Source organism: Streptomyces alfalfae, from assembly GCF_004127445.1.
GTDB classification, from domain to species: Bacteria; Actinomycetota; Actinomycetes; order Streptomycetales; family Streptomycetaceae; genus Streptomyces; species Streptomyces alfalfae.
The window spans coordinates 1-115,343 of sequence record NZ_QEXM01000045.1 but is presented as its reverse complement, the minus strand read 5'-3'; the positions used below and the strand labels follow the sequence as shown (position 1 = coordinate 115,343).

Annotated in this window: 96 protein-coding genes and 1 riboswitch; of the genes, 48 read left to right on the top strand and 48 right to left on the bottom strand. The window is 72.4% G+C overall.

Translation table 11 applies throughout. The features are described from left to right. Positions 1–211: 211 nt before the first annotated feature. Positions 212–472, bottom strand: coding sequence for a hypothetical protein (locus tag DCW30_RS27465; protein ID WP_076684117.1), 261 nt, complete (start codon positions 470–472; stop codon positions 212–214). A 296-nt stretch (positions 473–768) separates the two neighbouring features. Between DCW30_RS27465 and DCW30_RS27460 the strand changes: the two genes are divergently transcribed. Further along, a complete protein-coding gene (locus DCW30_RS27460; RefSeq protein WP_076684116.1) occupies positions 769–1,380 on the top strand; it encodes a DUF5994 family protein in 612 nt (203 codons plus the stop codon). 352 nt (positions 1,381–1,732) lie between these two features. Continuing rightward, positions 1,733–2,104 (top strand): STAS domain-containing protein, encoded by a 372-nt coding sequence (locus DCW30_RS27455; protein ID WP_076684114.1) that lies wholly within the window; start codon positions 1,733–1,735, stop codon positions 2,102–2,104. A gap of 43 nt (positions 2,105–2,147) precedes the next feature. On the opposite strand, the gene DCW30_RS27450 is transcribed toward DCW30_RS27455, so the two are convergent. After that, entirely contained in the window at positions 2,148–3,188 is a 1,041-nt protein-coding gene (locus DCW30_RS27450) for a fatty acid desaturase family protein (protein WP_076684113.1), read from the bottom strand. Positions 3,189–3,685: 497 nt separating this feature from the next. Here DCW30_RS27450 and DCW30_RS27445 point away from each other — a divergent pair, with 497 nt between their 5' ends. Further along, positions 3,686–4,030: a hypothetical protein gene (locus DCW30_RS27445; protein ID WP_232626862.1), complete on the top strand. Its 345-nt coding sequence runs from the start codon at positions 3,686–3,688 to the stop codon at positions 4,028–4,030. Positions 4,031–4,096: 66 nt separating this feature from the next. Here the strand turns inward: DCW30_RS27445 and DCW30_RS27440 are convergent, their stop codons facing one another. Continuing rightward, positions 4,097–4,966 carry a helix-turn-helix domain-containing protein gene (locus DCW30_RS27440; RefSeq protein ID WP_076684112.1) on the bottom strand — a complete coding sequence of 290 codons (870 nt, stop codon included), beginning with the start codon at positions 4,964–4,966 and terminating at the stop codon, positions 4,097–4,099. Between the two features lie 249 nt (positions 4,967–5,215). Here DCW30_RS27440 and DCW30_RS27435 point away from each other — a divergent pair, with 249 nt between their 5' ends. From DCW30_RS27435 to DCW30_RS27425, 3 genes are all read left to right on the top strand, one after another. Then, positions 5,216–6,130, top strand: coding sequence for an MBL fold metallo-hydrolase (locus DCW30_RS27435; RefSeq protein ID WP_076684111.1), 915 nt, complete (start codon positions 5,216–5,218; stop codon positions 6,128–6,130). Positions 6,131–6,151: 21 nt separating this feature from the next. After that, entirely contained in the window at positions 6,152–7,675 is a 1,524-nt protein-coding gene (locus DCW30_RS27430; RefSeq protein ID WP_076684110.1) for a carboxylesterase/lipase family protein, read from the top strand. Positions 7,676–7,774: 99 nt separating this feature from the next. Beyond that, on the top strand, positions 7,775–8,476 hold the full coding sequence (locus tag DCW30_RS27425) for a phosphatase PAP2 family protein (RefSeq protein ID WP_076684109.1): 702 nt from the start codon (positions 7,775–7,777) through the stop codon (positions 8,474–8,476). A 43-nt stretch (positions 8,477–8,519) separates the two neighbouring features. Here DCW30_RS27425 and DCW30_RS27420 read toward each other — a convergent pair whose 3' ends face one another. From DCW30_RS27420 to DCW30_RS27310, 23 genes are all read right to left on the bottom strand, one after another. Continuing rightward, positions 8,520–9,863 carry a glutamate-1-semialdehyde 2,1-aminomutase gene (locus DCW30_RS27420; RefSeq protein ID WP_076688802.1) on the bottom strand — a complete coding sequence of 448 codons (1,344 nt, stop codon included), beginning with the start codon at positions 9,861–9,863 and terminating at the stop codon, positions 8,520–8,522. Positions 9,864–9,868: 5 nt separating this feature from the next. Next, a complete protein-coding gene (gene rfbC, locus DCW30_RS27415) occupies positions 9,869–10,420 on the bottom strand; it encodes a dTDP-4-dehydrorhamnose 3,5-epimerase (RefSeq protein WP_076684108.1) in 552 nt (183 codons plus the stop codon). Then, on the bottom strand, positions 10,417–11,682 hold the full coding sequence (locus DCW30_RS27410) for a polysaccharide pyruvyl transferase family protein (RefSeq protein WP_076684107.1): 1,266 nt from the start codon (positions 11,680–11,682) through the stop codon (positions 10,417–10,419). The genes rfbC and DCW30_RS27410 overlap by 4 nt, the downstream gene beginning before the upstream one ends. Continuing rightward, positions 11,679–12,635: a glycosyltransferase family 2 protein gene (locus tag DCW30_RS27405; protein WP_076684106.1), complete on the bottom strand. Its 957-nt coding sequence runs from the start codon at positions 12,633–12,635 to the stop codon at positions 11,679–11,681. Before DCW30_RS27405 ends, DCW30_RS27410 begins: the two co-directional genes overlap by 4 nt. Further along, the gene (locus DCW30_RS27400) at positions 12,632–13,921 is read right to left on the bottom strand and encodes an MATE family efflux transporter (protein WP_119271223.1); all 1,290 of its coding nucleotides are present in this window, start codon (positions 13,919–13,921) and stop codon (positions 12,632–12,634) included. Before DCW30_RS27400 ends, DCW30_RS27405 begins: the two co-directional genes overlap by 4 nt. Positions 13,922–13,926: 5 nt before the next feature. Continuing rightward, positions 13,927–15,210: a DUF4910 domain-containing protein gene (locus tag DCW30_RS27395; RefSeq protein WP_076684105.1), complete on the bottom strand. Its 1,284-nt coding sequence runs from the start codon at positions 15,208–15,210 to the stop codon at positions 13,927–13,929. Continuing rightward, a complete protein-coding gene (locus tag DCW30_RS27390; protein WP_076684104.1) occupies positions 15,198–16,253 on the bottom strand; it encodes an NAD-dependent epimerase/dehydratase family protein in 1,056 nt (351 codons plus the stop codon). Before DCW30_RS27390 ends, DCW30_RS27395 begins: the two co-directional genes overlap by 13 nt. 3 nt (positions 16,254–16,256) lie before the next feature. Next, positions 16,257–16,904 carry a PIG-L deacetylase family protein gene (locus DCW30_RS27385; RefSeq protein ID WP_062770868.1) on the bottom strand — a complete coding sequence of 216 codons (648 nt, stop codon included), beginning with the start codon at positions 16,902–16,904 and terminating at the stop codon, positions 16,257–16,259. Beyond that, entirely contained in the window at positions 16,901–17,695 is a 795-nt protein-coding gene (locus tag DCW30_RS27380; RefSeq protein ID WP_076684103.1) for a glycosyltransferase family protein, read from the bottom strand. Before DCW30_RS27380 ends, DCW30_RS27385 begins: the two co-directional genes overlap by 4 nt. Then, entirely contained in the window at positions 17,692–18,945 is a 1,254-nt protein-coding gene (locus tag DCW30_RS27375) for a class I SAM-dependent methyltransferase (RefSeq protein WP_076684102.1), read from the bottom strand. Before DCW30_RS27375 ends, DCW30_RS27380 begins: the two co-directional genes overlap by 4 nt. Continuing rightward, positions 18,942–20,186: a glycosyltransferase gene (locus DCW30_RS27370; protein ID WP_076684101.1), complete on the bottom strand. Its 1,245-nt coding sequence runs from the start codon at positions 20,184–20,186 to the stop codon at positions 18,942–18,944. Before DCW30_RS27370 ends, DCW30_RS27375 begins: the two co-directional genes overlap by 4 nt. 2 nt (positions 20,187–20,188) lie before the next feature. Continuing rightward, a complete protein-coding gene (locus DCW30_RS27365) occupies positions 20,189–21,451 on the bottom strand; it encodes a hypothetical protein (protein WP_103557605.1) in 1,263 nt (420 codons plus the stop codon). A gap of 22 nt (positions 21,452–21,473) precedes the next feature. Next, positions 21,474–23,009, bottom strand: coding sequence for a right-handed parallel beta-helix repeat-containing protein (locus DCW30_RS27360; protein WP_076688798.1), 1,536 nt, complete (start codon positions 23,007–23,009; stop codon positions 21,474–21,476). A 22-nt stretch (positions 23,010–23,031) separates the two neighbouring features. After that, entirely contained in the window at positions 23,032–24,990 is a 1,959-nt protein-coding gene (locus DCW30_RS27355) for an alginate lyase family protein (RefSeq protein WP_076684100.1), read from the bottom strand. Further along, a complete protein-coding gene (locus tag DCW30_RS27350; RefSeq protein ID WP_076684099.1) occupies positions 24,987–27,182 on the bottom strand; it encodes a bi-domain-containing oxidoreductase in 2,196 nt (731 codons plus the stop codon). Before DCW30_RS27350 ends, DCW30_RS27355 begins: the two co-directional genes overlap by 4 nt. A 25-nt stretch (positions 27,183–27,207) precedes the next feature. Further along, the gene (asnB, locus tag DCW30_RS27345) at positions 27,208–29,136 is read right to left on the bottom strand and encodes an asparagine synthase (glutamine-hydrolyzing) (protein WP_076684098.1); all 1,929 of its coding nucleotides are present in this window, start codon (positions 29,134–29,136) and stop codon (positions 27,208–27,210) included. Between the two features lie 2 nt (positions 29,137–29,138). Next, positions 29,139–30,701, bottom strand: coding sequence for a Wzz/FepE/Etk N-terminal domain-containing protein (locus tag DCW30_RS27340; protein ID WP_076684097.1), 1,563 nt, complete (start codon positions 30,699–30,701; stop codon positions 29,139–29,141). Then, complete coding sequence (locus DCW30_RS27335; RefSeq protein ID WP_076684096.1) at positions 30,698–32,092, bottom strand: Wzz/FepE/Etk N-terminal domain-containing protein; 1,395 nt, start codon at positions 32,090–32,092, stop codon at positions 30,698–30,700. Before DCW30_RS27335 ends, DCW30_RS27340 begins: the two co-directional genes overlap by 4 nt. After that, positions 32,089–33,369, bottom strand: coding sequence for a glycosyltransferase family 4 protein (locus tag DCW30_RS27330; protein ID WP_076684095.1), 1,281 nt, complete (start codon positions 33,367–33,369; stop codon positions 32,089–32,091). The genes DCW30_RS27335 and DCW30_RS27330 overlap by 4 nt, the downstream gene beginning before the upstream one ends. After that, complete coding sequence (locus DCW30_RS27325) at positions 33,359–34,675, bottom strand: nucleotide sugar dehydrogenase (protein ID WP_076684094.1); 1,317 nt, start codon at positions 34,673–34,675, stop codon at positions 33,359–33,361. Before DCW30_RS27325 ends, DCW30_RS27330 begins: the two co-directional genes overlap by 11 nt. Positions 34,676–34,745: 70 nt before the next feature. Next, complete coding sequence (locus tag DCW30_RS27320; RefSeq protein ID WP_076684093.1) at positions 34,746–36,224, bottom strand: sugar transferase; 1,479 nt, start codon at positions 36,222–36,224, stop codon at positions 34,746–34,748. Between the two features lie 602 nt (positions 36,225–36,826). Then, complete coding sequence (locus DCW30_RS27315) at positions 36,827–36,982, bottom strand: DUF6131 family protein (RefSeq protein WP_103557397.1); 156 nt, start codon at positions 36,980–36,982, stop codon at positions 36,827–36,829. 990 nt (positions 36,983–37,972) lie between these two features. Next, complete coding sequence (locus DCW30_RS27310; RefSeq protein ID WP_076688796.1) at positions 37,973–38,233, bottom strand: DUF5133 domain-containing protein; 261 nt, start codon at positions 38,231–38,233, stop codon at positions 37,973–37,975. A gap of 196 nt (positions 38,234–38,429) precedes the next feature. Between DCW30_RS27310 and DCW30_RS36890 the strand changes: the two genes are divergently transcribed. Together DCW30_RS36890 and DCW30_RS27305 are read left to right on the top strand one after the other, a co-directional pair. Further along, positions 38,430–38,591 (top strand): hypothetical protein, encoded by a 162-nt coding sequence (locus DCW30_RS36890; protein WP_162933557.1) that lies wholly within the window; start codon positions 38,430–38,432, stop codon positions 38,589–38,591. A 33-nt stretch (positions 38,592–38,624) separates the two neighbouring features. After that, the gene (locus DCW30_RS27305) at positions 38,625–39,797 is read left to right on the top strand and encodes a spore photoproduct lyase family protein (protein ID WP_079250352.1); all 1,173 of its coding nucleotides are present in this window, start codon (positions 38,625–38,627) and stop codon (positions 39,795–39,797) included. A 44-nt stretch (positions 39,798–39,841) separates the two neighbouring features. Here DCW30_RS27305 and DCW30_RS38140 read toward each other — a convergent pair whose 3' ends face one another. Continuing rightward, positions 39,842–40,015, bottom strand: coding sequence for a hypothetical protein (locus tag DCW30_RS38140; protein WP_335755769.1), 174 nt, complete (start codon positions 40,013–40,015; stop codon positions 39,842–39,844). Positions 40,016–40,368: 353 nt separating this feature from the next. On the opposite strand from DCW30_RS38140, the gene DCW30_RS38135 reads away from it, so the two are divergent. Further along, positions 40,369–40,632, top strand: coding sequence for a hypothetical protein (locus DCW30_RS38135; RefSeq protein WP_335755768.1), 264 nt, complete (start codon positions 40,369–40,371; stop codon positions 40,630–40,632). A 13-nt stretch (positions 40,633–40,645) separates the two neighbouring features. Here the strand turns inward: DCW30_RS38135 and DCW30_RS27295 are convergent, their stop codons facing one another. Next, on the bottom strand, positions 40,646–41,068 hold the full coding sequence (locus DCW30_RS27295) for a MarR family winged helix-turn-helix transcriptional regulator (RefSeq protein ID WP_232626868.1): 423 nt from the start codon (positions 41,066–41,068) through the stop codon (positions 40,646–40,648). Positions 41,069–41,243: 175 nt separating this feature from the next. On the opposite strand from DCW30_RS27295, the gene gap reads away from it, so the two are divergent. Beyond that, positions 41,244–42,248, top strand: coding sequence for a type I glyceraldehyde-3-phosphate dehydrogenase (gap, locus tag DCW30_RS27290; RefSeq protein WP_076684091.1), 1,005 nt, complete (start codon positions 41,244–41,246; stop codon positions 42,246–42,248). 66 nt (positions 42,249–42,314) lie between these two features. Here the strand turns inward: gap and DCW30_RS27285 are convergent, their stop codons facing one another. Further along, positions 42,315–42,785 (bottom strand): MarR family winged helix-turn-helix transcriptional regulator, encoded by a 471-nt coding sequence (locus tag DCW30_RS27285; RefSeq protein WP_076684090.1) that lies wholly within the window; start codon positions 42,783–42,785, stop codon positions 42,315–42,317. A 342-nt stretch (positions 42,786–43,127) separates the two neighbouring features. Between DCW30_RS27285 and penM the strand changes: the two genes are divergently transcribed. The 9 genes from penM (at position 43,128) to ptlI (ending at position 54,077) form a co-directional block, all read left to right on the top strand. Next, a complete protein-coding gene (gene penM, locus DCW30_RS27280) occupies positions 43,128–44,324 on the top strand; it encodes a pentalenolactone synthase (protein ID WP_076684089.1) in 1,197 nt (398 codons plus the stop codon). A 94-nt stretch (positions 44,325–44,418) separates the two neighbouring features. Then, positions 44,419–45,279, top strand: a complete 861-nt coding sequence (gene ptlH / locus DCW30_RS27275) for a 1-deoxypentalenic acid 11-beta-hydroxylase (protein ID WP_076684088.1) — start codon at positions 44,419–44,421, stop codon at positions 45,277–45,279. 58 nt (positions 45,280–45,337) lie between these two features. Continuing rightward, positions 45,338–46,792 (top strand): MFS transporter, encoded by a 1,455-nt coding sequence (locus DCW30_RS27270; protein WP_076684087.1) that lies wholly within the window; start codon positions 45,338–45,340, stop codon positions 46,790–46,792. A 101-nt stretch (positions 46,793–46,893) separates the two neighbouring features. Continuing rightward, the gene (ptlF, locus tag DCW30_RS27265; protein ID WP_076684086.1) at positions 46,894–47,721 is read left to right on the top strand and encodes a 1-deoxy-11-beta-hydroxypentalenate dehydrogenase; all 828 of its coding nucleotides are present in this window, start codon (positions 46,894–46,896) and stop codon (positions 47,719–47,721) included. A gap of 62 nt (positions 47,722–47,783) precedes the next feature. Continuing rightward, positions 47,784–49,538, top strand: coding sequence for a neopentalenolactone/pentalenolactone D synthase (ptlE, locus tag DCW30_RS27260; protein WP_076688792.1), 1,755 nt, complete (start codon positions 47,784–47,786; stop codon positions 49,536–49,538). A gap of 34 nt (positions 49,539–49,572) precedes the next feature. Beyond that, positions 49,573–50,472: a neopentalenolactone/pentalenolactone F synthase gene (gene ptlD, locus DCW30_RS27255; protein ID WP_076684085.1), complete on the top strand. Its 900-nt coding sequence runs from the start codon at positions 49,573–49,575 to the stop codon at positions 50,470–50,472. Further along, positions 50,469–51,482: a polyprenyl synthetase family protein gene (locus DCW30_RS27250; RefSeq protein WP_076684084.1), complete on the top strand. Its 1,014-nt coding sequence runs from the start codon at positions 50,469–50,471 to the stop codon at positions 51,480–51,482. The genes ptlD and DCW30_RS27250 overlap by 4 nt, the downstream gene beginning before the upstream one ends. 162 nt (positions 51,483–51,644) lie before the next feature. Continuing rightward, the gene (gene ptlA, locus DCW30_RS27245) at positions 51,645–52,655 is read left to right on the top strand and encodes a pentalenene synthase (protein ID WP_076684083.1); all 1,011 of its coding nucleotides are present in this window, start codon (positions 51,645–51,647) and stop codon (positions 52,653–52,655) included. A gap of 51 nt (positions 52,656–52,706) precedes the next feature. Next, the gene (ptlI, locus tag DCW30_RS27240; protein ID WP_076684082.1) at positions 52,707–54,077 is read left to right on the top strand and encodes a pentalenene oxygenase; all 1,371 of its coding nucleotides are present in this window, start codon (positions 52,707–52,709) and stop codon (positions 54,075–54,077) included. Between the two features lie 53 nt (positions 54,078–54,130). Here ptlI and DCW30_RS27235 read toward each other — a convergent pair whose 3' ends face one another. Further along, positions 54,131–54,610 (bottom strand): MarR family winged helix-turn-helix transcriptional regulator, encoded by a 480-nt coding sequence (locus DCW30_RS27235; RefSeq protein WP_076684081.1) that lies wholly within the window; start codon positions 54,608–54,610, stop codon positions 54,131–54,133. A gap of 139 nt (positions 54,611–54,749) precedes the next feature. On the opposite strand from DCW30_RS27235, the gene DCW30_RS27230 reads away from it, so the two are divergent. Then, positions 54,750–56,021: an amidohydrolase gene (locus DCW30_RS27230; protein ID WP_076684080.1), complete on the top strand. Its 1,272-nt coding sequence runs from the start codon at positions 54,750–54,752 to the stop codon at positions 56,019–56,021. A 9-nt stretch (positions 56,022–56,030) separates the two neighbouring features. On the opposite strand, the gene cobN is transcribed toward DCW30_RS27230, so the two are convergent. Beyond that, entirely contained in the window at positions 56,031–59,636 is a 3,606-nt protein-coding gene (gene cobN / locus DCW30_RS27225; protein ID WP_076684079.1) for a cobaltochelatase subunit CobN, read from the bottom strand. 41 nt (positions 59,637–59,677) lie between these two features. Further along, a riboswitch (cobalamin riboswitch) is annotated at positions 59,678–59,802 on the bottom strand. 112 nt (positions 59,803–59,914) lie between these two features. On the opposite strand from cobN, the gene cobG reads away from it, so the two are divergent. The 3 genes from cobG to cobJ all read left to right on the top strand — a co-directional run bounded on the left by cobG (position 59,915) and on the right by cobJ (position 63,407). Beyond that, positions 59,915–61,201 (top strand): precorrin-3B synthase, encoded by a 1,287-nt coding sequence (gene cobG, locus DCW30_RS27220; RefSeq protein WP_076684078.1) that lies wholly within the window; start codon positions 59,915–59,917, stop codon positions 61,199–61,201. Between the two features lie 11 nt (positions 61,202–61,212). Continuing rightward, positions 61,213–61,839, top strand: a complete 627-nt coding sequence (locus tag DCW30_RS27215) for a precorrin-8X methylmutase (RefSeq protein WP_103557396.1) — start codon at positions 61,213–61,215, stop codon at positions 61,837–61,839. Positions 61,840–61,937: 98 nt separating this feature from the next. Then, entirely contained in the window at positions 61,938–63,407 is a 1,470-nt protein-coding gene (gene cobJ, locus DCW30_RS27210; RefSeq protein ID WP_232627201.1) for a precorrin-3B C(17)-methyltransferase, read from the top strand. Between the two features lie 58 nt (positions 63,408–63,465). Here cobJ and DCW30_RS27205 read toward each other — a convergent pair whose 3' ends face one another. Next, on the bottom strand, positions 63,466–64,218 hold the full coding sequence (locus DCW30_RS27205; protein WP_076684075.1) for a cobalt-precorrin-6A reductase: 753 nt from the start codon (positions 64,216–64,218) through the stop codon (positions 63,466–63,468). A gap of 17 nt (positions 64,219–64,235) precedes the next feature. On the opposite strand from DCW30_RS27205, the gene DCW30_RS27200 reads away from it, so the two are divergent. Next, on the top strand, positions 64,236–65,351 hold the full coding sequence (locus tag DCW30_RS27200; protein WP_076684074.1) for a cobalt-precorrin-5B (C(1))-methyltransferase: 1,116 nt from the start codon (positions 64,236–64,238) through the stop codon (positions 65,349–65,351). Here the strand turns inward: DCW30_RS27200 and cobM are convergent. Both cobM and cbiE read right to left on the bottom strand, forming a co-directional pair. Beyond that, entirely contained in the window at positions 65,348–66,097 is a 750-nt protein-coding gene (gene cobM / locus DCW30_RS27195) for a precorrin-4 C(11)-methyltransferase (RefSeq protein WP_062770807.1), read from the bottom strand. The two genes, DCW30_RS27200 and cobM, sit on opposite strands and share 4 nt — an antisense overlap. Next, positions 66,094–67,371, bottom strand: coding sequence for a precorrin-6y C5,15-methyltransferase (decarboxylating) subunit CbiE (gene cbiE / locus DCW30_RS27190; RefSeq protein WP_076684073.1), 1,278 nt, complete (start codon positions 67,369–67,371; stop codon positions 66,094–66,096). Before cbiE ends, cobM begins: the two co-directional genes overlap by 4 nt. A gap of 146 nt (positions 67,372–67,517) precedes the next feature. Here cbiE and tsaD point away from each other — a divergent pair, with 146 nt between their 5' ends. Continuing rightward, positions 67,518–68,585 (top strand): tRNA (adenosine(37)-N6)-threonylcarbamoyltransferase complex transferase subunit TsaD, encoded by a 1,068-nt coding sequence (tsaD, locus tag DCW30_RS27185; protein WP_076684072.1) that lies wholly within the window; start codon positions 67,518–67,520, stop codon positions 68,583–68,585. Positions 68,586–68,710: 125 nt separating this feature from the next. Next, complete coding sequence (locus tag DCW30_RS27180) at positions 68,711–69,103, top strand: cell division protein SepF (RefSeq protein WP_062770801.1); 393 nt, start codon at positions 68,711–68,713, stop codon at positions 69,101–69,103. Between the two features lie 43 nt (positions 69,104–69,146). Here DCW30_RS27180 and DCW30_RS27175 read toward each other — a convergent pair whose 3' ends face one another. Further along, positions 69,147–69,563: a VOC family protein gene (locus DCW30_RS27175; protein WP_062770914.1), complete on the bottom strand. Its 417-nt coding sequence runs from the start codon at positions 69,561–69,563 to the stop codon at positions 69,147–69,149. Between the two features lie 10 nt (positions 69,564–69,573). Next, on the bottom strand, positions 69,574–69,993 hold the full coding sequence (locus DCW30_RS27170) for a helix-turn-helix domain-containing protein (RefSeq protein ID WP_076684071.1): 420 nt from the start codon (positions 69,991–69,993) through the stop codon (positions 69,574–69,576). A gap of 326 nt (positions 69,994–70,319) precedes the next feature. Here DCW30_RS27170 and DCW30_RS27165 point away from each other — a divergent pair, with 326 nt between their 5' ends. The 4 genes from DCW30_RS27165 (at position 70,320) to DCW30_RS27150 (ending at position 73,877) form a co-directional block, all read left to right on the top strand. After that, positions 70,320–71,576 (top strand): AAA family ATPase, encoded by a 1,257-nt coding sequence (locus DCW30_RS27165; RefSeq protein ID WP_418347034.1) that lies wholly within the window; start codon positions 70,320–70,322, stop codon positions 71,574–71,576. Continuing rightward, positions 71,573–71,929, top strand: a complete 357-nt coding sequence (locus DCW30_RS27160) for a nucleotide pyrophosphohydrolase (RefSeq protein WP_076684069.1) — start codon at positions 71,573–71,575, stop codon at positions 71,927–71,929. Before DCW30_RS27165 ends, DCW30_RS27160 begins: the two co-directional genes overlap by 4 nt. A 196-nt stretch (positions 71,930–72,125) precedes the next feature. Further along, positions 72,126–72,608, top strand: a complete 483-nt coding sequence (locus tag DCW30_RS27155) for a DUF6099 family protein (RefSeq protein WP_076684068.1) — start codon at positions 72,126–72,128, stop codon at positions 72,606–72,608. 345 nt (positions 72,609–72,953) lie between these two features. Then, positions 72,954–73,877 carry an LLM class F420-dependent oxidoreductase gene (locus DCW30_RS27150; protein ID WP_076684067.1) on the top strand — a complete coding sequence of 308 codons (924 nt, stop codon included), beginning with the start codon at positions 72,954–72,956 and terminating at the stop codon, positions 73,875–73,877. A gap of 133 nt (positions 73,878–74,010) precedes the next feature. Here DCW30_RS27150 and DCW30_RS36885 read toward each other — a convergent pair whose 3' ends face one another. Continuing rightward, positions 74,011–74,544, bottom strand: a complete 534-nt coding sequence (locus tag DCW30_RS36885; RefSeq protein ID WP_076684066.1) for a hypothetical protein — start codon at positions 74,542–74,544, stop codon at positions 74,011–74,013. Positions 74,545–75,009: 465 nt separating this feature from the next. On the opposite strand from DCW30_RS36885, the gene DCW30_RS27135 reads away from it, so the two are divergent. From DCW30_RS27135 to argF, 4 genes are all read left to right on the top strand, one after another. After that, positions 75,010–76,518 (top strand): 3' terminal RNA ribose 2'-O-methyltransferase Hen1, encoded by a 1,509-nt coding sequence (locus DCW30_RS27135; protein ID WP_076684065.1) that lies wholly within the window; start codon positions 75,010–75,012, stop codon positions 76,516–76,518. Beyond that, complete coding sequence (locus tag DCW30_RS27130; RefSeq protein ID WP_076684064.1) at positions 76,515–79,172, top strand: polynucleotide kinase-phosphatase; 2,658 nt, start codon at positions 76,515–76,517, stop codon at positions 79,170–79,172. Before DCW30_RS27135 ends, DCW30_RS27130 begins: the two co-directional genes overlap by 4 nt. Before the next feature lie 167 nt (positions 79,173–79,339). Next, entirely contained in the window at positions 79,340–80,572 is a 1,233-nt protein-coding gene (locus DCW30_RS27125; protein WP_076684063.1) for an arginine deiminase, read from the top strand. A gap of 208 nt (positions 80,573–80,780) precedes the next feature. Then, the gene (gene argF / locus DCW30_RS27120) at positions 80,781–81,779 is read left to right on the top strand and encodes an ornithine carbamoyltransferase (protein ID WP_076684062.1); all 999 of its coding nucleotides are present in this window, start codon (positions 80,781–80,783) and stop codon (positions 81,777–81,779) included. Positions 81,780–81,795: 16 nt separating this feature from the next. Here argF and DCW30_RS27115 read toward each other — a convergent pair whose 3' ends face one another. Beyond that, entirely contained in the window at positions 81,796–82,230 is a 435-nt protein-coding gene (locus tag DCW30_RS27115; protein WP_076688791.1) for an ATP-binding protein, read from the bottom strand. A 207-nt stretch (positions 82,231–82,437) separates the two neighbouring features. Between DCW30_RS27115 and DCW30_RS27110 the strand changes: the two genes are divergently transcribed. Together DCW30_RS27110 and DCW30_RS27105 are read left to right on the top strand one after the other, a co-directional pair. After that, on the top strand, positions 82,438–83,265 hold the full coding sequence (locus DCW30_RS27110; protein WP_076684061.1) for an enoyl-CoA hydratase family protein: 828 nt from the start codon (positions 82,438–82,440) through the stop codon (positions 83,263–83,265). Continuing rightward, positions 83,262–85,553: a bifunctional salicylyl-CoA 5-hydroxylase/oxidoreductase gene (locus DCW30_RS27105; protein ID WP_076684060.1), complete on the top strand. Its 2,292-nt coding sequence runs from the start codon at positions 83,262–83,264 to the stop codon at positions 85,551–85,553. Before DCW30_RS27110 ends, DCW30_RS27105 begins: the two co-directional genes overlap by 4 nt. Here the strand turns inward: DCW30_RS27105 and DCW30_RS27100 are convergent. Together DCW30_RS27100 and DCW30_RS27095 are read right to left on the bottom strand one after the other, a co-directional pair. Continuing rightward, on the bottom strand, positions 85,531–86,355 hold the full coding sequence (locus tag DCW30_RS27100) for a PaaX family transcriptional regulator (protein WP_076684059.1): 825 nt from the start codon (positions 86,353–86,355) through the stop codon (positions 85,531–85,533). The two genes, DCW30_RS27105 and DCW30_RS27100, sit on opposite strands and share 23 nt — an antisense overlap. A gap of 4 nt (positions 86,356–86,359) precedes the next feature. Beyond that, a complete protein-coding gene (locus tag DCW30_RS27095) occupies positions 86,360–88,006 on the bottom strand; it encodes an AMP-binding protein (RefSeq protein WP_076684058.1) in 1,647 nt (548 codons plus the stop codon). A gap of 109 nt (positions 88,007–88,115) precedes the next feature. On the opposite strand from DCW30_RS27095, the gene DCW30_RS27090 reads away from it, so the two are divergent. From DCW30_RS27090 to DCW30_RS27070, 5 genes are all read left to right on the top strand, one after another. Then, a complete protein-coding gene (locus tag DCW30_RS27090; RefSeq protein WP_076684057.1) occupies positions 88,116–89,273 on the top strand; it encodes an acyl-CoA dehydrogenase family protein in 1,158 nt (385 codons plus the stop codon). Between the two features lie 220 nt (positions 89,274–89,493). Continuing rightward, positions 89,494–89,892, top strand: a complete 399-nt coding sequence (locus tag DCW30_RS27085; RefSeq protein WP_076684056.1) for a RidA family protein — start codon at positions 89,494–89,496, stop codon at positions 89,890–89,892. Positions 89,893–90,222: 330 nt separating this feature from the next. Further along, positions 90,223–91,389, top strand: a complete 1,167-nt coding sequence (locus DCW30_RS27080; protein ID WP_076688789.1) for a DUF262 domain-containing protein — start codon at positions 90,223–90,225, stop codon at positions 91,387–91,389. Next, a complete protein-coding gene (locus DCW30_RS27075; protein WP_076684055.1) occupies positions 91,386–92,498 on the top strand; it encodes an AAA family ATPase in 1,113 nt (370 codons plus the stop codon). Before DCW30_RS27080 ends, DCW30_RS27075 begins: the two co-directional genes overlap by 4 nt. 16 nt (positions 92,499–92,514) lie before the next feature. Then, positions 92,515–93,453: a hypothetical protein gene (locus DCW30_RS27070; RefSeq protein ID WP_123985592.1), complete on the top strand. Its 939-nt coding sequence runs from the start codon at positions 92,515–92,517 to the stop codon at positions 93,451–93,453. 87 nt (positions 93,454–93,540) lie between these two features. Here the strand turns inward: DCW30_RS27070 and DCW30_RS27065 are convergent, their stop codons facing one another. Further along, positions 93,541–95,070 carry a helix-turn-helix domain-containing protein gene (locus DCW30_RS27065; RefSeq protein ID WP_076684053.1) on the bottom strand — a complete coding sequence of 510 codons (1,530 nt, stop codon included), beginning with the start codon at positions 95,068–95,070 and terminating at the stop codon, positions 93,541–93,543. A gap of 1,145 nt (positions 95,071–96,215) precedes the next feature. Between DCW30_RS27065 and acnA the strand changes: the two genes are divergently transcribed. Further along, positions 96,216–98,930 carry an aconitate hydratase AcnA gene (acnA, locus tag DCW30_RS27055; RefSeq protein ID WP_076688787.1) on the top strand — a complete coding sequence of 905 codons (2,715 nt, stop codon included), beginning with the start codon at positions 96,216–96,218 and terminating at the stop codon, positions 98,928–98,930. A gap of 133 nt (positions 98,931–99,063) precedes the next feature. Here the strand turns inward: acnA and DCW30_RS27050 are convergent, their stop codons facing one another. The 6 genes from DCW30_RS27050 to DCW30_RS27025 all read right to left on the bottom strand — a co-directional run bounded on the left by DCW30_RS27050 (position 99,064) and on the right by DCW30_RS27025 (position 104,692). Then, complete coding sequence (locus tag DCW30_RS27050) at positions 99,064–99,456, bottom strand: VOC family protein (protein WP_062770759.1); 393 nt, start codon at positions 99,454–99,456, stop codon at positions 99,064–99,066. Positions 99,457–99,575: 119 nt separating this feature from the next. Then, a complete protein-coding gene (locus tag DCW30_RS27045; protein WP_062770757.1) occupies positions 99,576–100,922 on the bottom strand; it encodes an MFS transporter in 1,347 nt (448 codons plus the stop codon). 203 nt (positions 100,923–101,125) lie between these two features. Beyond that, positions 101,126–103,030: a HEAT repeat domain-containing protein gene (locus tag DCW30_RS27040; RefSeq protein WP_076684052.1), complete on the bottom strand. Its 1,905-nt coding sequence runs from the start codon at positions 103,028–103,030 to the stop codon at positions 101,126–101,128. Position 103,031: 1 nt separating this feature from the next. After that, positions 103,032–103,667, bottom strand: a complete 636-nt coding sequence (locus tag DCW30_RS27035; protein WP_076684051.1) for a DUF7019 family protein — start codon at positions 103,665–103,667, stop codon at positions 103,032–103,034. 6 nt (positions 103,668–103,673) lie between these two features. After that, positions 103,674–103,910 carry a DUF397 domain-containing protein gene (locus tag DCW30_RS27030; RefSeq protein ID WP_076684050.1) on the bottom strand — a complete coding sequence of 79 codons (237 nt, stop codon included), beginning with the start codon at positions 103,908–103,910 and terminating at the stop codon, positions 103,674–103,676. Further along, entirely contained in the window at positions 103,907–104,692 is a 786-nt protein-coding gene (locus DCW30_RS27025; protein WP_237283371.1) for a helix-turn-helix domain-containing protein, read from the bottom strand. Before DCW30_RS27025 ends, DCW30_RS27030 begins: the two co-directional genes overlap by 4 nt. Positions 104,693–104,845: 153 nt before the next feature. Between DCW30_RS27025 and DCW30_RS27020 the strand changes: the two genes are divergently transcribed. Further along, positions 104,846–105,289 carry an ATP-binding protein gene (locus DCW30_RS27020; RefSeq protein ID WP_232626872.1) on the top strand — a complete coding sequence of 148 codons (444 nt, stop codon included), beginning with the start codon at positions 104,846–104,848 and terminating at the stop codon, positions 105,287–105,289. Between the two features lie 117 nt (positions 105,290–105,406). Here DCW30_RS27020 and DCW30_RS27015 read toward each other — a convergent pair whose 3' ends face one another. After that, the gene (locus DCW30_RS27015; RefSeq protein ID WP_079249959.1) at positions 105,407–109,303 is read right to left on the bottom strand and encodes a GH92 family glycosyl hydrolase; all 3,897 of its coding nucleotides are present in this window, start codon (positions 109,301–109,303) and stop codon (positions 105,407–105,409) included. 240 nt (positions 109,304–109,543) lie between these two features. On the opposite strand from DCW30_RS27015, the gene DCW30_RS27010 reads away from it, so the two are divergent. From DCW30_RS27010 to DCW30_RS26990, 5 genes are all read left to right on the top strand, one after another. Continuing rightward, positions 109,544–110,173 carry a YdeI/OmpD-associated family protein gene (locus tag DCW30_RS27010; protein ID WP_076684047.1) on the top strand — a complete coding sequence of 210 codons (630 nt, stop codon included), beginning with the start codon at positions 109,544–109,546 and terminating at the stop codon, positions 110,171–110,173. Between the two features lie 238 nt (positions 110,174–110,411). Further along, positions 110,412–111,845 carry an N-acetylglucosamine/diacetylchitobiose ABC transporter substrate-binding protein gene (ngcE, locus tag DCW30_RS27005; protein WP_076684046.1) on the top strand — a complete coding sequence of 478 codons (1,434 nt, stop codon included), beginning with the start codon at positions 110,412–110,414 and terminating at the stop codon, positions 111,843–111,845. Positions 111,846–111,880: 35 nt separating this feature from the next. Beyond that, on the top strand, positions 111,881–112,930 hold the full coding sequence (locus DCW30_RS27000; RefSeq protein ID WP_079249958.1) for a carbohydrate ABC transporter permease: 1,050 nt from the start codon (positions 111,881–111,883) through the stop codon (positions 112,928–112,930). Between the two features lie 20 nt (positions 112,931–112,950). Next, positions 112,951–113,847, top strand: a complete 897-nt coding sequence (locus tag DCW30_RS26995; RefSeq protein ID WP_076684045.1) for a carbohydrate ABC transporter permease — start codon at positions 112,951–112,953, stop codon at positions 113,845–113,847. 146 nt (positions 113,848–113,993) lie between these two features. Continuing rightward, entirely contained in the window at positions 113,994–115,256 is a 1,263-nt protein-coding gene (locus DCW30_RS26990; protein ID WP_237283370.1) for an extracellular solute-binding protein, read from the top strand. The last annotated feature ends 87 nt before the right edge of the window (positions 115,257–115,343 follow it).

The window sequence follows — 115,343 nt, the reverse complement described above, 5'->3', positions numbered from 1 at the left end:
GTCCCCACATGCGTCGCTGCGTGCCGGCCTCACGGCAGGGGAGCCGTTCGCGCGCACCCGCGTCATAGGGATCTGCCGCCCGCGAGCGTCCCCCAGGCCATCCCGTCCCCTCCCCCGTGTCCGTGGCTGAGGCGTCGGTGCCGGGGTCCACGTGGATCGATTCGAGCATGCCGATCCCGCACCTCGGGTCCGTGCGCCGGTGGGCGGACGATCAGTCCCGCCTGGGCTCCTGGCCGACGTGTCCGGTCCACCGGCTGGACTCCAGCCACGAACGGGCGGGCTCTGCCGCGCGGGTGGTGTCCACGGTGAGTTCGAGACGGGTCCCGCCCCCGCCGTCCGCCGGATAACTGCGCTGTTCGGTGGCGGTGAAGCAACGACGGAGGACTTCCGCCACCCGCCGTGCGGCTTCGGGCGACGCGGCGACGACGTGCACCTCGGCACATCCGACCGAGGGTGCTTCCTGGGACTCCATGGAGACCTCACTGTGCGACTGGTTGCGATAGGGACCGGAGCGCCGATCACTCTAGTCACCCGCATCACCCGACCCGGCCCCCGACGCGGCTGCTCGGACCGGGTGGTCCGGGAACAAGGCGCGGGGAGGCTCCCGGAGGGCCGGGGAGGGTGCCGCCGACCGTATCCCTCCGGGGGTACGGGGAGTACGGTGGGGAGTACCGAGAATCTCTGGGGCACCGGCATCCGTACCTGTGTCGTTTTCGGCGATCGAATACGCCGGGCCGGTTGCGACGGGTCCGGGGCAGGGTCCGCGTCATGACTGTGACCATCTCCCGCCCGACGACATCAGAAGGCCGGCCGACCTCATCACGTCCGCGTCTTGCTCTCGCCCCAGTCGGCTCCGCGCCGGCGCTGCTGGACGGCGCCTGGTGGCCGCGCTCGCGTGACCTCCACGCCGAACTGCCCGCGCTGGCGGCCGTGCTCGATCCGCTGTGGGGGCGGATCACCCGGATCACGGTGAACCCCGCCCAGTGGCCGGTCGTACCGCGCAAGGTCCCTGTCACCGGGCACGTGGTGAAGGTGGGTTGGTTCCGGGCCGAGCAGGACCCGCACGAGCTGCTGCTGCTCTCGTACCATGTGGGACGCTGGAACCTGCTGGTCGTTCCCCCGGGGACGGAGCCCGCTCGGGCGGCGTGGCTGATGGCCGCCGCGAGCGACCGGCGGCGCAGCGACTCCGCGAGCCGGCTGATGGCGAACGCCCCACGGCCGGCCACCGACGACGACCGGGTCAGGGCAGCGGCCCGGGAGTCCGGAGGCGCACGCGAGGCCTCGGCTCCGGCTGCTCGCGCACCGGGCCGAACGGTCGCCGCCGCGCCGGTGGACCGGTCGAGGAGAGTGCCGGGGCCGTGGGTGTCCTCGTGCCGGTGATCGCGCTTCCGGCGGTCGCGGACGCGTTCCGCGTCCATCGGCACGAACCCGGGAACACCGCGACCGTGGTGCCGCCTCCGCTACGGCCCTTCCGGGGACCGCTGTCCGCTTCCGGCGCAGACGCCCTGGTACGGGGCGGGCGCCGGGCCGTCGGGACGTGCGGCGGCGGGGCACGCCGGAACCACCGCAACGGCGGAGGTGGGCTGCTGCGTCCGCGACGGCTCACCCACCAGAGGCCGGTGCGGGACGCCAAGGTCCGTCAGCGGGTGTGAGCGCACGTACCCAGCCGTGACGGCGGCCGGTCCTCTCTGCCGCGCGGCATCTTCGAACGGATTCTTCAGATCGAGGAGCCATGCCCCCTCCACTGCCGGACGTCCCCCGTCGGAACCGTGACCCGCACGCTCTGATCGCCCTCTCCGGGGAGATCGACCTGACCACGATCCCGCAGGTGCGCGGCGTTCTCGTCCAGTGTCTCGGCGACCACACCCGCACTGTCGACGTCGACCTCTCCGCAGTCACCTTCTGTGACGTCAGCGGGCTCAACCTCTTGCTGGAGTTGGCGCAGCTCACCGGGCGTTCGGGAGCACTCATGCGCCTGCACCGCCCTCCGCGCTCCCTGCTGCGTATGAGCGAGATCACCGGCTCCGGTTTCCTGCTCCACTTCGTCCGCCCCGGTCCGAGGCCGCCGTACGACGCCCCGGCCGTCGCGGAGCGGATGCTGTGAGCTGACCGCTCGATGGCGAGCAGGTGCGGTCGCCCGGGAGTTCCTAGGTGGGGGCGGGATCGTGCCGGAGGGGGGCTCCTGCCTGATGGAGGCTGGTGAGCGCCTGTCGGTAGGAGGCGATCAGGCCGGCCTCCAGGTATTCCACGCCCAGTTCCTCGCAGTAGCGTCGCACGAGGATCCGTGCCTTGCGCAGGTTCGGGCTGGGCATGCTGGGGAAGAGGTGGTGTTCGATCTGGTGGTTCAGGCCGCCCAGGGCGATGTCGGTCAACCACCCGCCGTTCACGTTGCGCGAGGTGAGTACTTGGCGGCGGAGGTAGTCCGGGCGGTCGTCGCCCTTCAGGATCGGCATGCCCTTGTGGTTGGGCGCGAAGAGGGAGCCTAGGTAGAGGCCGAACAAGCCCTGGTGGACGGCGAGGAAGGCGATCGCCATGCCGGGCGGCAGGACCCAGAAGAGGGCGGTCAGGTACGCCACGCAGTGCGCGGACAACAGCGTGCCGTCGAGGGCACGGTGCTTGAGCGAGCGGTCGGCGACCGCCCTCCCGCTCGATACGTGCAGGTTGAGGCCCTCCAGCGTGAGGAGGGGAAAGAACAGGAACGCCTGCCAGCGGCCGAGCACGCGGGGGAGCCCGGTGGCGGCGCGGGCCTGGTCCTGGGACCAGACCAGCAGGTCGGGGGCGACGTCGGGGTCGAGGTCCTCGTTGTTGGGGTTGGCGTGGTGACGGGTGTGCTTGTCCTGCCACCAGCCGTACCCCATCCCGATGCCCGTAGCGGCGATCCGTCCGGTCACTTCGCTGGCCCGGCGTCGGCGGAACACCTGGCGGTGGGCCACGTCATGGGCGAGCAGGGCCACTTGTCCGAAGACGACGGCCAGGAAGGCGGCGACCGCCAACGTCCACCATGAGCGGCCGACGAGTGCGAAGGCGATCCCTCCGGCGGCGTAGAGCCCGGCCACCGCGATGGTCCGGAACGTGTAGTAGCCGGGGCGGCGCCCCAGCAGCCCGGCGTCCGCGATCTTCCTCGACAGCCGGGCGAAGTCGCTGCCGGAACTCCCGGAGCGCGGAGTGCGGACCGTGCCACTAGTCATGACAGTGCAACTCTCTGCTAGGCGGGCAGGCGGCTCGGGGCCGCCGCCCAGTGAGCTCCGGAGACGGCCGCGGATGCTGGCCGGAAAGGTGCCGCCTTCAGCGTTGGCCGGTCATGACGCTGCCCCTCGGAACCGACCGGGTTCCCAGCCGGGCAGGTCCCAGTCGGCCGGGGGCGGTATTTCCGCGGCTGTTTCCCTTGACCGCAGTGACGGGGCGTTGGGCGCAGGGTCCGGCTGTCCGCCTCGGGCGACGGGCCGGGGCCGTCCGGCGCGGAGGCGATGAGCGGCGGGCGGTCTTCCCCTGATGCCCGACCTGGCGAGTCAGGCTACGGCGGCGGGCCGACGGAGAGACGGTGGGGGCATGGCCGTGCGGTGCCCGCGGAATCCCCGTTGCGTGCCGGAGCCAGGCGCGATTCCGAGCAGATCCGCTCTGCCGAGACCGGCGCCTTCCAGGGGCAGGTCTCGGCGGTGCCGCTGGAGGGGGTCCCAAGGCAGGGATGAGCACGGACACGATCTTCAACCGGTACGGCGGACGGATCGGCCTCATCGAGGCCGCCATCGAGAAGGCCGTGGCGAGTGGGCTGTTCGCCGTCATCGACCCCGCTCGGACCATCGACGGCGGCGAGCGGATCGCGCACTGCCTCACCGCGGTCCGCGACCTCCACGCACTCGTCGTCGACAGCGCCCTCCCCCTCAAGCACGGCACGCGGCCGCCCCCGGGACGACTGCGACCGCCGCACCGTGTACCTCCTGGACGGAATCCGAGGACGCTCCTCGGGTCCCCGCGGACGCTGACAGCGCCTTCGCCCTGGAGGCGCGGCATGCGTCGGCTGCGCCATTGACGCCACCCGTGACCCCCGGAGTCGGGCCGGGCCGCAGCGCTCAGCAGAGGCGGCCGCGCGGCAGTTTCACCCCCGGCCCGCCGACGGAGCGACCGCCTGGGCGAGCAGGTCCAGGGCCGCCCGTGACGGAGAGGCCGGTTCGGTGACGGCCAGGACGATGTGGTGGTCCTCGTCCTGTGGGGGGCGCAGGCTCTGTTGGGTCACCGTGAGGGCGCCGACCAGGGGGTGGCGCATCTCGTGTGCCGCGGAGTCGCAGGGGCGGACCCCGTGGTCCGCCCACAGGGCCGCGAACTCCGGGCTCCTCATCGTCAGTTCGCCGACCAGCGAGGTGAGCAGCGGGTCGTCGGGGTGGCGGCCGGCCGTCATGCGGAGGTTCTCGACGACCGCCCTCGCCTTGGTCCGCCAGTCGGCGTACAGCGCGCGGGTGTGCGGGTCCAGGAAGATCAGGCGGGCCAGGTTGGGGCGGTCGCGGGGGTCCGACGGCGCGGTCGGGGCGATGTGGGAGGCGAACAGGGCGTGGCCCATCCGGTTCCAGGCAAGGACGTCACCGCGTCGCCCGCTGACCAGGGCGGGAACGTCGCCGACGGCCTCCAGGAGATTGATCGTCGCCGCGTCGACGTGTTCGGCGGGCGGGTGCGCGGCGGCCGTGCGCCGCTTCACGCCGCCCGCCAGGTCGTGGAGGTGGCGCTGCTCGGCCACGTCCAGGTGCAGCGCCCTGCCGATGGCGTCGAGGACCTCCGGTGACGCGCCCAAGGACTGGCCCTGTTCCAGGCGTGTGTAGTACGAGGCGCTCACGCCGGCCAGCAGCGCCAGTTCCTCCCGGCGCAGGCCCGGCACGCGGCGCCGGTCCCCGTGGTCCCGGAGCCCGACGTCCTCGGGGCGCAGCTGAGCACGCCGGGTCTGCAGGAAGTTCCCGAGTTCTCGCTGTCCGCTCATGTCGCCCAGTATGTGGGCCCCGCCCGCCCGGAGCCTGACCCGCCCAGGGATAGGCACGAGCCGGTCTGGCACGGCCGCCGCGACCCCGCTGACATGAGGGGCATGAGCGCCGAACCATTCCCCCCGGTACCCGCGACCGCGACTACCGGCACACTCGTATCCCGAGCCGCAGCCGCACCCGCACCCGCACCCGCACCCGCACCCGGAGCCGTACCCGCCCCCGATGCGCAGACGCACGAGAGCCCCGCCGTGGACACCATCACCCTGGGAAACGTCACCCTCACCCGCGTCCGGGAGTACTTCGGGCCCGTCGACATGACCCCCGAGACCTTCTTCCCCGACAGCCCCGCGGAGACCTGGGAAGAACAACGGGCCATGCTCGTGCCGGACTTCCTCGACGGCGGCTCCCGGATCGTCAACTCCGCGATCCAGACCTGGGTGCTGCGCAGCGAGGGGCGGACCATCCTCGTCGACACCGGCGTGGGCAACCACAAGGAGCGCCCGTACGCCCCCGTGTGGAACCGGATGGACACCGGGTTCCTCGACGGCCTCGCCCGCGCCGGGGTCCGGCCCGAGGACGTGGACATCGTGATCAACACCCATCTCCACGTCGACCACGTCGGCTGGAACACCCGCCTCGACGGGCGCGCCTGGGTCCCCACCTTTCCCCACGCCACCTACCTGATGCCGAAGGACGACTTCGACTTCTGGAACCCGGAGAACGGCCACGAGAGCGTGCTCGGCCGCGGCAACCAGAACGTGTTCGAGGACAGCGTCCTGCCGGTGCACCGGGCAGGCCGGACACTGCTGTGGGAGGGCGGCCACCAGATCGACGCCGGACTGCGACTGGAACCCGCCCCGGGGCACACCCCCGGCTCCTCCGTCCTCACCCTCATCTCCGGGACGGACCGCGCGGTCTTCGTCGGCGACCTGCTGCACAGCCCCGTGCAGATCCTCGAACCGGACTCCAACAGCTGCTTCTGCGAGGACCCCGCGCGGGCGCGCGCCACCCGCCGCGAGGTGCTGGGCCGGGCGGCGGACGACAACGCCCTCGTCATCCCCGCGCACCTGGGCGGCCACGGCGCCGCAGAGGTGACGCGCGACGGCAGCAGGTTCGCCGTGAAGGGCTGGGCGCCCTTCTCCCCGTACGCCGAACAGGGCTGAGACCCGCGGAAAGGCACTCCAGTGAAGCAGCACACCCGCGTCACCACCACGCGCGGAGCCGTCTGCGGTCTGCGCCGCGGTGGCATCGACACCTTCTTCGGCATCCCTTACGCCGCCCCGCCCCGCGGCGCCGGCCGGTTCGCCCCGCCGCTCCCGCACGAGCCCTGGGACGGCGTACGGGACGCCACCGCGCCGGGGCCCAACGCCCCGCAGCCCGCGCGCGGACTCGGCCGCGTCGACATGTCCCCCTACTTCGGCGAGGGTTGGAGCCGCGGCGACGACTACCTCACGGTCAACGTCTGGGCGCCCGCCGACGCGGGCGGCGGCGGTCTGCCCGTCATGGTGTTCGTCCACGGCGGCGGGTTCGTCGCGGGGTCGACGCGGTCCGCGCTGTACGACGGCTCCGCCTTCGCCCGCGACGGTGTCGTCCTCGTCACCCTCAACTACCGCCTGGGGATAGCCGGGTTCCTCGACATACCCGGTGCGCCCGCCAACCGAGGGCTGCTCGACGTCGTGGCCGCGCTGCGCTGGGTGCGGGACAACATCGCCGCCTTCGGCGGCGACCCGCACAACGTCACCCTCTTCGGCCAGTCGGCGGGAGCCACCGTCGTCGGGGGCGTCCTGGCCGCTCCCGAGGGAGCGGGGCTGTTCCGCCGGGCGATCGTCCAGAGCGGCAGCGGGCTCGGCGCGTTCACGACCGAGCAGGCCGCCCGCGTCACCGGAGCGGCGGCCCTGCACCTGGGCATCGAGCCGCACGTCGACGCCTTCGCGCGCATCCCGGACGACCGTCTGGTGGCGACGGCCTCCGCGCTCGCCGGCACGGACCTGCGGACGGCCGCGCACCGCGATCCGCTGCTCGGGCTCAGCCCCTTCAGCCTGGTCCTCGACACCCAGCCCGCCGAAGCCGTCGCCGCGGGCCTCGGCGCCGACGTCGACCTGCTCGTCGGGACCAACGCGGAGGAGGGGAACCTCTACCTCGTCCCCGTGGACGCCTACGCCACCTCGACCCGTGCGGACGTCGAAGCCGTCGCGGCACGTGCGCACCCCGATCCGGCACGGCTCGTGGACACGTACCGCGAGTCCCGGCCGCGGGCCACCCACGGAGAGCTGCGGTCCGCCATCATGGGCGACGCCCTGTTCGGCGCGGGCAGCCGGGCCCTCGCCGACGCGCACTCCGACGCCCTCGCCCACGCCGACCGGCCAGGGGGCGGCACCTACCGCTACGAGTTCGCGTGGCGCTCGCACGCCCTCGACGGGGAACTCGGCGCCACGCACACGGTGGAGCTGCCCTTCGTCTTCGATCTCACGCGGCTGCCCCGGTTGCACGGGTCCCACGCCCTGCTCGGCCCCGACCACCCGTCCGCCGGTCTCGCGACGCGCGTGCACGAGACGTGGACACGGTTCGCCGCGACGGGCGATCCCGGGTGGGACCGGTACGACTCCGGACGCCGGGCCACCATGCGGATCGGCGCCGACTGGACCCAGGTCGACGACCCCCGGGGCCGGGAACGCCGGGCATGGAACACGTCGGGCGGCAGTGAGTAGGCTGGCGCGGACAGGGGCCGGGGGAGAGTGAGTGGGGGACGTGTGTCGCAACTGCCGGGCGGCCCGTGTCGGCGCGGGGCGGCCGGGCGCGGTGGGCCCGTGACCGGGCGGCCGGCGTCCCCGGTGCTGCCGTCGTCGCTGCGCCCGTGGCTCGGGTCGGTCGCGGCCCTCGCCGCCCTGGTGGTCGTCGTGCTCGGCGTCATGTACGCCGGGCACAGCCAGTCGGGCACGGTGGACCGGTGGTTCGTCCAGCCGACGGCGGACAGTGTGCGGCCGCCGTGGCGGTACGCCGCGCTGGCCACGGACTTCCTGGGAGAGCCCGCCGGAGCGGCGGTGCTGGTCCTGGCCGCCGTGACGGGGTGCCTGCTGCTGCGGTGGCTCCGCGCCGCGGTGTTCGTCGGCGCCGCCGTCTGCGTGGCCGTGGGGGCGACGATGCTCATCAAGCCCCTGGTGGGGCGCACCATCCACGGCGCGGACAACCTCTCCTACCCCAGCGGGCACACCGCCTTCCTCACCGCGTACGCCCTCGTGGTGGCGCTGCTCGTGACCGGCCGGCTCGGCCTCGGCAGGGCGGCCGGTGTGTCACTCGTGCTGACCGCCGCGCTGGTCGCCGGCGCCGCCATGGGCTGGGCGCAGGTCGCCCTGAGCGCGCACTACCCGACCGACGCGCTCGGCGGCCTGTGCGCCGCGCTGGCGGTGGTGCCGGTGACCGCGTGGCTGGTCGACCGCACCGCCGATCGCACCACTGACCGGGCGGAGCGGCGGGTGGCCGGCGCCGGTCACCGGCAGGCGCGGCGCTGACCGTCCGTCACCTCTTGTTCGACGTCCCCGTGTTCGTGAGCGGTCACGCCATACGCCGGAAGACCGGCTTCACCGGTCGGCCGCCCAGCCAGGGCGTGGGGTCGGCCGCGTCCAGTGCCTTGCGGTACACCGCGCACGCCTGAGCCACCACCTCCACGGTGCGGTCGATGTCGGCCTCGGTGAGCGCGCTGCTCACCACGAACGACGGGGCCAGCACCCCGCCCGCGATGAGGCGGCGCAGGAACAGCGTGCGGTACTCCTGCGACGGCCGGTGGTGCTCGTCCAGCGTGGCGAAGACCAGGTTGCTGGCCCGGCCACGCACGACGAGGTGGTCACCGACGCCCATGCCCGCCGCGACGTCGCGCACCCCGGCCGCCAACCGCTCGCCCAGCGCGTGCAGCCGGGCCGTGACGCCCTCCTCGACGTAGGTGTCGAGCACGGCCATCGCGGCGGCCAGGGAGTGCGTCTCCGCGCCGTGCGTGGTGGACAGCAGGAACACCCGGTCGTGGGAGTGGCGCAGCCCGCCCCGCTCCATCACCTCCCGGCGCCCGGCGAGCGCGGAGACGGCGAAGCCGTTGCCCAGCGCCTTGCCGAACGTCGAGAGGTCGGGGACGACGCCGTACAGGCCCTGGGCGCCCGCCTCGGACCAGCGCAGGCCGGTGATCATCTCGTCGAAGACCAGGAGGCAGCCGTGCAGGTCGGCCAGTTCGCGCAGGCCGGCGAGGTAGCCGGGCGGAGGCTCGGTGTGGGTGGCGGGTTCCAGGAGCAGGCAGGCGACCTCGCCCTTGTGTCGGGTGAGCAGTTCCTCCGTGGCGGCCAGGTCTCCGTACGGGAAGGACACCGTGAGGTCGGTGGTCGCCGCCGGGATGCCGGCGGACATCGGCGTGGTGCCGATGAACCAGTCGTCCACGGAGAAGAACGGGTGGTCACCGCAGAGGGCCACCCGCGGACGCCCCGTGACGGCGCGGGCCAGGCGCACCGCGGCGGTGGTGGCGTCGGAGCCGTTCTTCGCGAACTTGACCATCTCGGCGGTCGGCACGGTGGCCAGGAAGCGTTCCGCCGCGTCGACCTCCACGATGGACGGCCGAACGAAGTTGCCGCCGCGGCCGAGTTCACGGCGCACCGCCTCGGTGACGCGCGGGTGGGCGTGGCCGAGGCTGACCGACCGCAGGCCGGAGCCGTACTCCAGATAGCGGTTGCCGTCGACGTCCCACACGTGGGCGCCGCGCCCGTGGCTGATGACCGGGGCCAGGTCCTCGGGGTACTGGTCCTCGCCCTTGGCGTAGGTGTGCGCGCCGCCGGGGACCATGGCGTGCAGCCGTTCGTTCGCCTGGCGCGACCGGGGCAGCGGGAACGCTCCGGCGCCCTCTTCGTCGTGCGTGGTCACGTCGTTCACCTCTCCGCGCGCTTCAGGGCCTCGGCGAGGCTCGGGGCCTCCCGGTCCCGCTGGGACATCAGGGTGACCGGAAGTGGCCAGGGGATGGCCAGTTCGGGGTCGTCGAAGGCGATCGTGACGTCCTCGGCGGGATCGTGCGGGCGGTCGATCCGGTACGAGGTGTCGGCGGTCTCGGTCAGCGCCTGGAATCCGTGCGCGCAGCCCGCGGGGATGTACAGGGTCGTCTGGGTCTCGTCGGACAGTTCGTAGTAGGCCCGGCCCAGGTACGTCGGCGAGTCGGGCCGCAGGTCCACGACGACGTCGAAGATCTTCCCGTACGAGCACCGCACCAGCTTGGCCTCGCCCGCTCCCGAGCGCAGGTGCATGCCGCGCAGCACGCCACGGGCGGAGCGGGACACGCTGTCCTGGAGGAAGGCGTGCGGGTCGAGGCCCACCGAGCGGACCACGTCGGCGTCGAACGTGCGGCAGAAGAAGCCGCGTTCGTCGGCGTACGGCGTCGGCTCGAAGAGGTGGGCGCCGGCGATCGCCGGGACTTCGGTCGCCTTCATGAGGTCTCCCGCAGGGCGTGGGTGGTGTCGGTGTGGGGGGCATGCGCGTGGGCGGTGGCGGGCGGCGGGAGCAGCGCCTCGGTCAAGGCGGTGAACTGGTCGGCGAGGCGACGGGCGGCGGTCGCGTTCCGCTCCGTGAGGGTGCGCCGCAGCTCCGCCGATCGCGCCTCCAGCGACCGGAACTGCGCGAGGAGGCGGTCGGCGTCGACCTCGCGTGCCGGGTGGCAGTAGGCGCCGAGGCCCATGCCCGCCATGAGCGCGTCGCTCTTGGCCGCGTAGCTGAGGGCCAGCGTCGGTGTGCCGGCCTTCAGCGCGCAGACGAGGTTGTGGTACCGGGTCGCCACCACGGTGTCGGCGGCCGCCATCTCCGTCATCAGGTCCGCGAGCGACGTCGCGTCGGCGGCGGTGACCAGCGGCGACCTCACCGCGTCGAGGATCGCGTCGACCACCTCCCGGTCGACGCCGTCGCCGGTGACGAGCCGGACCGGCCTGCCGTCCGCCGCCAGCGCCCGTACGAAGCGGGTCGTCCCTTCGAGGTAGCGCGCGTGGATCTCCTCGGCGCGGGCGCGATCGGCGTTGCCGCCGTGGAAGGCCATGACGCCGACGCAGACCGCGCCCGGCCCCTCCGGCGCCCCCTCCGCGTCCCGGGGCCCGCCCGCCGCCGGCGCCGGCAGGGCGAACGCGAGGTCCGGGTAGACCTCGTCCCGCGCGGTGTCCACGCCCATCTCCCGCATCGCGTCGCGGGACAGGGTGTCCCGGTACGAGCGGTAGGCGGCGAGCCGCGCCGACCAGCGCACCAGGGTCCGGGTCGGCCGGTTCTCGATCGGGGCGGCGCCCACGCCGACCAGCGCGACCCGCGTGCCGAAGAGGCGGCCGGAGGCGCAGAGAAGGAACAGCGCGTACGGGAAGCCCCACGGCCGCAGCGGCAGCGTGGCTTCGAGGACGCCCATGCCCGGCACGATCACCACGTCGTGCCGGCGCACCCAGGCGGCGGTGCGGAAGGCGTCGACGACTTTGCCGAGGCCCTTGCCCGCGATCGAGCCCGCGCGCGACGCCGTGCGGTACTCGCCGCGGTACCAGTGCAGCCGCGTCGCGGGTATCCGGTAGCGGGCCGTGACGGCCTCGGGGCCGCCGCACAGCGCGTCCACGGACGCCTCCGGGTGCGCGGCGCGGAGGTAGCCGAGGACGGCTTCGAGCGACCCGTCGTTGCCGAGGTTGCCGGAGCCGAGCAGCCCGAACACCCCCACGCGGGCGGCGGTCACGGCTGCCTCCCGTGGCGGTCCGCGCGGCCGGCGACGAGGTCGTCGAGGGAGACGGTGAGCAGGGCCGGGTCCGCCGGGGCGCGGTCCTCGACGCGCTCGCCGGCGCCGGGCCGGGCCCGGCTCGCCATCCACATGGCCAGGTGGCCGTAGCACGCGCGCCGGTCGGCGGAGGACAGCGGCGCCCGCCGCACCGCCGACACGAAGCCCCCGACGTACTCGGCGAGCAGCCGGGGCGTGGGGTGCAGCGGGCCCGCCCTGCGCGGGTCCAGGTTGACGCAGCGGGAGCGCTTGGAAGGGTTGGCCCGCTCGGCGCGCGTGGGGTGGTCGCGGCGGAAGTACAGCAGCTCGGGCACCTGGTGGAAGGGCCCGTGCAGGCCGATCTCGGCGACGAACGTGCGGTCCGCGTGGTGGTAGCTGCCGTGCGGCTTCACCCGGCGCAGCACGTCGGCCCGCATCACCCCGTAGAAGTCGTCGCCGCCGGGCTCGAAGAGCATGCTGCGGAAGCGTTCGGGCGCGCGCGGCGAGTCGGTGGCGAGCGTGTACTCGTAGGGGACCTTCACCTTGCCGTCGGCGTCGATGACCGCCTGGTCGGCGTGGGCGAGGATCACGTCGGGCCGTTCGTCCAGCGCGTCGACGCAGCGCCGCAGCAGGTCGCGGGCGTACAGGTCGTCGTGCGAGGCCCACTTGAACAGCTCACCGCGGCACTGCGTGAACACGTAGTTGTGGTTGGGCGCGGCGCCGATGTTCCGGGACAGCCGGAGGTAGCGGACGCGCGCGTCGCGCGCGGCGTACGCGCGGCAGATCTCCTGTGTTCCGTCGGTCGAGGCGTTGTCGGTGATGACCAGCTCGAAGTCCGTGTACGTCTGGCCGAGGAGGGCGTCGAGCGACTCGGCGAGGTACTCCTCGCCGTTGTACACGGGCAGGCCGATGCTCAACCGGGGGTGGGCGGTCATGATGTCCCTTCTTCACTGACGGGGTTTCGGGGGCGCTCGCGCAGGGCGGACCACAGGTGCAGCCACCACACGGCCGAGCCGCACACGGTCGCCGCGGCCACGCCCCAGGCCGAGCCGACCGTGCCGGCCGCGGCCGCGCCGCCGAGCCCGCCGCCGACGTAGCAGACGGAGGCGAACAGCTGGCTGCGCAGGCTGCGGCCGGCCGCGCCGAGCGCGCGGAGCCCGGCCGCCGCGCCGGTGCCGAGGCCCGCGCCCGCGACGCCGAGCGTGACCGGAACGATGAGCTCGGCGGCGGCGCTCCAGACGCCGCCGAGCACCAGCTCGCCGAGCCGGTCGGGCACGAGCAGCAGGGCCGTGCCCCAGAGCAGTGCGGCGGCGGCCTGCGCGCCGCCGAGCAGGAGGCAGAACCTGCCGAGGCGGTGCGGGTCGCGCCGCAGCACCCGGGCCGCCTCCGCGACGGTGACCAGGGAGAGGCCCATCAGCACGGCCATGAACGGGCCGAGCAGCAGTTCGGCGCCCCGGATCACCCCCACCGCGCCGACCCCGACGATCGCGCCGAGCCCGTAGGCCCGCAGTTGGGCGGCGCCGCTGTTGCTGACGTTCTCCACCAGGTACCGGGAGCCGAGGTCGCGGTGGTCGCGGAGCCACACGCGCGCCCCGCTCGCCCGGGGCCGGATGCCGGACTGGAAGCAGCCGTACGCGGCGGCCACCGCGGCGGAGCCGCCCCAGGCGAGCACGAAGGCGGCCACGCTGCCGACGCGGGCCGCGACGACCAGGGCGGGGACGAGCGCGACGCCCCACACGACGTCGTTGACGAACGCCTTGCGCCCGGTCCCCGCGGCGAAGAACGCGAACCGCCAGGCGTCCTGGAGCAGCAGCCCCGGCAGGACGACGCCGAGGCAGGCGAACGCGAGCCCCGCTCGGCCGCCGAGACCCAGCCCGGCCACCACGGACACCGCGCCGAGGGCGGCGCCGACGCCGAGCGCGGTGCCCGACGCGCGGGCCGCCGCCCCGCGCCACGACGCCTCCGGCACACCGCTGAAGCGCACCATGAGCGGGTCGGTGCCGAGGCCGCGGGAGACGTTCAGCACCAGGCCGTACGTCACCCAGGCCAGGCTGAACACGCCGAACGCGGTCACCCCGAGCGACCGGGCCACGTAGACGCCCACCGCGAAGTTGGACAGGCTGGAGGCCGCCTGGTCCGCGAGCCCCCAGGACAGCCGGCCGGCCAGGGCCCGCTTGGCGGAGCCGGCCGGCGCCGTCGTCTGCTTCCCCCCGGTGGTCATCCGTGTCACGCCTTGATCAGCCCGGCGTCGCGCAGGGCGTCGGCCGCGGCGGCGACGGTGTCGAACGGCAGCCCGGACCGCTCGGCGACGTCCAGCAGGCCGTGCTCGCCGTCGGAGAGGCTGAGCACCCAGAGCATGGCCATCTGGGCCTGCTGGGTGTCACTGCGGCCACCGAGCGCGTCGTACAGACCGCGCCGGCCCAACTGCGGTTCGCCGTACGGGCTGAGGTTGACGTACCGCCGGTTGCGGTCGAGCACGGCGAACGCCTCGCGGCAGACGGCGAGCGTGTCCTCCATCGCCTCCGGGGAGACGAAGCCGGGATCGTCCGCCGAGGTGTGGTACTCGGGGTAGCCGGCGTACGGCGTCCGGCTGAGCGAGCCCACGCCGAGGTCGAACCCGGGCGAGCAGTACTGCCGCTCGTCGTACCCGTACGGGGTGAACTCAATGACGTCGTGCGGGCGTTCGGAGGTGCGGAGCACGTGTCGCATCACCCGGTCGATCTCCGCGTCACCGCGCCTGCTCCGCTTGTACGTGAGGTGCCCCCGGTCGCCCGCGCAGGCCAGCACCAGGCCGTGCTTGACCCGGTCCACCCGCTCCCTGTTCCTGGCCAGCCAGGTGATCGCCCCGATGGTGCCGGGCGCGAAGATGAACCGGTAGGTGTAATACGGCGTGCGCTCCGCCAGCGCCCGCGCGAGGAACGTTGCCACCGCGATGCCGGCCAGGTTGTCGTTGGCCAGCGACGGGTGGCAGACGTGACAGGAGACGATCACCTCGTCGGGGACCTGCCCGGGGACGACGTGCTCGGCGTAGGTGAGGTGGCCGTCGGCGAGGGTGGAGTCGACCCGCACCTCGTACTCGCCGTCCGGCAGCGCGTCCAGGGTCTCCTGGGCCAGGCAGAACCCCCACTCCGGCCGGTAGTAGCTGGTGCGGTACGGCACCCAGGACGGGTGGTCCGGCAGGGTGTGCAGATGCGCGCGGAGTTCGGCCAGCGGCATGGTCGCCGACACCGGCACGCTGTAGCCGAGCACGTGCAGGCTGGACGCGGCGAAGTCGACGACGCGGTGGCCCGACGCGTCGGCGATGTACGCGTCCCGGATGTTCCACTCCTGCGGCACCGTCCAGTCGAGGACCTGCGTCCCGGTCGGCACCTCGTGCACCTGGAGCGGCACGTACTCGTCGACGATCTCCAGGGTGGCGCGCACGCCGTCCCCGGTGATGCTCCGGCACAGCGGGTACAGCCGCTCCACCAGCGCGTGCATCCGCTCGCCCGTCGTGGTCACCGGCGCCACCGCAGGGTGTCGTCGACGGCGCCCGCCTCGGAGGCCGCGCGCAGCACGGCGAGGCGGGTGAAGCGCTGCTCGAAGTCCTCCTTGGTCAGCCCGTGCGTCCGGTAGGCGTCGGCGAGTTCGAGCGCGCCCCGCTTCACCGTCCACTCGCAGTCGAAGCCCTCGATCGCGGCGCGGAACCGGGAGAAGTCCACCCGGTAGGACCGCGGGTCGGCCCCCGTCTCCCCGGTGATCACCACCTTGGAGCCGGACACCGCCTCCGCGACCTGCTCGGCGATCTCGGCGACCGTGACGTTGTTGGTCTCGCTGCCGATGTTGAACGCCCGGTCGTGCACCGCCTCCCGCGGCGCGTCGAGCGCGGCGGTGAAGGCGCGCGCGATGTCGGCGGCGTGCACCAGCGGGCGCCAGGGCGTGCCGTCGGACATCACGAGCACCTCGCCGGACAGGAGGGCGTGGCCCACCAGGTTGTTCAGCACGATGTCGGCGCGCAGCCGGGGCGAGTGGCCGAAGGCGGTGGCGTTGCGCATGTAGACCGGGCTGAAGTCGCCGTCCGCCAGCTCGTGCAGGTCGTCCTCCACCCGCACCTTGGACTCCGCGTACGGCGTGACGGGGCGCAGCGGCGCGTCCTCGCCCACCAGGCCGCCCCCGCCGGCGGCGCCGTACACCGAGCAGGTGGACGCGTACAGGAAGCGCCGCACCCCCGCGTCGCGGGCCAGCCGGGCGAGGCGTACGGACGCGTGGTGGTTGATGTCGTAGGTGAGTTCCGGCGCCAGCGACCCCAGCGGGTCGTTGGACAGGGCCGCCAGGTGGATCACGGCGTCCACCCCGGCCACGTGTTCGGCGGTGACGTCGCGCAGGTCCACCCGGTGTCCCGGCGGGTCCGCGGGCACGGAATATCCCCTGCTCGAAGAGCTTGGGGAGGGGCCGAGGACGCAGTCGGCGAACAGGCCGGCGTCGAGACCGACGACCTCGTGCCCGGCGGCCGCGAGGACCGGGGCCATCACGGTGCCCAGATAGCCCTGGTGTCCGGTGAGCAGTACGCGCAAGGTTCATTCCCCCAGGTCGAGAGTGAGTTTGGTGACGGCGAACGCCTCGGCGTAACGCGCGTGGCATTCGATGCCGCGGATGCGGGCGAGACCGAGGAAGGCCTCCCGGTCGTACCAGGGCCGGTGCCGCTGCGAGGGGTAGTGCTCCTGGAGGAGCCGCACCTTCTCCTCGGCGGTCTCCGGCGACAGCGGCTGGTACGCGGCCATGCGGCCGAGGTCGCCGTCCCACTTGACGATCTCGTAGCCCAGTACGAGGTGGTCGCGGAACGCGGTGGTCATGAGCGCGGCCAGGCCGCGGTGGTCCTGGTGGGCGTCGTCGGTGCGCGGGGCGAGCACGAGGTCGGGGTCGCTCTGCCCGCGCAGCTCCTCGACCGCGGCCTTCGCCTCGTCCCACTGCGCGGGCAGCCGGCCGTCCGACAGCTTCAGCACGGTGAGCCGCAGATCGGCGCCCGGGCAGAAGGCGGCGAGCGCGGCCTGCTCCTCCTGCTCCCGCTCGCTGCCGCCGCCGGTGAGCACCAGCGCGTCGACGCGGAGGCCCGGCCGCGCCGCGCACATGGCGAGGAGCGTGCCGCCCGCGCCGATGGCGATGTCGTCGCAGTGCGCGCCCACGGCGACGATCCGCTCCAGGGGCCGGGTGGAAAGCCGGATCACGCGTCCACCCCGGCGGTGTCCCGCTCCCACACGGCCCAGGGGCGGTCGCCCCGGGTGTAGGCGGCGTCGAGCGCGGCCCGCTCCTTCACCGTGTCGGTCGGCTTCCAGAAACCGCGGTGCTGGTGCGCCACCAGGCGGCCAGCCTTGGCGAGCCGGGCGCAGCCGTCGGCGACCAGGTCACCGTTCTCCGGTATGTGGTCGAAGACCTCCTGGCGGAGCACGAAGTAGCCGCCGTTCTCCCACAGCGGCAGTTCGCTCACCGCGGTGATGCCGCCCACCAGGCCGTCGTCGCCCAGCTCCACGCAGTGGAACGAGGACTGCGGCGGCACGACCATCATCGACGCGCCGGCGTCGCGCCGGGAGAACTTGTCGATCATCTCCGGCAGCGGGGCGTCGGTGAGCACGTCGGCGTAGTTGGCGAGGAACATCTCGTCGCCGTCCAGGTGGTGGCGCACCCGGCGGAGCCGCTCGCCGATCGGCGACTCGATGCCGGTCTGGGCGAAGGTGATCGTCCAGTCCGAGATGTCGGTGGTCAGGAGCTCGGTCCTGCCGCCGCGCAGCACGAAGTCGTTGGACGTCGTCTCCTCGTAGTTGAGGAAGAAGTCCTTGATGTGGTGGGCGCCGTAACCGAGGCACAGGATGAACTCCTTGTGCCCGAAGTGCGCGTAGTAGCGCATGACGTGCCAGATCAGCGGGCGCGGGCCGACCATCGCCATGGGCTTGGGCACGTCGTCCGCGGCGCCGCTGCGCATCCGCATCCCGTAGCCGCCGCAGAACAGAACGACCTTCATGCTGTGACCTCTTCCGAAGACGCGTCCTCGACGACGCTGAGTTCCGGGATGGGAAAGACGAGACGGCCGCCCCACTCGTGCACGTACGACAGCTGCTCGACCAGTTCGGCCCGCAGGTTCCACGGCAGGACCAGGACGTAGTCCGGCTTGTCCTCGGCTATCCGCTCGGGCGGCAGGACCGGGACGCGGGTGCCCGGGGTGAACCTGCCGTGCTTGTAGGGGTTGCGGTCGACCGTGTACGCGAGCAGGTCGGGCCGGATGCCGCAGTGGTTGAGCAGGGTGTTGCCCTTGCCGGGGGCGCCGTACCCGACGACCGTCTCCCCGCGCTCGGCGGCCTCGACGAGGAACTTCAACAGGTCCCTGCGCACCTTGGCGACCCGGGCGGAGAACTCGGTGTAACCGGACAGCTCCTGGAGCCCGGCGGCCTTCTCCCTGGCCAGCACGTCGGCCACCGCCCGGGTCGGCTCACCGGCCGCCTCGGCGGGCCGCGCCCACAGCCGGATGGAGCCGCCGTGCGTGGGCAGCAGCTCCACGTCCGCGAGGGCGAGTCCGCCGGCGGCGAGCGCCCGGATCGCGGACGCGACCGTGTAGTACTGGAAGTGCTCGTGGTAGATCGTGTCGTACTGGTTCTGCTCGATCAGGGTCAGCAGGTGCTGCACCTCGATGGAGACCCAGCCGTCGTCGGCCACCAGGGCGCGCAGCCCCTGGGTGAACCCGATCACGTCGGGGATGTGCGCGTACACGTTGTTGGCCACGACCAGGTCCGCCGGGCCGTGCTCGGCACGGACGGCCGCGCCGGTCGCCGGGCTCAGGAACTCCGTGAGCGTGGGCACGCCCGCTTCCCGGGCCGCCGCGCCGACGTTCACCGACGGCTCGATGCCCAGGCAGCGGATGCCCCGGTCCACCACGTGTCGCAGCAGGTACCCGTCGTTGCTCGCGACCTCGGCCACGAAGGAGCCGGGGCCGAGCCCCACCCGCCGCACGGCGTCGTCGACGTACGTGCGCGCGTGCTCCACCCAGGAGGTCGAGAACGAGGAGAAGTACGCGTACTCCTCGAACGTCTCCTCCGGCGTGATCAGCGGCGGGATCTGCGCCAGCCAGCAGTCCGTGCAGACCCGCAGGTGCAGCGGGTACGCGGGCTCCGGCTCGTCCAGCTGGTCCGCGGCGAGAAAGCTCTCGCACGGGGGCGTCGCCCCAAGGTCCACGACGCTCGCCATCGCGTGCGAGCCGCAGAGTCGGCATTGAGTCATCTGCTGTCCCCATCCCCCCTGCTCGCGCGCGTGTCCCCGCCGCGAGCCAGTGCTGACCGACCCGCGATCGCGGTGCGGTATCCCTCCACCAGGCGTTCGAGACCGACGGCCGGGCTGAAGCCCTGCTCGTAGCGGCGCCGGGCCGCCTGGCCCATCTCCTGGTTGCGGGCCGGGTCGCCCGTGATCCGGCGTATCCGGGACGCCAGCGAGGCGGCATCGCCCGGCCGGTGCAGCAGCCCGCTCACGCCGTCCTCGACGAGCTCGACGAAGGCGCCGTGACCGGCGGCGACGGACGGCACCCCCGCCGCCATCGCCTCCGCGACCACCAGGCCGAACGTCTCCATCGCCATCGACGGAGCCACCATGGCGACCGACCGCGCGACGGCCTGCCGGCACCGCGCCGGGTCGTACAGGCCGAGGTGGCGCACGTCGTCCCGGCCCGCCGCCCAGGCCGCCACCTCCCGCTCCAGCGGCCCCGCGCCGACGAGCGCGAGCGGCACGCCCACGCCGCCCCGCGCGGCGATCTCGTCCCACGCCGTCATGAGCAGCCGCACGCCCTTGGCCTCCGCGAGCCGGCCGAGGAAGAGCAGATGCTCGCCGGGGCCCGTCCGGCGAGGGCCCGCGTCGGGCACGAAGTTGTGCTTCACCATCAGCCGCTCGGGCGGCATGCCCGACCGCACCAGCACGTCGCGCTGCGCCGCGGAGATGCAGAAGAACCGCTCCACCCCGGACCACCAGCGCCGCCGGTTGACCGTCAGGCTGACCGCGAGCGGCACCGTCGCGAGCCGGGAGTCGCGGTAGCAGCCGTGCCGGACGGCGGGCAGCGACGCCTTCGACCCGACGCACTCGGTGCAGCGGCCGCCGTCGCGGTGCAGCGTGCCGGGCGGGCAGACCTGGGTGTAGTTGTGCAGCGTGGCGACGACGGGCACACCGGCGTCGGCGCAGGCCGCGAGCACCGCCGGGGACAGGAGCGGGAAGACGTTGTGGACGTGCACCACGTCGGGCCGCTCGGCGCGGAGCCGGGCGGTGAGCTCCCTGCGGACCGCCGGGTTCCACGGCACCAGGAGCGGCACCGCGGCCTTGGCGAGCAGGGACCGCGCGGCGATGTCGTCGCTGCGCCGCTCGAACACCTCGACCCGGTGGCCTGCCGCGCGCAGCAGGGCCACCTCTTCGTCGACGACCCGGTTCTCGCCGCTCGGCTGCGCCGATGAGTAGCGGTTGTGCACCACGAGGACGTGCATGGTCAGTTCACCTTCCGGTCCCGGGCCCAGCTCGGGACACGTCGTCGAGGGGCCGGGGGCGCCGGCGGGCGGGGCGCCGCGGCGGGCGCCGCGAGCAGGGTGGCGGCCAGGGCCAGGTGCAGCAGGTACGGCGAGGCGTCGCCGAGTCCGGCCTCGGTGTACGAGGAGATCCCGCAGTAGCTGATCAGGAAGATCGCGCAGGCCCGCTGCAGCGACGGCGGGCGCAGCAGCGCGACGCCGGCGAGCACGACGACGAACGCCGCCACGACGGCGGCGCCGACCAGCCCCTGCTCCTGGTAGACGGCCAGCCAGCTGTTGTCGATCGGCAGCCCGCCGAACGACTTGTCGCCGAGGCCCGTTCCGAACAACTGCTCCGCCGTCGTCCTGGGCTCCGCGAGCAGGGCGTCCCAGACCTTGGCCCGGCCGGTGAGGCTGGAGAGGTTCTCCTGGCTCTGCCCGCGCAGGTACCACGCCTGGAGCGCGGAGCTGAACGCCGCGGCGGCCACCACGGCGCACAGCACCGTCCAGGTGAAGAACCGGCGGGCCGCCGCGCTGGTCAGGACGAGCGAGCCGATCGCCAGCGTCAGCCCGATGAGCAGGCCCAGCGTCGCCGTACGGGTGTGGGTCAGCGCGAGCAGCACGACCGAGGGCACGATGACGACCGCCGCGCCGGCCCCGTCGGCGCGGCGGCCGAGCACCAGCAGCACGGTGAGCCCGATGATGACGGCGGCGTACTGGCCGATCTGCGGCGGGGTGAGCGGCCACAGCGCGCCGACGAGGCGTCCGCCGTAGTACTCGGGCATGGCCGTGCCCGGCGAGATGACGAGGCCGGCGGCCACCGACCCGAGGACCGCGAAGTACATCCGGATGTGGTGCCTGACGAACGTCAGGCTGCCGTCCCACCAGCGGCTGAGCAGCCACAGCGTGGCGACGAACAGGGCCAGGCGGGCGCAGCGGAACAGCGCGCCGAACCCGACCTCCAGGTTCGCGCTGGAGATCACGCTCGGCACGAGCAGCAGGGTCAGCAGGAACACGAAGGCGCTGGGGCGCACGCGCAGCCGGAGGTTGAGCGCGAGCGCCAGCGTGAACGCGGCGACGAGCGCGCCCATGGTGACCATCTGGATCAGGGAGCGGGGGATGGTGACGATGGTCTTCGCCCCGGCGGAGCCGAGCGTGTTGAGGCCGAGCAGCGCCCAGACGACCGCTACGGCCCTGGGCGTGCGGGCGGGCCGCGGAACCGGCCGGTCCCGCGGCGCCCCGCGCATCGGGTCCTCACCCATCGGGGCTTCACCCATCGCGACCACCGGCCCGCGCCTCGAAGGTGCTGCCCGCGTCCTGCCGGTACGGCGCGTCCTGCCACTGCCCGGAGTCGAGCTTCCGGCTCGTGTCGACGGCGACGAAGCTCCACGGCCCGCGGTAGACGTTGTCGTGCCAGCGGTTTCCCTGCTCATGGGTGATCGCCTCGGCCACCCGCTTGCCCTTGTACGGCGACCACTTCGGGTAGGTGCCGTAGTTGGCGAGCACCGCCATGCGGCCGCACTCCGCCGAGCACGTGACGACGGACGGGTCGAGCGTGAAGCGGTTGTCGTGGATGTCCACCCGCTGGGTCTTCCACCGGCAGTCGGAGTAGAGGGGCGCCTTGGCGATCCCCGGCCGTGCGCAGCGGTCGGTGTCCTTCACCAGCAACGTGCAGTAGCCGGTGGAGGTGTTGGCCGGGCTGTTGCAGAACCGGTCGGCGTTCTCCCACAGGGTGATCCCGGACCAGTTGTCCTCCAGCACGTTCCGGTAGATCTCGATCTTGTCCGTGCGGGCCCGGACCCGCGGCTCACCGCCCGCCTCGGAGATGTAGATCGTCGCGTACGGGAAGTCGTCGCCGCGCCCGGCGTACTTGCGGCCCTCGACCCAGTTGTTCCGCCGGATCGTGTTGTTCCGGATGACCGCGTTGTAGCTGGTCTCGTACATGAGCGCGGCGCCGTCGTTGCTTTCGAGGACGTTGTCCTCGATGCGGAAGTCGTTGTTGTTGTTGTCCGCCCACAGCCCGGCCCCGCGGTTGTCGTGCACCCAGTTGCCGCGGATCTCCGCGCCGTCGACGGCCCAGAACTTGACGCCTCCCGTGCAGCCGCAGCCCCGCTGCCGCCGCTCCCAGTCGTCGGTGTTGTTGCCGACGATCTCGTTGTCCTCGACGACCAGGCCCTCGATGGAGTCACCGGTCTTGTACGCGTTCATCCCGTACTGGCCGTTCTCGCGCAGGCAGTTGGCGCGCACCTCCTGGCGGGCGCCGGCCATCAGCCCGGCGCCGGAGTTGTACTGGATCTTCGCGTGCTCGATCACCCATCCGTCGGCCATGTCGTGGTTGACCACGCCCTCGTTGTGGGGCGCGACGAAACGCTGGACGGTCAGATGGCGGATGGTGACGCCGGGTGCGGTGCCGCTGAACGCGTACTGGTTCTTCTTCCGGCCGTCGAGCACCGCGCCCGGCGCCCCGACGTAGCGGTTGCCCTTCTTGGTCATGACCTGGGCGTAGCGCTCGGGCTTGAGGCGGTGCTTGCCCGGCCGCAGCCAGAACGTGGTGTTCGGCGGATGGCTCCTGGTCTTCGCCGCCAGGTCGCCGACCACCGCGGGGTCGACCGTCACCGCGCCCTTCGGCGGCTTGGCGGGACCGGCCGCCGGCTCGGCGCACACCCGGGCCACCGCCGTGGAACGCGCCCCGGACGCGGAGGGCTCGCCGATCGGCTCCGCCGGGCGGTCCGACGTGCCCGTACAGCCGCTCGCCAGCAGGACCAGCGCCAGCGGTGCCGCCGGCGCGGCCAGGCGCCGCCACATGAACCCCACGCGTCCCCCTCTCCTAGCCGCGGAACCTGAGTACGGTGGTGAACCCCGTCACGCCGTCGGCGAAGCCCGTGCCGACCAGCGTCGTGGCGGGTTCCTTGCGCCCGAAGCCGGGGGAGTACCAGCCCAGCGGCGGATCGGTCTCCCCGCGATGGGCCCGCCAGGTCAGCTCCCCGGGCAGGTCGAGCACCGCCGAGCGGTCCTCGCCGTCCCGGGTCCAGGTCAGCACCGCCCGGCTGCCCACCAGGTCCGCGGTGACCGCGGGACCGAGGTGGAAGGCCAGACGTGCCGCCCGGCTGGGGCCGCGCACCTCGTCGACAACGCGTAACTCGCGGCTATCCGCCCTTAGTTCCACCCGGCGGCGGTGCGTGGAGCGCTGGTAGCCGTCGTGTTCGGCGCACCAGCGGGCCACCTTCGGATCGGAGGTGTCCGCGACCAGGACGCGGCTGCGGGCGTGCCGGGTCCACAGGAAGGGGCCGCCCGAGACGGACTGGTCGGCGCCGTCCAGTTGCAGGGTGTTGTGGCCGAGGGTCGAGCGGAAGTACTGCCGCCACTGGGGCTGCCCGTGGTAGCAGAACGTCCCCGGGTCGGCGAGCACGTCGACCCCGTCGTGCCGCACCTCCACGGAGAGCGCGTCGGCGTGTGCGTGCGCGGCGATGGAGAGGAAGCCGTGCGGACCGCCGTCGCAGCGGCACCAGATCTCCCCGGGGCCGCGCAGGACGGACATGCCCGCGTCGGGGAAGTGCACCGGCCGGCGCGCCGGGCGCGTCACGGCCCGCGTGCTCCCCTTCCCCGGGTACGGGCGGATGAGCGAGGCCAGGAGCGGGGTGCGCACATCGGCGCCGGTCACCGCGGGCCACCAGTCGAGCCGCCCGAACACGGCGTCCCCGGTGGCGAGCAGCGAACCCCACCGGTCGGTGCCCGCGCCGTCCACGACCAGGCCGTGCCCGTCGTCGGCGTCCCCCTGGCGCGGCGGCCGCAACCGGTTGTCCACGACGGCCGCGAGGGCGTCCGTCATCCGGAGCAGCACGAGCCGCACGGCCCCGGGCACCGGCACCCCGGCGGCGTCCGCCTCGGCGACCGCGGCCAGACCGAGCTCCAGGACGAGTCCGTGGTACTCGGTGGCCAGTTCGCGGTTGAGACCGGAGCCGAAGGTGTTGCTCCGCAGGTGCCGTTCGAGGGAGCGCAGCGCGTCGTCGCGCCAGCGCTCCGAGTCGGGGAACCACCCGAACGCGCAGGCCGCGGCGGCCTGACCGGCGGCCTCCGCGATGACGTGGTTGTTCGCCGAGGAACCCCGGCTGGGGAAGGCGGCCAGCCAGCGCTGGTGGTGCCAGATCTGCCGGAGCGCCACCGGATTGTCCTCGAAGAGACCGGCCGCGCCGGACCAGCCGTCGAGCAGCCGGCGGACCCACACCCAGGAGAGCAGCCGGATGCCCAGCTCGATGCCGCTGATCCAGTGCACGCCGCGCAGCGGAGGGTTGGCCGCCCACCACGACCGCAGGTGCTCGGCCACCCGCTCGGCGTACCGCTCGTGCCCGGTGACCGCGTAGGCGGCGGCGAGCACGGTGAGGTACTGGTGCCGGGACGGCTCCCAGATCTGCTTGATGTCCCCGACCGCGTCCTCGTTCCGGTACGGCACGTCGAAGGCGTAGCCCCAGGGGGCCCTGCGGCCGGTCTTCGGGTCGTGCCACCAGTCGGGGTCGGTCAGGTCGTCGCGGCGCACCCCGAAGAACTCGGCGTGCCCGGCCATCAGCCGGTCCGCCTCGGCGACCAGGCGCTTCACGGCGTCCGGCGGCACCGAGGCGAGCGCCCCCTCGGGCAGGACCGCGGTGAACCGGGCGCCGGTCACGCGCGGGCAGGGCAGCCGCGCCGACCGCCAGCGGCGCCTGCGCACCGTGTCGCCCACCCGGCCGCCGACCTCCCGCGGTCCCATCCGGGCGAGCCGCCGCAGGTACCAGCCCGCGCTCATGGTCATCGCGGCCCCGCCAGGGTCACCGGCGCCCCGCTGACCAGGGCGGTCCGCACGGCGAGGGTGGCCGCCGTGGTGGCGACGAGGGACTCCAGCGGCACCGGCATCGGCCCGCCGGTCCGCACGGCCTTGACGAACGACGCCAGTTCGGCGGACTGCCCCTTGTCCCTGGCCTTGGGCAGCCGCGAGCTGACCCACCGCTTGCGCCCGCCGTCGTACACCGTGGCGCGGACGAAGTCGTCGAGCCGCAGGGCGTGGCCGTCCGCGACCATGTCCAGAGTCTCCTTGGGGAACCCGGCGGGGCCCGTGGTGACGTAGCTGAGGGTGGCGGTGGAACCGTCCGGGTAGCGCAGCACGATCTGCAGGTCCTCGTTGCCGGGCGTCGCGGTCGCGTACACCGAGACCGGGTCGGCCGCGAGCAGCCAGCTCACCGTGTCGATGAAGTGCCCGCCCTCACCCGCGAACCGCGAACCCTCGGTGCCCTGCCGGAGGTACCAGCTGCCGTGTGCGAGCCGTCCCGCGTTGACCAGGTAGCGGACGCTCGCCGGGCCGGTCCTGGCGCCGAACCGGGTCCGCGCCTCCCGCAGGAGCGGCGCGAAGCGGCGGTTGAAGCCCACCTGCAGCCGGTCGTTGCCGGACTCCTCCACCACCGCGAGCACATCGGTCAGCTCGTCCTCGGTGAGCGCCAGCGGCTTCTCCACGAACACGGCCTTGCCGGCGAGCAGCGCCTTGCGGGTCAGTTCGGCGTGCGAGCTGTGCCGGGTGACCACGAACACCGCGTCGACGGACTTGTCGCCGAGCACGGCGTCGAGGTCGGTGGTCGCCGCTGCGAAGCCGAACTTCCGCTTCGCGTTGGCCGCGGACAGCGCCGTCGTGGTGACGACCGTGGACAGCTCGACGCCGTCGCGCTCCGCCAGGTGCGGCAGCAGCATCGACGTCGCGTAGTTGCCCGCGCCGACGAACGCGACCCGCACCGGCCCCCGCGCCGCCCGCGCCGGGCCGGCCCCTCCGCCCTCGCGGCGCACCGCGGGCACGGCCACCGCCGGGGCCTCCGCCTCGGCGGCGGGCTCCGGACGGCCGGGGTAGCGGAACAGCACGGCCACGGCCTTCAGGTCGCCGTCCTTGAGCCGCTGGTAGGTGTCGACGGCGTCGTCGAAGTCGGCGATGTGGGAGATCAGCGGCTCCACGTCGACGCTGCCGCGGGCGACGAGGTCGAGGAAGCACGCCAGGTTGCGGCGCTCGGTCCAGCGCACGTAGCCGATCGGGTAGTCCCGGCCCTGGAGTTCGTACTCCGGGTCGTAGCGCCCGGGTCCGTAACTGCGGGAGAACCGTACGTCGAGTTCCTTCTCGTAGTACGCGTTCCACGGCAGGTCCAGGCTGCACTTGCCGATGTCGACGACCCGGCCGCGGTCCCTGCTCAGGTGGGCGGCCAGCTCGACGGGCTGGTTGCTGCCGCCGCCGGCGGCCAGGTACACCTGGTCCACGCCGTGGCCGCCGGTGAGTTCGGCGACGGCGCTCTCCACGGCCGGGGACGCGGGATCGCCGCAGGCCGCGGCGCCCAGCCGCTCGGCGAGCTCGCAGCGCGCCGGGTCGGGGTCGGCGCCGACGACGCGGACGCCGGAGGCCGCGAGGAGCTGCACCACCAACTGCCCGATGAGGCCGAGGCCGATGACCAGCGCCACGTCGCCGAGCTGCGGTTCGCCGCGGCGGACGCCCTGCATCGCGATCGACCCGACGGTGCCGAAGGCCGCGTGCCGGGGCGCGAGGCCGTCGGGCACCGGGGCGTAGAGGTTCTTCGGCACCCAGTTCAGCTCGGCGTGCAGCGCGTGCTCGTTGCCGGCGCACGCCACCAGGTCGCCGACCGCCACGTCGTCGACGCCGGGGCCGACCTGCTCGACCACGCCGCACAGCGAGTAGCCGAGGGGCGTGTAGGAGTCGAGCTTGCCCATCACCTTGCGGTAGGTGGCGGGCACCCCGTTCGTGGCCACGCTCTGCATGACCTTGGCGACCTGGTCGGGCCGGGAGCGGGCCTTGCCCACCATCGACATGCCGGCCTCGGACACCTTCATGAGCTCGGTCCCGGTGGAGATCAGCGAGTAGGCGCTGCGGACCAGCACACCGCCCTGCTTGCACCCCGGCACGGGCACGTCGAGCAGCGCGAGTTCGCCGCTCTTGTAGTTCTGCACAACCTGTTTCACCCGAGCTCCTCTTGTTTCTACGCTGTCAGGCCGCTTCGCCCCGGCCGGAGCCGGAGGTCGCGCCGCGGTACCAGTACTCGAGGGTCAGCACATGCCATAGGTGCTTGGAGAAGTCCCGCTGCCCGGCGGCGTCCTCGGCGACGAGCCGGGCCAGCGCCTCGCGGCGCAGCAGCCCGGAGCGGACCAGCTCGCCGTCGTTCACCACCTCGCGCACCAGCGGCGCGAGGTCCCGGCTCATCCAGGCGCGCAGCGGGGCGCTGAACAGGCCCTTGGGCCGGTACACGATCTCCGGCGGCAGGACCGAACCGGCCGCCTCCTTCAGGGCGGCCTTGCCCTGCCGTCCGACGATCTTGCGGTCGCCGGGCACGGTGAACGCCGCCTTGACCACCTCGACGTCCACGTACGGCACCCGCACCTCGGTCGACGCGGCCATGCTGGAGCGGTCGGTGTAGGCGAGGTTCAGGCCCGGCAGGAACATCCGGGAGTCGCCGAGGCACATGCGGTTGACGAAGTCGTCGAGTGCGTTGTCCTCGTAGACGTCCGCGTGCTCGGTCAGCACGTCGTCGACCGTCCCCGCCAGGTCGGGACTGACCAGGCCGAGCAGTTCTTCCCGGTCGTACATGGTGTAGCTGCGCCGGAAGGCGGTCTCCTCCGGCAGGTCGGCGAAGGAGAGGAACCGCTTGGCGAAGCGCACCGACCGGTAGCCCCGGCGCGACGAGGCGACCGGCAGCCGGTCCACCGCCCGTGCCAGGCCGTGCCGCAGGGGCCGCGGGACGCGCTGGTAGCGCAGCGCGAGCAGGTTGGCCAGGTGCTTGCGGTACCCGGCGAACAACTCGTCGGCGCCCATCCCCGAGAGCATCACCTTGACCCCGGCCTCCCGGGCGGCCGAGCAGATCAGGAACGTGTTGATCGCGGCGGGATCACCGATCGGCTCGTCCAGGTGGTACGTCATCTTCGGCAGCAGGTCGAGCACGTTCGGTGCGATCTCGATCTCGTGCAGGTCGACGCCGAACCGCTCGGCCACCTGCCGCGCGTAGCGCAGGTCGTCCGGCATCGCCTCGAACTTGGCGTCCTCGGCGCGGAACCCGATCGTGTACGCGGAGATCCCCGGCCGGTGGCGGGCCGCGAGCGCGGTCAGATAGCTGGAGTCGAGACCACCGGAGAGGAAGGTCGCCACGGGGACGTCGGAGAGCAGGTGCCGCCGGTTCGACTCCTCGACGATGGCGGCCACGTCCGGAAGCTCACCGGCGAGCGCCCGCTCCCGCCCCTCCGCGGCGACGTCCCGCAGGTTCCAGTACCGGCCGCGCTCCACCCGGCCGTCCGGCCCGCACCGCAGCCAGCTCCCCGGCGGCAGCTTCTCCGCCTCGCGGAACGCGCAGCGCGAGTCCGGCACCCAGTAGTACAGCAGCGAGGCCACCATCGCCGCCTCGTCGACCTGGAGCGACCCGCCGTTCACCGTGGCGAGCGCCTTGAGCTCGGAGGCGAACATCAGGCCCGTGCCGCGCCGGAGCAGGAACAGCGGCTTGATGCCGAGCTGGTCGCGGGCGAGGACCAGTTCACCGGTCCGCTCGTCGAAGACCGCGAAGGCGAACATGCCGCGCAGCCGCGGCAGGCAGTCCGTGCCCCAGCGCCGCCAGGCTTCGAGGAGCACCTCGGTGTCGGAGGTGCCGCGGAAGCGCACCCCGGCCGCCGTCAGCTCGGCGCGCAGATCGGGCGCGTTGTACAGCTCGCCGTTGTACGTGAGGGCGAGGCCGTCGGAGACCATCGGCTGGGCGCCGGTCTCCGACAGGTCGATGATGGCGAGCCGGCGGTGCCCGAGGTGCACCTCGCCGTCGCCCGCGGAGTGGCTGTACCGGCCGGCCCCGTCAGGGCCGCGGTGGGCCAGGACCTCGGTGAGCCGGTCGGTGACGGCCTTCCCGTCCGGCCATCGAAACGTGCCCGCGATGCCACACATGTCTACCGCACCTCCTGGTCGCTGTCCGGGACCCGTGCGGCCGGCAGCAACGGCCGTTCCGTCCGGAGCCGGCCTTCCCCCACGGCGCCGACGGCGGGGGAGGCGCCCCCGTCGCTTCGCCGGGCCGGCCGTTCGTGGTGGCCGCGCAGGGCGGTGTGGAGCCCGTCCCACAGCGTGCCGTCGGTCCTGTCGCGCGGATCGGGGTCGATCAGCACCACCCCGATCACCGGTATGCGCTGGTCGGCGAGTTGCCGTGCCACGGTGTGCAGCCACGCGGCGCTGCCGTGCCCGGCCCGCACGACGAGCACGGTCTCACCGCCGAGGTGCTGGAGGTCGGTCCACGCCGTGCCGGGTGCGACCGAGCCCACGCCGATCCTGCGCACCTGACGCCCGAGGGCCGCAGCACGCTCGCCGCTGACCACGGACGGGTCGTCGGGGTGCCGCCGGCCGCCGGACAGCTCCCGGCCGGGCAGACCGTCGACGACGGCCACGGGGCCGTCCGCCGCCAGCGTCCTCGCGACGTCCAGGGCGAGCGCGCTCGTATCGCGCGCGCAGCCCAGTTCGAGGAGCGACACCGATTCCGCGGAGCCCCGCACGGCACGGGCCAGGGTCGTGGTGAGCCGTGCCCGCGCCGCCCTGGTCCGGCGGCTCCGCCACCGCGGGACCGACAGCCGCGGCGTGCGGCGCAGCTCCGCGACGACCGACGCGCCGAGGTTCGCCGCGATCTCCCGGCGCAGCACCGGGCGGTCCGCCACGACCGCGCCGACCGCGGCCAGCGCGAGCCCGACGACGAGGCCGAGGACGAGCCCGATCGCCGCGTTGACGGCGACCGTCCTGGGCAGCGAGTGCGGCACCACGCGCGGCGCGTCCACGATCTGGGTGCCGGCGATGAGCTTGGGCGTGCCCGTACGCGCCTCGGCGGCCCGCTGGTCGAAGTCGGCGATCCGCGAGTTCAGCTCGGCGCGGCGGGCGAAGAGCGACTCGATGGCCGCCGACGCCTCCGGGTCGCCCTCCGGCGTCCGGTCGCCGATCGCCTCGTTGACGTCGGTGAGTTCGTCCCGCATCCGGTCGCGTTGTTCGAGCAGGGCCTTGGCCTCGGCCTTCGCGGTCTCCCGCATCCGCCGCACATGGTCGGCGACGAACGCGTCGGCCAGGGCCCCGGCCCGGGCCACCGCCTGCGCGTCGCTGTCACCCGTCACATCGATCCGCAGCACGTTGTTGGTCAGGCCGGTGCCCCGGTAGTCCTCGATGAAGTCCTCCGGCCTCTCGGGGGAGTCCAGGGCCCGCAGAGCCTTGGCGGCGATGCGCGTGGTCCCCAACAGCTCGACGTCGGTGCGGATCAGCGTGCCGGTGTCGTTGGGCTGGTCCTCCGGGTGCGTGACGAGCACCTTCGTCATCGCGGTCGGTGGCGGCGGCAGCGCGACCGCCACCGCGACGCCGGCCAGCATCCCCAGCAGCGCCAGGCAGCACCACAGGCGGCGGCGTCTGCGCACCGCCACCACCAGCGCCTGGAGGTTCAGCAGCGGTGCGGCTTCCGACGGCTCCGTGGCCGTGCTCGTCGTCACCCCGAACCTCCCGTCCCGTGGCCGGGGGCCGCGAGCGCCGGAGCGGCGCCCTCGGCGGGAGCGGGACGACCGGCGTCCCGCGCGGGACGGACCCGGACCGCGTCGGCGAGGACGACGCCGACGACCTCGTGCCCGCCGTCCGCACAGGCCTCGGCGATGCCCGCCAGCTCCTCCGGGGTCCGGCTGCCCGGGCTGAGCACGACCAGGGCGCCCGACTCGGTGTCGCGGTCCGGCACCACCGGCTGGGACGCCGGCACCTCCACCACCCGCAGCAGGGGATCTCCTCCGCCCGCGGACGGGCCGCTCTCGGCCTCGGTGACGAGCCGCCCGGCGGCCCGGCGGGCGGTCTCGTCGTCCTCCGGCACGACGACCAGCAGCCGCCGGGGCGCCGGAAGCCGCTCCCGGAGGCGGGCGCACACCCGCCGGTAGCGGATGCGTCGGCCGGCCTCGTCGCCCGACGCCTGCGGGGCGGGCATGTCCCACCGGGTGCCGAGCCCGAGGAACCGGCGGGTCCGGGCCAGGAGGCCCTGGCCCTCCGGCCGCCGCGCACCCGGTTCGGCCGGCACGTCGACCGTGCCGATGAGCGTCGAGCCGAGCGCCGCGGCGATCTCCGCCTCGGTGCGCGGCCTGCGGTTCATCCGCGCGGCGGTGAGATGGCCGACGACCGCGAGCAGGAAGAACAGCAGCGCCCCGCCGGCGATGAGCTGCACCCGCGTGGGCGGCGCCTCGCCGGTGGGTCTGACCGCCGGGCCCATGACGACCATGCCGGCCTTGTCGGACGCCGGGTCGGCCTCCTCCAGCTTCTTCATGGCCTCCTCCAGCGCGGTGCGGAGCTTCTCCAGCGAGGTCCGGGCCTGCACGCTCTCCACGGTCCGCCCCGGGTCGGCGGCGTCGGCCAGGTCGGAGATGCGGCGGTTGGTCTCGGTGACCTTCTCGCGCAGCGCCTCGGGCCCCGTGGCCGCCTCGGGGCCGGTGTCGTCGCCGCCCGTGATCCGCGCGGCGAACGCGATGAACTCCCCGGCCATGCGGTCGGCGAGCCGCTGCGCGCCCCGCGGGGTGTCGGCCGTGCCGGATATCCTGATGATGTTCCCGTCGGCGGCCTTGGCGCTCACCCGCTCCCGCAGGTCACCGCCCGCGTCGCCCCGGCCGAGCTTGGCGGCCGCGCGGTCGACCACCGCCGAACTGGTCGCGATGTCCACCTGGGTCAGCAGCTCGCGCTCCTCCCACTGCCCCGGCAGCAGGACGGACGCCGACGCCGTGTAGCGGGGCGGGAACAGCACCGAGGCGCCGTAGCCCACGAGTGCGCCCACCACGGCGAGGGCGGCGAGCAGCCGCCAACGCCGGCGCAGGATCCGCCCGATCGTGACCAGGCGTATCGTGTCCTCACTCAACGACGCGGCCTCTTCCTCGCGCGGGCCGGCCCGCGCGCCGGCGCCGGGGTGCGGCCACGGCAGGCGGCGTCGTAGGCGGCGAGCAGCGACGCCTGCGAGTTCTCCCACGAGAGCCGCCCGGTGATCCGCTCCTGGCCGGTCTTGCCCATCTGGGCCCGCTTCTCCGGATCGTCCATGAGCCGCGCGATGAGCCCGGCGAACGCGGACTCGTCGTTGGCGGGCGCGTAGACGGCGGCGTCACCCGCGGAGACCCGCGCCTCCTTCAGGTCGAACGAGACGATCGGCCGGCCCATCGCCATGTATTCGAGGACCTTGTTCATGGTCGACACGTCGTTGAGCGGATTGCGCGGGTCGGGGGAGAGGCACACGTCCGCGGTGGACAGGTGGCGCACCAGGTCGGCGTCGGGAACGCGCCCGGTGAACTCCACCTGCCCGTCGAGCCCGAGCCGCCGGGAAAGCTCTGCCATCGCGTCGAAGGCGTCGCCGCCGCCGACGAACACCGCGTGCCAGTCGGTCCGCCCGAGCTCGTCGCGCAGCTTCGCCAGGGCCCGCAAGGCGTAGTCGACGCCGTCCTGGGGGCCCATGACGCCGAGATAGCACAGAAGATGGGGCTTGCCCCGCTTCAACTCCGGTTCGGGCGGCACGGGTCGGAACCGATCGGTCGCGGGCGCGCTGCGCACCACGAAGACGTCCTCCGGCCGTTTGCCGCCGCGGCGCACCGCGACGTCCCGGTAGCTCTCGTTCGTGGCGAGCACGATGTCCGCGGCCCGGTAGGTCAGCCTCTCCAGGGCGCGCACCCCGCGGTAGAGCAGGTCCTCGCCGCGGTCGAACCGGGAGAGGTACAGCTCGGGCACCAGGTCGTGCTGGTCGAAGACGAACCGCGCGCCGCGCCGCGTCAGCCACCGTGCCGGCAGGAACAGCAGGTCGGGCGGGTTGCAGGCGTGGACCACGTGGACCGGGCCGACCCGGCGGACCAGCCGGGCCGTGTGCCACAGCGCCGAGCCGTACTCCCGCAGATAGCCGGCGGGGCCACCGGTGGCCGCGCGCAACGGGTAGCGGTGGACGGCCACCCCGTCGATCACCGCTTCCGGCTCCGTGTCCCGCTTGCTGCCCTGCGGGCATATGACGTGCACCTCCCAGCCCGCGTCGCGCAGCGTCGTGCACTCCTGCCACACCCGCCGGTCGAACGGCACCGACAGGTTCTCCACCAGGATCAGCGCGCGCCGGCCCCGCCGGCCGCCACCGGTCCCGTCACTCAACGATGTGTCACCAAGCAAGGCCCACGTACCCCGGTTCGGTCCGGCGCGCGTCGGCGTCGGGAAGGTGGATGAGATCGACGATGACCGGGCCCTCGCCATGGGGCAGCGCCGAAAGGACGGCCGGGTCCCTGGTCCCCACCAGGCACACATCGGCGTGTTCGAGCACTTCCTCCACGGAGTCCGCGAGGAGGTGCGCGAGGTGCGGCAGCCGGGTCTCGATGTACTCGCGGTTCGCGCCGAGCAGCCGCGAGAGGCTGACGTTGGCGTCGTAGATCCGCAGGTCGTACCCCTTGCCGTGGAGCCGCTCCGCCAGCTCGACGAGCGGGCTCTCGCGGAGGTCGTCGGTGCCGGGCTTGAAGGAGAGGCCGAACAGGCCCGCCCGGCGCTTGCCGGTGCGCTCCACCAGCTCCACCGCGCGCTGCAGATGTGCGGAGTTGGAGGGCAGCACATGGGAGAGGATCGGTACGGAGACGTCGGCCCGCTGCGCCGCGTGGACGAGGCTGCGCAGGTCCTTGGGCAGGCAGGAGCCGCCGAAGGCGAAGCCGGGACGCAGGTAGGCGGGGCTGATGTTGAGCTTGCGGTCGGCCAGGAAGACGTCGATCACCTGGTGGGAGTCCACCCCGAGCGCCTGGCACACCGCGCCCAGCTCGTTCGCGAAGCCGATCTTGAGGCCGTGGAAGGCGTTGTCCGCGTACTTGATCGCCTCGGCCGTCGGCACCGGCACCCGGAACACCTCGCCGGGCAGGTCGCCGTAGAGCGCGGCCACCACGTCACCGCTCGCCGCGTCGAGTTCGCCGATGACGGTCTTGGGCGGGTCGAAGAAGTCCCGCACGCTCGTGCCCTCGCGCAGGAACTCCGGGTTGACCGCCACCCCGAAGTCCACCCCGGCCGTGCCGCCGACGGACTTCTCCAGGATCGGCACCAGCAGGTTCAGACAGGTGCCGGGGAGCATGGTGCTGCGGAACACGACGGTGTGCCGCCCGCCCCGCTCCGCCAGCGCGGCGCCGATCTCCTCGGTGACCCGCTCCAGATACGTGGTGCACAGGCTGCCGTTGGGCTCCGACGGCGTGCCCACGCAGACCAGCGACACCTCACTGTCCGTGATCGCCTCGCGGACGTCGCCGGTGGCGCGCAACGCCCCGGTCCGCACGACGTCGGCGATCAGCTCACCGATCCGTTCCTCGACCACCGGGGCCTTGCCGTCGTTGACCAGGTCGACCTTCACCTGGTTCACGTCGACCCCGACGACCTCGTGCCCCATGCCGGCCAGGCACGCGGCCGACACGCAGCCCACGTAGCCGAGCCCGAAAACACTGACTCTCATGACCCGTCCCCCCAAGGCGGGCCCTGTCGGCCCGCGATCCGTGCGCCGGCCGGATGCCGACCCCCGCACATCAGTAGGCCCCCTGCCCATGGATCACCGCACGCAGCGTCTTCCACAAGATCACGGTGTCCAGGGCGAGCGACCAGTCCTCCACGTACCGCAGGTCGAGCCGGACCGCCTCCTCCCACGGCAGGTCGCTGCGTCCGCTGATCTGCCACAGGCCGGTGAGACCCGGCTTGACCAGGAGACGGCGCCGGATGTCCGGCCCGTACGCCGCGGACTCCTCCGGCAGCGGGGGCCGCGGGCCGACGAGCGACATCGACCCGGTGAGCACGTTGAACAACTGCGGCAGTTCGTCCAGCGAGTACCGGCGCAGCACCGCTCCGACCCGGGTCACCCGCGGATCCCGGCGGAGCTTGAACAGCAGGCCCGCGCCCTCGTTGCGGTCGGCGAGCTCGGCCCGCGCCCCGTGGGCCCCGGCGACCATGGTGCGGAACTTGTAGATGGTGAACTCGCGGCCGTCCTTGCCGACCCGGCGCTGGCGGTACAGCGCCCCGCCCCGGCTGTCCGCCAGCACCAGCAGCGCGACGAGCACCATCAGCGGCGCCAACAGCAGCAGCAGGAGCGCGGCGCCCAGCCGGTCGACGACTCCCTTGACCGCCCGCCGGCCCCCGGTGAAGGTCGGCATGCTGACCCGCAGCAGCGGAATCCCGAGCACCGCGTCGACGTGCAGCCGCGGACCCGCGACCTCCATCAGGACGGGCGCCACGACCATCTCGGCGTCACTGCCCTCGAGGTTCCAGGCGAGACGCTGCAGCCGGTCCGGTGACCAGTGCGGGTCGGGGGTGATCGCGACGACGCGGTAGCCGTCGCGGCGGACGTGGTTGGCGACGTCCGCCAGGCGGCCGACGACCGGCACCCCGTCCAGTTGGTCACCGTCGGGCCCGAGTCCGTCCGTCGTGCAGACCGCGTCCACGCGCCAGCCGAGGTGCGGGAACTTGCGGGCCCGCGCGATCAGGTCCTGCACGGTGGCCACGCTCCCGGCGGCGAGCACCGGTCTCAGGCACTGCCCCTCCTTGCGCTGCTTGTGCAGCCACAGGCGGAGGAGATACCGCGCCGTCATGGTGACGAGCGCGATCGCGGGGACCGCGACGAAGATCCAGAGTTTGATGTTGCGCGAGGTGAGGGCTATCCCGCCGAGCGCCAGCACGACGACCGCCGCGAACAGCGAGCGCCCGAGCCGGCGGAACTCCTCGGCTCCCTGACCCAGTACGGCCGGGGCCCACGCGCGGCTCACCGCGAGCGCCCCCAGGATGAGCACCTCGGTGCCGAAGGCGAGGATGCCCCACTTCTCGTGCCAGTTGGCCGCGTCCCTGGCACCGAAGAAGATGCCGATGGACGCCACCACGAAGGCGGTGGTCATGGCATCGCTGGTGATCACGGTACGGCGGTACCGCTGCTCCCAGTCGATCGCGGGCCGGTTGATCGTCCCGTCCGCCAGACGCCCGCGCGCCGACGGAAACGGGCTGACTAATCCCCCCTGCCGCACAGAACCCCCCAGGTCCCCAGTGGTTCGACGTGTACGCCTAACACTGCCCCTCCCCCCCGGGAGGCCCCCGCCCCCCGCGCTGTTCCTCCCCTCGGGAGGCCATGCCCCCCGTCGTGCCGCACCGTTCACTCCGCGCGGAAGGCCCCCGCCTTCGGCGCATGACGTTCTGGTCGTGTGAGCGCTCTGGGAACAACTCGCCCTGGCGGCAGCGGAATCGCATGCCCTGCCAGACCGGCGAGGTACGTGGAAGACCCGTCGGGACCCAGGGCGCCCCCGCACCCAAGACCCCCCTCGGGCCCCAAAACCGATCACCCCCACGTCTGGCGCGGGGACATGAATGCTGGCTGCCCGCAGCGCCGGACCTATAGATCAATGTTGGTCGCCTCGTGCCCGAACAGCTGAAGCACGGTCAATCTAGACCATCGGGGCCGGTATGGAGAGAGGATGTGGTGAATTTGTGCTCAACCCTTGAGGCCGGGTCGAAAGACCGGTGACCGCCGCCGTGCGGCGCACCGCCACGGGCCGCACCGGGCCCACGGCAAAGGTGCGCCCCCGTGAACGGGGACGCACCTCGGTCGTCGCGTGGAGGGAGCCGGACGCCCCTAGAAATAGTGCTTGCGGCCGCCCACGGCGCGCCCGGTCGTGCCGAGTATCCACAGCACCGCGCCGACCACGACGAGCACTCCGCCGATGGTCGTCAGCAGTGAGATGCCTGCCAGCAGGCCGATGATGAGCAGAATGGCGCCAAGAACAATCATTACGGCTCCGATCGTCAAGTTCTTCCGGTGCGTGGGCGGGCCCCTGGCCCGGGCCGGTCGCTGGAGCGGCGGCGCTGGATTGTGTCGTGCCCCCTCCGTGTGCCCTGCGTCCGGCCATCCATGCGGGCCGTCGGCCACCGGGTCGGGAGCGGTCACCAGGGCCCAGGCCGGCACTGGTCGTCAATGACGTCCCGGGCCGCGCGCAGCAGGGCCCGGTCGTGGCCGAAGGCGTGCGCCCGCAGCCGGGCGAGGGCGTCGTCGGGGGTGAGGTCGTACTCTTCGCGGCGATGAGGCCCGCCGCCGTGTGGACCACCGGCGGGTAGCCCCACGGGCCGTGCGGGACGGGACGCGACCAAGCGGTGAGCAGATGCGGGCGCTCGTCCAGCGCGAGGAGGGCGAGGACGCGCGCGTAGGCCTCGGTCCGGGTGTGCCGACAGTCCGGGCGTGCCGACGGTCCAGGCGTGCCGACGGGGCGGGTGTGCCGACGGTCCGGGTGTGCCGACGGTCCGGCCGAATCGCTCCGGGTCAGCCTGGGGGAGGGGCCGTGCGTCCAGGCCCCGCACGGGGACGGGCCGGTGGTGGCCGACGACGTCGACGTGGCGGACGCGACGCGCCAGTGGCCGGTTCTCGCCCTGCGGGCCAGGGAACACGGCATCCGCGCGCTCTACGCCCTGCTCGCTCAGGGCGGCCCGGCCGGTGGGCGCCGTCGACCTCGCGCTCGTACCGCGACCGGGCGGGACCGGCGTCCGGCGCGGACCTCGAAACCGCCCCGGAACCACGCCGGTCGCCGCCGGTCTCCTGCTGCTGTCCTCACCCGCGCCGTCCCCCCGGGCCTTCCCTTGAGCCGGACGAGGAGAGCCGCGAGGAAGGCTGGCTCGTATCGGCGCACGCGGTGATCCACGCGCCCGCCGGCATGCTCGGCCACCGGCGGGCGCACGCCGCCGTCCACGGGAACCTGGATCTCCCCGGGCCACCGGGCCACCGGGCCGCTCAGGCCGCGACGAGACCGTCCTCGGTGCGGGAAGGAGTGCGGGAAGGACGGGGCGTGGGGCGCTGCGCCGCGGCGAGCATGTCGTCGGCCGCCGCGATCGCCTCGGTGGCCGTCCGGGCGCCCGTGGCCTCGCAGAGGTCTCGTACGACGTCCGCCAGTCGCCGGCGTCGTGCGGGGTCCGGCTTCTCGGCGAGCGCGATACGCGCCTCGGCGTACCGGGCGAGCAGGGTTCTCACACAGCGGGCTTCCGGCTGCGACACGGCCACGGGTCCCTTCAAGAGGTTCTTTTGTGCCGTACGTGTGCCCGGCGAGCGTGGTTTCATGCGGGGCCCGTGGGTGGCGTGGGGCGGGGGGATGTTTGTGACGCGCGTGACCGGTTACCTGGGGCGCGTGCCGCGGTGTCCCGGAATGTCCGACACCGGACGTGCACACCTCTGACCACCGGAAAGGACCATCATGACCACGCCCGAGGAGAACCGGCCGAAGACCACGTCGACCGACGAGGTCGTCAACGACACCGACGAGGCGCGGTCGCGCCAGGAGGGCGCCTCCGGCCGCACCATCCGGGAAGCGATGGAGGAGGCGGGCGTCAGCCGTGAGGACTTCGAGGAGGAGTAGCGCGGCGACGACCGCCACCGGCAGGTGATCGACATGCCCGAGGAACCCCCGGGGAGACGCGGCCCCGAGCAGCAGTCGCTCTTCGACTGGGAGGACCCCGCCCCGCCCGCGGCGCCGCACCGGTCCTTCCGGGACAGCCCCGAGGCGCGGCGGATGCTCGACGTGCGCGAGGTCTACGCCGAGCCCGCCGCCCTCGACTCCCCGCGCGGCCGGCAGATCATGGCCCGGCTGCCGGACGACGTGCGCGTGGTCGAGGTCCCGGGGCACTGGCGCATCCCGTCCCTGCACGGCAACGACGGGAACATCGGGCGGTGGGTCCGCATCAAGACCGAGACGCTCGTCCTCGGGGTCAAGCACAAGCTCACCACCCGCGTGAACGGCAGATCCGCCGACTGGATCGCCCCCGGCACCTCCAACGGCTGCGCGATGTCCTGCGCCTACTGCTACGTCCCGCGCCGCAAGGGCTTCGCCAACCCCATCACGCTGTTCACCAACATCGAGGCGATCCTGGCCCACGTCCGGCGGCACGTCCGGGCGCAGGGGCCCAAGACCACGCCCAACCAGTGCGACCCTCTGGCCTGGGTCTACGACTTCGGCGAGAACGGCGACTGCTCCGTCGACGACCTGGTCTGCGACAACACCGCGGACTTCATCGCCGCGTTCCGGTCCCTGCCGACGGCGAAGGCGTCCTTCGCGACCAAGTTCGTCAACCCCGACCTGCTCGCGCTCGACCCGCAGGGCCGGACGCGCGTCCGCTTCTCCGTCATGCCGCCCGACGACGCCAGGCTCCTGGACATCCGGACCAGCCCGGTGCCGGAGCGGATCGCCGCGGCGGCCGACTTCCTCGACGCCGGATACGAGGTCCACTTCAACCTCTCGCCGGTCGTGCTGCGGCCCGGGTGGGAGCGGGACTGGGCCGACCTCCTCGACCACCTCGACGACGTGCTGCCCACCCGTGTGAAGGAACAGGCGGCGGCCGAGATCATCATGCTCACCCACAACCAGGGCCTGCACGACGTCAACCTGGGCTGGCACCCCCGCGCCGAGGAACTGCTGTGGCAGCCGGACCTCCAGGAGACCAAGCGCTCACAGAACGGCGCGCTCAACGTCCGGTACGCCATCGACGTCAAACAGCGCTCCCTGGCCCGCCTCCAGGACCTGCTCGCCGAGCGGACGCCGTGGCTGCGGATCAGATACGCGTTCTGAACGGCCCTCCGCGCCGGCTGGTCCCGCGGCCTGATCGAGCTGCGTCAGTCGTTCACCAACGGCTCGGACCTGTTCAGCCACTTCTTCTGGCCCGTGCTGATGCTGGGCGTGACCTTCTTCCTGCGGGACGTGTCCTTCGGCGGCACCGGATTCGCCCTGGGCACCCTGGTGCTGCCCGGCATCCTCGGCATGAACGCCGCGATGGCCATGGTGTCCATGAGCCAACTCCTCGCCACGGAGCGGGAGGACGGCACCCTCCTCCGCGCCAAGGCGATCCCGAACGGCATGCCGGCCTATCTGATCGGCAAGATCGTCTCGGTGGCGGGCGGTGTCGTCGTCGACCTGGCGATCTTCCTCGTGCCCGGCCTCTTCGTCGTTCCCGGCCTCACGGTCGGCAGCCTCGGCTCCTGGCTCACGCTGGGCTGGGTGCTCGCGCTCGGCCTGGTGGCCACGCTGCCGATCGGCGCGGTCCTGGGGTCGGTGTTCAGCAGCGCCCGCGGCCAGGGGGCTGCTCACCCTTCCGGTCCTCGCCCTGATCGGGACCTCCGGCATCTTCTGCCCGGTCACCTCCATGCCGGAGTGGGCGCAGTGGACCGCACAGGCCTTCCCCGTCTACTGGCTCGGACTCGGCATGCGCTCCGCGCTGCTCCCGGAGAGCGCGGTCACCGTCGAGATCGGCGAGTCCTGGCGGCATCTGGAGACCGTCGGAGTCCTGACGGGGTGGGCGATCGCCGGTCTCGTCCTCGCCCCCGTCGTGCTGCGGCGCATGGCCCGGCGGGAGTCCGGATCGGCCGTGGCCGAACGCAGGGAGAAGGCGCTGCGACGGGTCGGCTGACGCCGGGCCCCGGTCAGCCCCGTGTGTCCCTTCCCAGCCGTGCGAGGCGCCGCAGGGCGGGCAGTGCCCCGGTGATCGCGCCGCGCTCCTCGGGGGTGAGCCGTGCGATGAGCGGGGTGAGCTGCGCGACCCGTTCCCGGTGCCGTGACGTGCCGACGCCGCGGCCCTTCTCGGTGAGGTGGACGAGGACGGCGCGGCCGTCGCGCGGGTCGCTCCCGCGTTCCACGAGGCCGTCGCTCTCCAGGCGCTGGACGAGCTGGGTGAGCCCCGGGCGGCTGAGCTGTTCGCTCGCGATCAGGTCGACCAGCCGTTTCGGGCTGCCCTCGCGGGCGAGGGCGTCGAGCACCGACAGCGTGCTGAAGGTGTGGTTACCCCGACGTGGCAGCCGGATATAGAAACGGTTGAACTCCTCGACGACGGCGATGAACTGAGTCACATTCAGATGGTTTCCGGAGGCGCGCACGCCGGGGAGCCTATAGCTTGCGAAGTGGCGATGTATTGATAACTTACACAAGTTGCTTATGGTGTTTCGGGTGGCCGGCACGGCTGGCGCGTCCTGCGCGGCCACCCTCTCCCCGACTGTCGAGCCTCAAACGCTGTGAGAGGAACGCATGACTGTTCGTGTAGGTATCAACGGCTTCGGCCGCATCGGGAGGAACGTCTTCCGGGCGGTTGCCGCCAGGAACGCGGACCTGGAGATCGTCGCGGTCAACGACCTGGGCGACGTTCCGACCATGGCCCACCTCCTGACCTACGATTCGGTTCTCGGCCGTTTCCCCGAAGAGGTCACCGCCGAGCCCGGCGCCATCCGGGTCGGCGACCGCGAGGTCAAGGTCCTCGCCGAGCGCGACCCCGCGAAACTCCCCTGGGGCGACCTGGGGGTGGACGTGGTCATCGAGTCCACGGGCATCTTCACCAAGGCCGAGAAGGCCCGCGCGCACATCGACGGCGGCGCCAAGAAGGTGATCATCGCCGCCCCCGCGAGCGACGAGGACGTCACCATCGTCCTGGGTGTCAACGACGACATCTACGACCCCGAGCGCCACACGATCATCTCCAACGCCTCCTGCACCACCAACTGCCTGGGCGTCCTGGCCAAGGTGCTGCACGACACGGTCGGCATCGAGTACGGGATGATGACCACGGTCCACGCCTACACCCAGGACCAGAACCTCCAGGACGCCCCGCACAAGGACCTGCGCCGCGCGCGCTCGGCCGCCGTCAACGTGGTGCCGACGTCCAGTGGAGCCGCCAAGGCCATCGGCCTCGTCCTGCCCGAACTCCAGGGCCGCCTCGACGCATTCGCGCTGCGGGTCCCCGTGCCGACCGGCTCGGTCACCGACCTGACGGTCACCACGAGCCGCCGCACCACGGTCGAGGAGATCAACGAGGCGTACGCGAAGGCCGCCGACGGCGCGTACAAGGGGCTGCTCTCCTACACCGAGGCGCCCATCGTCAGCTCCGACATCGTCACGGACCCGGCCTCCTGCGTCTACGACGCCGGGCTCACCCGCGTGATGGGCCCGCAGGTCAAGGTCGTCGGCTGGTACGACAACGAGTGGGGCTACTCCAACCGCCTCATCGACCTCGCCCTGAAGGTCGGCTCCTCGCTCTGAGGCCCGTCGTGGGACCGGTCGTCGACGGGTCCGGCTCGCGCCCTCGCGGGGCGTCGGGCCGATCCGTCACGGCCGGTCCTCGCCCTCCTCGTTGCCGAGTTGAGCGAGGCGGGAGAGCGCCGGCAGCGCCTTCGTGATCGCCCGCTGGTCCGCGGGCGACAACTGGGCGACGAGCGGGCCCAGGCGCCGGATGCGGTCCTCCAGGCGCGACGTGCCGACCTGGCGGCCCGCCTCCGTGATGTGGACGAGGACGGCGCGTCCGTCCGTCGGGTCGGGACGGCGTTCCACGAGCCCGTCCTGTTCGAGACGCGTGACCAGTTGGGTGAGGCCCGGCTGGCTGATCTGCTCGGTCCTGGCCAGTTTGGTGAGCCGCGTCGGGCCGCGGGAGGTCAGGGTGTCGAGCACCGAAAGCGTCGTGAACGACAGCGTCTGCAGCGCCGGCAGGCGGATGTAGAAGCGGTTGAAGTTCTCGATCGCCGTGATCAGGGCGCCCACGTCCAAGTGGTCCGGCGGGCTGTTGGTCTGCGAAGTGGTCACCCTAGAAAAATAGCGCACACTTATATAGTCTCGTTGATGCATTCGAGGTCGGCGCCTCGCGGCGGTATGCGGGCCGTTCCGGACCTCCATGGCGCAATGGCGCGTCGGCCCACGTCAGTAGCGCAGAGCGAGGAACGCATCCATGCCCACGCGTATCGGCACCGCACGGAGCACGGACCTCGGCATCGTGGCCTCCCCATGAACCGGCCCCGCCCAAGCCGCGCGCTCCCGTCGCGGTGAAGACGGTGAAGAGCAGACACTGACGCAGAATTTCCCGCCGCTGTCGATCCGGGGCGCTTTCAGAGGAATGCCGAAAGGCCTCGGGGAAATGAGCATGGACACGTGACGGAACTTCCGAGGTTACCCTTCGACAACCCGTCCATCATGGGCATCGCGCCGCAGATGCGGGCACTGCAGCGGGAAGGGCCGATCGCCAGGGTGCGGACCGCCGGTGAGGACGCCTGGCTGGTCACCCGGTACGACGAGGTCAGGACACTGCTCGCCGACCCCCGCCTCCGCCTCAGCAACCCCGACCCCGAGCAGTCGGCCAACAGCGCCGCCAGGGGCTTCATGGTCGCCCTGATGGCCGGGGACGACTGCGCGACCGAGCCCGCCCGGCACGCCCAGATGCGCGCCCTGCTCGTCCCCTTGTTCTCCACGCGCCGCATGCGCCGGATGCAGACCCGCATCGAGCGCCATGTGGACGAACTGCTCGACCAGTTGGCCGTGAGCGCCCCGCCCGTCGACCTGCACCGCGCCCTGTCGTTCCCGCTGCCGACCATGGTGGTCTGCGACCTGCTCGGCGTGCCGCTGGACGACCGGGAGCGGTTCGGGCAGTACGCGAGAGGCACCTTCGACCACAGCGACGACCAGCACTCGGCGAACACCTTCAAGAAGGTCGTCGACTATCTGAGGGAACTGGTGGCCCGCAAGCGGACCGAGCCGGGCGACGACATCCTCTCCGAGCTGATCTCCGCCAAGGACGGCGCCCTGTCCGACGAGGAGATCGTCCAACTGGGCGCCGCCGTCCTGCTGTTCGGCTACGAGACCACCATCGTCCGCATCGACCTGGGCACCCTGCTGCTGTTCCGCAACCCGGCCCAGCGCGCGCAACTCGTCGAGGACCCGGGACTCGCGCCCGCCGCGGTCGAGGAGATCCTGCGCCTCGGCGTCGGCGGCAAGGGCTCCAACGCGCTGATACCCCGCTACGCCCACAGCGACATCACCGTGGGCGACACCGTGATCCGGGCCGGGGACGCGGTGAAACTGGCCATCGGCGCGGCCAACATCGACGGCCGGGCCTACCCCGACCCGGACGTGCTCGACCTGACCCGGGACAGGCCCAGGTCGAACCTGGCCTTCGGGCACGGCGCCCGCCTCTGCATCGGCCGCACCCTGGCCCGCATCGAGCTGACGGCCGTCTTCGAGCGGCTGTTCCGCAGGCTGCCCGAACTGCGGCTCGCCGTCCCCGAGGAGTCCCTGCGCTGGCAGGAGCACCGCATCACCGGCGGCTTCGACGAGATCCCCGTGACGTTCTGAGCGGCGTCCGCCGGCCGCCGGCGGCCCGCCCCCAGCAGGAACCTCCGCATCGAACTCCTCCTTCCCCCGCGCGGACACCACGAGGACAAGGATCATGACGGACACTTTCAGCGACTACGCCGACTGCACGCCCCTCATCGACGACCGTGAGGCCCTCGACCGGTTCTACGACGAGCACGGCTACCTCTATCTGCGCGGCGTCCTCGACCGCGACCTCGTGCGGACCGCCGCCGAGCAGATGCTCGAAGGCCTGATCGCCCTCGGCCACGCCGCTCCCGGCACCACGCTGGAGACCCTCACCATCGAATCCTTCGAGGCGGTCGACGAGGTGGCGATGCACGACTACGTCAAGTACGACGACCTGTGGAACCACCCCTCCACCCTCAAGGTCTGGGAGAAGGCCTTCGGCGAGCCCGTCTTCGTCTTCAAGTCGACGACGATCCGCTATTACCCCTCCGCCGCGGGCGCCGCGGGCTCGGAGGAACCGCACTTCCTGACGCCCCTGCACCAGGACGGCTTCTACATAGGGCCGAACAAGGACTTCCGCACCGCCTGGATACCGCTGCTCCCGACGACCCCCGGGACGGGCGGCGTCGCCCTCGCCGACGGCAGCCACAAGAAGGGCCCGCGCGAGCACGTCGTCACCGAGAACTTCCGCCGCTTCGGCCACCCCGTACGCGGTATCCCCGCCGAGGAGTTCGGCGCGGACGAGCGCCTGCTGTTCTCGCCCATGGAACCGGGGGACGTGCTCCTCTTCCACGCCTACATGTGCCACAAGTCCATCCCGAACGTCTCCGCGGACCCGGCCGCCATGCGGATGTCGATGGACACCCGCGTCCAGCCCGCCACCTCGCACCGCGGGTTCAACTCCCTGACGCCCTGGCCGGAGTCCGCGAAGGACGCCTCCAAGGGAATCCTGTCGAAGATCACCGGTACGCCCACCACCATCGAATGACCTTCCCACCCCCGAACCAGTCCCCACCGTCCCCCACACACGCCCGGGTAGGCAGCGCATGACACAACGCGAGGGTCTCCCCTCTCCGCAGGGACCCACCGCGGCACCCGAGCCCCCGGCCGGCCCCCGGCCGGCCGCCACGGGGCTCAGCGGCATCGCCCTCGTGGTGGTGCTCACCGGATACGCCCTGTCCATCGTGGACGCCTCCATCGTCAACGTGGCGCTGAACCCGATCAGTGACGACCTCCACGGCGGCCCCGCCGCACTCGAACTGGTGGTGTCCGGCTACGGCCTCACCTACGCCCTCGGCCTCGTGCTCGGCGGACGTCTCGGTGACGCCTTCGGCCGGCAGCGCCTGTACGCCTACGGGCTCGCGGCGTTCACCCTCACCTCGGCGCTCTGCGGACTCGCGCCGACCATCGAGTTCCTCGTCGCGGCCCGGCTGCTCCAAGGCGCCGCCGCCGCCATGCTCGTGCCGCAGGTGCTCGCCACGATCCAGGCGGCCACCGAGGGTCAGGCGCGCGCCCGCGCCATCGGCATGTACGGCGCGACCGCCGCCCTCGGTATGGTCATCGGACAGATCCTCGGCGGGCTCCTCGTCTCGCTGGACATCGCCGGGATCGGCTGGCGGGCGGTCTTCGCGATCAACGTGCCCATCGGGGTGGCCGCACTGCTCGCCGTCCGGCGCGTCCCCGCGACGAAGGCCGACGCGAAGCCGTCCTTCGACCCCCGGGGCACCGCCCTGTTCGGCCTCACCATGGTCTGCGTCCTCGCCCTGGTCGTGGCGGGCCCCGAGCTGGGGTGGCCGCCGTGGCTGTGGTCGCTGCTGCTGGTCGCGGCGGCGGGCGCGGTGGCGCTGGCGCGGGTCGAGCGCGGACTCGAGGCGCGGGGCGGCTCACCGCTGCTGTCCCCGTCGGTGCTCTCCCACCAGGGGATGCGCAGGGGCCTGGCGGCGATGGTGCCGTTCTCGGCGGGCTTCGGCGCCTTCCTGTTCGTCTACGCACTCGTCGCGCAGGGGCACTTCGGCTTCGACGGGCTCGAATCCGGCGGGGGCCTCGCGCCGTTCGCCGTGGCGTTCTTCGCGGTGACGCTGTTCACCCCGAGGATCGCGGCGGCCCTCGGCGCCCGGATCGTCACCCTGGGCGCCTTCGTCCAAGGCGCGGGCCTGCTGCTGCTCGCGCTGGTGATCCGGCTGGGCTGGCCGCACCCCTCCCTGACGCTCGTCCTCGTGGGGATCGGCCTCTACGGCGTGGGCGCGGCGCTGACCGGTCCCACGCTGTTCCGGATGATCCTCGCCGACGTACCGCCCGCGCAGGCCGGCATGGGCAGCGGTGTGCTGGTGACCAGCCAGCAGATGGCGACCGCGCTCGGCGCGACCGTCGGCGGGACCGTCTATCTCTCCCTGGCCGACTGGCAGTCGACGGTGTCGGCGGCCGTGGGCGTCCTCGCGCTCCTCGCATGCTGCTCGGTGACCGTTCTCGTGATCAGCCTGAAGCTCCCCGACCCCCGGTAACGCCCGCGCCCCGCGAACGGCGCGATCCGATCCAGACCTTCTCGTGGGCGACGGCGCGCCGCTTCGTCGGCGTGCCCGTGCGCAGAAGCGGAGACAGCCACGTGCACTCGCAGACCCAGACGGCCGTCGTGACCGGCGCGGCCAGCGGCATCGGCCTCGCCCTCAGCGCGCGCCTCGCACGCGCCGGCGCCAGCGTGATCATGGCGGACGTCGAGGGCGGCGCGCTGCGCCGCCGTGCCGCCGAACTCACGGCCCAGGGCGGCCAGGTCACCGCGGTGACCGCCGACCTGACCGACCCGGACGCCGTCGAACGGCTCGCGGACACCGCGTTCGACGTGCTCGGCGACATCGACGTGGTGTGCAACAACGCGGGCGTCCTCGGCCCCGTGGGACAGCCCCTGTGGGAGGCGCCGCTGGAGCGGATGCGGGAGGTCTTCGAGGTGAACCACTGGGCGCACGTGCTGGTGGCGCGCGCCTTCGTGCCGCGGCTCCTCGCCCGCGGCCGGCCCGCCCACCTGGTCCACACCGCCTCGATGTCCGCCTTCGTCGTCGGTGCGGGCAGTGCCGCCTACGCCGCGTCCAAACACGCCGACCTCGCGGTCGCCCGCAGCCTCCGCGCCGACCTGGCGGACACCGGCATCCGGGTGTCGGTGCTGTGCCCCGGCCGGGTCGACACCCCCATGGTCCAGGGCCTGACCGCGCCGCGCGGCGCGGGCGGCGACACCTCGGTGAGCGCCGAGGCCGTCGCCGGCGTCGTGGTGGACGCCCTCGGCTCCGACCGCTTCTACCTCTTCAGCAACTCCGACGCGCCGCAGCGGCTGCGCGATCAGTTCGATGACGTATGGCGTCATGTTTCCCTTTCGCCCCCTTCCCCCGAGGAGGAGCTGTGGCCCGCACCGAAGGCGACGACCGGAGCGACGAAGCACTGACCGAAGATGCACCGACCGAAGAGGCGCCGACCGAAGAAGCACCACCCATCGACCTGGCGGCGATACGGGAGAAGTACCGGCAGGAACGCGACAAGCGCGGCGCCGGCCGCACCTACCAGTTCGCGCGCGGCGACTTCAGCCACTACGCGCGCGACCCCTACACCGAGCGGCGGGAGCGCGAACCGCTCACCGACGAGGTGGACGTCGCCGTCGTCGGCGCCGGCATCGGCGGCCTGCTGACCGGCGCCAACCTGCGCAAGGAGACAGGCCTCGACCGCATCCGGCTGATCGACGAGGCCGGCGACGTGGGCGGCACCTGGTACTGGAACCGCTTCCCCGGCGTCCGGTGCGACGTCGAGAGCTACATCTACATGCCGCTGCTCGAAGAGACCGGCACGATACCCACCGAGAAGTACTCCACAGGACCCGAGATCTTCGCCCACCTCCAGCGGATCGCCCGCGAGTACGACCTCTACCGCGACGCCCTCTTCCAGACCACCGTCACGGAGCTGCGCTGGGACGAGGCCGCCGCGAGGTGGCTGGTGAGCACCGACCGGGGCGATGTGATCCGCGCCCGCTACGTGGCCATGTCGATCGGCCTGATGCACCGCCCCAAACTCCCCGGACTGCCGGGCCTCGACGCGTTCGCCGGGCACTCCTTCCACGCCAGCCGCTGGGACTTCGACTACACCGGCGGCGACAGCACCGGCGGCCTGACCGGGCTGAGGGACAAGCGGGTCGGCGTCATCGGCACCGGCTCGACGACCATCCAGCTCGCCCCGCACCTCGCCGAGTGGGCCAAGGAACTCGTCCTCTTCCAGCGCACCCCCGCCACGGTCGACGTCCGCGGCAACCGGCCCACCCCGCCCGGCTGGGCGGAGAGCCTGGAACCGGGCTGGCAGCAGCGCCGCATGGAGAACTTCCACGCACTGACCTCCGGCATCCCGCAGGACGAGGACCTGGTCCAGGACCGCTGGACCCAGACCACGGCCAAGCTCGCCGCCGCGATCCTGCCCACCGGCGACACCGGGGGAGACCCGAAAGAGCGGGCGCTCGCGGCCGAGCGGGCGGACTTCCTCAAGATGGAGGAGCTGCGGGCCCGCATCGACAGCGTCGTCACCGACCCCGCGACCGCCGCCGCCCTCAAGCCGTACTACCGCGTGTACTGCAAGCGGCCCTGCTTCCACGACGGCTACCTCCAGACCTTCAACCGGCCCAACGTGACCCTCGTCGACACCCAGGGGCAGGGCGTGGAACGGCTCACCCCCGCCGGGGTGGTCGCCAACGGCCGCGAGTACCCGGTCGACTGCCTGATCTTCGCCACCGGCTACGAGCACGAGTTCGCCGTCCCGTACACCGAGCGCGCCGGCTACGACATCGTCGGCCGCGGCGGCACGCGGCTGTCGGAGAAGTGGGCGGACGGGGCGCGCACCCTGCACGGGCTCCAGGTGAACGGCTTCCCCAACTGCTTCATCCTGTCCAAGGTCCAGGCGGGGAGGCACGTCAACATCGCCTACATGCTGGGCGAGCAGACCCGGCACCTCGCGCACATCGTCAAGTGCGTCGAGGAGCGCGGCCACCGGGTCGTCGAGGCCTCCGAGGCCGGCGAGAAGGAGTGGGTGGAGGAGATCCTCCGCCTCGCCAGCAGCGACCTGGACTTCCTGGAGAACTGCACGCCCGGCCTCTACAACAACGAGGGCGACCCGGGCGGACTGCCGCTGCTCAACTCCAGCTACGGCGGCGGCTCCGTGGAGTTCGTGAACATCCTCCGACGCTGGCGCGAGGCGGGCGACCTCGCCGGACTCGACCTGCGCTGACCATCCCACCCCTCTGCGAAAGGCGGCAAGGACCATGGACGTCACGCCGATACCCGGCGCCGCTCTCGGCGCCGTCGTGGACGGCGCCCATGTCTCGGGCGACATGGACGAGGCACAGGCGAACGAGATCTGGGCGGCGCTCGACGCGCACCTCGTCCTGGTCTTCCGCGGCCACGAGACCCCGACCTACGAGGAGTTCCTGGCCTTCGGCCGCCGCTTCGGGCATATCCCGAAGACCGGCCTGACCAGCGGCGCCCACCCCGACCACAATGAGATCCTGATCGTCTCCAACCTGGTGGAGGACGGCCGCAAGATCGGCGTCGGCGACGCCGGGTGGATGGGCTGGCACACCGACTACTCCTTCCGCCCCCGCGTCTCCCAGGTCGGCTTCCTCGAAGCCGTCGAAGTGCCGCCCTCCGGCGGCGGCGAGACCCTCTTCACCGACATGTACGCCCTGTACGAGTCCCTGCCCGCCGAGGAGCGCCGGCGTCTGCACTCCTACCGGGTCCGCCACGCCCTGCGCACCGGCTACGAGGAGACCATCGAGGAGGAACTCCAGGGCGAGGTGTCCCTCGGCGAGGACCCCCGTCGGATCAGGGCCGAGGACGGCACCTCCACCGTCCACCCGCTGGTCGCCCGCAACCCGCGCACCGGCCGCCGCTCGGTCTACGTCAGCACCCTGAACACCGAGCGGATCGTGGACCTCGCCCCCGACGCCGGCCGCGAACTGCTCGACAAGCTCCTCGCGCACGCGGGCACCCCCCGGCACACCTACGCCCACACCTGGCGGCCCGGGGACATCGTCATGTGGGACCAGCTCGGCACCGTCCACGCCAAGCGGGCCTTCGACCCGGCCGAACGGCGCGTCATGCGCCAGGTCGTCAGCATCTTCGACGACCCGACCGCCCCCTGGCGAGCGGAGGCCGCCGCATGAGCACCGCTCCCGCCTGCCTCAGCCACAGCCGCGTCACGATCACCCCGGCGCTGCGCGCCGCCGTCGACCGGCTCGACCACCGCTCACGCCACCAGGCGGCCTACCACTTCGGGTGGATCACCGCCGGCGGCGCGCCCACCAGCGCCGACGCGGGCAAGGCCGTACGCCCGGCGCTCGCCCTGCTCTCCGCGGAGGCGGTCGGCGCGCCGCCGGAGGTCGCCCTGCCCGGCGCCGTCGCCGTGGAGCTGGTGCACAACTTCTCCCTGGTGCACGACGACCTGATGGACGGCGACGAGGAGCGCCGCCACCGGCGCACGGTGTGGAAGCTGTGGGGCCCCTCCAGCGCCATCCTGACCGGCGACGCGATGCTCGCCCTCGCCCAGGAGGTGCTGCTCGACACCGGGCTGCCGACGGCGGCGCCCGCCGCCCGGCTGCTCGCGCGCACCACCCGGCACCTGATTCGCGGCCAGGTCCAGGACCTGTCCTTCGAACAGCGCGGCCACGTCACGGTCGAGGAGTGCCTCGACATGGCCGCGGGCAAGACCGGCGCCCTGCTGTCGGCGAGCGCGGCGATCGGCGCCGTCCTCGCCGGGGCGCCCGAGGCGACGGTGGACGCCCTCGCGCTCTACGGCGACCACGTCGGCATCGCCTTCCAGCTCGTCGACGACGTACTCGGGATCTGGGGGGACCCCGCCGTCACCGGCAAGTCGGCCCACTCCGACCTGCGCTCCCGCAAGAAGACCCTGCCGGTGAGCCACGCCCTGCACCAGGACGGCCCGCTCAGCGCCGAACTCGCCGCCTGGCTCGCCACCCGCGGCGAACCCGGCGAGGAGGAACTGCGCCGGGCGGCCGCCCTGGTCGAGGGCGCCGGCGGCCGTGACTGGGCGCTGGCCGAGGCCGCCCGGCGCATGGCCCTGGCCGAGGCCGCGCTGCGCGGCGTCGACCTGGACGCCGGAGCACGGGACGAACTCCTCGCGCTCGGCCGTTTCGTCGTCGACCGCGAGGGCTGAGCCCGGACCTGCCCCCGTAGCCGCGTGTCCCCGCGTGCACCGCCTCCGCCCACCCCACGTCCGCGTACGCCGCGCACCGCGGGCAGCGTCGCCCCGGTGCGTGCCCCCACCCCCGTTCGGGCGCCCGCTCGCGCCCTGTTCCACTGCCCAGGGAGTCTCCCCATGCCCCAGGACGTCGACTTCTCCATCCCCCTGCCCGGCCGCCGCAGCCCCGACCACGCGCGGGCCGAGGCCGCACACATCGAGTGGCCCCGCTCCTTCGGCCTCATCAGCAGCGAGGCCGCCGCCGAACGCCACCGCAAGGGCGGCTACGCCGACCTCGCCTCCCGCTTCTACCCCTCCACCACCGGCGCCGACCTCGACCTCGGCGTCGACCTGATGTCCTGGTTCTTCCTCTTCGACGACCTCTTCGACGGTCCGCGCGGCGAGGACCCCGAGCAGGCGAGGCAGCTCACCGACGCCGTCGCCGCCGCGCTCGACGGACCGCTGCCCGCCTCCGCGCCCCTCATCGCGCACGGCTTCGCCGACGTCTGGCGGCGCACCTGCCAGGGGATGTCGAAGGAGTGGTGCACCCGCAGCGCCCAGCACTGGCGCCACTACTTCCAGGGCTACGTCGACGAGGCGCACGGCCGCCTCGACGAGACGCCCTGCGGTTCCGCCCGGGAGTACCTCGCCATGCGCCGCCACACGATAGGCGTGCAGCCCACCATCGACCTCGCCGAGGCCACCGGGCACTTCGAGGTGCCGCACCGCGTCTTCGACGGGGCCGTCATGTCGGCGATGCTGCGGATCGCCGTCGACGTCAACCTCATGCTCAACGACATCGCCTCCCTGGAGAAGGAGGAGGCGCGCGGCGAGCTGAACAACATGGTGTTCATCCTGATGCGCGAGCACGGCTGGACCAGGAGCCGCAGCATCGCGCACATGCAGGACGAGGTCGGCGTACGCCTGGAGGAGTTCCTGCTCCTGGAGAGCATCCTGCCCAAGGTCTGCGACGCCTTCTCCCTCACCGCCGACGAGCGCGAGGCCGTCGAACGCTACCGCCTGGACGCGGTGCGCCCCGTCATCCGCGGCTCGTACGACTGGCACCGCTCATCCGGGCGCTACGACGCCGAGTTCGCGCTGGCCGCCGGCCGCCAGGGGTTCCTCGAAGAGCTCGGCAGCGCCCGCTGACGGACCCGCCACCCCCGCACCGAACCCGCCGAGGGAAACCGAGGAGAACCCATGGCCCAGCAGACCGCCCAGCCCGAGCAGCAGACCTTCGTCGCGGGCACGGCGCCCGGAGCGGCGCCCCTCGTCGGGCACGCCTGGCAGATGATGCGCCGCCCGCTGCAGTTCATGTCGTCGCTGTCCCGCCACGGCGACCTGGTGAAGATACGCCTGGGCCCCACCGAGGCCCATGTGCCGACCCATCCGGCCCTGCTCCGCCAGGTCCTGACCAGCGACAACGAGTACGACAAGGGCGGCATCTTCTACGACAGGGCCCGTGACATCGCGGGCAACGGCCTGGTCACCTGCCCCTACGCCGACCACCGCCGGCAGAGAAGGCTGATGCAGTCGGCGTTCACCCGCCCCCAGCTCAAGCGGTACGCGTCCGCGATGCACGCCGAGATCGAGACCACCGCCGAGCGCTGGAGCGACGGCGCGGTGGTCGACGCCTTTCCCGAGATGTACGGCATGGCCCTGCGCACCGTGGGCCGCACGCTGTACTCGACGCCGGTCAGCAAGGAGCTGGCCGACAGCGTGGAGCGCGCCTTCGACGCCGTGCTCAAGGGACTGTTCCGGCAGATGTTCCTGCCCGCGGCGGTGCGCAGGATGCCCAGTCCGGGCAACCGGCGCTACCGCGCCAACCTGGACTACCTGCACCGCACCACCCAGACGCTGATCGACGACTACCGCCGCGACGGCGCCGACCACGACGACCTGCTCTCCGCCCTCCTCGACTCGCGCGACGAGGACGGCGGCAGGCTCGGCGACAAGGAGATCCACGACCAGGTCATCACCGTGATGGCGGCCGGCACGGAGACCGTCGCCGCCACCCTCACCTGGATCTTCTACCTGCTCTCCAAGTACCCGCGGATCGAGAAGGCGCTGTACGCGGAGATCGACGAGGTCCTGGGCGGCAGAGCCCCGGAGTTCGACGACGTGGCCCGGCTCCAGCTCACCGACCGCATCATCACCGAGACCCTGCGGCTCTACCCGCCGGCCTGGCTCTTCACCCGGCTGACCGCCACCGACCTCGACGTGGCGGGGCTGCGGCTGCCCGCCGGTTCCACCGTGGTGTTCAGCCCGGCGGCCGTGGCCCTCGACGCCGGATCTTTCCCCCACGAGCGGCGGTTCGACCCCGACCGCTGGCTGCCCGACCGGGTGACACCGCAGGCCCGGCAGTCCTTCATGGCCTTCGGCACCGGCGCCCGCAAGTGCATCGGCGACCTCTACGCCCGCACCGAGGCCACCCTCGCGCTCGCCACCATCCTCAGCACCTGGCGGGTCACCTGCGAACCGGGCGTCGACGTGCGCCCCGTCCCGCTGGCCACCGTCTACCAGCCACGCCGGCTGCGCCTGCGACTGACGGCCCGTACGCCCGGGGCGTAGCGAGCGGGGCGGCGGGACGGGGCCGTCCCGCCGCCCCGCCACGGCGATCCGGCTCAGGCCCGCTGCTTCCCGCCGTCCAGATTGCCGAGCATCGTGCGCAGCACCCTGAGCGTGGTCACGTAGTCCTCATCGCTGACGCCGTCGTGCACCTCCGCCCGCAGCGACGTGACGAGTCCGGTGACGCGCCCCATCGCCTCACGGCCCTCGTCCGTCACGAACAGCCGCTGCTCGGGGTCCACCAGGAGCCAGCCGCGGTGCAGGAGTTGGTCGACGACGCGCGGGATCTCGTACGGGCCGTCCGCGACCTCCGCGAGCTGGGCGGCGACCGTCTCGCGTGTGGGTCCGGGATCGGCGGCGACGCGGTTGAGCGTCCACCACTGCGGCTGCGTCACGTCCATGCGGGCCATCGCGTCCCGGATGCGCCGGGTGACGGCCCTGTGCACCGCGCCGCTCCAGTACCCGATGGGCTGCGAGACGAGGGCGGCGTCCGCCGCGTCCGGGTCGGCGGGGGAGGGGATCCTACGCTCGGTCATGGGCTTCCTTCCTGGGGCGCGCCCGGCGGGGCCGTGGCCCCACCCTAGCCACTGACCGGCCCACCGAGTGGTGCGTACATCCAAGGCCCGTTCGTCCGTACAGTGGCCCGCACCGCAGCGAGACAACGAGGAGCGCGCCATGTCCGACGACCCCGCCCGCGACCGCACCCCCGCGGCCCCCGCCGCCCTTGCCGGACTCGACGCCCTCCAGGGCGACCTCGCCGACCTCTACCGCCACCTGCACGCCCACCCCGAGCCGTCCTTCGAGGAGCACCGCACCGCCGCGGAGGCCGCCCGCCGCGCCGCCTCGTACGGGTACGAGGTCACCACCGGCGTGGGCCGTACCGGTGTCGTGGCCGTGCTGGCGAACGGCGAGGGCCCGGCCGTGCTGCTCCGCGCCGACATGGACGCGCTCCCGGTGACCGAGGCCACCGGCCTGCCGTACGCCTCCCGCACCGAGGGCGTCATGCACGCCTGCGGCCACGACATGCACGTCACCTGTCTGCTCGGCGCGCTGAAGCTGCTCGCGGACTCCCGCGACGCCTGGTCGGGGCGGGTCGTCGCCGTGTTCCAGCCCGCCGAGGAGGCGGGGCAGGGCGCCCGGGTGATGGTTGCCGACCGGTTCTACGAGCGGTTCGGCACGCCCGACGTCGTCCTCGGCCAGCATGTCGCCCCGCTGCCCGCGGGCATGGTCGGCGCGCACGCGGGTCCCGCCTTCGCGGCGACCGACGCCCTGCGGGTGCGGATGTTCGGCAAGGGCGGCCACGGCTCGCGCCCGGAGGCGACCGTCGACCCGGTGGTGATGGCCGCGTCCACCGTGATGCGGCTCCAGACGGTGGTGTCCCGCGAGGTGGCGGGCGGTGAGACCGCCGTCGTCACCGTCGGCGTGCTGCGGGCGGGCGCCAAGCACAACGTCATCCCCGACGAGGCCGAACTCCAGCTCAACATCCGCACCTACACGCCCGAGGTCCGCACCCGCGTCCTCGCCGCCGTCGAGCGGATCATCAAGGGCGAGGCGGCCACGGCCGGCGCGGAGCGGGAGCCCGAGATCACGGAGATCGACACCTTCCCCGTCGTCGTCAACGACGCGCACGCCGTCGACAGGACGATGGCGGCGGTCGGCGCGGTCATCGGCGCGGAGCGGGTCATGGACCCCGGCCAGGTGACCGGCAGCGAGGACGTCGGACACTTCGCCACCTCGGCGGAGCCCGAAGTCCCGCTCTGCTACTGGCTGCTGGGCGGCGCCGACCCCGCGAAGGTGATCGCCGCGCAGCGGGCGGGCACCTTCGAGCGGGACATCCCCTCCAACCACTCGCCGTTCTTCGCCCCGCTGATCGAACCGACGATCACCACGGGCGTCACGGCCCTGACGACGGCCGCCCTCGCCTGGCTGGGCGGCCCCCGTCGGTGACGGCGGGGCTCAGCCCTCGTCCTCCAGGTTCCCCTCGGTCTCCAGGTAGGCCTGCCGCAGCGCTTCGAGCACCGCCGGGTCCGGCTTGGCCCACATGCCGCGCGACTCCGCCTCCAGGAGGCGTTCGGCGATGCCGTGCAGCGCCCAGGGGTTGGCCTCCTGGAGGAACTGCCGGTTGGTGGGGTCGAGGACGTACGTCTCGGTGAGCTTGTCGTACATCCAGTCGGCCACGACCCCCGTCGTGGCGTCGTAGCCGAACAGGTAGTCCACCGTCGCGGCGAGCTCGAAGGCGCCCTTGTAGCCGTGGCGGCGCATCGCCTCGATCCACTTCGGGTTGACCACGCGGGCGCGGAACACCCGTGAGGTCTCCTCCACCAGCGTGCGCGTGCGGACCGTCTCGGGGCGCGTGGAGTCCCCGATGTACGCCTCGGGAGCCGTGCCCCGCAGCGCGCGCACGGTCGCGACCATGCCGCCGTGGTACTGGAAGTAGTCGTCCGAGTCGGCGATGTCGTGCTCGCGCGTGTCGGTGTTCTTCGCGGCCACCGCGATGCGCTTGTACGCGGTCTCCATCTCGGCGCGCGCCGGGCGGCCTTCGAGCCCGCGGCCGTAGGCGTAGCCGCCCCACACCGTGTACACCTCGGCGAGGTCCGCGTCCGTGCGCCAGTCGCGGGAGTCGATGAGCTGGAGCAGCCCCGCGCCGTAGGTGCCGGGGCGCGAGCCGAAGATGCGGGTGGTGGCCCGGCGCTCGTCCCCGTGCTCGGCCAGGTCGGCCTGGGCGTGGGCGCGCACGTGGTTCTGCTCGGCGGGCTCCTCCAGGGACGCGGCGAGCCGCACCGCGTCGTCGAGCAGGCCGATCGTGTGCGGGAACGCGTCGCGGAAGAAGCCCGAGATGCGCAGCGTCACGTCGATGCGGGGCCGGCCCAGTTCCTCGTACGGGATGGCTTCGAGGCCGGTGACGCGGCGTGAGGCGTCGTCCCAGACCGGGCGGACGCCGAGCAGCGCCATGGCCTCGGCGACGTCGTCGCCCGCCGTGCGCATGGCACTCGTGCCCCACAGGGACAGGCCCACGGAGGTGGGGTAGTCGCCGTTGTCCGTGCGGTAGCGCTCGATGAGGGAGTCGGCGAGGGCCTGGCCCGTCTCCCACGCGAGGCGGGACGGGACGGCCTTCGGGTCGACCGAGTAGAAGTTGCGGCCGGTCGGCAGGACGTTGACCAGGCCGCGCAGCGGGGAGCCGGAGGGGCCGGCCGGGACGAAGCCGCCGTTCAGGGCGTGCACGGAGTGGTCCAGCTCGGCGGTGGTGGCCGCCAGGCGCGGCACGACCTCGCGGGCCGCGAACTCCAGGATGGCCCTGACCTGCTCACTCTGGTCGGCGGGGACGGCGGAGAGGTCCCAGTCGGCGTCGTCCATCGCCTGGACGAGCGCACGGGCCTTCTCCTCGGCCTCGTCCGCGCTCGCGCGCGTCGCCGCCGACTCGTCGAGACCCAGCGCCTCGCGCAGACCCGGCAGGGCGGAGGCGCCGCCCCAGATCTGGCGGGCGCGCAGGATCGCGAGGACGAGGTTGACGCGGGCGGCGCCCGCCGGGGCGGAGCCGAGGACGTGCAGACCGTCGCGGATCTGCATGTCCTTGATCTCGCAGAGCCAGCCGTCGACGTGCAGCAGGAAGTCGTCGAAGCCGTCGTCGTCCGGGCGGTCCTCCAGGCCCAGGTCGTGGTCGAGCTTCGCGGCCTGGATGAGCGTCCAGATCTGCGCGCGGATCGCGGGCAGCTTCGCCGGGTCCATGGAGCTGATCTGCGCGTACTCGTCGAGCAGCTGCTCCAGGCGCGCGATGTCGCCGTAGGAGTCGGCGCGGTCCATCGGCGGCACCAGGTGGTCGATGAGCGTGGCGTGCACGCGCCGCTTGGCCTGGGTGCCCTCGCCCGGGTCGTTGACCAGGAAGGGGTAGACGAGGGGGAGGTCGCCGAGCGCGGCGTCGGGGCCGCAGGCCGCGGAGAGGCCCGCGTTCTTGCCCGGCAGCCACTCCAGGTTGCCGTGCTTGCCGAGGTGGACCATTGCGTCGGCGCCGAAGCCGCCGTCGTCGGCGGACGCGGCGATCCAGCGGTAGGCCGCCAGGTAGTGGTGCGAGGGCGGCAGATCCGGGTCGTGGTAGATCGCGATCGGGTTCTGGCCGAAGCCGCGCGGCGGCTGGATGAGGATCAGCAGGTTCCCGCGGCGCAGGGCGGCGAGCACGATGTCGCCCTCGGGGTCGCCGCCGTCCGCCACGCGGGAGCGGTCCAGGAACATCTCGCCGGGCGGCGGCCCCCAGTGCTCCTCCACGGACTCCCGCAGCTCCTGCGGCAGCGTCGCGTACCAGCGCTTGTAGGCGGCGGCCGGGATGCGGACGGGGTTGGCGGCGAGCTGCTCGTCGGTGAGCCAGTCCTGGTCGTGGCCGCCCGCGTCGATCAGCGCCCGGATCAGCTCGTCGCCGTCGCCGGAGACCAGGCCGGGGATCTCCTCGGCGGGCCCGAAGTCGTAGCCCTCGTCGATGAGCCTGCGGAGCAGCGCGACGGCGGACGCGGGGGTGTCGAGGCCCACCGCGTTGCCGATCCGCGAGTGCTTGGTCGGGTACGCGGACAGGACCAGGGCCAGGCGCTTGTCGGCGGCCGGGATGTGCCGCAGCCGCGCGTGGCGTACGGCGATGCCGGCGACGCGGGCGGCGCGCTCGGCGTCCGCGACGTACGCCGGGAGCCCGTCCTCGTCGATCTCCTTGAACGAGAACGGCACGGTGATGAGCCGCCCGTCGAACTCCGGCACCGCGATCTGGCTGGCGGCGTCGAGCGGCGAGACGCCCTCGTCGTTCTCCTCCCAGGCCGAGCGCGACCCGGTCAGGCAGAGCGCCTGGAGGATCGGCACGTCGAGGCCGGTCAGCGCGCCCGCGTCCCACGACTCGTCGTCACCGCCCGCGGAGGCCTCGGCGGGCTTGGTGCCGCCCGCCGCGAGGACCGTCGTCACGATGGCGTCCGCCGCGCGCAGCTCCTCGATCAGCTCCGGCTCCGGGGCGCGCAGCGAGGCCACGTACAGCGGCAGCGGGCGGGCGCCCGCGTCCTCGATCGCGCCGCACAGGGCGTCCACGAACGCGGTGTTGCCGCTCATGTGGTGGGCGCGGTAGTAGAGCACCGCCACGGTCGGGCCCGCGACGTCGCGCGCGGCGCGCTCCAGGGGGCCCCAGGACGGCGCGGGCGCCGGCGGCTCGAAGCCGTGGCCGGTGAGCAGCACCGTGTCGGAGAGGAAGCGGGCCAGCTGCTCCAGGTTGGCGGGGCCGCCGTGCGCCAGGTAGGCGTGCGCCTCGGCGGCGATGCCGACCGGCACGGTGGAGGAGGCCATGAGCTGGGCGTCGGGCGCCTGCTCACCGGTGAGTACGACCACCGGCAGACCGCTGGCGGTGAGCTGGTCGAGGCCGTCCTGCCAGGCGCGGACGCCGCCGAGGAGGCGTACGACGACCAGGTCGGCGCCGTCGAGCAGGGCGGGCAGCTCGGCGAGGTCGAGGCGGGAGGGGTTGGCGAACCGGTAGTCGACGGGACCCCCCGCCGCGCGGGCGCTGAGCAGGTCGGTGTCGGAGGTCGACAGCAGCAGAAGCATGCGGGCGCAGGCCTTCCTCGGGGTGTCCGCGCCCCGGGTGGTCGTATGGACGGCAGGAGTTCCTGGCTCACCCCACCTGGATGGGGCTCACAGTGGCGGGACCGCGCCGGAATCGCACCGGGCTTCCTCCCTCGGGCCCCTGTCGGGCCCACGCCGTCGCTGGCGTCGGCGGACCTGGCGGCCCGCCGACTGCATAGTAAGTCCTGCCCGCCCCGAAGTGGGCGGCCACCTGTCCCCGCGGTCCACTTCGGGAGGCGACCGCGCCCGGGCGCGTGGGTATGCTCGCCGCCATGCCGCCCACCCGAGCAACCTCCACGAACAAGGGCGAATCCCTCATACGTGACCGGGGCGACGCCTGTCCCGGAGCCCTGCGACCGCATCTCGCCGACGACGGCGCGCTGGTCCGACTCCGGCTGCCCGCAGGGCTCTTGACGGGACATCAGGCAGCGGTCCTGGCCGACGCGGCGGAACGGCTCGCCGACGGCGCCCTCAGCGTCACCTCGCGCGGCAACGTCGAGCTGCGCGGCCTCGCCGACGGCTGCGTCTCCGCCCTGGCCGCGCTCCTCACGGACGCCGGACTGCTGCCCTCCGGGCGCCATGAACGCATACGGAACATCGTGGCGTCCCCGCTCGCCGGACTCGACGGACTCGGCCGCGCCGACGTCCAGTTGTGGGCCCGTGAGCTGGACGGACTCCTCTGCGCGCGGGAGTGGACGGCCGCGCTGTCCGGGCGCTTCCTGTTCGCCCTCGACGACGGGCGCGGGGACATGGCCGGTCTCGGCGGCGATGTGACCTTGATCGCAGAATCGGACGGGACGGCGGTGGTGCGCGCCGGGGGCCCCGCCCTGCGCGTGGCCGCCGCGGACGCCCCGCGAGCCGCCCTCGCCGCGGCCGGGGCGTTCCTCGCGGCGGCCCGCGAGGCGGGCAACGGGGCCTGGCGGGTGCGGGAGCTGCCCGATGGGCGGCGCGTCGACCTGGCCGCGGCGCTGGAAGAGGCCGGTGTCGCGGCCACGCCCGCCGAGCCGTCGACCGCGCCCCGCGCCACCCCGCACCCCCCCGGCGTGACCGGCCGCGCGGTCGCCGTCAGCGCCCCCCTCGGCCGCGTCACCGCCGCCCAGTGGCGGGCCCTGCTCCCGCTGCCCGCCGACGAGCTGCGGGTCACCCCGTGGCGCGGCTTCGTGCTCCCCGGCTTCGCCGACGCGGGCGCGGCGCGGGACCGCCTCGCCGCGCTGGCCGGCGCCGGGTTCCTCACCGACCCCGCGTCGCCCTGGCTCGGCGTCGGCGCCTGCACGGGACGGCCCGGCTGCGCCAAGTCCCTCGCCGACGTCCGCGCGGACGCCGTGCCCGGCCTCGGCGGGCTGCCCGTGCACTGGTCCGGCTGCGAGCGGCGCTGCGGGCACCCGCGCGGCGACTGGGTCGACGTCCTCGCCACCGGTGACGGGCGGTACGAGGTGACGGTGCGCACCTCCGGCGGGCACGGGACACCCGTGCGGGGCGGCACCCTCACCGAGGCGGTCAGCACGGCACGTACGACTTCGGCAACCACACCAACGGCCACGAAATGAGCGAGAGCACAGTGTTCGACTACGAGAAGGACGGCGCGGCGATCTACCGCGAGTCCTTTGCCACCATCCGCGCGGAGGCGGACCTCGCGGGGCTGCCCGCCGACGTCAGCCAGGTCGCGGTCCGGATGATCCACGCCTGCGGCATGGTCGACCTCGTCCGCGACCTCGCCTTCAGCCCGCGCGTGATCGCCGACGCCCGTAAGGCGCTGCGCGACGGCGCCCCGATCCTGTGCGACGCGAACATGGTCGCGAGCGGCGTCACGCGCAAGCGGCTGCCCGCCGACAACGAGGTGGTCTGCACCCTCGCCGACCCGGCGGTGCCGGACCTCGCCGCCCAGCTCGCCACCACCCGCAGCGCCGCCGCCCTGGAACTCTGGCGCGACCGCCTCGAAGGCTCCGTCGTCGCCATCGGCAACGCGCCCACCGCCCTCTTCCGCCTCCTGGAGATGATCGAGGCGGGCGCGCCCCGCCCGGCCGCCGTGCTCGGCATACCGGTCGGCTTCGTCGGCGCCGCCGAGTCCAAGGACGCGCTCGCCGAGCACTCCTCGGGCCTGGAATACCTGGTCGTACGGGGGCGTCGCGGCGGCAGCGCGATGGCCGCGGCGGCGATCAACGCGATTGCGAGCGAGGCGGAGTGAACACCGAGACCACGCAGGGGACCACCGCTCAGGGGGCCCTCGGGATCGCGCCGGGGAAGCTGTACGGGGTCGGGCTCGGCCCCGGCGACCCCTCCCTGATGACCGTGCGGGCCGTCGAGGTCATCGCCGCCGCCGACGTCGTCGCGTACCACTCCGCTCGGCACGGCCGTTCCATCGCCCGCTCCATCGCGGCGAAGCACCTGCGGGACGACCACATCGAGGAGCCGCTGGTCTACCCCGTCACCACGGAGACCACCGACCACCCCGGCGGCTACCGCGGCGCCCTCGACGAGTTCTACGAGGAGGCCGCGGGCCGCCTCGCCGCGCATCTGGACGCCGGGCGCACGGTCGCCGTCCTCGCCGAGGGCGACCCGCTCTTCTACGGCTCCTACCAGCACATGCACAAGCGCCTCGCCCACCGCTACGACACCGAGGTCATCCCCGGCGTCACCTCGGTCAGCGCGGCGGCGGCCCGGCTCGGCGAACCCCTCGTCGAAGCCGAGGAGGTCCTCACGGTCCTGCCCGGCACCCTCCCCGAGGAGGAACTGGCGGCGCGCCTCGCGGCGACGGACTCGGCGGTCGTGATGAAGCTCGGCCGCACCTTCGGCAAGGTGCGCGACGCCCTGGAGCGCGCGGGCCGCCTGGACGAGGCCCGTTACGTGGAGCGCGCCACCATGGAGGGCGAGCGCACGGGACGCCTCGCCGAGGTGGACCCGGAGTCGGTGCCGTACTTCTCCGTGGCCGTGCTCCCCAGCCGCGTGGCCCCGCTCACCGGCGGCCCCGCGCCGGAGCCGGCCCCCGAGACCCGCGGCGAGGTCGTCGTGGTCGGCACGGGCCCCGCGGGACCGCTCTGGCTGACCCCCGAGACGCGCGGCGCGCTCGCCGCCGCCGACGACCTGGTCGGCTACACCACGTACGTGGACCGCGTGCCGCACCGTCCGGGCCAGCGGCGGCACGGCTCCGACAACCGTGTGGAGTCCGAGCGCGCCGAGTTCGCCCTCGACCTCGCGCGGCGCGGGCGGCGCGTGGCCGTCGTCTCCGGCGGTGACCCGGGCGTCTTCGCGATGGCCACGGCCGTCCTGGAGGCCGCCTCGCAGGACGCGTACGCGGACCTTCCGGTACGGGTGCTGCCGGGGGTGACCGCCGCCAACGCGGCCGCCGCCCGCGCGGGCGCCCCCCTCGGCCACGACTACGCCACCATCTCGCTCTCCGACCGCCTCAAGCCCTGGGAGGTCATCGCCTCCCGCCTGGCCTCGGCCGCCGCGGCGGACCTGGTCCTCGCCCTCTACAACCCCGGCTCGCGCAGCCGGACCTGGCAGGTGGGCAAGGCGCGGGAGCTGCTGCTCGAACACCGGGCGCCGGACACGCCGGTCGTCCTCGGACGGGACGTCGGCGGCCCCGAGGAGAGCGTGCGGGTGGTGCGGCTCGGGGATCTCGACCCGGCCGAGGTCGACATGCGCACGCTGCTCATCGTGGGGTCGTCCCAGACGCGGTGGGTGCGGCGGGCCGGGGGAGACCAGATCGTCTGGACGCCGCGGAGGTACCCCGAAGCCGGGGGCGGGGACTAAGGGGTCCCCTGTGTGCCCGCGGGCGCTCCGCGGCTCGTCGCGCGGTTCCCCGCGCCCCTCACGGGGCGAGGTCGGTGCCCACCCAGGCCGCCGCCTCCTCGGGCGTGGACGCCACCGGTACGCCCTCCGGCGCCGGGGGGCGCTCCACGACCACCACGGGAATCCCCGCCTCGCGCGCGGCGGCCAGCTTCGGGGCGGTCGCCGCGCCGCCGCTGTCCTTCGTCACGACGACGTCGATCCGGTGGCGGCGCAGCAGCCCGCGCTCCCCGTCGAGCGTGAACGGGCCCCGCTCCAGGAGCACCTCCATACGGGCGGGGCACGGCGGCTCCGGCGCGTCCACGGACCGCACGAGGAACCAGAGGCGGTCGAGATCCGGATCCCCGGCGAAGGCGGCGAGCCCCATGCGCCCGGTGGTCAGGAAGACCCGCTCGCCCAGCGCGGGCAGGACGCGTGCCGCCTGCTCCAGGGAGCCGACCGGGTGCCAGTCGTCGCCCGGGGACGCCACCCAGCCGGGCCTGCGCAGAGCGAGCAGGGGAACATGGGCCGAGGCGGCGGCCGCCGCCGCGTTGAACGAGATCGTCCCCGCGAAAGGATGGGTGGCGTCGATGAGCGCGTCCACGCGGTGCTCGCGCAGCCATGCCGCGAGCCCCTCGGCCCCGCCGAAGCCGCCGACGCGGACCTCGCCGGGCGGCAGCCGGGGCGCCGCGACGCGCCCCGCGAGGGAGCTGGTCACCCGCGTCCCCGCCGCGCTCACCAGCAGCTCGGCGAGACGGCGTCCCTCAGTCGTTCCCCCAAGGATCAATACGTGCACGGAGTCCGGTTTCCTTCATGAGTGAGGCAGAGGGCGGTCGCAGCGCCCAACTCAAGCACACCGGTCTGCGGTCCGGCTGGACGACCGGCGCCTGTGCGACGGCGGCCACCACGGCCGCGTACACGGCGCTCCTGACCGGCGACTTCCCCGACCCGGTGACCATCACGCTGCCCAAGGGCCAGACGCCCGCCTTCGCGCTCGCCGCGGAGGAGCGCGGCGACGCGTTCGCCATGGCGGGCGTCGTCAAGGACGCGGGCGACGACCCGGACGTCACGCACGGGGCGCTGGTGCGGTCGACGGTACGGAGGCTGCCGCCCGGCTCGGGCGTGGTGTTCAGGGCGGGCCCCGGCGTCGGCACGGTCACCCGCCCCGGCCTGCCCCTGGACGTGGGCGAACCGGCGATCAACCCGGTGCCGCGGCAGCTGATGCGGGACCACGTGGCGCTGGTGGCGCGGAGCGCGGGCACGGAACCGGACGTGGAGATCACCATCTCCGTCGACCACGGCGAGGAGATCGCCCGCTCCACGTGGAACCCCCGGCTCGGCATCCTCGGCGGCCTGTCGATCCTCGGCACGACCGGCGTCGTCGTGCCGTACTCCTGCTCGGCGTGGATCGACTCCATCCGGCGCGGCGTCGACGTGGCACGGGCGGCCGGGCGCACGCACGTGGCGGGCTGCACCGGTTCGACCTCGGAGAAGACGGTCGTGCGGGAACACGGCCTGCCGGAGGACGCGCTCCTGGACATGGGCGACTTCGCGGGCGCGGTCCTGAAGTACGTGCGCCGCCACCCCGTCGACCGCCTCACCATCTGCGGCGGCTTCGCCAAACTCTCCAAACTGGCGGCGGGCCACCTGGACCTCCACTCGGCCCGCTCCCAGGTGGACAAGGGCTTCCTCGCGGAACTGGCGCTGCGCGGCGGGGCGTCGAAGCCCCTGGCCGCTCAGGTGGCGGCGGCCAACACGGGCCTGGAGGCCCTGCGCCTCTGCGAGGCGGCGGCCATCCCCCTGGGCGACCTGGTGGCGGCCAAGGCCCGCGACGAGGCCCTGCGCGTCCTCCGCGGCGCCCCGGTCACGGTGGACGTCATCTGCATCGACAGGGCGGGCACGGTGGTGGGCCGGAGCAGCCCCGCCTAGCAGACGTGCCGCTCGCGCTCCGCCGAGTACAGATGGCTGTCACGGAACTGCGAGGCGCCCAACGTGCGGCCCACCATGATGACCGCCGTCCGGACGATGCCCGCCGCCTTCACCTGGTCCGCGATGTCCGCCAGCGTGCCCCGGAGGATCACTTCGTCGGGGCGGCTGGCCAGGGCGACCACCGCCGCCGGGCACTTTGCGCCGTAGTGGGGCAGGAGTTCCTCGACGACACGGTCCACGTAGCCCGCGGCGAGGTGCAGCACCAGCAGCGCGCCACTGCGGCCCAGCGTGGCCAGGTCCTCGCCCTCCGGCATGGCCGTGGCGCGCTGGGCGACGCGCGTGAGGATCACCGTCTGGCCGACGGTCGGCACCGTCAGCTCCCGCTTGAGCGCCGCCGCCGCCGCGGCGAACGCGGGGACGCCGGGCACCACCTCGTACGGCACGCCCGCCGCGTCGAGGCGCCGCATCTGCTCGGCGACCGCGCTGAACACGGAGGGGTCGCCCGAGTGCAGCCGCGCCACGTCGAGACCCGCCTCGTGCGCGCGCACCAGTTCGGCGGTGATCTGGTCCAGGTCGAGCTGCGCGGTGTCCACCAGGCGGGCGCCCTCGGGGCACTCGGCGAGGAGTTCGCGCGGCACGAGGCTGCCCGCGTACAGGCAGACCCGGCAGGCCGCGAGCGTCCGGGCGCCGCGCACCGTGATCAGGTCGGCGGCGCCGGGGCCCGCGCCGATGAAGTACACGGTCATCGTTGTTGTTCTCCAGACTCCCCGGACTCTCCGGGCTTGGTGACGGACCACTGGGTGACCGGCATGGCCTGGCGCCACCCGGTGAAGCCGCCGACGGGGACGGCCTGCGCGACGGCGAGCCGCACCAACTCGCCGCCGTGCCGCCGGCAGCGCTCGGCGAGCAGCGCCTCCGACTCCAGCGTGACGGTGTTGGCGACGAGGCGTCCGCCGGCCGGCAGCGCCGCCCAGCAGGCGTCGAGCAGGCCCGGTGCGGTGAGGCCGCCGCCGATGAACACGGCGTCGGGCGCCGGGAGTCCGGCCAGGGCCGCGGGGGCCGCGCCGGTGACGACCCGCAGACCCGGGACGCCGAGCCGCTCGGCGTTGCGTCCGATCCGCTCGGCGCGCACGGCGTTCTTCTCGACCGTGACCGCGCGGCAGGAGGGGTGCGCCCGCATCCACTCCACCGCGATCGACCCGGCGCCGCCGCCCACGTCCCACAGGAGTTCGCCGGGGGCGGGCGCGAGGGCCGCGAGGGTGGCGGCGCGCACGTACCGCTTCGTGAGCTGGCCGTCGCTCTCGTACGCCGCGTCGGGCAGCCCCGGCACGGCGCCGAGCCGCAAGGCCGCCGGGCTTCGGTGGCACTCGACCGCCAGGACGTTCAGCGGGGCGCCGGGCGGGTGGGGCCAGGCGTCGGCCGTGTCCTCGTACGACGTCTCGTGCTCGGAGCCCAGCTGTTCCAGGACGCGCAGCCTGCTCGGGCCGAAGCCGCGGTCGCGCAGCAGGGCGGCGACCTCCGCCGGGGTCCCGGCGTCCGCGCTCAGGACGAGCAGGCAGCGGCCTTCGTGCAGCGCGGCGGCCAGTCGCGCGGCCGGGCGGCCCACCAGCGTCACGACCTCCGTGTCCTCGACCGGCCAGCCGAGGCGCGCGCAGGCGAGGGAGACGGAGGAGGGGTGGGGCAGGACGCGCAGGGCCCCGGGGCCCAGTTCCTCGGTCAGGGCGCGGCCGATGCCGTAGAACATGGGGTCGCCGCTGGCCAGGACGGCGATCCGGCGTCCCGCGTGGGCGGCGAGCAGGGCGGGCACGGCGGGGCGCAGCGGCGTGGGCCAGGCGACGCGTTCGCCGGGGCAGTGGGCGGCAGGCAGCAGGTCGAGCTGGCGCGGGCCGCCGATCAGGACCTCGGCGCCGGACAGGGCCGCGCGCGACGCCGCGGCGAGGCCGTCCCAGCCGTCGGCCCCGATCCCGACGACGGTGACGGCCGGTATGCCTTCGGGGGAGGCGGGAGGTGCGGGGCTCAACTCGGATACCTCGGGGTTCGGGAAGGGGACTGCGCGCCCCGCACTCTACTGCTGACCAGGAGGCGTACCCTTATTGCACATTACTTGCAACAAGCCGTGCGGGGCGTTCGCGCCCGGCGGCGCCCGGTCGGAAGGGCCCCCGCGCTGTGAAATCCCCCGTGGTGCTCGGCATCGAGTCGTCCTGCGACGAGACGGGCGCGGGCCTCGTCCGCGAGGGACGCCTCCTCGGCCACGCCGTCGCCTCCAGCATGGACGAGCACGCCCGTTACGGCGGCGTCGTCCCGGAGATCGCCGCCCGCGCCCACGTCCACGCGCTCACCCCCGTGGTGCGCCGCGCCCTGGACGATGCGGGCCTGCGGATGTCCGACATCGGAGCCGTCGCGGTCACCACGGGCCCCGGCCTCTCCGGAGCCCTCCAGGTCGGCCTCGCCGGGGCCAAGAGCCTCGCGTACGCGCTCGGCGTGCCGCTGTACGGCGTGCACCACCTCGCCGGACACGTCGCCGCCGACACCCTCGAACACGGCCCGCTGCCCGACCCCTGCATGGTCCTGATCGTCTCCGGCGGCCATACGTCCCTCCTGCTCGTGCGGGACCTCGCGCGCGACCCGATCGCGCACCTCGGCGACACCCTCGACGACGCCGCGGGCGAGTGCTTCGACAAGGCCGCGCGGATCTTCGGGCTGCCCTACCCCGGCGGCCCCGCGATCGACCGGGCCGCACGCGACGGGGACGCGCGCGCCGTCGCCTTCCCGCGCCCCCTCACCGGCGCGCGCGACCCCGCGTACGCCTTCTCCTTCTCCGGCCTGAAGACGGCCGCCGCACGCTGGGCGCAGAGCCACGCGGGGCGTGTGCTGCCGGTGGCCGACGGGGCGGCGGCGCTCCAGGAGGCCGTTGCCGACGTGCTGACCCGCAAGGCGGTCGCGGCCTGCCGGGAGCACGGCGTGGGCACGCTGGTCGTCGTCGGCGGCGTCGCGGCCAACTCCCGGGTACGCTCCCTGGCCGAGGAGCGGTGCCGCGCCGCCGGCGTCACGCTGCGGGTGCCGCCGCCGCGGCTCTGCACCGACAACGGCGCGATGATCGCGGCGGTCGGCGACCTGCTGGTGCGCGCCGGGGCGGAGCCCGCGCCGCTGGACGTGTCGATCGACCCGTCGGCTCCGCTGGAGTACGCGGCGCTGTGTCCGGTCGGCGGGTCCGGGCGGGCACGGGCCGCCTGACCTGGCACGCCTCGCCCGGCCCGCTCGGCGGCGGGTCGTTCGTGTCGGTGTTGGGCTGAACGGGTGACTTGGCGTAAGAATTGCCCGGTGCAGATTTCACGTGCGAGCCAGGACGGGGTGGGTCAGTGAGTAACAGTCAGCGCCACGACGTCACCGATGAACAGTGGGAAGGGCTCGCCCAGGTCGTACCGCTGCGCAGCCGCAACGAGTGGCCTTCGTGGCCAGGGCACCGGGCGATGCCCGAAGCGGAGACCGAGGCGCGGCGGCGCTTCGTGGTGATGCGGGTCAACGTCTTCTCCGACGCCCGCGAGGTGGCCGAGACGGTCATGGCGCAGATCCCGGTCCTCCTCGACCTCACCGGAGCCGAGACCGAAGTGGCCAAGCGCGTACTGGACTTCAGCAGCGGCGTGGTCCTCGGCCTCGGCTGCGGCATGCACCGGGTCGACAAGAACGTCTTCCTCCTCGCGCCGCCCGGCACGGAGGTGCAGGGGCTGGTGGAAGCGGTCGCCCAGCCCTAGGGAGGGCCGGCCCGGACGGGCTTCAGCCGGGTCTGGAAGGGATTTATCCGCGGCGCGGCTGGTTGAAGCGCAGCATGTTGCCGGCCGGGTCGCGGAAGGCGCAGTCACGGACGCCGTAGGGCTGGTCGACCGGCTCCTGGAGCACCTCGCCGCCCGCGGCCCGGACGCGTTCGAACGTGGCGTCGACATCGTCGGTGGAGAAGATCACACCGCGCAGCAGCCCCTTGGCGAGCAGCTCCGCCATCACCTGCCTGTCGGCGGGCGAGGTGGCGGGGTCGGCGGCCGGCGGTTCGAGCACGATCTCCACGCCCGGCTGCGTGGGCGAACCGACGGTCACCCACCGAAGCCCCTCGTACGAGACGTCGTTGCGCACCTCCAGGCCGAGGGCGTCACGGTAGAAGGCGATCGCCTTGTCGTGGTCGTCGACGGCGATGAAACACTGCGAGAGCTTGATGTCCATGCCGTAGAAGCTACGGGCGGCCCGGGGCTTTCGCTTCTCCATTCCTGACCGGTCTCAGGAGGAACTTCGCCACGCACGCGGGGATCGGCTCGCCCGGCCCGTGCGACCGGGCCCGGTAGGCGCTCGGGCTCTCGCCCACCAGCTCGGTGAAGCGCGTGCTGAACGACCCGAGCGACGTACACCCCACCTCGAAACAGACGTCCGTCACGCTGAGATCGCCGCGCCGCAGCAGCGCCTTGGCCCGCTCGACGCGCCGGGTCATGAGATAGCTGTACGGGGTCTCTCCGTACGCGGCGCGGAAGCTGCGCGAGAAGTGGCCGGGGGACATCAGGGCCACGCGGGCCAGGGCGGGGACGTCCAGGGGCTCGGCGTAGTCGCGGTCCATCACGTCGCGGGCCCGGCGCAGCTGTCTGAGGTCCTCCAGATTCACCCGCCCAGGATCGCACGGGGGTATGACAACGGGCCGCCTTAGCCCGTGGCCCCCCGGCGCGTGGGATCTTGGCCGGGTATTGGCCCGATCGTAGGAAGGTCGCACGGGCGGAACGGTTCGCCGCACCGGCCGCCGCCTACCTTCCGGGCATGACGGGCTCATATGACGGTGTTCGTACGACCGGCTCACCTGGCGGGGATCTTCCGGGCGCGCCCGGTGTTCCCTCGGACTCACGGGGCGGGGCTTTTCCGGGCATGCCCGGTGGGGTTCCCTCGGGCTCATCCGGTGGGGCCTCTCCGGGCTCACTCGGTGGGGTCCTTCCGGGCATGCCCGGTGGGGTCCCTCCGGACTCACCCGGTGGGGTTCCCTCGGGCTCACTCGGTGGGGGCCCGGCGGAGTCCCCTGGTGGGGTTCATGTGACGGGCTCGCCTACGGTGGCGGCCCCTTGGCCGCCGACCGGCGGAGACCGGCCGCACGTGGTCGAGCTGCGTCTCTCCGCCTTCGCCGGGCACCGGGGCGCGGTCATCCCGCTCGGCCCGCTGACCCTCGTCAGGGGCCCCAGCGGCAGCGGCAAGTCCAGCGCCCTGCGCGCGTACGAGGCCCTCGCGCGGCTCGGCGCGGGAGCCGAACTGGCCGAGGTCTTCGACGACCCCGTGGCCTGCGTGCCGGAGCGCGCCCGCGCCGACACCCAGCGGCGGCGCGGCTTCCACATCGGCTGCTCGGTCGACGGGCCCGCGGGCACCGTCCGCCTCGACCTCGCCGTCCAGGCCGAGCCCGAACTCCGCGTCGTGGGCGAGCGGCTGACCCGTGACGGCCTCGTCCTCCTGGAGACCGCGCTGCGTGACCCGGAGCGGCCGGTGGTCCAGGCGGCCTGGCACACCGCGGGCACGGCCCCCGTGACGCGGGCCCCGATGCCGGACGACCGGCTCGGCACGGCGCTCGTACCGCTGCGCGTGGCCGGCTCGACCAAAGGGCAGCGGCTGGTGCTCGCCGCCGCCGAACAGGTCGTGGTCGCCCTGCGCTCGGCGTTCGCCTGCGACCCGCGGCCCGGCCGGATGCGCGCCCCGGTGCCCGCCGGACGCGTCGGCTCGGGCCGTCTCCTCGGCGGCTGCGACAACCTCGCCGAGGTGCTGTGGCGCACCCGGGCCGAGTGCGCGGTGCGGCACGCGGCGCTCGTCTCGGCCGTGCGCGACGGCTTCGCGGGGCGGGTCGCCGACGTCGTCGCCGAGGAGGCGGAGGACGGCGCGGTCGCCGCCTACGTCGACCGCGGGGACGGCGTGCGCACCCCGCTCGCGCGCCTCGGCGACGGCGAGCTGCGCTACCTCGCCCTGGCGTTGGTCCTGCTCACCGGTCCCGGAGTCCTCGCCGTCGACCCGGCGGCCGAGGTGCCGCAGGCCTGCCAGACCCTCACGGTCCTCGCCGACGGACTCGACCACCGCCTGGACGCGCGGCAGTTCCGCGCGCTCGGCGAACTGGCGGCGCGGACCTGCGCACGGGGCCACATCCGCCTGGTCGGGGCGGTGGGGGACGGCGTGACCGCGGGCCGTGTCACCGACGCCTCGGTGGTAGACCTTGAGCCGTGACAGAGGAACACGAGGGAGAGCGCGCGGCGCGGCGTGATGTCGCCGGGCTGCAGCGGAGGCTTGCCGAGTTCGCGGCGGCCCGTGACTGGGGGCGCTACCACACCCCGAAGAACCTGGCCGCCGCGCTGAGCGTGGAGGCCTCGGAACTGGTGGAGATCTTCCAGTGGTTGACGCCGGAGGAGTCGGCGCGCGTGATGGCGAGCCCCGACTCGGCGCACCGGGTGGCGGACGAGGTCGCCGACGTCCTCGCCTATCTGCTCCAGTTCTGCGAGGTCCTGGGGATCGATCCGCTGGCCGCGCTCGACGCGAAGATCGACAGGAACGAGCGGCGGTTTCCGGCTCCGGAAGCCTGAAAGCTCCCCTCGCCGGAACCGCTCCGCACACTTTCGTCACTCTCCGGAGTCAACGACTTGTCCAAACTCGCGGAGTTGTCCACAGATTTCCGGTCTCCCCTGGCTTTTCGCCCGGATGAGTATCACTCTGGGTAGTGGACGCGGAAGTTCGGGCGGGACGTGCGGCGAATGCGCGCGGGATGGATGGGGGTGGCTCATGGACGCGATGCGGCTCATCGAGGCGAACCGGCGCGCCCTCGCGCGGTGCGAGGACCCGGTCGGCGTGGTCGCGGAGGTCTGGCAGTCCCAGGCGCTCGCGCAGGCGATCGGCAGCCGCCTCGCCGTCGCGGGGCCTGTGGAGTTACGGGGCGAGGCGCTGGGCCTGAGCGAGGTCGGCGGCAGGGCCTGCGCGATGCTCGACGCCCCGGGTCTCGGGACCGAGGACATAAGAGCGGCGCGGTTGTCGCGGATCGGCGACACCCAGGAGGCGCTGCTCGCACTCGACGGGCTTCTGGGGGATGTCGGCATCGCGCTCGTCGGCGTAGCCATGGGTGCCGCCGAGGAGGGGGGCTATTGGCAGTGCATGGAGGCGATCGACGCCGCCGACGAGTCCAGGGACCGGGTCCTCGAGATGCTGCGCAGACTCGCGGTGCGGGAACAGCGCCTTCCCGAGGCCGGCTCGGCGGCGGGGTCGTCGTGAGGGCGGCGTCGGGTGTGGGGCGGTGGCGGAGCGGCTCGGCGAGCGCGGGGGCGCGCGGGGCGCGCGGGGTCGCATGGGCGCGCGGGCGGGCGTGGGCGCGGGACGGCCATGCGTGTGGATACGGGTGCGGGGCGGGGGAGTGTGTGGATATGGGCACCGGGGGCGGCGTGTGTGGGGGCCCGCCGCGCCGGATGCCGCGCCGGCGGACGGATCGGGTGCGCCGGCCCACCGGGCAGGCGAGGCGCGTCCCGGTCGCCGCGCCGCCCCGTTCTCACCCGACCGGCGCGGCGGACGTCCGGCGGAACCGGCAGGGCCGAGGGGCGCACGAGCGGGCAGGATGGAGCCATGGATCTTCGAATTTTCACGGAACCCCAGCAAGGGGCGACCTACGACACCCTGCTCACCGTCGCCAAGGCCACCGAGGACCTCGGCTTCGACGCCTTCTTCCGCTCCGACCACTATCTCCGCATGGGGTCGTCGGACGGTCTGCCGGGGCCCACGGACGCGTGGATCACGCTGGCCGGGCTGGCGCGGGAGACCAAGCGGATCCGGCTGGGCACGCTGATGACGGCGGGCACGTTCCGGCTGCCGGGGGTCCTGGCCATCCAGGTGGCGCAGGTCGACCAGATGTCGGGCGGCCGGGTCGAACTGGGGCTGGGCGCGGGCTGGTTCGAGGAGGAGCACCGGGCATACGGCATCCCCTTCCCCAAGGAGAAGTTCGCCCGCCTGGAGGAGCAGCTCGCGATCGTCACCGGCCTGTGGGCGACGGAGGAGGGCAAGACCTTCACGTTCGAGGGCAAGCACTACCAGCTCACCGACTCCCCGGCCCTGCCCAAGCCCGCGCAGGGCAAGGTGCCGGTCCTGATCGGCGGCCACGGGGCTCAGCGCACCCCGCGCCTCGCCGCTCGGTACGCGGACGAGTTCAACATCCCGTTCGCCTCCCTGGAGGACAGCGAGCGGCAGTTCGGACGGGTCCGCGCGGCGGCGGAGGAGGCGGGGCGCAGGGGCGGCGACCTGGTGTACTCCAGCGCGCTCGTCGCCTGCGTCGGCAAGGACGACGCCGAGGTGGCCCGGCGGGCGGCGGCGATCGGCCGTGAGGTGGACGAGCTCAAGGCCAACGGCCTGGCCGGTTCGCCCGCCGAGGTCGTCGACAAGATCGGGCGGTACGAGGCGATCGGCGCGAGCCGCATCTATCTCCAGTGCCTGGACCTGACCGACCTGGACCACCTGGAGCTCATCTCCTCCCAGGTCCAGTCACAGCTGTCCTAGGCCTGGCCCTGGCTCTGGCCCTGCCCCTGGCCCGGGATCGGGCCCCACGAGGGGCGGCCACAGACGTGGCCGCCGGACGCGCCCCTCCAGCGCCCGGCGGCCACCCCCGGCGCACAGCGCCCCGCCCGCGGCGTCAGTGGACGGCGGCGTACCGCCGGGCCGCCGGTGGCACGGCGGCCCTGGCGAGGACCTGTTCCGTCTCGGAGGGGAAGAAGCCGGTGATGCCCAGCATCAGGTGCAGCGCGGTGGTCACGCGCGGGGGCAGCGGCTGCGCGATGCCCGCGGGGACGAGAGCGGCGCCGGACGGCTCGACGCGTGCCGTGGCCAGCTCGTCCCTGGCCCGCTGCGCCTCGCCGTTGCGGATGTGCACCAGCGCCCTCCGTACGCCGCTCGACGCGTGCTCCGAGACACGCAGGAGCGCCACGATGGCCGAGGCCGCCTGGTCGGCGGCCGGTGCGGTGGATGCGGCCGGTGCTGCCTGCGCGGGCGCGGAGGTCGCTGCGGTTACGGCTTTCGCGGTAGGCGCGGTGGGCACGGACGTCGCGACAGGCGCGGCGCTCGCGGCGCCCGGGACCGCGCACTCCCGGGCCGCCAGGCGGAGATGACTGCTCGCCTTGTCCAGGATCTTGACGATCGCGCACAGCCGCCCCGTGTCGAACGACGCCATACGATCACACTCCTCTGCGATGCCGCGCGCGGGAACACGCGGGAGAGTAGGACTGTCAACTGGCGTATCACCATCGTGCGGGCCGCCCGAACGTCTCACGGGGAGCGCACACGGTGCGCGCGGAGGACAAGAGCCCACCACACCTCCCGCGTTTTCCGCCGGGGGGCGCACGCCCCCGACGGGGCATGGCCCAGGTACGGGCGACCGGCCTGGTCCGGACAAGAATGACCGGCATGGGCGACCGGCATGGTCCGGGCGCGGGCGAGGGGAAATTCCGGGGTGTGCCGGTGATGATCGCTGTACGTTGAAGAGGCGTTCCGCCGTGGTCGACGGCAGGCACGCACCTCCACCGCCGCGGCTCATCGGCGTCCGGTCCAGGGGCACTGGTCCGGGGGCACTTGGGTGCGCCGCGCCGGACGTCCGCCGCGCACCGCGGCTCAGACCCCGTTTCGAGGCCCACTCACCGTGTTCCTTACCGTCACCACCACCGGCACCCCCGAACGCCCCGCGACCGACCTCGGGTTCCTGCTGCACAAGCATCCCGACAAGGCGCAGGCGTTCTCCACCTCCTATGGCACCGCGCACGTCCTCTACCCCGAGGCGACGGCCGAGCGGTGCACGGCCGCGCTGCTCCTGGAGGTCGACCCCATCGCGCTCGTGCGGCGCGGCAAGGGGAAGGGCAAGGGACAGGGGCGGGGCGGTGCGCCCGACGCGGCTCTCGCGCAGTACGTGAACGACCGGCCGTACGCGGCCTCCTCGCTCCTGGCCGTGGCGCTCAGCGCGGTGTTCTCCAGCGCGATGCGTGACGTGTGCAAGGCGCGGCCCGAGCTGGCCGGGCGGCGGCTGCCGCTGAGCGTGGAGGTGCCGGCGCTGCCCGCGCGAGGCGGTGTCACGCTGGTGCGGAGTCTCTTCGAGCCGCTGGGCTGGTCGGTGTCGGCGGAGCCCGTCCCGCTGGACGAGCGGTTCCCCGAGTGGGGCGACTCGCGGTACGTCCGCCTCGTGCTCGACGTGCCGGACGGCACGCTGACCGTGGGCGAGGCCCTTCGGCACCTGTATGTGCTGCTGCCCGTCCTCGACGACGCCAAGCACTACTGGGTCTCCGCCGACGAGGTCGACAAGCTGCTCAGGGCCGGTGAGGGCTGGCTCGCGAACCACCCGGAGCAGGCCCTCATCACCAGCCGCTACCTCTCGCGGCGCTGGTCCCTGACCCGCGCGGCGACGGAACGGCTCGAACTGGTGCGGCTCGCCGAGGCCGACGACTCCGACGTGGAGGAGATCGACAACGCCGTCGACGAGGGGAGCGACACGGAGGAGGCTCCGGTGCCGCTCGCCGTGCGCCGCCGTGAGGCGATCCTCGCCGCGCTGACCGAGGCCGACGCCCGCCGTGTCCTCGACCTCGGGTGTGGTCAGGGCCAGTTGGTGCAGGCGCTGCTCAAGGACGTCCGGTTCACCGAGATCGTCGGGGTCGACGTGTCGATGCGCGCGCTGACGCTCGCCTCGCGCCGGCTGAAGCTGGACCGCATGGGCGAGCGCCGGGCCGAGCGGGTGAGACTGCTCCAGGGCTCGCTCGCGTACACGGACAAGCGGCTCAAGGGGTATGACGCGGCGGTGCTCAGCGAGGTCATCGAGCACGTGGACGTGGAGCGCCTGCCGGCCCTGGAGTACGCGGTGTTCGGCTCCGCGCGGCCCCGCGCCGTCCTGGTGACGACGCCGAACGTCGAGTACAACGTCCGCTGGGAGACCCTCCCCGCGGGCCACACCCGCCACGGCGACCACCGCTTCGAATGGACCCGCGGGGAGTTCCGCGCCTGGGCGGCCGAGGTCGCCGTGCGGCACGGGTACGGGGTGGAGTTCGTCCCCGTGGGCGACGACGACCCCGAGGTGGGCCCGCCGACCCAGATGGCGGTCTTCACGCGCACCGACGGGGTGCGCGGCGGCAAGGACGACGGTGTCAAGGGAGTGAAGGCGGCATGACGGACCACAGCGAAGGCCGCGACCGCGCGAGCGAACCGGAGGCCGTCGTGGCCCCCCGCCCCGGGCGGAGGCTCCCCGTCACCGACCTGTCCCTCGTCGTGCTGATCGGCGCCACGGGATCGGGCAAGTCCACGTTCGCGCGTCGGCACTTCACGGCCACCGAGGTCATATCCAGCGACTTCTGCCGCGGGCTCGTCGCCGACGACGAGAACGACCAGAGCGCGAGCGGCGACGCCTTCGACGTGCTGCACTACATCGCGGGCAAGCGCCTCGCCGCCGGGCGACGCACGGTCGTCGACGCGACCAACGTGCAGAGCGAGAGCCGCAAGCAGCTCATCCGGCTGGCCAGGGAGCACGACGTCCTGCCGATCGCGATCGTGCTCGACGTGCCCGAAGAGGTCTGCGCGGCGCGCAACGCGGCGCGCGAGGACCGGGCGGGGATGCCGCGCCGGGTCATCCAGCGCCACCGGAGCGAACTGCGGCGCTCCCTCAAGCACCTGGAGCGTGAGGGTTTCCGGAAGGTGCACGTCCTGCGCGGGGCCGAGGAGATCGACGGCGCCTCGATCGTCACCGAGAAGCGGTACAACGACCTCACCCACCTCACCGGCCCCTTCGACATCATCGGTGACATCCACGGCTGCGCCGCCGAACTGGAGCTGCTGCTCGGCAAGCTCGGCTACGTGAACGGCGCGCACCCCGAGGGCCGCACGGCCGTGTTCGTCGGCGACCTCGTCGACCGGGGTCCGGACACCCCGGGCGTGCTGCGCCGCGTGATGGGCATGGTCGGCGCGGGCACCGCCCTGTGCGTGCCCGGGAACCACGAGAACAAGCTCGGCCGTTACCTCAAGGGCCGGGGCGTCCAGCGCACCCACGGCCTCGCCGAGACCATCGAGCAGCTGGAGGGGGAGAGCGAGGAGTTCCGCACCCGGGTGCGGGAGTTCGTGGACGGCCTCGTCTCGCACTATGTCCTGGACGGCGGGAAGCTCGTCGTCTGCCATGCCGGCCTGCCCGAGAAGTACCACGGGCGCACCTCGGGCCGGGTGCGCTCGCACGCGCTGTACGGCGACACCACCGGCGAGACCGACGAGTTCGGCCTGCCCGTGCGCTATCCGTGGGCGGAGGACTACCGAGGCCGCGCCGCCGTGGTGTACGGCCACACCCCGGTGCCCACCGCCTCCTGGCTGAACAACACGATCTGCCTGGACACCGGCGCTGTGTTCGGCGGCAGGCTGACCGCGCTGCGCTGGCCGGAGCGCGAGCTGGTCGACGTCCCCGCGGAGCGCGTCTGGTACGAACCGGCCAAGCCGCTGCGCGCGGAGGCGCCGGGCGGCCACGAGGGACGGCCGCTCGACCTCGCCGACGTGCACGGCCGCCGCGTGGTGGAGACCCTTCCCCGCGCCCTCGGCCCCGTAGGGGAGGGGGAGGCGCCGACCGGGCTCCGCGTCGGCGTGCGCGGGGAGAACGCGGCGGCGGCCCTCGAGGTCATGAGCCGCTTCGCCGTCGACCCGCGCCTGCTGCCGTATCTGCCGCCGACGATGGCGCCCACCGCGACCTCGCGGCGCGAGGGCTATCTGGAGCACCCGGCGGAGGCCTTCGCCTCGTACGCGCGGGACGGTGTCGGGCGTGTCGTGTGCGAGGAGAAGCACATGGGCTCACGCGCGGTGGCCCTGGTCTGCCGGGACGCGGGCGTGGCCCGCGAGCGCTTCGGTGTCGGGGACGCCCCGGCCGCGCCGGGTGGCGGCCGGACCCCGACCGGTTCGCTCTACACCCGCACGGGCCGCCCCTTCTTCGGTGACCCCACCGTCACCGAGGAGATCCTGGCCCGGCTGCGCGCCGCCGTCACCGAGGCGGGGCTCTGGGAGGAGCTCGACACCGACTGGCTGCTCCTCGACGCCGAGCTGATGCCCTGGTCGCTGAAGGCGTCGGGCCTGCTCCGCACCCAGTACGCGGCCGTGGGCGCCGCCTCGGGAGCCGTCTTCCCCGGCGCGGTGGCCGCCCTGGAGGCCGCGACGGCGCGTGGCGTGGACGCGGGGGCGCTCCTCGCGAGGCAGCGGGGGCGGGCTGCGGACGCCGCCGCGTTCACCGAGGCCTACCGGCGCTACTGCTGGCCGACGAAGGGCCTGGAGGGCGTGCGCCTCGCGCCGTTCCAGATCCTCGCCGTGCGGGGCCGCAGCCTCGCCGCTCTCCCGCACGACGAACAGCTCGCCCTGATCGACCGCATGGTCGAACACGACGGCACCGGCCTGCTGCAGACCACCCGCCGCCTCTACGTCGACACCGGCGACGAGGCGTCGGTCGGCGCCGGCATCGACTGGTGGCTGGAGATGACGAGCCGCGGCGGCGAGGGCATGGTCGTCAAGCCGATCGCCGCGCTGGTCAGGGACGGTCAGGGGCGACTGGTGCAGCCCGGTGTCAAATGCCGTGGCCGGGAGTACCTGCGGATCATCTACGGACCGGAGTACACGCGTCCGGAGAACCTGGCGAAGCTGCGCGAGCGCTTCCTCGGCCACAAGCGCTCGCTCGCCGTCAGGGAGTACGCGCTGGGCCTCGAAGCCCTGGACCGCCTGGCGGCAGGCGAGCCGCTGTGGCGGGTCCACGAGGCGGTGTTCGCGGTCCTGGCGCTGGAGTCGGAGGCGGTCGACCCCCGGCTGTGACCGGCCTCCGGCCGCGACCGGTCGGCAGCCATGAGCGGTCCCCGGCCGCGACCGGCCCGCGCCTCTGGGCCCCCGTGGCTCCGGGCCATCGAATCGGTGGCCCGGAGCCGCCACGAGGTAGCACATTGGCTGCGCGAAGGCCGTCAAGCCGGGGAAGGATGGACCCCATGGGATTCCATGTCGACTCCGAGGCCGGGCGGCTGCGCCGCGTCATACTGCACCGCCCCGATCTGGAGCTCAAGCGGCTGACGCCGAGCAACAAGGAAGCGCTCCTCTTCGACGACGTCCTGTGGGTGCGCAGGGCCCGCCAGGAGCACGACGGGTTCGCGGACGTCCTGCGCGACCGGGGCGTCGCCGTGCACCTCTTCGGCGACCTGCTCAGCGAGACGCTCGACGTGCCCGCGGCGCGCCTCCTCGTCCTCGACCGCGTCTTCGACGAGAAGGAGTACGGCCCGCTGGCCACGGACCACCTCCGGGCCGCGTTCGAGACGATGCCGTCGGTCGACCTCGCGGAGGCGCTGGTCGGCGGGATGACCAAACGCGAGTTCCTGGAGCGCCACGCCGAGCCGACGTCCGTGCGCTTCCACTGCATGGACCTGGACGACTTCCTGCTCGGCCCGCTGCCCAACCACCTCTTCACGCGCGACACCTCCGCATGGATCTACGACGGCGTCTCCATCAACGCGATGCGCTGGCCCGCCCGGCAGCGCGAGACCGTGCACTTCGAGGCGATCTACCGGCACCACCCGCTCTTCCGCGACGAGGACTTCAACGTCTGGTCGCAGGGCCAGGCGGACTACCCCTCGACCATCGAGGGCGGCGACGTCCTGGTGATCGGCAGCGGCGCGGTCCTCATCGGCATGAGCGAGCGCACCACCCCGCAGGCCGTCGAGATGCTGGCGCACAAGCTCTTCGCGGCGGGCTCGGCCCAGACGATCGTGGCCCTGGACATGCCGAAGCGGCGCGCCTTCATGCACCTCGACACGGTCATGACGATGGTCGACGGCGACACCTTCACGCAGTACGCGGGTCTCGGCATGCTCCGCTCGTACACCATCGAGCCGGGCGTCGGCGACCGGGAGCTCAAGGTCACCGACCATCCGCCGGAGCACATGCACCGGGCGATCGCGGCGGCGCTCGGCCTCGACTCCATCCGGGTGCTCACGGCCACCCAGGACGTGCACGCCGCCGAGCGCGAGCAGTGGGACGACGGCTGCAACGTCCTCGCGGTGGAGCCGGGGGTCGTGGTCGCGTACGAGAGGAACGCGACGACCAACACGTATCTGCGCAAGCAGGGCATCGAGGTCATCGAGATCCTGGGCAGCGAGCTGGGGCGCGGCAGGGGCGGGCCGCGATGCATGAGCTGTCCCGTGGAGCGGGACCGGGTTCCGGGGATGTGACCCACGAGCGGCCGGATGCCGGAGATCCGGCCCACGGGCGGCCGGCGCCCGGGACGTGGCCACGAGCGGCCGGGGACCGGGGACCTGACCCGAGCGGGAGCGGATGCCGGGTAGCCAGTGGCTGCATAGAATTGCCGTTGATCGTATATAGTTCCAAGGGTTCCGATGGTTTCCACCGTCCATCCATCCGCACCCCAGGAGCATCACCATGGCCACCCACCTCACCGGCCGCCACTTCCTCAAGGAGCTGGACTTCACCGCCGACGAGTTCCGTGGCCTGGTCGCCCTCGCCGCCGAGCTGAAGGCGGCGAAGCGGGCGGGGACCGAGGTGCGGCGGCTGACCGGCAGGAACATCGCGCTGATCTTCGAGAAGAGCTCCACGAGGACGCGCTGCGCCTTCGAGGTCGCCGCCGCCGACCAGGGCGCGTCGACGACGTACATCGACCAGTCCGGCTCGCACATCGGGAACAAGGAGTCCGCCAAGGACACCGCCCGGGTGCTCGGCCGGATGTTCGACGCGATCGAGTTCCGCGGGGACGCCCAGGAGACCGTCGAGACGCTCGCCGCCCACGCGGGCGTCCCCGTCTACAACGGCCTGACCGACGTCTGGCACCCCACCCAGATGCTCGCCGACATCCTGACGGTGACCGAGCACACGGCCAAGCCCCTCGGCGAGGTCGCCTTCGCCTACCTCGGCGACGCCCGCATGAACATGGGCAACTCCTACCTGATCACCGGCGCCCTGCTCGGCATGGACATCCGGATCGTGGCCCCGCGCGCCTACTGGCCCGCCGAGGAGACCATCGCGCGGGCCCGTGAGCTCGCCGTGGCCAGCGGCGCCCGCGTCACGCTCACCGAGGCGGTCGACGAGGGGGTCAGGGGCGCCGACTTCGTCGCCACCGACGTCTGGGTCTCCATGGGGGAGCCCAAGGAGGTCTGGGAGGAGCGCATCACCGCCCTCGCCCCCTACGCCGTGACGATGGACGTCCTGCGCGCCACCGGCAACGCGGACGTGCGGTTCCTGCACTGCCTGCCGGCCTTCCACGACCTGGGCACCGAGGTCGGCCGCGAGCTGCACGAGCGGTTCGGGACCACGTCCCTGGAGGTCACCGACGAGGTCTTCGAGTCGCCGTACTCGGTCGTCTTCGACGAGGCCGAGAACCGCCTGCACACGATCAAGGCGGTCCTGGTCGCGACGCTCTCCTGAGCACGTCCCGCTCCGTTCAGCCCCGGGCCGGCAGCCTGAACCACACCGCCTTGCCGGAATCCGTGGCGCGGTGCCCGCAGGAGGAGCTGAGGGTGCGGATCAGGAGCAGGCCGCGCCCGTGTTCCTGCCAGGGGTCCGGCGGGCCGGGAGGGCAGGGCGCGGTCAGGTCGCCGGGCGGCAGCGGGCTCGAATCGTGCACCTCGACCTGGCAGCCGGTCGGCAGCAGCTCGATGACCAGCTCTATCGGGTCCTCGCCCGCGGTGTGCTCGACGGCGTTGGCGACCAGCTCGGCGGTGAGCAGCTCCGCGGTGTCGGTGTCGGCGGACGACGCGATCTCGGTCAGCGCGGTACGGACCAGGGCGCGCGCGACCGGTACGGCCGCCGGCGTGTGCGGCAGCTCGACGCGCCAGGAGGCGGGGAAGGGGGGTTCGTACAAGGTGGGTCCGTTCAGGGCGGCAGGCGGTCCCGCGTTCAACCGTACGAATCTTAAGCGCTATGTCGACAGGGGTGGCCGTGGGGCGTCCGCGGGTCCCCGGGTCCGGTCCGGGGAGCCGGGCGGAGACCAGCAGGATATCGCGCCCTCGTGACGACGGTCACGGACAGGTGATAACTTCGTGAGGCAGCGAACTCCAGCCCCAGGCCGAGGAGGCCGCACCTCATGAGTCCTTTCACCGGCTCCGCGACCCGCACCCCCGACTGGCGCCATCTGAGCCTCACCGTCGACGACGGGGTCGCCACGGTCACCCTCGCCCGCCCCGACCGGCTGAACGCGCTCACCTTCGGCGCCTACGCCGACCTGCGCGATCTGCTCGCCGAGCTGTCCCGCGAACGGTCCGTCCGCGCGCTCGTGCTCGGCGGCGAGGGGCGCGGCTTCTGCTCCGGCGGCGACGTCGACGAGATCATCGGCGCCACCCTCGCCATGGACACGGCGCAGCTCCTGGACTTCAACCGGATGACCGGCCAGGTCGTGCGGGCGATCAGGGAGTGCCCCTTCCCGGTCGTCGCCGGTGTGCACGGCGTGGCCGCAGGAGCGGGCGCCGTGCTCGCCCTCGCCGCCGACTTCCGGGTCGCCGACCCCTCGGCGACGTTCTCCTTCCTGTTCACCCGGGTCGGCCTCTCCGGCGGCGACATGGGCGCCGCCTACCTGCTGCCCCGCGTCGTCGGCCTCGGCCACGCCACGCGGCTGCTCATGCTCGGCGAGCCGGTGCGCGCCCCCGAGGCCGAGCGGATCGGCCTGATCAGCGAGCTGACGGAGGAGGGCAGGGCCGCCGAGGCCGCCCAGGCCCTCGCCCGCCGCCTCGCCGAAGGCCCCGCCCTCGCCCACGCCCAGACCAAGGCCCTGCTCACCGCGGAGCTGGACATGCCGCTCGCCGCCTCCGTGGAGCTGGACGCGGCCACCCAGGCCCTGCTCATGAACGGCGAGGACTACGCGGAGTTCCACGCCGCGTTCACCGAGAAGCGCCCGCCGAAGTGGCAGGGCCGATGAGCACCGCGCGGCGCGTCGCGGTGATCGGCGGCGGCCCCGGCGGTCTCTACGCCGCCGCGCTGCTCAAGCGGCTCGACCCCGCCCGCGAGGTCACCGTCTGGGAGCGCAACGCCCCGGACGACACCTTCGGCTTCGGCGTCGTCCTCTCCGACGAGACGCTCGGCGGCATCGAGCACGCCGACCCGGCCGTCCACGCGGCGCTCCAGGCCGAGTTCGTGCGCTGGGACGACATCGACATCGTGCACCGCGAGAGGCGGCACACCTCCGGGGGCCACGGCTTCGCGGCGCTCGGCCGCCGCAGGCTCCTTCAGATCCTCCACGAGCGCTGCCGCGACCTCGGCGTGGAGCTGCGCTTCCGTGCCGAGGCGCCGCCCGCCGCCGAGCTCTCCACGGCGTACGACCTGGTCGTCGCGGCGGACGGCGTGCACAGCCTCACCCGCGAGGCGCACGCCGAGGCCTTCGGCCCCGAGATCACGACGCACCGCTGCCGGTACATCTGGCTGGCCGCCGACTTCGCCTTCGACGCGTTCCGCTTCGAGATCGCCGAGACCGAGCACGGCGTGATGCAGCTCCACGGCTACCCTTACGCGCGCGACGCCTCCACCGTCATCGTCGAGATGCGCGAGGAGGTCTGGGAGGCGGCCGGCTTCGACGGGCTCGACGAGCGCGAGTCCACCGAACGCTGCGCCAAGATCTTCGCGGACGCGCTCGGCGGCCGCCCCCTGCGCGGCAACAACTCCTCCTGGACCACCTTCCGCACGGTCGTCAACTCCCGCTGGTCACACGGGAACACGGTGCTGATCGGCGACGCCGCGCACACCGCCCACTTCTCCATCGGCTCCGGCACCAAGCTCGCCGTCGAGGACGCCCTCGCGCTCGCCGCCTGCCTCCAGGAACAGCCCGGCCTGCCCGCCGCGCTCCGGGCGTACGAGGCCGAGCGCCGCCCGGTGGTCGCCTCCACGCAGCGCGCGGCCCGCGCGAGCCTGGAGTGGTTCGAGCGCATCGCCGACCACCTGGACCAGCCGCCGCGGCAGTTCGCCTTCAACCTGCTGACCCGCAGCCGCCGCGTCACCCACGACAACCTCCGGCTGCGCGACGCGGAGTTCACGCGGGCCGTCGAGCGCGAGTTCGGCTGCCCGGAGGGCACCCCGCCGATGTTCACGCCCTTCCGGCTGCGCGGCCTGACCCTGCGCAACCGCGTCGTCGTCTCGCCCATGGACATGTACTCCGCCGTCGACGGCGTCCCCGGCGACTTCCACCTCGTTCACCTGGGCGCCAGGGCGCTCGGCGGCGCGGGCCTCGTCATGACCGAGATGGTCTGCGTCAGCGAGCACGGCCGCATCACGCCGGGCTGCGCCGGGCTCTACACCGCCGAGCAGGCCGACGCCTGGCGGCGGATCACCGACTTCGCGCACGCGCGGGCCCCCGGGACCGCCATCGGCGTGCAGCTCGGCCACTCGGGCCGCAAGGGCTCGACGAAACTGATGTGGGAGGGCATCGACGACCCGCTGCCCGACGGCAACTGGCCGCTCCTGGCGGCGTCCCCGCTCCCGTACAAACCGGGCAGCCAGACCCCGCACGAGCTGTCGAGGGCCGGTCTGACGGAGATCCGCGAGGAGTTCGCCGCGGCGGCCGCGCGCGCCGAGCGGGCCGGCTTCGACCTGCTCGAACTGCACTGCGCGCACGGCTATCTGCTCTCCGGCTTCCTCTCCCCCCTGACCAACCACCGCACGGACGCCTACGGCGGCTCACTGGAGGCGAGGCTCCGCTACCCGCTCGAAGTGTTCGACGCGGTCCGCGACGCATGGCCCGCCGACAAGCCGATGACGGTCCGGATCTCCGCCACCGACTGGGCCGACGGCGGCACGACCGCGCAGGACGCCGTGGAGATCGCCCGTGCCTTCGCCGCCCACGGCGCGGACGCGATCGACGTCTCCACCGGCCAGGTCGTCGCCGACGAGCGCCCCGCCTACGGCCGCTCCTACCAGACCCCCTACGCCGACCGCATCCGCAACGAGACGGGCATCCCGGTCCTCACGGTCGGCGCCATCTCCTCCTGGGACGACGTCAACTCCCTGCTCCTCGCGGGCCGCGCCGACCTGTGCGCGCTGGCCCGCCCGCACCTCTACGACCCCCACTGGACGCTGCACGCCGCCGCCGAACAGGGTTACGAGGGCCCGGGCGCCCCCTGGCCGGTCCAGTACCGCGCGGGCAGCCGCCGCCCGCAGACCGGCCGCACCGACGCCCCGAAGCCGCGGTTGACGCTCAAGAGCCGGCGTCCGGCGTGACGAAGCGCGCCCCGGCCTCCCTGAGCCTGTCGTCCAGCGCGGTGAACACCGCGGCCGAGCGGGCGCCGGGCCAGTCGGCGGGGAGCAGTTCCGCCGGGAGGCCGGGGTCGGCGTAGGGGAGCTGCCGCCAGGAGTCGAGGGCGAGGAGGTAGTCGCGGTAGGCCTCCTCGGGCTCCGGGGCGGTGCCCTCGCGGGCCTCCCAGGAGCGGAGCACCGGCTCATGGCGGTCCAGGAACGCCTCGTGCTGCTTGGCCAGCGCGGCGAGGTCCCACCAGCGGGACACCGCCTCGGCGGTCGGGGCGTAGCCGAGGTGCTCGCCGCGGAACAGGTCGACGTAACCCGCCAGTTGCAGGCGCTCCAGGGTGTGCCTGGTCTCCTCGTAGAGGTGCGCGGGGGCGATCCAGACGCCCGGTGCCGCCGTGCCGAAGCCCAGGCCCGCGAGGCGCGAGCGCAGCACGTGCCGCTTGTGCCGCTCGGCCTCGGGCACGGAGAACACCGCGAGGACCCAGCCGCCCTCGCGTCCGGCGGCGGCCGTGCCGTAGATGCGGCGGTCGCCGTCCTCCAGGAGCTGCCGGGCGTCCGGCGAGAGCGCGTACCCCGCCGCGCCCGCCGCCGTGCGCGCGGGCACGAGCAGGCCGCGCCGCTTCAGCCGCGAGACGGACGAACGCACCGAGGGCGCGTCGACGCCGACGGGCGCGAGGAGGCGCACCAGCTCGGCGACCGGCACGGGGCCCGGTGCGGCCCGGCCGTAGGCGCCGTAGAAGGTGACGATCAGGGACCGTGGAGTGTGCTGCTCGGACACGTGATCACTCTACGGGCCCCGGTCCGGCCGCTGTCCGGGACCGCAGCCGGAAGCGCTGCAGCTTGCCGGTCGCGGTCCGGGGCAGCGCGTCCAGGAAGACGATCTCCCGGGGGCACTTGTAGGGCACGAGTTCCGCCTTCACGAAGTCCCGCAGCCGGTCCGCGTCGGGCTTCGCCCCGGCGCGCGGGACCACGTACGCCACGGCCACCTGCCCGCGCAGCTCGTCGGGGCGGCCGACCACCGCCGTCTCCGCCACGTCGGGGTGGCGCAGCAGGGCCTCCTCGACCTCGGGGCCCGCGATGTTGTACCCGGCGGAGATGATCATGTCGTCCGCGCGCGCGACGTAACGGAAGTAGCCGTCGTCGTCGCGTATGTAGGTGTCGCCGGTGATGTTCCAGCCGTGCCGCACGTACTGGAGCTGGCGTTCGTCGGAGAGGTAGCGGCAGCCGACGGGGCCGCGCACCGCGAGCAGCCCGGGCTCGCCGTTCGGCAGCGGGGTCCCGGAAGCGTCGACCACGCGCGCGTGCCAGCCGGGCACGGGGCGTCCCGTGGTGCCGGGCCGTATCGCCTCGTCGGCGGCGGAGATGAAGATGTGCAGCAGCTCGGTCGCGCCGATGCCGTTGATGATGCGGTGCCCGGTGCGCCGGTTCCAGGCCTGCCAGGTGGCCGCGGGCAGGTTCTCGCCCGCCGACACGCACCGCCGCAGCGACGTGATGTCGTACGCGTCGACTTCGTCGAGCATCGTGCGGTACGCGGTCGGGGCGGTGAACAGCACCGATATCCCGTGCCGTCCGATGGCCGGCAGGAGCTGCCGGGGGCCCGCCTGTTCGAGAAGGACGGACGAGGCGCCGAAGCGCAGCGGGAAGATGACGAGTCCGCCGAGGCCGAAGGTGAAGCCGAGCGGGGGACTGCCGGCGAACACGTCGTCGGGGGTCGGCTTCAGTATGTGCCGCGCGAAGGTGTCGGCGATGCCGAGCACGTCGCGGTGGAAGTGCATGCAGCCCTTGGGGCGGCCCGTGGTCCCCGACGTGAACGCGATGAGCGCGACGTCGTCGGCCGCCGTGTCGACGGCGTCGTACGGCTCGGGATGCCCGGCGGCGCGCACGAGCAGATCCTCGGGCCCCTCACCCCCGTACGTGGTGATGTTCAGGCCGGGCACCCCGGCCTTGATCAGGTCGTCGACCGACCGTGTGTCGCACAGCGCGTGCCGCACCTCGGCGATCTCGCACATGGTGGCCAGCTCCTGCGCGCGCTGCTGGGCGAGGACGGTCACGGCGACCGCGCCCGCCTTCATCACCGCGAGCCAGCAGGCGGCGAGCCAGGGGGAGGTGGGCCCCCGCAGCAGCACGCGCCGGCCGGGCAGGACGCCGAGCTCCTCGGTGAGCACGTGGGCGATCCGGTCGACGCGGGCCCGCAGCTCGCCGTACGTCCAGGTCTCGCCGGAGGCGGCGCGGAAGGCGGGGCGCTCCGCGCCGTGCCGCTCCACGGTCCGGTCGAGCAGTTCGGCCCCGCAGTTGAGGCGGTCGGGGTAGTGCAGCTCGGGGCGGTCGTGGACGAGGGCGGGCCACTGCTCACGCGGGGGGAGGTGATCCCGGGCGAAGCTGTCGACGTGGCCGGATGGTGTCAGCCCTGGGATGCCGTTCGTTGCCATGGCGGCTCTGCCCCCTTGCCTGCCGGACGGGCGCTGTGGTGGGCTCGCCCCACGAGCGTATCGTGATGGTGACGACAGTCAACGGTGCGCGATAGAGAAGGGACCCGGGATGCCGACGTTCTCCTTGGATCCGGCACAAACCACCTGGTGTACGGAGTTGCGCGCCCTGGCCGCCGACCGGTTCCGCCCCCTGGCGGAGAAGGGCGACCCCGGCCAGGTGAACCGGCCGCTGGTGGCGGCGCTGGGGGAGGCGGGCCTGTTGGGGCGGCTGTTTCCCGAACCCGGAGCGCCTCCGGGGACGGCCGGGACCGGCGTCGGCGGCGCCCTCGGCCTCTGCCTGATGCGGGAATCCCTCGCCTACGCCTGCACCGAGGCCGAGACCGCCCTCGCCCTGCAAGGCCTCGGCGCGCACCCCGTGCACGCGTACGGCACCGCCGCCCAGCGCGAGCGGTGGCTGTCCGAGGCGGCGGCGGGCCGCGCCATCGCCGCGTTCGCGCTCTCCGAGCCCGGCGCGGGCTCGGACGCGGCGGCGCTGTCCCTCGCGGCGGACCGGGACGGGCCCGGCTGGCGACTGACCGGCGAGAAGTGCTGGATCTCCAACGCCCCCGAGGCCGACTTCTACACCGTCTTCGCCCGCACGACGCGGGACGCCGGGTCCCGCGGCGTCACGGCCTTCCTGGTCCCCGCCGACCGCGAGGGCCTGACCGGCACCGCCCTCGACATGCTCTCCCCGCACCCGATCGGCGCCCTCGACTTCGACGGCGTGCGGGTCGGTCCCGAGGACGTCATCGGCGAGGTGGACCGCGGCTTCCGCGTGGCGATGACCACCCTGAACCGCTTCCGGCCCAGCGTCGGCGCGTTCGCCGTGGGCATGGCGGCAGCGGCCCTGGACGCGACCCTCGCCCACACCGCGCGGCGGGACGCGTTCGGCGGGACCCTGGCGGACCTCCAGTCGGTGGCCCACCAGGTCGCCGAGATGGCCACGCGGACGGAGGCGGCGCGCCTGATGGTCTACGCGGCGGCCTCGGCCTACGACGCCGAGGGCCCGCGCGCCCCCGGCATCGCACGCCGCGCCGCGATGGCGAAGCTGCTGGCCACGGAGACGGCCCAGTACGTGGTGGACACCGCCGTCCAGCTGCACGGGGCCCGCGCGTTGCGACGGGGCCACCTCCTGGAGCACCTGTACCGGGAGGTGCGGGCGCCTCGTATTTATGAGGGGGCGAGCGAGGTGCAGCGGGGGATCATCGCGAAGGAGCTGTATGCGTAGGGCCGCCGGCGCTGCCGGTTTTCCAGCCCGCGGGGGCGTCGTGGCCGGTGGCGCAGAGGTGGGGTCGCCGTCCGCGGACGCGCCGTGGCTGGTCGCGCCGGGGCGGGAGCGCCGCCTGCGGGTCGCCGTCCGGGGGCGCGCCGTGGCTGGTCGCGCGGTTCCCCGTGCCCCTGGGAAAGTCCGCTGTATGCCGCTTCAGTAGCTGACGTAGGAGTTGCCCATGTCCCTGAACCGAGTCAACCCCGCCGAGTTGTCCCCCGCCACCGGCTTCTCGCACGCCGTCACGGCGACGGGCTCACGCCTCGTCTTCCTCGCGGGGCAGACCGCCCTGGACAGCGAGGGCGAGGTCACCGGGACGACCCTGCCCGAGCAGTTCGAACGCGCCCTCACCAACCTCCTCACCGCCCTGCGCCACGCGGGCGGCACCCCCGCCGACCTCGCCCGCGTCACGGTCTACGCCACGGACGTCGCCGACTACCGCGCCAACGCCCGCGAACTGGGCGCCATCTGGAAACGCCTGGCGGGCCGCGACTACCCCGCGATGGCAGTGATCGGCACGGTCCGGCTCTGGGACGAGCAGGCGATGGTGGAGGTGGACGGGGTGGCGGTACTGGACTGAGCGCGGGTTGGACCGGTCGGCCGGGCCGCGCCGGAGCGTGGCTTCACCTGATCGACTCCGCCCACACCGGCCCCAGCCAGTCCCGCCCGTGTTGGGCGAGTTGCGGCGCCACTCGTTGGAGTGCAGGAGGTGTCGAGCGGCCGTACGGATGGGGTACGGACGCCGCACACCACCTCGCTCTTCCGGTGGTTGCGTAGTGCTCCGTGCGCAAGAGACCGTTGATCCAGAAAGTGTCATACAGACGCAGCTCGACCGCCTCTGCTGCCATTGCAGCGACGGCACTCCCTCGTGGGAGACGTCCGTCACCTGGCGTCCCGCTACGATCACCTCATGACGACCTCGGACATCCCTGAGCCGCTGAAGATCACGGAGGAGCACTTCCTCGACACGGGTACCGATGTCGAAGCGGAGATCGAGACCGAGGACGCGCCACCGGAGATCGACCGGCCGTGGAACCCGGAGCAGATCCGGGTCAACACCAAGCAGTTCTCGCTTCGCAACGTGCTGGACATGATCGAGGACGAGTCGCTGGAACTCGCGCCGGACTTCCAGCGCGGGAGAGTGTGGAAACCGGTGCAGAAGTCCCGGCTCATCGAATCCGTGCTCCTGCAGATCCCTCTTCCCGCCTTCTACTTCGCCGAGGACACCGACGGGCTCATGCGCGTCGTCGACGGTCTCCAGCGCCTCTCGACCATCCATGACTTCGTGCGGGGCGGCGAGAAACAGGGATTTCCGCTGAAGGGGCTGGAATACCTCCAGAGCGCGGTGGAGGGGAAACGCTTCGAGGATCTCCCCGCCCCATGGAAGCGGCGGATCTACAACACCCAGATCGTCACCAACGTCATCGACCCGACGACTCCTGCGGATGTCATGTACGACATCTTCAAGCGCATCAACACCGGCGGCACACCGCTGAACGCACAGGAGATCCGGCACTGCATGAGCAAGGACCGCAGTCGGCGGATTCTGCGGGAGATGACGTTCACGGCGGAATTCAACGAGGCGACCAATGGCATGGGCGGCCACATCCGGATGAATGACCGGGAGATGGCTTTGCGCTTCGCCGCCTTCTGGCTGATGGGCACGGAGGGCTATGCGAAGTACGCCGCGATGGACTCCTTCCTGCAGCGCACCACCACCGTTCTGGACAGCGCGGGGGAGGCGGACGCGCGAGTCGACGGGCTCATGTCCGCCTTCCGTAAAGCGATGGTCAACGCCCGTCTGGTCTTCGGTGAGCAGGCATTCCGCAAATGGCCGCTGTACTCCACCGGCCGGAACCCGATCAACCGGGCGCTCTTTGAGACCTGGTCGATCACCCTCGCCGCATACGAGGCCGCAGACCTCGAACAGCGTCGTGAGGCGATCGTCGCTGCCGCGCGGCAGCTGATGTCGCGTGATTACCGGTACCTGGAAGCCATCACTTCCTCCACAGGTGACGTCCGCCGGGTGAGGTACCGCTTCGAGGCCACCGCCAGGGCCGCGGAGGCCGGTAAGTGATCACCTCGTTGCGCGTCCGGCACTTCAAGCGCTTCACCGACGCGTCGTTCGTCCTGCGCCCCCTCACCGTTCTCACCGGCCTGAACGGCACGGGCAAGAGCACCACCCTCCAGAGCCTGCTGCTGGCCCGCCAACTCGTCGATGCGTCCGCCGAAAGGGTGGTACGGCTCAACGGGCCTTACGGGCTGGCCCTGGGGGAGGCGAGCGAGGTGCTGCACCCGGATGCTCCCGACTCCACCATCGAGATCGAGGTGGGGGAGGACAGGACCGGAACGCCATGTGCACTCCACTTCAGCGTCCCCGACGAGCAGGCCCTCTACTTGGAGGTCACCGCCACCGATGGACCTCTGCCACGGCAACTGTGCGGCCCGGGCAAGGCGTTCACCTACCTCTGTGCCGAGCGGCTCGGACCGCGTGATCAGCTGGGGGTCTCCGCCGAGCACCCCGATCTCATCGGAGTGGGCGTACAAGGCGAGTACACCGCTCAGGTGCTGGCCCTGCACGAGACCCGTGCGGTGCGTGAGCCACTGCTCCACCCGACGACCCAGGACACGCACAACGTCACCACCCTGCGTACGCAAGCCGAGACCTGGGCCTCCGATATCGTCCGGCCCATCAAGATCACCGCTCAGTGGCCGCCCGGGATCACGGCGAGCACCATCCGGTTCCAGGAGCCGGGCCTGCTGAGCGAACCGATCCGCCCCACCAACATGGGCTTTGGATTCTCGTATGCCTTGCCGGTGATCGTCGCCGGTCTTCTCGCTGGCCCGGGGGACCTGCTGATCGTCGAAAACCCGGAGGCACATCTTCACCCCGGCGGCCAATCCAAACTGGGCCGCTTCCTGGCCCGTGTGGCCGGATCCGGAGCCCAGGTGATCGTGGAGACACACAGCGACCACGTCCTCAACGGAACCCGACTGGCCGTGGCCGAGGAGCGAAGTCTGCGGCCCGAGGACGCGATCGTGCACTACTTCGGCGATGAGGAAGCCGGCTCCGTGCCCATCGAGTTCACCGCGAGAGGCGAACTGACCGAATGGCCGAAGGGCTTCTTCGACCAGATCGAGCAGGATTTGGGGAGGCTGGCACGTGCCAGGCGCAGGGGGCGGTGAGCCGTACAGGATCGTCGTGGACGAGTCGTCCTTCGACTTCCGGGGACTGACGGAGGAGCGGTTGACCGACCTGCTCGAGGATTTCGGCGACGCGCTGGAGGACTTGTCCGAACAGCATGCCGTCGCCGTCTCCCCGTTATGGATGGAGGTGGAGTGTGCCGACGACCGGGAGCTGTACGACGTCCTGTACGAGGGGGAGGCGCCGCGAGCCGGTCGGGACGCCCGCCTGAGAATGATCCGCCTCATGGACCGCTGTCCCAGCTGGGACACGGACGTGGCCGGTCTGCCGGAGCAGGTCGAGGTGGCGGGATCAGCTCAGGAAATCGCCTGGTCCCTTTGCTACGCCTGGTGGCGGGCGCGGCAGGGACAGCACATCACCTGCCTCGTCTTCCCTGACGGCGACCGTCGCGGCTGGCTCCCGGTGTCAGCCGTCGACGTTGCGACGGGCGAGCCCGTGACCGAAGAGGTCTTCCACCTCGCCGAGGCATCAGCTCTCTCGGAGTTCTGGCGCTCCCTGTTCACGCGGGAAGAGGTGCCGGAGCCGGAGTTCTTCGGCCATGGGCATACGGCTTTTCCGCGTCTGGCCTTCGCGGACTCCCTCTCCTTCCGGAAATTCGACGGCACGTACGCTGAGATGCGCGACTGGGTCGTACAGGTCCTGTCCGTGGTGCACGACCATTTCGCCGACGCTCTGGCACGACACAAGGGACAGCCGCACCAAGTGCAAGCGGAACTGGGCCGCTTCGGCCTGGACCTTTCTCCTGAGAGCCCCAACACGCGTTCCAAGCCGCGGGCGATGAAGCAGCGAGAGGTCGACCACGAGGGGGAGACATACCGCTGTGAATGGCACGGCAAGAAGGAGCGGCATCGCAACCGGATCCACTTCAGTCTGCCCGATACCCGCCTCGGTGGCCGCATTCTGATCGGCATCTTCGTCGACCACCTGGACACATGAGCCGAGGGCTTCGGCGCGCCCGTGGCCGCGTACGGGTGCCACCGCCCGCTCTCAGCGGACCGAGCGGGCGGCGACGGCACCCCCTGCTCAGATATCCCGGAACGTCTCGATCTGTGCCCCCACCGAGTTCAACCGCTCCGCCAGATCCTCGTACCCGCGGTTGATCACGTACACGTTGCGCAGTACCGACGTGCCCTCCGCCGCCATCATCGCCAGGAGGACGACCACCGCCGGGCGCAGGGCCGGGGGGCACATCATTTCCGCGGCTCGCCAGCGCGTGGGGCCCTCCACCAGGACGCGGTGGGGGTCCAGGAGCTGGAGGTGGCCGCCGAGGCGGTTGAGGTCGGTGAGGTAGATGGCGCGGTTGTCGTAGACCCAGTCGTGGATCAGCGTCTTGCCCTGCGCCGCCGCCGCGATGGCCGCGAAGAAGGGGACGTTGTCGATGTTCAGGCCCGGGAACGGCATCGGGTGGATCTTGTCGATCGGCGCCTCCAGCTTGGAGGGGCGGACCGTGAGGTCGATCAGGCGCGTACGGCCGTTGTCGGCGAAGTACTCCGGCGTGCGGTCGTGGTCGAGGCCCATCTCCTCCAGGACCGCCAGCTCGATCTCCAGGAACTCGATCGGCACCCGGCGGACCGTCAGCTTCGACTCCGTGACGACGGCCGCGGCCAGCAGGCTCATCGCCTCGACCGGGTCCTCGGAAGGGGAGTAGTCCACGTCGACGTCGATCGTCGGGACGCCGTGCACGGTCAGCGTCGTCGTGCCGATGCCCTCGACCCGCACGCCCAGCGCCTCCAGGAAGAAGCACAGGTCCTGGACCATGTAGTTCGACGAGGCGTTGCGGATCACCGTGGTGCCGTTGCTGCGGGCGGCGGCGAGCAGCGCGTTCTCCGTGACGGTGTCGCCGCGTTCGGTGAGGACGATGGGCCGGTCGGGGGCGACGTTGCGCGCGACCTCGGCGTGATAGAGCCCCTCGGTCGCCGCGATCTCCAGGCCGAACCGGCGCAGCGCGATCATGTGCGGCTCGACCGTGCGGGTGCCCAGGTCGCAGCCGCCCGCGTACGGAAGCTTGAAACGGTCCATGCGGTGCAGCAGCGGGCCGAGGAACATGATGATCGAGCGGGTGCGGCGTGCGGCCTCCGCGTCGATGGCGTCCATCTCCAGCTTCGCGGGCGGCACGATCTCCAGGTCGACGCCGGCGTTGATCCAGCGGGTGCGCACCCCGATGGAGTTGAGCACCTCCAGGAGGCGGTACACCTCCTCGATGCGGGCGACGCGCCGCAGCACGGTGCGGCCCTTGTTGAGCAGGGAGGCGCAGAGCAGCGCCACGCACGCGTTCTTGCTCGTCTTGACGTCGATGGAGCCGGAGAGCCGGCGTCCGCCGACCACGCGCAGGTGCATCGGCCCGGCGTAGCCGAGCGACACGATCTCGCTGTCGAGCGCCTCGCCGATACGGGCGATCATCTCAAGGCTGATGTTCTGGTTGCCGCGCTCGATGCGGTTCACCGCGCTCTGGCTGGTGGAGAGCGCGTCGGCGAGTTGCGTCTGCGTCCAGCCCCTGTGCTGGCGGGCGTCGCGGATGAGCTTGCCGATGCGTACGAGGTAGTCGTCTGCCATGTGCAGCAGGTTATCTCAGATATGAGATGACGCGCGCGTTGGGGTGAGCCATTCGGGGTGAGTCGCACGGGGGAGGCGCCTGCCCTCGTGCGGGGAGGCGCACCGTCGCCATGCGGGAGGCGCACCGCCGCCATACGGGGAGGCCGCACCGCCCGCCGCCATACGGGGAGGCCGCACCGCCCTCGTGCGGGGAGGCCGTACCGGGGCCGCGCCCGCCGTCCCCATGCCCGCCCCCGCGCAGGGGCCGTGCCGGGGTCTCACAGAAGGTCTTCCCGCATCCGGCGCCGACCGCCACCCGCGTCACCCGGGTGGCGGACGCGCGCCCTGGCCGGCGACCGCGCGTCGCGCTGCCCCACTGTGCGTCCGCCGGACCACCGGACGCATCCCGACGGACGGATATCGGCCAGGGGTCGGCCAGGGTGGGGACTCCTTCGCCGCCCCCGCGGCGCGCGTCGCGCCGGCCGTGGTGGGTCTGCACGCGCCGCCCTCGCAGGAGTGCCGGAGGCGGCCCCGTGAGGGCGTCCGCGTCAGCCCGACCGCCCAGCGCGTCGGGCATCTGCGCAGGGCGAGCAGGCCCAGCGGCGCCGGGTCGGGCCGACCGGTCCGGCCGCCGGGACGAGGGCGGCCGAGCCGCCCGGCGCGCCGACGCCCACCACACCCCGCACGATGTGCTCGGGCGGAAGAGGCCTGCTCGCGAAGGTCCGATGACCACGGCTGCCTCCGTACCCGCGCCGGCGTCTGCCGGTACGTCCGTGAGAGGCGAAGGCCCCCGCAAAGGATTCGGCCGCGACGGACAGCCGGTCCGCGGTCGGCCCGCGGCCGGTCCACAACCGGTCCGCGCCGGTTCGCCACCGGTCCACGCCCGGTCCGCAGCCGGTCCGCGCCCGGTTCCGCGGTCCGTCCGGGCCGGGTCCGCGCCCGCTCCGGAGGCCCCGCCGCCACGGAACGCCACGGAACGCCCGGGCGTGCCTCGTCGTGCGGACGGGTCATGTACTAGAGTTATCTCGACATCGAGATATCTGCCGAGGCGCACCAGAAGCCGCCACTCGGTAAGGGTTACCTAACTAAGCCTTACCTTAGCGGATCGACGAGGAGTCGTGGCGGCAGGATGTGACGGAACGCGCGAAATAATGAAGGAGACTGTCGTGTCGGCGAACAGCTTCGACGCCCGCAGCACGCTGCGCGTGGGCGACGAGTCGTACGAGATCTTCAAGCTGGACAAGGTCGAGGGCTCCGCACGCCTTCCCTACAGCCTGAAGGTGCTGCTTGAGAACCTGCTCCGTACCGAGGACGGCGCGAACATCACCGCCGACCACATCCGCGCGCTCGGCGACTGGGACTCCCAGGCGCAGCCGTCGCAGGAGATCCAGTTCACGCCGGCCCGCGTGATCATGCAGGACTTCACCGGCGTGCCCTGCGTGGTGGACCTCGCCACCATGCGTGAGGCCGTCAAGGAGCTCGGCGGCGACCCGGCGAAGATCAACCCGCTGGCCCCGGCCGAGCTGGTCATCGACCACTCCGTCATCGCCGACAAGTTCGGCACCGCGGACGCCTTCGGCCAGAACGTGGAGCTGGAGTACGGCCGCAACAAGGAGCGCTACCAGTTCCTGCGCTGGGGCCAGACCGCCTTCGACGAGTTCAAGGTCGTCCCCCCGGGCACCGGCATCGTCCACCAGGTCAACATCGAGCACCTGGCGCGCACGGTCATGGTCCGAGGCGGCCAGGCCTACCCCGACACCCTCGTCGGCACCGACTCGCACACCACGATGGTCAACGGCCTGGGCGTCCTGGGCTGGGGCGTCGGCGGCATCGAGGCCGAGGCCGCGATGCTGGGCCAGCCGGTCTCCATGCTCATCCCGCGCGTCGTCGGCTTCAAGCTGACCGGTGAGCTGAAGCCGGGCACCACCGCCACGGACCTCGTCCTCACGATCACCGAGATGCTGCGCAAGCACGGCGTCGTCGGCAAGTTCGTCGAGTTCTACGGTGAGGGCGTCGCCGCCACCTCCCTCGCGAACCGCGCCACCATCGGCAACATGTCGCCGGAGTTCGGCTCCACCGCCGCGATCTTCCCGATCGACGACGAGACGCTGAAGTACCTGCGCCTGACCGGCCGCGACGAGCAGCAGGTCGCGCTCGTCGAGGCGTACGCCAAGGAGCAGGGCCTCTGGCTGGACCCGGCCGCCGAGCCCGACTTCTCCGAGAAGCTGGAGCTCGACCTCTCCACGGTCGTCCCCTCCATCGCCGGCCCGAAGCGCCCGCAGGACCGCATCGTCCTCGCCAACGCCGCCGAGCAGTTCAAGAGCGACGTCCGCAACTACGTCGACTCCGTGGACGAGGCGGGCAAGGAGTCCTTCCCGGCCTCCGACGCCCCGGCCACCACGGACGGCGTCCCGTCGAACCCGGTCCTCGTGACCGCCCCCGACGGCTCGACGTACGAGCTGGACCACGGCGCCGTCACCGTCGCCGCGATCACCTCCTGCACCAACACCTCGAACCCGTACGTGATGGTCGCCGCCGCGCTCGTCGCGAAGAAGGCCGTCGAGAAGGGCCTGACCCGCAAGCCGTGGGTCAAGACCACCCTCGCCCCGGGCTCGAAGGTCGTCACCGACTACTTCGACAAGGCGGGCCTGACCCCCTACCTCGACAAGGTCGGCTTCAACCTCGTCGGCTACGGCTGCACCACCTGCATCGGCAACTCGGGCCCGCTGCCCGAGGAGGTCTCGAAGGCCGTCAACGAGCACGACCTGGCCGTGACGTCGGTCCTCTCCGGCAACCGGAACTTCGAGGGCCGCATCAACCCCGACGTCAAGATGAACTACCTGGCGTCCCCGCCGCTGGTCGTCGCGTACGCCCTGGCCGGCTCGATGAAGATCGACATCACCACCGAGGCCCTCGGCGTCGACCAGGACGGCAACCCGGTCCACCTGAAGGACATCTGGCCCTCCGAGGCCGAGGTCAACGACGTCGTGGCGAACGCCATCGGCGAGGACATGTTCAACAAGTCCTACCAGGACGTCTTCGCGGGCGACGCCCAGTGGCAGGCGCTCTCGATCCCGACCGGCGACACCTTCGAGTGGGACGCCGAGTCGACCTACGTCCGCAAGCCCCCGTACTTCGAGGGCATGGCGCAGGAGCCGTCCCCCGTCGAGGACATCCAGGGCGCCCGCGTCCTGGCCAAGCTGGGCGACTCGGTCACCACCGACCACATCTCCCCGGCCGGTGCGATCAAGGCCGACACCCCGGCCGGCAAGTACCTCACGGAGCACGGCGTGCAGCGCCGCGACTTCAACTCCTACGGCTCGCGCCGAGGCAACCACGAGGTCATGATCCGCGGCACGTTCGCGAACATCCGCCTGCGCAACCAGATCGCGCCGGGCACCGAGGGCGGCTTCACGCGTGACTTCACGCAGGAGGACGCGCCGGTCTCGTTCATCTACGACGCCTCGCGCAACTACATCGACCAGGGCATCCCGCTGGTCGTCCTCGCGGGCAAGGAGTACGGCTCCGGCTCGTCCCGCGACTGGGCCGCCAAGGGCACCGCGCTCCTCGGCGTCAAGGCCGTCATCGCCGAGTCGTACGAGCGCATCCACCGCTCGAACCTCATCGGCATGGGCGTCCTGCCGCTCCAGTACCCGGAGGGCATGACCGCCTCGTCCCTCGGCCTCACGGGCGAGGAGACCTTCTCCTTCTCCGGTGTGACCGAGCTGAACAACGGCTCGACCCCCCGCACGGTGAAGGTCACCACCGACACGGGCGTGGAGTTCGACGCGGTCGTCCGCATCGACACCCCCGGTGAGGCCGACTACTACCGCAACGGCGGCATCATGCAGTACGTGCTGCGCAGCCTGATCCGCAAGTAGGGATCTGCGCACAGCGGTTGAGGGCCGCACCCCGTCTCGTACGGGGTGCGGCCCTCGTCGTTCCTCCGGCTGCGGGCGGGGGCTTGTCGCACTGTTCCCCGCGCCCCTGACCATGCCCCTGGAGGGGCGGCTCTCAGGGGTTGGGCCGGCCTCCGTACGGAACCGTGATCAGTTCCATGGCGTGCTGCGACGGGTCGAGGAAGTAGACCCCCTTGCCGCCGTCGTTGCGGTTGATCTCACCCGGCCGCTTCTGGTGCGGGTCGGCCCAGTGTTCGATGCCGCGGGCCGTGATCTTCTCGTACGCGGCGTCGAACTCCGCCTCGGAGACCAGGAAGGCGTAGTGCTGCGGCGTGAGGTGTTCCGCGGGGACGGTGGCGAAGTCCAGGGTGACTCCGTTGGACAGGGCCACCGCGACGAACGGGCCCCATTCGCCCGTGATCTCCAGGCCCAGCAGGTCCGTGAAGAACTCCGCGGACTCCCGGTTGTCCCGGGCGTGGACGATCGTGTGGTTCAGCTCGACTGACAAGGAATGCCTCCAACAGGCATCTCCCGACACCTCCATGCCTCACCCAGCCGGTGACCGACACGCGATGTCGCCGGGATCTTAAGCACGGCGACATCGCGCTGTCGAGCCGTTTCCGGCGGCTACCTCCGCCGCCGCCCGCTCACCGCCACGCCCACCGCCGTGCCGAGCACACCGAGGGCCGCCCACCCGAACGCCGCCCGGAACCCGGCGCCCTGGGGGTCGCCGCCGCCGAGCGCCATGCCGACGAGCACCGCGAGCCCGAGCGAGCCGCCGAGCTGGTCGACGCAGCGCTGTACGCCGGCGGCGGTGCCCGCGTCGTCCTCGGTGACCCCGGTGAGCGCCGCGTTCTGCAGCGCCACCAGGCCGATGCCCATCCCGGCGGCCACTCCCAGCATGCCGGGCACCACGTCCGTCCACAGGTCGCCGTGGGCGGGCAGCCGGGCGAGCCAGCCGAGGCCCGCCGCCGTCAGGAGCAGGCCGAGCAGGGCGGTGTTCGTGGTGCCGAGCGCGGCGATCAGACGGGCCACCACCGCGATCGCGGCGAGGAGCGCCCCGCAGAACGGCAGATAGGCCAGGCCCGCCTGGAGCGGCGTGAGGCCGATGACGTCCTGCAGGTACAGCGTGGCCAGGAAGAACGTGCCGGACAGGCCCGCGCTGAGCGGCACCGTCGCCGCGTTCGCCACGGCACGGGCGCGGTGCGTGAAGAAGGAGAGCGGAACCAGCGGGCGCGGTGTCCGCGCCTCGACGAGCACGAAGGCGGCGAGCAGGGCCGCGCCGACGAGCACCGCGGCCACGGACCCGCGCAGCACACCGTGGACCAGGGTCAGGGGCCCCGCCACCAGCAGAGCGGCGCCGGGCAGGTCCAGGCGTCCTGACGGCAGGGCACGCGGCGCGTCGGGGCGGACGAGCAGCGGTGTCAGCGCGAGGACCGCCGCCGTGAGCGGCACGTTGACGCCGAAGATCCAGCGCCAGTCGAGGAACTGGACGATCGCGCCCGACATCAGGACGCCGACCACGAGGCCGCTCGCGGAGATGGCCCCCCAGACGCCGAGGGCCTTGGCCCGCTCGGCGGGCTCCGGGTAGAGGAGCGCGATCAGGGACATGGCGGCCGGCGAGGCGAGCGCTTCGCCCGCGCCCTGGACGAAGCGGGCGGCCACCAGCGTCTCCAGGTTCGGCGCGAGACCGGCGGCGAGTGAGGCGAGGGCGAAGAGCGCGGCCCCGAGCAGGAACATCCGCCGCCGCCCGAGCAGATCGGTGAGCCGCCCGCCGAGCAGCAGGAGCCCGCCGCCGACGAGGGTGTATCCGGTGACGACCCAGGACAGCGCCGCCGGTCCCGCGTCGAAGCGGGCGCCGATGGCGGGCAGCGCGACGTTGACCACGGTCACGTCGACGGCGATGAGGAACTGGAGGAGGGAGAGCAGCGCGAGGCTGAGGGCGCGACGGTGGTCGCGCACGTGGGTGTTCATGGGTTGGGCACTCCAGGTGGGCCCCTGGCCGGCGTCGAGTTCTCACGCGGCGGGGCTGGAAGGAAGACGGACGCTTCCGTGCCACGGACCCGCGCGAGGGCGGGTGGCGGCACCTGGAGTCACTTGGTCACGGACACGTGGGGCACGGTAGCCGATGGGTGGGCGATGGCGCACCTGGGGAGGTCTGGGGCTCGGGAGCCCGCTCAGCGCCTGCGGTCCGCGACGTCGCGCAGTGCCGCACGCGCTTCCGCGCTCGCGAGACCCTTCGTCCGGCAGTACGTGAGGACGTGCGCGTCGGCCTCCTCGGTGTCCAGCGCCGCGAGGCCGCGCAGTGCGCTGAAGTGTATGCGGGGGGTGTGGTCGGCGGTGAGCAACGACGCCAGGGGTGCGGCACAGTCGGGGGAGCGGCGGTCGGCGAGGGCCCGGATCGCGGACAGGCGGACGTCCGCGGCCTCCGGCGAGGTCGCCAACGCGGCCAGCCCTGCCACCGCTTCGGCCCCCGGGCATTCGGCCAGCGCCGTGACCAGTTCCTCCCCCACGTCCCGCCGGAACTGCCCCGCCAACGCGGCCAGGACGGGCACCGCCGGGGCGCCCATGCGGCCCAACGCCCGCACCGCGCACTGCGCGACGTCACGGCTCGCGTCCGTCGAGGCGACCTTCCCGAGAGCGGCGGACGCCTCCCGGACGGGGAATCGGCCCAGGCCCTGTGCCGCCTGCACCCGCACCGGCTCGGACGGATCGTGCACGGCGGTCAGCAGTACCGGCAGCGACTCGGGCGCACCGATGCGGCCCAGCGCGTGCACCGCCCGCGCGCGCAGCGTGCCCGGCTCCTCGTCGTCGCCCGCGAGGGACGAGAGGCGTGCGACGGCTGGTTCATGCCGCAGGTCGCCGAGCGCGTCGGCGGCGGCCGCTCGTACGTCCCTGTAATTCTCCGGTCCGAGCGCGTCCAGGAGCAGCGGCGCCGCGTCCGCGCACTCCAGCAGCCCCAACGCGATCGCGGCGCCCCGGCGTCGCGGCCGGGCTTCGCGGGCGTCGTCCGCCAGCATCGCGAGCAACTCCCGTACGGGCGGCGCGGGCAGCGCCGACAGGGCCCGCGCGACCGTGTCACCGGTACGGTCGCCACCCAGCGCGGCGAGCAGCGCTTCGGTCGCCGCCTTGCCCCCGACGGCTCCGAGCGCCGATGCCGCCGCCCTGCGCACCATCGGTACGGACCGCTCGCCGAGCAGCGCGACCAGGTTCGGTACGTCCCGGCCGTCCTGGCCGAAGAGTGCGGGGCGTTCTTGGATGTGCGCGCAGACCGTGACGGCGGCGCAGACCGGAGTACGGTACTCGGCCGGTTTCCACGGCGCGGCGCCGTGGACGTGGTCCCGCAGTATCTCCATGCCGTAGTCGGTCCTGGCCAGGAGCGCCGCCGCGGGGCGTGCGGTCGCCGCGTCCGGGTCGCGCAGCGCGCGCGTCAGCATGAACTCGGCGTTCAGGCCGGCCGGTGGCGGCCAGCAGTCCTCGGGCAGTTGTGCGAGCGCCAGCACGGCCCTCTTCCGCAGGCGTGGTGAGCTGCCTTCCGACGCCGCCAGATACAGCAAGGCGGGTGCGGTACGAGGGTCACGCATCGCCCCCAGCGTCTCCACGGCGAACATCTCGTCGCGGAGCAGCAACGTCCACAGCGCGCCCAGCAGCGCGGGCACGGCCTCCGGCGGGCGCAGCCGGGCCACCGCTTCCACGACCATGCGTGGCGGCTCGGGGTCGCCCAGGCGGTGGACGAGTTCGCGCACCGCCTCTGGTCCGCCGATCGCGCCCAGATCCTCGTACAGCCGGGCCACCCGCGCGGAATGTTCCGGCCCGCCGCGCCGCGCGTCCTTCAGGATCCGGGGCAGGGCGCGACGGTCCCGCAGTTCCGCGAGGGCGGACAGCGCGTGCAGGTGCAGCCACTTCGGATAGGCGTCCGGCCGGTCCACGCAGTCGAGGAGGGCGTCGGCCGCCTCCCGCCCGCCGATCTCCCGCAGCAGGTCGACGGCCCACACGTAATGCGGGGAGGGGCCGGACCGCATGACCTCGCTCAGACCCGCGACGTCACGCTCCAGCCGCATCCGCACGATGTCCGGCTCCACGTCACGCCTCCCGTCGCGTGTCCTCGTCCGCCATCGCCACGTACAACGGCGTGCCTACGACGATGTCCACCTGTCGTCCGTCCCGTCCGGTCGCCGTGCCGTGCAGCAGCCGTCGTGCGAGGAACTCGCCGTAGACCGGCGGCTCCGTCATCAACTCGGCGAACTCCAGGACGTCATGTGCCGGGTCCTGCCCATGCTCACGCCCTGGGGTGTCGTCCAGCAGCCTGAACAGCGACGGCAGCATCGAGTAGGAGGCCTGGATCGTCTCGGGCGCGGTGCGCTGCCCGAGGAGGTGGTGCGCCGAACCGATCAGCGCGATGACGGTGTCGCCGTCCCGCCCCGTCATGAACGTCGGCCCCTCGGGAGACCCGTAACCGGCGACCCGCAGCTCCAGGTCACCCCGGAACCAGGGCCTCGGCTCCGTCATCCAGCTGACGTCGAACTCCCGCTCCAGGTACGCCTCGACGAGGTCCAGCTTGTCGTACGAGGTCACGTCCGCACGCGGCGACTGGACAGCGACGCTGAGCACCTTGAGGTCGACCTTCGCCTCGACGGCGAGCCGTTTCAGCAGCTTCGGCGGGATCTGCTCGTACAGCATGTCCAGCTTGGTTCCGGAGACGTAGAGGTAGTACCTCACGTGGCGTCAGGGGAGCTTCAGGAACGCGGTCCAGGTGTCCGGGGCGACGGTGAAGTGCGGGCCGTCCGGGTTCTTGGAGTCGCGGATGTGGATGGCGGTGGGGTGGGCGGCGATTTCGACGCAGGCGCCGCCTTGCTCACTGCTGTAGCTGGACTTGCGCCAGTCATAGGCGACTTCGAGGCATTCGCCGCCTTCGCTGCCGCTGTAGGTCGACTTGAACCACATAAGCGCGGTGCCGCTCATTGCTCTCCTAGCAGATTTTCCAACAGGCCTTTGGTCTCATAGGGGTTGAGGGCCTGAGTTCGCAGCATCGCACACTTGCGCTCCAGAATGGACACCTCATCAGGGTCGGCGATCAGTTGACTGCCTCGCTGTGCTTCCGTATAGCCGAGCCGCTGGTGGTCGGGTGTCTCGATCAGGATGAAGGGCCCGGACAACCCGGCGTGGAAGCTACGGCCGACCGGCATTACTTGCAGTGTCACGCCTGGCAGGGTGGCCAGCTCCATAAGGTGACGTAGCTGCTCGACGTGCACGTCATCACCACCGAGACGGTCCATCCATGTCACCTCGGAGATGATGAAACAGATCGTCGGAGGCTCTCTCCGGTGCAAGACCTCTTGGCGCTCCATGCGGGCTGCCACCCGAAGCTCGATCTCGTCCTCAGTCAGGGCCGGTACGTCGTTCCGGAAGACGTTCCGGGCGTAGGCCGGGGTTTGGAGCAGCCCAGGTAGCACCTGGTTGTCGTACCAGGACAGCGTGAGCGCCTCGCGCTCCAGATCCATGTACTCCTCGGCCCACCGGGGAACCAGATCCACCTCCGGCATATGCTCGACCGCCGTCTGCAACGTCCGGTTCGGCCCGAGGAAGTCGTCCAACTGCACCGCGAGGTCCATCTTCAGCGGGCGCCGCCCCTGCTCGATGGAGGCGATCAGCTCCTCGCTGATGAGCAACCGCTCGGCCAGCGCCCTCTGGGTGTACCCGGCCGCCTCCCGGTGGACGGCGAGCAGCGCGCCAACCATCTTCATCGCCGACGCGTTCCTGCGCGACCGTCTCCTTGGGCTGCTCATACGGTCCAACTCCCCATCAGAAGCCGTGCTCCCACACGGAGAACCCGTACAGCTCAGCCGTACCGGTTCACGTACTGCTCCACGATGGCCACGGAGTGTGACTGTCGTCGCGTGAATCACGAAACTCCACCCCCCACCCCGCAGACCCCGCGTGAACGCTTCTACCGGCGTGAGCGCCAGTCCGTACCGGCGGCCCGCGCCTTCGCCGCCGGCGCCCTCGTCGACTGGGGGATCGACGGTGAACGTGCGGACGACATCACGCTCTGCGTGAGCGAGCTGGCGACCAACGCGCTGCTGCACGGCGTACCGCCCGGCCGTGGATTCCGGCTGCACCTGAGCCGCACCGGTGGCGTGCTCCGCGTCGAGGTGCACGACAGCGGCGGCGGGTGGCCACGCTGCGGCGGCGGCGCGGAGGACGCGGACGAGTCGGGGCGGGGCCTGCTGCTCGTGGCCGCTCTGTCCGACAAGTGGGGTGTGACGGAGCGCGACCCCGGCAAGGTCGTCTGGGCCGAGTTCGGGACCCGCACGGAGACTGTCGCGGCGGCTTCTCTCTGATCACGCGGGCCACGCCGAAGCGCCTGCCCCCGCCACGGCAAGGCCCGCCGCACACCTCGCGCAGCGGCCCGGGAACGGGTGCGTTTCACCGCACCTGTCCCCGGGCCGCCCGCGCCGTCAGCCGAGCAGCTCCACCTCCGCCAGGGTCGCGGAGCCGTCCGGCACCAGCCGGTAGTGCCCGTACGTTCCCGGACGGTCGATCGTGAACGCCCGGGTCTGCTGGTCCCAGGCGAAGGATTCGCCCGAGCGCTTGTCCAGCGTCCGCCACTTCTTGCCGTCGGCGGAGCCCTGGAGCACCCAGCCCTTGGGCGCCTCGGCCTTGTCCGTGGACGACGTCAGCGTGTACTGCACCGCCTTCGTCCTGCCGGCGACCGGCAGCTCCACCGGGGCGGAGGACGTGGCGTCCGTCGCCGAGGTGTCGTCGAAGAGCGCACCCGCGCCCTTGAGGGCGTCCTTCCTCGGGGACGGCGCCTTGTCGTCCTCGGTGATCGACGCCGGCTGGGCGTTCTTGCCGGAGCCCCACGCGGACGGCTTCGGGCCCATGTCGAACTCCAGGACGCCGCCGCGCGCGATCGCCTTGTGCGGGAGCGCCGTCGAGTTCCACTTCTTGCCGTTGACCTTCAGGCCCTGCACGTAGATGTTCTTCGCGCTGTTCTTCGGGGCCTTCACCACCAGGTCGCGGCCGTTGTCCAGGTGCACGGTCATCTTGGTGAACTGAGGGGAGCCGATGGCGTACTCGCCGCTGCCCATGACCAGCGGGTAGAAGCCGAGGGAGGAGAAGAGGTACCAGCCGGACTGCTCGCCGTTGTCCTCGTCGCCGTGGTAGCCCTGGCCGATCTCGCTGCCGGTGTAGAGGCGGGAGAGGACCTCGCGGACCTTCTCCTGCGTCTTGTGCGGCTGCCCGGCCGCGTCGTACATGTACGCGGCGTGGTGGGCGACCTGGTTGGAGTGGCCGTACATGCCCATGCGGACGTCGCGCGCCTCGGTCATCTCGTGGATGACGCCTCCGTAGGAGCCCGCGAACTCGGCGGAGCCGGTCTCAGGGGTGGCGAAGTACGTGTCGAGCTTGTCGGCCAGGCCCTTGCGGCCGCCGTACAGGTTGGCCAGGCCGCGCGAGTCCTGCGGGGCCGTGAAGGCGTAGCCCCAGGCGTTGGTCTCGGTGTAGTCGTGGCCCCACACGCGCGGGTCGAACTTCTCCGAGTCGACGCGCCAGACGCCCTTGGTGTCCTTGCCCTGGAAGAAGCCGGGCGCGGTGCCCGCTCCCGCCGCCTTCGCGTCGAAGAGGTTCACGTAGTCGCGGGCGCGGTCGAGGAAGTACTCCGACTCCTCCTTGTAGTGCTTCTTGCCCGTCTTCTTGTAGAGGGCGGCGCCCATCTTCGCGATGCCGTAGTCGTTGAGGTACCCCTCAAGGGCCCAGGACAGGCCCTCGTGGGTCTCGCTGGGCGTGTAGCCGAGGAACGGCGAGGTCTTCATGCCCTTGCGGCCGACGCCCGACGTGGGCGGCACCACCGTCGCGTTCTTCAGCGCCGCGTCGTAGGCGGCCTCCGCGTCGAACTTCACGCCCTTGGTGTACGCGTCGGCGAAGGCCACGTCGGACGACGTGCCCGTCATCAGGTCGGCGGCGCCCGGCGACGACCAGCGCGAGGTCCAGCCGCCGTCCTTGTAGTGCTGCACGAAGCCGTCGACCAGCTCACCCGCCTTCTTGGGGGAGAGCAGGCTGTACGCGGGCCAGGTCGTCCGGTAGGTGTCCCAGAAGCCGTTGTTCACGTACGGCTTGCCGTCGACGATCTTCGCGCCGGTGCGGGTCGGGGTGTTCTCGCCGGTCGCGGGGGAGAACGGCGAGGCGTACTGGTGCTTCGCCCTGCCCTTGGCGCTCCTGACCTTCTCGAAGCCGGAGTTGGGGTAGAGGTAGAGGCGGTACAGGGAGGAGTACAGCGTCGTGCGCCGGCCCTCGCTCGCGCCCTCCACCTCCACCTTGCCGAGGATGCGGTCCCACGCCTTCTGCGCGCGGTCCTTGACCCGCTCGAAGGAGGTGCCCGCGGGTATCTCCTGGGCCAGGTTGTCCTTCGCCTGGTCCACGCTGATCAGGGACGTGGCCAGGCGCAGGGTGACCGTGCGGTCCTTGCCGGGCGCGAAGCGGAGGTAGCCCGTGACGTCGCCGCCACCGCCACCCTCCAGTTTGCCGCCCGCCGTGGCCGGGGTGTCGAAGACGCCGTAGACGAAGAGGCGGGTGGCGCCGGTCGACAGGCCGGACTTCACGTCCGAGTAGCCCGTGACGACGCCCTTCTCCTTGTCGAGGGTGAGGCCGCCCTTGTCGTTGACGTTGTCGAAGATCACGCTCGCGTCGTCACCGGGGTAGGTGAACCTCATCATCGCCGCGTGGTCGGTCGGCGCCATCTCGGCCTTCAGGCCGTTCTCGAACGTCACGCCGTAGTAGTGCGGGCGCGCCGTCTCCTTCTCGTGGCGGAAGGGCAGAGCCCGCTTGGTGCGCGAAGCGTTCGGCGTGTCCTTGTCGACCGAGGGCATCAGCTGGAACGTCTGCCGGTCGCCCATCCACGGGCTCGGCTCGTGGCTCGCGCTGAACGCCTGCATCGTCGGCAGGTTGTCGTCGTTGTTGCCGCGCGCGTAGTCGTACAGCCAGCTCAGCGAGCCCGCGTTGGTGACCGGCGTCCAGAAGTTGAAGCCGTGCGGGACCGCCGTGGCCGGGATGTTGTTGCCGCGGGAGAAGCCGCCGCTGGAGTTGGTGCCGCGCCGGGTGTCGGCGTAGTCGGCGGGGTGCGCCTTCGGCTCGGTGGGCGCGACCTGCTTGAGCGACACGTCGTCGAGCCAGCCGCGGAACTTGGCGGGGCCCTTCGGGGCGTCGTACGCGATCAGGACGCGGTCGACCGTCTTGCCGCGCGCGACGTCGCCGATGCGGGAGGCGACATCGTTCCACTGGTTGACGTAGAGCACCTTGGCGGCGCCCTGGCCCCGCGGGGTCAGCGCGAAGCCGTGCTGGTCGACGGCCTTGAGGTCGCTCAGGTAGGTGCCGTCGGTGAAGGCCAGGTCCACGGCCACGTTCGTGGCGGCGTAGTCCAGGTCGCCCTCGGCCATCGAGGGGAAGACGCGGTACGCCAGCCGGGTGTCCCGCTTCACGGGGACGTTCACGTCGAAGACCTTGTTGTACGAGTAGCCGCGGCCGTCCGCCTTGTGGCTGCCCGCATAGCGCAGCGCGTGCTTGCCGGTGAAGCCGGCGCGCGCCTTGGCGGTGGGGGAGCCGCTGGGGCCCCGGTCCACCAGGCTCAGCATGTCCTCGGGGGCGGGAGCCTCGGAGCCGCCCACGGAGAGCTGGACGTCGGCGAGCTGGAGGGCGTCGGACGCGCCGTTGTTCCTGGTCACCTCCAGCCGGAAGTGGGAGTAGGCCGTCGCGTTGTCGAAGTCGTACTTCTTCGTCTTGTGGCGGCCGTCGAACGCCTCGCCCTGGCGCTCGTCGAGGACCTTCCAGTCCTCGCCGTCGGTGGAACCCTTCAGGGTCCAGTCCTTGGGGTCACGCTCGGCGTGGTCGTTGGCCGACGTCAGCGCGTACGTCACGGCCTTGGCGGGCTCGTCCAGGTCGAACTCGACCCAGCCGGCCTTGTCGAACGTCAGCCATTTGCTCGTCGCTTCGCCGTCGATGAGGTTCTCCGCCACCTCGCCGGAGCCGGCGTTCTCGCCGCTGGCCCGGACTTCGGTGACGTGGTTCATGACGCTGCCGGGCAGTCCCGCGCTGAACTCGCCGTTGACGCCGGCGGCCTTCTTCTTGCCGTCGGCGCCGGTCTCCACGGTGTTCAGCCAGTCCGGAACCGCCTCGCCCTCTTCGAAGGAGGAGGCGAACTCGGCTTCCGTACGGGGTGGTTTCTCGGGCCCGGCGACGGCGGCCCCCTGCGCCGCCACGACGAGCGCCAGCGCCAGCGTGCCGATGGCCGCTGCCGAGCGCGCCCCGGGAATCCCCGGACGCTGGTGTCTGAATCGAGGTCTGCGAGCCTGGTGCGGCATCCCCGAGCCCCTCCTTGCGGGTTGGACAACGTTGTCACGATCGCTACGCAAGGTCTAGTAGGGAGTGAAGGGGGGAGAGGTGTCAAGGTGGTTGACGGCAACTCAAGTGCCGAGGGTGAGACCGCCGTCGTTCCTCTGCTCCGTTCCCGCGGGGCGCGCGGTGCTCGGCTACGCCGTCCCGGGTCCTCGACTTCGTGTCCGGGAGCGGCCTGGCCGGGCCGCAGGGAAGAGTTCGACGGGGTGGAAGTCGTCGCGTTCGCGGACGCGGCGGCCTTCGAGGACCGGCCGGCCGAGCACCACGCCCGTCGCGAGGGCGTGTGGGGCAGGGGCGCCGGGAAGGCGTCGGGGATCGCGTCGGCCACGGACGGTGAGCCGGTCGACGTCGGGCTGTGCCGGGGCTGGATCTCCGGACGGCGTCGCGGCCTGGACGACCGGCACTGCCCGCAGGGGCACGGGCCGCGGCGGCCGAGGAGCCGGTGGTCGCGGGTCGACGTCGAGAAGGTCGCCGCGCTGGCGGCGGCGGTCCGGATGCGGGAACCCGGCCCTGCCGAGTCCGGCGGGCCCGGGAGGACGGCCGCCCGGGACCGCGCGTGCGCCTCCCAGGCGACGGCCGTCGTCCCCGGCGACCTAGCCGCGGCGCTCGCCGCGGACCGGGTGGCGCGCGCGGCGTTCGACGCGCTCGACCGGGCCGCCCGCTCCCTCGTGCTGCTCCCGCTGCTCCGGGCCACGATGCCGGAGGCGCGGCGGACACGGCTGGAGCGGGGCGGTGCGGGAGCTCGCGGAGAGCGGGCGTCCCGGGCCGCCGGCGCCATGACCCGAAGCGCGCGTCGGGCCCCGCGTGGCCCGCGGACGGCCCGGCCACTCGGGTGATGTGAGGGAAAGTCCATGGAAACCGGCGCGAAAGTCCACGCGTTCCACGGGCCATGTGCGAGAGGTTCGACCAGGGAAACGTCGCAGGTCTCAACTCGGAAAACCTGCGGAGCAAACGTGTATTCGATCTTGCTCAGTCGAGCGGGAGTGGACTATACCTGTCGGCGTCCCACACCACCGCGGTGCCGGGGAGGGTCCGGTGCACCGCCTGAGTCCTGGAGAAGGCGAGGGCTTGAGCATGGGAGCCACCAGCGTCAACCGTCGTGATGTCATGAAGCGGGCGGCGGCCGCAGGTCTGCTCGCGGTGCCGGCCGTCGGGGCGCTCAGCTCCTGCGCGAGCGGCGGCGGCTCGGAGAACAAGGCCGAGAAGGGCAAGAAGACCAAGAAGAACCCGCTCGGCGTGAAAGAGGACGCGGGGCTGACCGTCTACATCTTCAACGGCGGTTACGGCGACAAGTACGCGCAGTTCGTCACCGACATGTACGCCGACAAGTACCCCAAGGCGAAGCCGGACCAGAAGGCCACGGAGAAGATCGCCACCCAGGTGCAGCCGAAGATCGTCCGCGGCAAGCCCACGTCGGACGTCGTCAACAACTCCGGCGCCGAGCAGATGAACATCGGCAAGCTGGTCCACAACAAGCAGGTCGCCGACCTCGGCGAGGTCCTCGACGCGCCCTCCTGGGACGACCCGGACGTCACGGTCCGCGAGACCCTGGTGCCGGTCGTCGAGCAGATGGGCCGCTTCGGCGGCAAGGAGTGCTACCAGCTCAACATCGCCCTGACGGTGTACGGCAACTGGTACTCCAAGAAGCTCCTGGAGGACGGCCTCGACTCCGCGTACCCCAAGACCTGGGACGAGATGCTCGCCGTCTGCAAGAAGGCCAAGGCCAAGGGCATCCACGGCTGGAGCTACCCCGGCGGCCACCCCCGCTACATGTTCTTCAGCATGTACGCGATGTTCGCCCAGCGCGGCGGCCGCGACGTCACCGAGGCCATGGACTACCTGGAGCCGAACGCCTGGAAGCACGACGCCGTCAAGGACGTCTTCGAGGCCTGGGAGGAACTGGTCGCCAAGAAGTACGTGCTCACCGGCTTCGACGGCAACCAGGCGCACACCGAGATGCAGACCGCCTGGACGAAGGAGGGCAAGTGCGTCTTCGTGCCGAACGGCTCCTGGGTGGAGAACGAGGCCAAGGACACCACGCCCAAGGACTTCGCCATGACGGTGGGGGCGACCCCCTCGCTCGACTCCGGCGACAAGATGCCCTTCGGCACGCTCTACGCCCCGGCCGGTGAGCCGTTCATCGTCCCCGCCAAGGCCGAGAACCGACAGGGCGGCCTGGAGTGGCTGCGGATGATGTACAGCAAGAAGGCCGCCGTGAACCTCTTCAAGGAGGTCGGCTCGATGCCCGTGGTGAAGGGCGCCATCGACGGCGAGGACCTGCCGTCGGGCACGGCGAGCGCCCAGGCGGCCATCAAGGCGGCCGGTGACAACATCGTCATCCCGCACTTCATGGACTGGTACAACGAGCTGTTCCGCGAGGACTTCAACAACATGGTGCACACGTTCATGCAGGGCCAGATCGGCCCCAAGCAGGCCATGGACATCATGCAGAAGGCGTCCGAGCGAATCCTGAAGGACCCCGACATCAGCAAGGTCAAGAAGGCCTGACGGGCGAGGAGGCGGAGCGAGCGGGGCTGAGCAGCATGAAGACCGACACCCAGGTGGGCAAGACCCCATCTTCGAAGGGGCGGGCGGACCGAGGACCCGCGCCGGGCGCACCCGGCCGGCTGCTGTTCCTCGCCGCGATCCTGCTGCCGCCCCGCTTCACCCCCGCACGGGTCCGCTACGACCGGCGCTACCGCACGCTCGACAAGTACCGCTTCATCGTGGGCTTCCTGGCCGTGCCGCTGGCGTTCTACGCGCTGTTCGTCGTCTCGCCCTTCCTCCAGGCGATCTACTACTCGTTCACCGACTGGTCCGGCGGGCCCGTCGCGAACTTCGTCGGGTTCGACAACTACCAGAAGATGTGGAACGACGACCGCTTCTGGGACTCCCTTCAGGTCAGCGCCCTCCTGCTCGTCATCGCCCCGGTCATCACCCTCGTACTCGGCATGTTCTTCGCCTACATGATCACCTCGGGCGGGCGGCACCGCAGGGGGCAGGCCATCGCGGGCGTCGCGGGCTCGTCCTTCTACAAGGTCGTCTACTTCTTCCCGCAGGTGCTCTCCGTCGCCATCATCGCCGTGGTGTGGGGGCGCGTCTTCAACACCAACAGCGGCCTGATCAACGGCGGCCTGGACAAGGTGGGCGTCACGGGGCCCGCCTGGCTGGGCGGGGACAGCACCCTCGGCGTCATCTCCCTGCTCACCGTCATCAGCTGGAGCTTCATCGGCTTCTACGTGGTGCTGTTCTCCGCGGCGATGGGGGCGATCCCGAGCGACATCTACGAGGCCGCGCTGCTCGACGGGGCGGGCCGCACCCGCACCTTCTTCAGCGTCACGCTCCCGCTGATCTGGGACACCGTGCGCACCGGCTGGATCTACATGGGCATCCAGGCGCTCGACACCTTCGCGATCTGCCTGGTGATGGTGCCCCCGCACGTCCTGAAGGTGACTCCGGTCTTCCTCTACGAACGGTTCCGTGACGGCCAGTACGGCTACGCCACGTCCATCGGTGTCGTCCTCCTCGTCCTGAGCATGGCGTTCTCGCTGATCGTCATGCGGGCCGGGAACCGCGACCGGATCGAATACTGAGACCGCGGGAGCCACTGACCATGACCACGACCACCGCCGCCGCGCCCCGCCCCGAGGCCACCGAGAAGCCCCGCGGGCAGCTGAAGGAGTCGGGCGGCACGCTCAACGTCTTCTCGCACGCCTTCCTCGTCCTGTGGGTCGTCCTCGCCGCCGGGCCGCTGATCTGGGTCGCGCTGACCGCGTTCCGCCCCTCGGCGGAGATCCTCAGCGATCCGATGGGCTGGCCCTCCTCCTTCCACTGGGAGAACTTCGGCAACGCCTGGAACAAGGCCAGCATCGGCCGCTACACCGTCAACTCCCTCATCATTCTGGCGGGTTCGCTGACCGGCACGATGCTGCTCGGCTCGATGGCGGCCTATGTGATCGCCCGCTTCACCTTCCCCGGCAACCGCCTCGTCTTCATGCTGTTCGCGGGCGGCATGATGTTCCCCGTCATCCTCGCCCTGGTGCCGCTCTTCGCCGTCATGGAGAACTTCGGGCTCCTCGACACCCGGCCGGGCCTGATGATCGCGTACATCGCGTACTCGCTGCCCTTCACCACCTTCTTCCTGACCTCCTTCTTCCGCACGCTGCCGACCGGCGTGCAGGAGGCGGCGATGGTCGACGGGGCGTCGCACACCCGGACGTTCTTCCAGATCATGCTGCCGATGGCCAAGCCGGGCCTGGTCAGCATCGGCATCTTCAACTTCCTCGGCCAGTGGAACCAGTACCTGCTTCCGCTGCTGCTCAACAACGAGGAGGAGCAGAACTACGTGCTGCCCCAGGGGCTCGCCTCGCTCGCGGTCTCGCAGGGCTACCGAGGCGACTGGGGCGCCCTCTTCGCGGGCCTGACGATCGCCATGCTGCCGGTGCTCGTCGTGTACGCGGTCTTCCAGCGCCAGGTGCAGGCCGGCCTCACGGCCGGCGCCCTCAAGTGAGCGTGCCACCAGGTGATTTCAGCTTGGCCACGATAGTGGTCTAGGCCTGTGTGGCGAATGGTGACGTGAGTAGTGTCGGCGCGACGGCGCCGCAGAGCGCGGTTGTGTGCGCTCAAGTCGCCACCGATGTCGAAGGGTTGAACAGCATGAGGAATCGAATAATCGCCACCGGTGCGGCAACGCTCTGCATGGCCCTCGGTGTCACCGCCTGCGGCGGCGACAGCGGCGACGGCGACGGCAAGACGATCAAGCTCGTCGCGGCCGACTACGGCGACAAGGCCTCCAACGCCTCCAAGGTGTACTGGAACGAGGTCAAGAAGGAATTCGAGAAGGCCAACAAGGGCTACAAGGTCGACGTCCAGGTCATCAACTGGAACGACATCGACAAGTCCGTCAAGAACATGATCCAGGCGGGTGACGAGCCGGACCTCCTCCAGACCGGCGGCTACGCCGACAAGGTCGCCGACGACCTGCTCTACAAGGCCGACGAGGTGCTCTCCGCCGAGACGCGCGACAACCTCATCCCGACCTTCGCCAAGGCCGGCGAGGTTGACGGCACCGAGTACGGCATCCCGTGGGTCTCCTCCAGCCGCGTGATGTTCTACAACAAGGACGTGCTGAAGAAGGCCGGGGTGAAGACCCCGCCGAAGACCTGGGACGAGCTGGCCGCGGCCGCGAAGAAGATCAAGGCCAAGAAGGCCGCCGACACCCCCTACGCCCTTCCCCTCGGCCCCGAGGAGACCCAGGGCGAGACGCTGATGTGGGAGCTCGGCAACGGTGGCGGCTACACCGACGAGAGTGGCAAGTACACCCTCGACAGCGCCGAGAACGTCGAGACCTTCGAGTGGCTGAAGAAGAACCTGGTCGAGCCCGGCCTCACCTACGCCAACCCCGCCTCCACCGACCGCAAGACCGCCTTCGCGGACTTCGCGGCGGGCAAGGTCGGCATGCTCAACGGCCACCCGAGCCTGATCCAGATGGCCAAGGACGGCAAGGTCGACTACGGCGTCGCCCCCATCCCCGGCAAGACGGGCCCGCTCGACAGCACCCTCGGCGTGGCCGACTGGATGATGGCGTTCAAGGACGGCGGCGCCGAGAAGGAGGCCGTGAAGAAGTTCCTGGACTTCACGTACTCCAAGAAGATGCTGGCGTTCGACGAGATGTACAACCTCATGCCCGTCACGCAGGACGTCCTGAAGCAGATGCAGGGCAACGGCAAGCACAAGGACCTGGAGCCGTTCTTCGAGGTGCTGCCGAAGGCCAAGTTCTACCCGCTGGGCGACACCTCCTGGGACGTCGTCTCCGCCGAGATGAAGAAGACCGGCGGCAAGGCCGTCTCCGACGACCCCAAGCAGGTCCTCGGCGACCTCCAGAAGAAGGCCGAGACCGCTGCGGCGGAAGCCAAGTAGCGGTCCCACACACCCAGTTCGCAAGGAGTCCTTGTGTCCCTGAAGGCCCCTCCGTCCCCGGCCGCCCCCGGCCGGGGACGGGGCGGG

Bases quoted from the DNA above. Each gene is read 5' to 3' on its own strand.
- DCW30_RS27315 (WP_103557397.1), bottom strand. From the start codon at position 36,982: ATGATTGTTCTTGGCGCCATTCTGCTCATCATCGGCCTGCTGGCAGGC.
- DCW30_RS27405 (WP_076684106.1), bottom strand. From the start codon at position 12,635: ATGACCGCCCACCCCCGGTTGAGCATCGGCCTGCCCGTGTACAACGGC.
- ptlH (WP_076684088.1), top strand. From the start codon at position 44,419: ATGACGGACACTTTCAGCGACTACGCCGACTGCACGCCCCTCATCGAC.
- DCW30_RS36890 (WP_162933557.1), top strand. From the start codon at position 38,430: ATGACCACGCCCGAGGAGAACCGGCCGAAGACCACGTCGACCGACGAG.
- DCW30_RS27085 (WP_076684056.1), top strand. From the start codon at position 89,494: ATGTCCCTGAACCGAGTCAACCCCGCCGAGTTGTCCCCCGCCACCGGC.
- DCW30_RS27125 (WP_076684063.1), top strand. From the start codon at position 79,340: ATGGGATTCCATGTCGACTCCGAGGCCGGGCGGCTGCGCCGCGTCATA.
- DCW30_RS27230 (WP_076684080.1), top strand. From the start codon at position 54,750: ATGTCCGACGACCCCGCCCGCGACCGCACCCCCGCGGCCCCCGCCGCC.
- ngcE (WP_076684046.1), top strand. From the start codon at position 110,412: ATGGGAGCCACCAGCGTCAACCGTCGTGATGTCATGAAGCGGGCGGCG.
- ptlA (WP_076684083.1), top strand. From the start codon at position 51,645: ATGCCCCAGGACGTCGACTTCTCCATCCCCCTGCCCGGCCGCCGCAGC.
- DCW30_RS27365 (WP_103557605.1), bottom strand. From the start codon at position 21,451: ATGCGCGGGGCGCCGCGGGACCGGCCGGTTCCGCGGCCCGCCCGCACG.
- DCW30_RS27270 (WP_076684087.1), top strand. From the start codon at position 45,338: ATGACACAACGCGAGGGTCTCCCCTCTCCGCAGGGACCCACCGCGGCA.
- cobJ (WP_232627201.1), top strand. From the start codon at position 61,938: ATGACCGTGCGGGCCGTCGAGGTCATCGCCGCCGCCGACGTCGTCGCG.
- cobN (WP_076684079.1), bottom strand. From the start codon at position 59,636: ATGCTTCTGCTGCTGTCGACCTCCGACACCGACCTGCTCAGCGCCCGC.
- ptlD (WP_076684085.1), top strand. From the start codon at position 49,573: ATGGACGTCACGCCGATACCCGGCGCCGCTCTCGGCGCCGTCGTGGAC.
- DCW30_RS27325 (WP_076684094.1), bottom strand. From the start codon at position 34,675: ATGAGAGTCAGTGTTTTCGGGCTCGGCTACGTGGGCTGCGTGTCGGCC.
- DCW30_RS27030 (WP_076684050.1), bottom strand. From the start codon at position 103,910: ATGAGCGGCACCGCGCTTATGTGGTTCAAGTCGACCTACAGCGGCAGC.
- DCW30_RS27015 (WP_079249959.1), bottom strand. From the start codon at position 109,303: ATGCCGCACCAGGCTCGCAGACCTCGATTCAGACACCAGCGTCCGGGG.
- DCW30_RS27250 (WP_076684084.1), top strand. From the start codon at position 50,469: ATGAGCACCGCTCCCGCCTGCCTCAGCCACAGCCGCGTCACGATCACC.
- DCW30_RS27165 (WP_418347034.1), top strand. From the start codon at position 70,320: ATGCCCGGTGGGGTCCCTCCGGACTCACCCGGTGGGGTTCCCTCGGGC.
- asnB (WP_076684098.1), bottom strand. From the start codon at position 29,136: ATGTGTGGCATCGCGGGCACGTTTCGATGGCCGGACGGGAAGGCCGTC.
- DCW30_RS27370 (WP_076684101.1), bottom strand. From the start codon at position 20,186: ATGCACGTCCTCGTGGTGCACAACCGCTACTCATCGGCGCAGCCGAGC.
- DCW30_RS27090 (WP_076684057.1), top strand. From the start codon at position 88,116: ATGCCGACGTTCTCCTTGGATCCGGCACAAACCACCTGGTGTACGGAG.
- cobG (WP_076684078.1), top strand. From the start codon at position 59,915: ATGCTCGCCGCCATGCCGCCCACCCGAGCAACCTCCACGAACAAGGGC.
- DCW30_RS27455 (WP_076684114.1), top strand. From the start codon at position 1,733: ATGCCCCCTCCACTGCCGGACGTCCCCCGTCGGAACCGTGACCCGCAC.
- rfbC (WP_076684108.1), bottom strand. From the start codon at position 10,420: ATGAAGGCGACCGAAGTCCCGGCGATCGCCGGCGCCCACCTCTTCGAG.
- DCW30_RS26995 (WP_076684045.1), top strand. From the start codon at position 112,951: ATGACCACGACCACCGCCGCCGCGCCCCGCCCCGAGGCCACCGAGAAG.
- DCW30_RS27450 (WP_076684113.1), bottom strand. From the start codon at position 3,188: ATGACTAGTGGCACGGTCCGCACTCCGCGCTCCGGGAGTTCCGGCAGC.
- DCW30_RS27105 (WP_076684060.1), top strand. From the start codon at position 83,262: ATGAGCACCGCGCGGCGCGTCGCGGTGATCGGCGGCGGCCCCGGCGGT.
- DCW30_RS27045 (WP_062770757.1), bottom strand. From the start codon at position 100,922: ATGAACACCCACGTGCGCGACCACCGTCGCGCCCTCAGCCTCGCGCTG.
- DCW30_RS27130 (WP_076684064.1), top strand. From the start codon at position 76,515: ATGACGGACCACAGCGAAGGCCGCGACCGCGCGAGCGAACCGGAGGCC.
- DCW30_RS27305 (WP_079250352.1), top strand. From the start codon at position 38,625: ATGCCCGAGGAACCCCCGGGGAGACGCGGCCCCGAGCAGCAGTCGCTC.
- DCW30_RS27150 (WP_076684067.1), top strand. From the start codon at position 72,954: ATGGATCTTCGAATTTTCACGGAACCCCAGCAAGGGGCGACCTACGAC.
- DCW30_RS38140 (WP_335755769.1), bottom strand. From the start codon at position 40,015: ATGGACACCATGGCCATCGCGGCGTTCATGCCGAGGATGCCGGGCAGC.
- DCW30_RS36885 (WP_076684066.1), bottom strand. From the start codon at position 74,544: ATGGCGTCGTTCGACACGGGGCGGCTGTGCGCGATCGTCAAGATCCTG.
- DCW30_RS38135 (WP_335755768.1), top strand. From the start codon at position 40,369: ATGCCGGAGTGGGCGCAGTGGACCGCACAGGCCTTCCCCGTCTACTGG.
- DCW30_RS27110 (WP_076684061.1), top strand. From the start codon at position 82,438: ATGAGTCCTTTCACCGGCTCCGCGACCCGCACCCCCGACTGGCGCCAT.
- DCW30_RS27065 (WP_076684053.1), bottom strand. From the start codon at position 95,070: ATGGCAGACGACTACCTCGTACGCATCGGCAAGCTCATCCGCGACGCC.
- DCW30_RS27025 (WP_237283371.1), bottom strand. From the start codon at position 104,692: ATGAAGATGGTTGGCGCGCTGCTCGCCGTCCACCGGGAGGCGGCCGGG.
- DCW30_RS26990 (WP_237283370.1), top strand. From the start codon at position 113,994: ATGAGGAATCGAATAATCGCCACCGGTGCGGCAACGCTCTGCATGGCC.
- DCW30_RS27440 (WP_076684112.1), bottom strand. From the start codon at position 4,966: ATGAGCGGACAGCGAGAACTCGGGAACTTCCTGCAGACCCGGCGTGCT.
- DCW30_RS27360 (WP_076688798.1), bottom strand. From the start codon at position 23,009: ATGTGGCGGCGCCTGGCCGCGCCGGCGGCACCGCTGGCGCTGGTCCTG.
- ptlI (WP_076684082.1), top strand. From the start codon at position 52,707: ATGGCCCAGCAGACCGCCCAGCCCGAGCAGCAGACCTTCGTCGCGGGC.
- cobM (WP_062770807.1), bottom strand. From the start codon at position 66,097: ATGACCGTGTACTTCATCGGCGCGGGCCCCGGCGCCGCCGACCTGATC.
- DCW30_RS27175 (WP_062770914.1), bottom strand. From the start codon at position 69,563: ATGGACATCAAGCTCTCGCAGTGTTTCATCGCCGTCGACGACCACGAC.
- DCW30_RS27380 (WP_076684103.1), bottom strand. From the start codon at position 17,695: ATGAAGGTCGTTCTGTTCTGCGGCGGCTACGGGATGCGGATGCGCAGC.
- DCW30_RS27465 (WP_076684117.1), bottom strand. From the start codon at position 472: ATGGAGTCCCAGGAAGCACCCTCGGTCGGATGTGCCGAGGTGCACGTC.
- argF (WP_076684062.1), top strand. From the start codon at position 80,781: ATGGCCACCCACCTCACCGGCCGCCACTTCCTCAAGGAGCTGGACTTC.
- DCW30_RS27355 (WP_076684100.1), bottom strand. From the start codon at position 24,990: ATGACCATGAGCGCGGGCTGGTACCTGCGGCGGCTCGCCCGGATGGGA.
- DCW30_RS27400 (WP_119271223.1), bottom strand. From the start codon at position 13,921: ATGACCACCGGGGGGAAGCAGACGACGGCGCCGGCCGGCTCCGCCAAG.
- DCW30_RS27460 (WP_076684116.1), top strand. From the start codon at position 769: ATGACTGTGACCATCTCCCGCCCGACGACATCAGAAGGCCGGCCGACC.
- DCW30_RS27000 (WP_079249958.1), top strand. From the start codon at position 111,881: ATGAAGACCGACACCCAGGTGGGCAAGACCCCATCTTCGAAGGGGCGG.
- DCW30_RS27200 (WP_076684074.1), top strand. From the start codon at position 64,236: ATGAGTGAGGCAGAGGGCGGTCGCAGCGCCCAACTCAAGCACACCGGT.
- DCW30_RS27445 (WP_232626862.1), top strand. From the start codon at position 3,686: ATGAGCACGGACACGATCTTCAACCGGTACGGCGGACGGATCGGCCTC.
- DCW30_RS27155 (WP_076684068.1), top strand. From the start codon at position 72,126: ATGGACGCGATGCGGCTCATCGAGGCGAACCGGCGCGCCCTCGCGCGG.
- DCW30_RS27080 (WP_076688789.1), top strand. From the start codon at position 90,223: ATGACGACCTCGGACATCCCTGAGCCGCTGAAGATCACGGAGGAGCAC.
- DCW30_RS27375 (WP_076684102.1), bottom strand. From the start codon at position 18,945: ATGACTCAATGCCGACTCTGCGGCTCGCACGCGATGGCGAGCGTCGTG.
- gap (WP_076684091.1), top strand. From the start codon at position 41,244: ATGACTGTTCGTGTAGGTATCAACGGCTTCGGCCGCATCGGGAGGAAC.
- DCW30_RS27235 (WP_076684081.1), bottom strand. From the start codon at position 54,610: ATGACCGAGCGTAGGATCCCCTCCCCCGCCGACCCGGACGCGGCGGAC.
- DCW30_RS27095 (WP_076684058.1), bottom strand. From the start codon at position 88,006: ATGGCAACGAACGGCATCCCAGGGCTGACACCATCCGGCCACGTCGAC.